The sequence below is a fragment of the Streptomyces sp. CB02959 genome (genome assembly GCF_002803155.1).
Classification (GTDB): Bacteria; Actinomycetota; Actinomycetes; order Streptomycetales; family Streptomycetaceae; genus Streptomyces.
The window spans coordinates 1-111,139 of the sequence record NZ_NNBP01000018.1; the positions used below are offsets into that span (position 1 = coordinate 1).

115 protein-coding genes and 4 tRNA genes (1 of these 119 cut by a window edge) are annotated in these 111,139 nt (G+C 70.9%); 23 read left to right on the forward strand and 96 right to left on the reverse strand.

The features are described from left to right. Nucleotides 1-752: protein kinase (locus tag CG747_RS26585; protein WP_180985722.1), on the reverse strand; the 752-nt coding region annotated here is incomplete at its 3' end. 184 nt (nucleotides 753-936) lie between these two features. Next, nucleotides 937-3,066, reverse strand: coding sequence for a serine/threonine-protein kinase (locus CG747_RS26590; RefSeq protein WP_180985723.1), 2,130 nt, complete (start codon nucleotides 3,064-3,066; stop codon nucleotides 937-939). A 189-nt stretch (nucleotides 3,067-3,255) separates the two neighbouring features. On the opposite strand from CG747_RS26590, the gene CG747_RS26595 reads away from it, so the two are divergent. Continuing rightward, entirely contained in the window at nucleotides 3,256-4,461 is a 1,206-nt protein-coding gene (locus tag CG747_RS26595) for a serine hydrolase (protein ID WP_100604379.1), read from the forward strand. Between the two features lie 34 nt (nucleotides 4,462-4,495). On the opposite strand, the gene CG747_RS26600 is transcribed toward CG747_RS26595, so the two are convergent. Next, the gene (locus CG747_RS26600) at nucleotides 4,496-6,205 is read right to left on the reverse strand and encodes a glycerol-3-phosphate dehydrogenase/oxidase (protein ID WP_100604380.1); all 1,710 of its coding nucleotides are present in this window, start codon (nucleotides 6,203-6,205) and stop codon (nucleotides 4,496-4,498) included. Nucleotides 6,206-6,455: 250 nt separating this feature from the next. Here CG747_RS26600 and CG747_RS26605 point away from each other — a divergent pair, with 250 nt between their 5' ends. Next, nucleotides 6,456-7,703 carry a nucleotide sugar dehydrogenase gene (locus tag CG747_RS26605; protein WP_100604381.1) on the forward strand — a complete coding sequence of 416 codons (1,248 nt, stop codon included), beginning with the start codon at nucleotides 6,456-6,458 and terminating at the stop codon, nucleotides 7,701-7,703. Between the two features lie 107 nt (nucleotides 7,704-7,810). On the opposite strand, the gene CG747_RS26610 is transcribed toward CG747_RS26605, so the two are convergent. From CG747_RS26610 to CG747_RS26625, 4 genes are all read right to left on the reverse strand, one after another. Next, on the reverse strand, nucleotides 7,811-8,926 hold the full coding sequence (locus CG747_RS26610; protein WP_100604382.1) for a GuaB3 family IMP dehydrogenase-related protein: 1,116 nt from the start codon (nucleotides 8,924-8,926) through the stop codon (nucleotides 7,811-7,813). Nucleotides 8,927-9,025: 99 nt separating this feature from the next. Beyond that, nucleotides 9,026-10,528 carry an IMP dehydrogenase gene (gene guaB / locus CG747_RS26615; RefSeq protein WP_100604383.1) on the reverse strand — a complete coding sequence of 501 codons (1,503 nt, stop codon included), beginning with the start codon at nucleotides 10,526-10,528 and terminating at the stop codon, nucleotides 9,026-9,028. 169 nt (nucleotides 10,529-10,697) lie between these two features. Then, nucleotides 10,698-11,273 carry a sigma-70 family RNA polymerase sigma factor gene (locus CG747_RS26620; RefSeq protein WP_018538709.1) on the reverse strand — a complete coding sequence of 192 codons (576 nt, stop codon included), beginning with the start codon at nucleotides 11,271-11,273 and terminating at the stop codon, nucleotides 10,698-10,700. A 279-nt stretch (nucleotides 11,274-11,552) separates the two neighbouring features. Then, complete coding sequence (locus CG747_RS26625; protein ID WP_003948568.1) at nucleotides 11,553-12,164, reverse strand: response regulator transcription factor; 612 nt, start codon at nucleotides 12,162-12,164, stop codon at nucleotides 11,553-11,555. Between the two features lie 382 nt (nucleotides 12,165-12,546). Between CG747_RS26625 and CG747_RS26630 the strand changes: the two genes are divergently transcribed. Then, a complete protein-coding gene (locus tag CG747_RS26630; RefSeq protein WP_100604384.1) occupies nucleotides 12,547-12,879 on the forward strand; it encodes a WhiB family transcriptional regulator in 333 nt (110 codons plus the stop codon). Between the two features lie 87 nt (nucleotides 12,880-12,966). On the opposite strand, the gene CG747_RS26635 is transcribed toward CG747_RS26630, so the two are convergent. Continuing rightward, entirely contained in the window at nucleotides 12,967-13,878 is a 912-nt protein-coding gene (locus CG747_RS26635; RefSeq protein WP_100604385.1) for a LysR family transcriptional regulator, read from the reverse strand. A gap of 78 nt (nucleotides 13,879-13,956) precedes the next feature. Between CG747_RS26635 and CG747_RS26640 the strand changes: the two genes are divergently transcribed. Continuing rightward, complete coding sequence (locus tag CG747_RS26640; RefSeq protein ID WP_100604386.1) at nucleotides 13,957-14,628, forward strand: MOSC domain-containing protein; 672 nt, start codon at nucleotides 13,957-13,959, stop codon at nucleotides 14,626-14,628. Nucleotides 14,629-14,680: 52 nt separating this feature from the next. On the opposite strand, the gene CG747_RS26645 is transcribed toward CG747_RS26640, so the two are convergent. Next, the gene (locus CG747_RS26645; RefSeq protein WP_100604387.1) at nucleotides 14,681-15,454 is read right to left on the reverse strand and encodes an SDR family oxidoreductase; all 774 of its coding nucleotides are present in this window, start codon (nucleotides 15,452-15,454) and stop codon (nucleotides 14,681-14,683) included. 154 nt (nucleotides 15,455-15,608) lie between these two features. Between CG747_RS26645 and CG747_RS26650 the strand changes: the two genes are divergently transcribed. Further along, complete coding sequence (locus tag CG747_RS26650; RefSeq protein WP_100604388.1) at nucleotides 15,609-16,619, forward strand: hydroxyacid dehydrogenase; 1,011 nt, start codon at nucleotides 15,609-15,611, stop codon at nucleotides 16,617-16,619. Nucleotides 16,620-16,732: 113 nt separating this feature from the next. Here CG747_RS26650 and groL read toward each other — a convergent pair whose 3' ends face one another. After that, nucleotides 16,733-18,358: a chaperonin GroEL gene (groL, locus tag CG747_RS26655; RefSeq protein ID WP_100604389.1), complete on the reverse strand. Its 1,626-nt coding sequence runs from the start codon at nucleotides 18,356-18,358 to the stop codon at nucleotides 16,733-16,735. A 134-nt stretch (nucleotides 18,359-18,492) separates the two neighbouring features. Beyond that, nucleotides 18,493-18,801, reverse strand: a complete 309-nt coding sequence (gene groES, locus CG747_RS26660; protein ID WP_006130737.1) for a co-chaperone GroES — start codon at nucleotides 18,799-18,801, stop codon at nucleotides 18,493-18,495. A 407-nt stretch (nucleotides 18,802-19,208) separates the two neighbouring features. On the opposite strand from groES, the gene CG747_RS26665 reads away from it, so the two are divergent. Both CG747_RS26665 and CG747_RS26670 read left to right on the forward strand, forming a co-directional pair. Continuing rightward, nucleotides 19,209-20,654: an FtsW/RodA/SpoVE family cell cycle protein gene (locus tag CG747_RS26665; RefSeq protein WP_100604390.1), complete on the forward strand. Its 1,446-nt coding sequence runs from the start codon at nucleotides 19,209-19,211 to the stop codon at nucleotides 20,652-20,654. Nucleotides 20,655-20,704: 50 nt separating this feature from the next. Further along, complete coding sequence (locus CG747_RS26670) at nucleotides 20,705-21,904, forward strand: class I SAM-dependent methyltransferase (RefSeq protein ID WP_100604391.1); 1,200 nt, start codon at nucleotides 20,705-20,707, stop codon at nucleotides 21,902-21,904. Nucleotides 21,905-21,911: 7 nt separating this feature from the next. Here CG747_RS26670 and CG747_RS26675 read toward each other — a convergent pair whose 3' ends face one another. The 4 genes from CG747_RS26675 to tsaB all read right to left on the reverse strand — a co-directional run bounded on the left by CG747_RS26675 (nucleotide 21,912) and on the right by tsaB (nucleotide 24,837). After that, entirely contained in the window at nucleotides 21,912-22,307 is a 396-nt protein-coding gene (locus CG747_RS26675; RefSeq protein ID WP_100604392.1) for a hypothetical protein, read from the reverse strand. A 93-nt stretch (nucleotides 22,308-22,400) separates the two neighbouring features. Continuing rightward, entirely contained in the window at nucleotides 22,401-23,549 is a 1,149-nt protein-coding gene (gene tsaD / locus CG747_RS26680; RefSeq protein WP_100604393.1) for a tRNA (adenosine(37)-N6)-threonylcarbamoyltransferase complex transferase subunit TsaD, read from the reverse strand. 2 nt (nucleotides 23,550-23,551) lie between these two features. Then, on the reverse strand, nucleotides 23,552-24,079 hold the full coding sequence (locus tag CG747_RS26685; RefSeq protein WP_100604544.1) for a GNAT family N-acetyltransferase: 528 nt from the start codon (nucleotides 24,077-24,079) through the stop codon (nucleotides 23,552-23,554). A gap of 98 nt (nucleotides 24,080-24,177) precedes the next feature. Beyond that, the gene (gene tsaB, locus CG747_RS26690) at nucleotides 24,178-24,837 is read right to left on the reverse strand and encodes a tRNA (adenosine(37)-N6)-threonylcarbamoyltransferase complex dimerization subunit type 1 TsaB (RefSeq protein WP_100604394.1); all 660 of its coding nucleotides are present in this window, start codon (nucleotides 24,835-24,837) and stop codon (nucleotides 24,178-24,180) included. Nucleotides 24,838-24,956: 119 nt separating this feature from the next. Here tsaB and CG747_RS26695 point away from each other — a divergent pair, with 119 nt between their 5' ends. Beyond that, entirely contained in the window at nucleotides 24,957-25,535 is a 579-nt protein-coding gene (locus CG747_RS26695; protein ID WP_100604395.1) for a hypothetical protein, read from the forward strand. Between the two features lie 47 nt (nucleotides 25,536-25,582). Here the strand turns inward: CG747_RS26695 and CG747_RS26700 are convergent, their stop codons facing one another. From CG747_RS26700 to CG747_RS26735, 8 genes are all read right to left on the reverse strand, one after another. Beyond that, on the reverse strand, nucleotides 25,583-25,855 hold the full coding sequence (locus CG747_RS26700) for a hypothetical protein (RefSeq protein WP_100604396.1): 273 nt from the start codon (nucleotides 25,853-25,855) through the stop codon (nucleotides 25,583-25,585). Nucleotides 25,856-26,032: 177 nt separating this feature from the next. Beyond that, entirely contained in the window at nucleotides 26,033-26,569 is a 537-nt protein-coding gene (gene tsaE, locus CG747_RS26705) for a tRNA (adenosine(37)-N6)-threonylcarbamoyltransferase complex ATPase subunit type 1 TsaE (RefSeq protein WP_100604397.1), read from the reverse strand. Nucleotides 26,570-26,640: 71 nt separating this feature from the next. Next, nucleotides 26,641-27,918, reverse strand: a complete 1,278-nt coding sequence (locus CG747_RS26710) for an alpha/beta fold hydrolase (RefSeq protein WP_100604398.1) — start codon at nucleotides 27,916-27,918, stop codon at nucleotides 26,641-26,643. Then, on the reverse strand, nucleotides 27,915-29,114 hold the full coding sequence (gene alr, locus CG747_RS26715) for an alanine racemase (protein ID WP_100604399.1): 1,200 nt from the start codon (nucleotides 29,112-29,114) through the stop codon (nucleotides 27,915-27,917). Before alr ends, CG747_RS26710 begins: the two co-directional genes overlap by 4 nt. 146 nt (nucleotides 29,115-29,260) lie before the next feature. After that, entirely contained in the window at nucleotides 29,261-30,691 is a 1,431-nt protein-coding gene (locus CG747_RS26720; protein ID WP_100604400.1) for an NAD(P)H-hydrate dehydratase, read from the reverse strand. A gap of 117 nt (nucleotides 30,692-30,808) precedes the next feature. Further along, nucleotides 30,809-31,180, reverse strand: a complete 372-nt coding sequence (locus CG747_RS26725; RefSeq protein WP_100604401.1) for a holo-ACP synthase — start codon at nucleotides 31,178-31,180, stop codon at nucleotides 30,809-30,811. Nucleotide 31,181: 1 nt separating this feature from the next. Then, nucleotides 31,182-33,029 (reverse strand): glutamine--fructose-6-phosphate transaminase (isomerizing), encoded by a 1,848-nt coding sequence (glmS, locus tag CG747_RS26730; protein ID WP_100604402.1) that lies wholly within the window; start codon nucleotides 33,027-33,029, stop codon nucleotides 31,182-31,184. Between the two features lie 25 nt (nucleotides 33,030-33,054). Continuing rightward, on the reverse strand, nucleotides 33,055-33,312 hold the full coding sequence (locus CG747_RS26735; protein WP_100604403.1) for a hypothetical protein: 258 nt from the start codon (nucleotides 33,310-33,312) through the stop codon (nucleotides 33,055-33,057). 163 nt (nucleotides 33,313-33,475) lie between these two features. Between CG747_RS26735 and coaA the strand changes: the two genes are divergently transcribed. Further along, a complete protein-coding gene (coaA, locus tag CG747_RS26740; RefSeq protein ID WP_100604404.1) occupies nucleotides 33,476-34,465 on the forward strand; it encodes a type I pantothenate kinase in 990 nt (329 codons plus the stop codon). A gap of 72 nt (nucleotides 34,466-34,537) precedes the next feature. Here the strand turns inward: coaA and glmM are convergent, their stop codons facing one another. The 3 genes from glmM to rplM all read right to left on the reverse strand — a co-directional run bounded on the left by glmM (nucleotide 34,538) and on the right by rplM (nucleotide 37,037). Next, nucleotides 34,538-35,896 carry a phosphoglucosamine mutase gene (gene glmM / locus CG747_RS26745; protein ID WP_100604405.1) on the reverse strand — a complete coding sequence of 453 codons (1,359 nt, stop codon included), beginning with the start codon at nucleotides 35,894-35,896 and terminating at the stop codon, nucleotides 34,538-34,540. A 140-nt stretch (nucleotides 35,897-36,036) separates the two neighbouring features. Further along, entirely contained in the window at nucleotides 36,037-36,549 is a 513-nt protein-coding gene (gene rpsI / locus CG747_RS26750) for a 30S ribosomal protein S9 (protein WP_100604406.1), read from the reverse strand. A gap of 44 nt (nucleotides 36,550-36,593) precedes the next feature. Next, the gene (gene rplM / locus CG747_RS26755) at nucleotides 36,594-37,037 is read right to left on the reverse strand and encodes a 50S ribosomal protein L13 (RefSeq protein WP_100604407.1); all 444 of its coding nucleotides are present in this window, start codon (nucleotides 37,035-37,037) and stop codon (nucleotides 36,594-36,596) included. A 363-nt stretch (nucleotides 37,038-37,400) separates the two neighbouring features. On the opposite strand from rplM, the gene CG747_RS26760 reads away from it, so the two are divergent. Beyond that, complete coding sequence (locus tag CG747_RS26760) at nucleotides 37,401-38,264, forward strand: hypothetical protein (RefSeq protein WP_100604408.1); 864 nt, start codon at nucleotides 37,401-37,403, stop codon at nucleotides 38,262-38,264. A gap of 51 nt (nucleotides 38,265-38,315) precedes the next feature. Here CG747_RS26760 and truA read toward each other — a convergent pair whose 3' ends face one another. The 47 genes from truA to CG747_RS27005 all read right to left on the reverse strand — a co-directional run bounded on the left by truA (nucleotide 38,316) and on the right by CG747_RS27005 (nucleotide 75,344). Then, the gene (truA, locus tag CG747_RS26765; protein WP_100604409.1) at nucleotides 38,316-39,170 is read right to left on the reverse strand and encodes a tRNA pseudouridine(38-40) synthase TruA; all 855 of its coding nucleotides are present in this window, start codon (nucleotides 39,168-39,170) and stop codon (nucleotides 38,316-38,318) included. A gap of 83 nt (nucleotides 39,171-39,253) precedes the next feature. Continuing rightward, nucleotides 39,254-39,718 carry a 50S ribosomal protein L17 gene (gene rplQ, locus CG747_RS26770; RefSeq protein ID WP_100604410.1) on the reverse strand — a complete coding sequence of 155 codons (465 nt, stop codon included), beginning with the start codon at nucleotides 39,716-39,718 and terminating at the stop codon, nucleotides 39,254-39,256. A 190-nt stretch (nucleotides 39,719-39,908) separates the two neighbouring features. Next, on the reverse strand, nucleotides 39,909-40,931 hold the full coding sequence (locus CG747_RS26775) for a DNA-directed RNA polymerase subunit alpha (protein WP_003956430.1): 1,023 nt from the start codon (nucleotides 40,929-40,931) through the stop codon (nucleotides 39,909-39,911). A gap of 113 nt (nucleotides 40,932-41,044) precedes the next feature. Continuing rightward, the gene (gene rpsD, locus CG747_RS26780) at nucleotides 41,045-41,671 is read right to left on the reverse strand and encodes a 30S ribosomal protein S4 (protein ID WP_100604411.1); all 627 of its coding nucleotides are present in this window, start codon (nucleotides 41,669-41,671) and stop codon (nucleotides 41,045-41,047) included. A gap of 27 nt (nucleotides 41,672-41,698) precedes the next feature. Further along, complete coding sequence (gene rpsK / locus CG747_RS26785; RefSeq protein WP_004571845.1) at nucleotides 41,699-42,103, reverse strand: 30S ribosomal protein S11; 405 nt, start codon at nucleotides 42,101-42,103, stop codon at nucleotides 41,699-41,701. Nucleotides 42,104-42,167: 64 nt separating this feature from the next. After that, nucleotides 42,168-42,548, reverse strand: coding sequence for a 30S ribosomal protein S13 (rpsM, locus tag CG747_RS26790; protein ID WP_100604412.1), 381 nt, complete (start codon nucleotides 42,546-42,548; stop codon nucleotides 42,168-42,170). 200 nt (nucleotides 42,549-42,748) lie between these two features. Beyond that, entirely contained in the window at nucleotides 42,749-42,862 is a 114-nt protein-coding gene (gene rpmJ / locus CG747_RS26795) for a 50S ribosomal protein L36 (RefSeq protein ID WP_003956441.1), read from the reverse strand. 60 nt (nucleotides 42,863-42,922) lie between these two features. Continuing rightward, entirely contained in the window at nucleotides 42,923-43,144 is a 222-nt protein-coding gene (gene infA / locus CG747_RS26800) for a translation initiation factor IF-1 (protein WP_003956442.1), read from the reverse strand. A 221-nt stretch (nucleotides 43,145-43,365) separates the two neighbouring features. Further along, nucleotides 43,366-44,202, reverse strand: coding sequence for a type I methionyl aminopeptidase (gene map / locus CG747_RS26805; RefSeq protein WP_100604545.1), 837 nt, complete (start codon nucleotides 44,200-44,202; stop codon nucleotides 43,366-43,368). 105 nt (nucleotides 44,203-44,307) lie between these two features. Further along, nucleotides 44,308-44,961, reverse strand: a complete 654-nt coding sequence (locus CG747_RS26810; RefSeq protein ID WP_100604413.1) for an adenylate kinase — start codon at nucleotides 44,959-44,961, stop codon at nucleotides 44,308-44,310. Beyond that, nucleotides 44,961-46,274: a preprotein translocase subunit SecY gene (gene secY / locus CG747_RS26815; RefSeq protein WP_100604414.1), complete on the reverse strand. Its 1,314-nt coding sequence runs from the start codon at nucleotides 46,272-46,274 to the stop codon at nucleotides 44,961-44,963. Before secY ends, CG747_RS26810 begins: the two co-directional genes overlap by 1 nt. 228 nt (nucleotides 46,275-46,502) lie before the next feature. Further along, nucleotides 46,503-46,958 (reverse strand): 50S ribosomal protein L15, encoded by a 456-nt coding sequence (gene rplO / locus CG747_RS26820; protein ID WP_100604415.1) that lies wholly within the window; start codon nucleotides 46,956-46,958, stop codon nucleotides 46,503-46,505. A 1-nt stretch (nucleotide 46,959) separates the two neighbouring features. Continuing rightward, nucleotides 46,960-47,142, reverse strand: coding sequence for a 50S ribosomal protein L30 (gene rpmD, locus CG747_RS26825; RefSeq protein WP_016571066.1), 183 nt, complete (start codon nucleotides 47,140-47,142; stop codon nucleotides 46,960-46,962). Next, the gene (gene rpsE / locus CG747_RS26830) at nucleotides 47,142-47,744 is read right to left on the reverse strand and encodes a 30S ribosomal protein S5 (protein ID WP_016571065.1); all 603 of its coding nucleotides are present in this window, start codon (nucleotides 47,742-47,744) and stop codon (nucleotides 47,142-47,144) included. The genes rpmD and rpsE overlap by 1 nt, the downstream gene beginning before the upstream one ends. A 46-nt stretch (nucleotides 47,745-47,790) precedes the next feature. After that, nucleotides 47,791-48,174 (reverse strand): 50S ribosomal protein L18, encoded by a 384-nt coding sequence (rplR, locus tag CG747_RS26835; protein WP_100604416.1) that lies wholly within the window; start codon nucleotides 48,172-48,174, stop codon nucleotides 47,791-47,793. A 3-nt stretch (nucleotides 48,175-48,177) separates the two neighbouring features. Next, nucleotides 48,178-48,717, reverse strand: coding sequence for a 50S ribosomal protein L6 (gene rplF / locus CG747_RS26840; RefSeq protein ID WP_100604417.1), 540 nt, complete (start codon nucleotides 48,715-48,717; stop codon nucleotides 48,178-48,180). Nucleotides 48,718-48,738: 21 nt separating this feature from the next. Further along, nucleotides 48,739-49,137 (reverse strand): 30S ribosomal protein S8, encoded by a 399-nt coding sequence (rpsH, locus tag CG747_RS26845; protein ID WP_100604418.1) that lies wholly within the window; start codon nucleotides 49,135-49,137, stop codon nucleotides 48,739-48,741. 239 nt (nucleotides 49,138-49,376) lie between these two features. Next, nucleotides 49,377-49,562, reverse strand: a complete 186-nt coding sequence (locus CG747_RS26855) for a type Z 30S ribosomal protein S14 (RefSeq protein WP_003956452.1) — start codon at nucleotides 49,560-49,562, stop codon at nucleotides 49,377-49,379. 5 nt (nucleotides 49,563-49,567) lie between these two features. Then, nucleotides 49,568-50,128 carry a 50S ribosomal protein L5 gene (rplE, locus tag CG747_RS26860; protein WP_016571061.1) on the reverse strand — a complete coding sequence of 187 codons (561 nt, stop codon included), beginning with the start codon at nucleotides 50,126-50,128 and terminating at the stop codon, nucleotides 49,568-49,570. Next, complete coding sequence (rplX, locus tag CG747_RS26865; RefSeq protein WP_100604420.1) at nucleotides 50,128-50,451, reverse strand: 50S ribosomal protein L24; 324 nt, start codon at nucleotides 50,449-50,451, stop codon at nucleotides 50,128-50,130. Before rplX ends, rplE begins: the two co-directional genes overlap by 1 nt. A 3-nt stretch (nucleotides 50,452-50,454) precedes the next feature. Further along, on the reverse strand, nucleotides 50,455-50,823 hold the full coding sequence (gene rplN, locus CG747_RS26870; protein ID WP_003998823.1) for a 50S ribosomal protein L14: 369 nt from the start codon (nucleotides 50,821-50,823) through the stop codon (nucleotides 50,455-50,457). A 141-nt stretch (nucleotides 50,824-50,964) separates the two neighbouring features. Further along, complete coding sequence (gene rpsQ / locus CG747_RS26875) at nucleotides 50,965-51,246, reverse strand: 30S ribosomal protein S17 (RefSeq protein ID WP_006604882.1); 282 nt, start codon at nucleotides 51,244-51,246, stop codon at nucleotides 50,965-50,967. After that, complete coding sequence (gene rpmC, locus CG747_RS26880) at nucleotides 51,246-51,470, reverse strand: 50S ribosomal protein L29 (RefSeq protein WP_004950453.1); 225 nt, start codon at nucleotides 51,468-51,470, stop codon at nucleotides 51,246-51,248. The genes rpsQ and rpmC overlap by 1 nt, the downstream gene beginning before the upstream one ends. Then, nucleotides 51,470-51,889, reverse strand: a complete 420-nt coding sequence (gene rplP, locus CG747_RS26885; RefSeq protein WP_016571059.1) for a 50S ribosomal protein L16 — start codon at nucleotides 51,887-51,889, stop codon at nucleotides 51,470-51,472. The genes rpmC and rplP overlap by 1 nt, the downstream gene beginning before the upstream one ends. A 5-nt stretch (nucleotides 51,890-51,894) precedes the next feature. Continuing rightward, nucleotides 51,895-52,713, reverse strand: a complete 819-nt coding sequence (rpsC, locus tag CG747_RS26890; protein WP_100604421.1) for a 30S ribosomal protein S3 — start codon at nucleotides 52,711-52,713, stop codon at nucleotides 51,895-51,897. Then, nucleotides 52,713-53,060: a 50S ribosomal protein L22 gene (gene rplV, locus CG747_RS26895; protein WP_009997296.1), complete on the reverse strand. Its 348-nt coding sequence runs from the start codon at nucleotides 53,058-53,060 to the stop codon at nucleotides 52,713-52,715. Before rplV ends, rpsC begins: the two co-directional genes overlap by 1 nt. Nucleotides 53,061-53,104: 44 nt before the next feature. Continuing rightward, a complete protein-coding gene (gene rpsS, locus CG747_RS26900) occupies nucleotides 53,105-53,386 on the reverse strand; it encodes a 30S ribosomal protein S19 (protein WP_016571057.1) in 282 nt (93 codons plus the stop codon). 12 nt (nucleotides 53,387-53,398) lie between these two features. Beyond that, nucleotides 53,399-54,235, reverse strand: coding sequence for a 50S ribosomal protein L2 (gene rplB / locus CG747_RS26905; RefSeq protein WP_100604422.1), 837 nt, complete (start codon nucleotides 54,233-54,235; stop codon nucleotides 53,399-53,401). Between the two features lie 39 nt (nucleotides 54,236-54,274). Then, a complete protein-coding gene (gene rplW, locus CG747_RS26910) occupies nucleotides 54,275-54,598 on the reverse strand; it encodes a 50S ribosomal protein L23 (RefSeq protein ID WP_100604423.1) in 324 nt (107 codons plus the stop codon). Next, a complete protein-coding gene (gene rplD, locus CG747_RS26915; protein WP_100604424.1) occupies nucleotides 54,598-55,248 on the reverse strand; it encodes a 50S ribosomal protein L4 in 651 nt (216 codons plus the stop codon). Before rplD ends, rplW begins: the two co-directional genes overlap by 1 nt. Nucleotides 55,249-55,256: 8 nt before the next feature. Then, entirely contained in the window at nucleotides 55,257-55,901 is a 645-nt protein-coding gene (gene rplC / locus CG747_RS26920; RefSeq protein WP_100604425.1) for a 50S ribosomal protein L3, read from the reverse strand. A gap of 14 nt (nucleotides 55,902-55,915) precedes the next feature. Continuing rightward, complete coding sequence (gene rpsJ, locus CG747_RS26925; RefSeq protein WP_003948644.1) at nucleotides 55,916-56,224, reverse strand: 30S ribosomal protein S10; 309 nt, start codon at nucleotides 56,222-56,224, stop codon at nucleotides 55,916-55,918. A gap of 416 nt (nucleotides 56,225-56,640) precedes the next feature. Next, complete coding sequence (gene tuf / locus CG747_RS26930) at nucleotides 56,641-57,834, reverse strand: elongation factor Tu (protein ID WP_100604426.1); 1,194 nt, start codon at nucleotides 57,832-57,834, stop codon at nucleotides 56,641-56,643. Nucleotides 57,835-57,989: 155 nt separating this feature from the next. Then, nucleotides 57,990-60,110, reverse strand: a complete 2,121-nt coding sequence (fusA, locus tag CG747_RS26935) for an elongation factor G (RefSeq protein WP_100604427.1) — start codon at nucleotides 60,108-60,110, stop codon at nucleotides 57,990-57,992. A gap of 39 nt (nucleotides 60,111-60,149) precedes the next feature. Then, a complete protein-coding gene (rpsG, locus tag CG747_RS26940) occupies nucleotides 60,150-60,620 on the reverse strand; it encodes a 30S ribosomal protein S7 (protein WP_030986135.1) in 471 nt (156 codons plus the stop codon). A gap of 2 nt (nucleotides 60,621-60,622) precedes the next feature. Then, nucleotides 60,623-60,994 (reverse strand): 30S ribosomal protein S12, encoded by a 372-nt coding sequence (rpsL, locus tag CG747_RS26945; RefSeq protein WP_003948652.1) that lies wholly within the window; start codon nucleotides 60,992-60,994, stop codon nucleotides 60,623-60,625. Between the two features lie 347 nt (nucleotides 60,995-61,341). Further along, complete coding sequence (locus CG747_RS26950) at nucleotides 61,342-61,821, reverse strand: DUF1707 and DUF4190 domain-containing protein (protein ID WP_100604546.1); 480 nt, start codon at nucleotides 61,819-61,821, stop codon at nucleotides 61,342-61,344. 228 nt (nucleotides 61,822-62,049) lie between these two features. After that, nucleotides 62,050-65,949: a DNA-directed RNA polymerase subunit beta' gene (locus CG747_RS26955; protein ID WP_100604428.1), complete on the reverse strand. Its 3,900-nt coding sequence runs from the start codon at nucleotides 65,947-65,949 to the stop codon at nucleotides 62,050-62,052. Nucleotides 65,950-66,048: 99 nt separating this feature from the next. Further along, complete coding sequence (rpoB, locus tag CG747_RS26960; RefSeq protein WP_100604429.1) at nucleotides 66,049-69,534, reverse strand: DNA-directed RNA polymerase subunit beta; 3,486 nt, start codon at nucleotides 69,532-69,534, stop codon at nucleotides 66,049-66,051. A 629-nt stretch (nucleotides 69,535-70,163) separates the two neighbouring features. Further along, nucleotides 70,164-70,550 carry a 50S ribosomal protein L7/L12 gene (gene rplL / locus CG747_RS26970; protein WP_100604430.1) on the reverse strand — a complete coding sequence of 129 codons (387 nt, stop codon included), beginning with the start codon at nucleotides 70,548-70,550 and terminating at the stop codon, nucleotides 70,164-70,166. Nucleotides 70,551-70,657: 107 nt separating this feature from the next. Continuing rightward, nucleotides 70,658-71,188 (reverse strand): 50S ribosomal protein L10, encoded by a 531-nt coding sequence (gene rplJ / locus CG747_RS26975; protein ID WP_100604431.1) that lies wholly within the window; start codon nucleotides 71,186-71,188, stop codon nucleotides 70,658-70,660. A gap of 322 nt (nucleotides 71,189-71,510) precedes the next feature. Beyond that, nucleotides 71,511-72,326 (reverse strand): hypothetical protein, encoded by an 816-nt coding sequence (locus CG747_RS26980; protein ID WP_100604432.1) that lies wholly within the window; start codon nucleotides 72,324-72,326, stop codon nucleotides 71,511-71,513. Between the two features lie 193 nt (nucleotides 72,327-72,519). Further along, nucleotides 72,520-73,236, reverse strand: coding sequence for a 50S ribosomal protein L1 (gene rplA, locus CG747_RS26985; protein WP_100604433.1), 717 nt, complete (start codon nucleotides 73,234-73,236; stop codon nucleotides 72,520-72,522). 82 nt (nucleotides 73,237-73,318) lie between these two features. Then, entirely contained in the window at nucleotides 73,319-73,753 is a 435-nt protein-coding gene (rplK, locus tag CG747_RS26990) for a 50S ribosomal protein L11 (RefSeq protein ID WP_016571043.1), read from the reverse strand. A gap of 166 nt (nucleotides 73,754-73,919) precedes the next feature. Continuing rightward, nucleotides 73,920-74,795, reverse strand: a complete 876-nt coding sequence (gene nusG / locus CG747_RS26995) for a transcription termination/antitermination protein NusG (RefSeq protein WP_100604434.1) — start codon at nucleotides 74,793-74,795, stop codon at nucleotides 73,920-73,922. Nucleotides 74,796-74,866: 71 nt separating this feature from the next. Further along, a complete protein-coding gene (gene secE / locus CG747_RS27000; RefSeq protein WP_100604435.1) occupies nucleotides 74,867-75,163 on the reverse strand; it encodes a preprotein translocase subunit SecE in 297 nt (98 codons plus the stop codon). 108 nt (nucleotides 75,164-75,271) lie between these two features. Then, a tRNA-Trp gene (locus tag CG747_RS27005) sits at nucleotides 75,272-75,344 on the reverse strand. Nucleotides 75,345-75,532: 188 nt separating this feature from the next. Between CG747_RS27005 and CG747_RS27010 the strand changes: the two genes are divergently transcribed. Both CG747_RS27010 and CG747_RS27015 read left to right on the forward strand, forming a co-directional pair. After that, nucleotides 75,533-76,768 (forward strand): pyridoxal phosphate-dependent aminotransferase, encoded by a 1,236-nt coding sequence (locus tag CG747_RS27010; RefSeq protein ID WP_100604436.1) that lies wholly within the window; start codon nucleotides 75,533-75,535, stop codon nucleotides 76,766-76,768. Between the two features lie 151 nt (nucleotides 76,769-76,919). After that, entirely contained in the window at nucleotides 76,920-77,948 is a 1,029-nt protein-coding gene (locus tag CG747_RS27015) for an adenosine deaminase (RefSeq protein WP_100604437.1), read from the forward strand. 22 nt (nucleotides 77,949-77,970) lie between these two features. On the opposite strand, the gene CG747_RS27020 is transcribed toward CG747_RS27015, so the two are convergent. From CG747_RS27020 to CG747_RS27045, 6 genes are all read right to left on the reverse strand, one after another. After that, nucleotides 77,971-79,035, reverse strand: a complete 1,065-nt coding sequence (locus CG747_RS27020; RefSeq protein ID WP_100604438.1) for a UDP-N-acetylmuramate dehydrogenase — start codon at nucleotides 79,033-79,035, stop codon at nucleotides 77,971-77,973. A gap of 59 nt (nucleotides 79,036-79,094) precedes the next feature. Then, complete coding sequence (locus CG747_RS27025) at nucleotides 79,095-79,529, reverse strand: MaoC family dehydratase (protein ID WP_100604439.1); 435 nt, start codon at nucleotides 79,527-79,529, stop codon at nucleotides 79,095-79,097. Nucleotide 79,530: 1 nt separating this feature from the next. Beyond that, nucleotides 79,531-79,983, reverse strand: coding sequence for a MaoC family dehydratase N-terminal domain-containing protein (locus CG747_RS27030; protein ID WP_100604440.1), 453 nt, complete (start codon nucleotides 79,981-79,983; stop codon nucleotides 79,531-79,533). An 85-nt stretch (nucleotides 79,984-80,068) separates the two neighbouring features. Further along, nucleotides 80,069-80,233 (reverse strand): 50S ribosomal protein L33, encoded by a 165-nt coding sequence (gene rpmG / locus CG747_RS27035; protein WP_004571794.1) that lies wholly within the window; start codon nucleotides 80,231-80,233, stop codon nucleotides 80,069-80,071. 89 nt (nucleotides 80,234-80,322) lie between these two features. Then, nucleotides 80,323-80,395, reverse strand: a tRNA-Met gene (locus tag CG747_RS27040). 47 nt (nucleotides 80,396-80,442) lie between these two features. Further along, nucleotides 80,443-80,515: transfer RNA gene (locus CG747_RS27045), tRNA-Thr, on the reverse strand. Between the two features lie 181 nt (nucleotides 80,516-80,696). On the opposite strand from CG747_RS27045, the gene CG747_RS27050 reads away from it, so the two are divergent. Both CG747_RS27050 and CG747_RS27055 read left to right on the forward strand, forming a co-directional pair. Beyond that, complete coding sequence (locus CG747_RS27050; protein WP_100604442.1) at nucleotides 80,697-81,950, forward strand: amidohydrolase family protein; 1,254 nt, start codon at nucleotides 80,697-80,699, stop codon at nucleotides 81,948-81,950. Between the two features lie 57 nt (nucleotides 81,951-82,007). Then, a complete protein-coding gene (locus tag CG747_RS27055; RefSeq protein ID WP_100604443.1) occupies nucleotides 82,008-82,670 on the forward strand; it encodes an NAD(P)H-binding protein in 663 nt (220 codons plus the stop codon). A 130-nt stretch (nucleotides 82,671-82,800) separates the two neighbouring features. Here the strand turns inward: CG747_RS27055 and CG747_RS27060 are convergent, their stop codons facing one another. After that, the gene (locus tag CG747_RS27060) at nucleotides 82,801-83,775 is read right to left on the reverse strand and encodes a zinc-binding dehydrogenase (RefSeq protein ID WP_100604444.1); all 975 of its coding nucleotides are present in this window, start codon (nucleotides 83,773-83,775) and stop codon (nucleotides 82,801-82,803) included. A 197-nt stretch (nucleotides 83,776-83,972) separates the two neighbouring features. Here CG747_RS27060 and CG747_RS27065 point away from each other — a divergent pair, with 197 nt between their 5' ends. Continuing rightward, nucleotides 83,973-84,611 carry a TetR/AcrR family transcriptional regulator gene (locus CG747_RS27065; RefSeq protein WP_100604445.1) on the forward strand — a complete coding sequence of 213 codons (639 nt, stop codon included), beginning with the start codon at nucleotides 83,973-83,975 and terminating at the stop codon, nucleotides 84,609-84,611. A 119-nt stretch (nucleotides 84,612-84,730) separates the two neighbouring features. Here CG747_RS27065 and CG747_RS27070 read toward each other — a convergent pair. Continuing rightward, nucleotides 84,731-84,812: transfer RNA gene (locus CG747_RS27070), tRNA-Tyr, on the reverse strand. Nucleotides 84,813-85,001: 189 nt separating this feature from the next. Here CG747_RS27070 and CG747_RS27075 point away from each other — a divergent pair. Continuing rightward, a complete protein-coding gene (locus tag CG747_RS27075) occupies nucleotides 85,002-85,490 on the forward strand; it encodes a YajQ family cyclic di-GMP-binding protein (RefSeq protein ID WP_100604446.1) in 489 nt (162 codons plus the stop codon). A gap of 136 nt (nucleotides 85,491-85,626) precedes the next feature. On the opposite strand, the gene CG747_RS27080 is transcribed toward CG747_RS27075, so the two are convergent. From CG747_RS27080 to CG747_RS27145, 14 genes are all read right to left on the reverse strand, one after another. After that, on the reverse strand, nucleotides 85,627-86,019 hold the full coding sequence (locus CG747_RS27080; RefSeq protein WP_100604447.1) for a YccF domain-containing protein: 393 nt from the start codon (nucleotides 86,017-86,019) through the stop codon (nucleotides 85,627-85,629). 118 nt (nucleotides 86,020-86,137) lie between these two features. Beyond that, entirely contained in the window at nucleotides 86,138-87,007 is an 870-nt protein-coding gene (gene htpX / locus CG747_RS27085; RefSeq protein WP_100604448.1) for a zinc metalloprotease HtpX, read from the reverse strand. A 213-nt stretch (nucleotides 87,008-87,220) separates the two neighbouring features. Beyond that, on the reverse strand, nucleotides 87,221-88,744 hold the full coding sequence (locus CG747_RS27090) for an NADH-quinone oxidoreductase subunit N (RefSeq protein ID WP_100604449.1): 1,524 nt from the start codon (nucleotides 88,742-88,744) through the stop codon (nucleotides 87,221-87,223). After that, nucleotides 88,744-90,333 carry a NuoM family protein gene (locus CG747_RS27095; RefSeq protein WP_100604548.1) on the reverse strand — a complete coding sequence of 530 codons (1,590 nt, stop codon included), beginning with the start codon at nucleotides 90,331-90,333 and terminating at the stop codon, nucleotides 88,744-88,746. Before CG747_RS27095 ends, CG747_RS27090 begins: the two co-directional genes overlap by 1 nt. A 113-nt stretch (nucleotides 90,334-90,446) precedes the next feature. After that, nucleotides 90,447-92,489 carry an NADH-quinone oxidoreductase subunit L gene (locus CG747_RS27100; protein ID WP_100604450.1) on the reverse strand — a complete coding sequence of 681 codons (2,043 nt, stop codon included), beginning with the start codon at nucleotides 92,487-92,489 and terminating at the stop codon, nucleotides 90,447-90,449. Then, a complete protein-coding gene (gene nuoK / locus CG747_RS27105) occupies nucleotides 92,486-92,863 on the reverse strand; it encodes an NADH-quinone oxidoreductase subunit NuoK (RefSeq protein WP_100604451.1) in 378 nt (125 codons plus the stop codon). The genes CG747_RS27100 and nuoK overlap by 4 nt, the downstream gene beginning before the upstream one ends. Then, complete coding sequence (locus CG747_RS27110) at nucleotides 92,863-93,453, reverse strand: NADH-quinone oxidoreductase subunit J (protein WP_100604452.1); 591 nt, start codon at nucleotides 93,451-93,453, stop codon at nucleotides 92,863-92,865. The genes nuoK and CG747_RS27110 overlap by 1 nt, the downstream gene beginning before the upstream one ends. Beyond that, nucleotides 93,450-94,037 (reverse strand): NADH-quinone oxidoreductase subunit I, encoded by a 588-nt coding sequence (locus tag CG747_RS27115; protein ID WP_100604453.1) that lies wholly within the window; start codon nucleotides 94,035-94,037, stop codon nucleotides 93,450-93,452. Before CG747_RS27115 ends, CG747_RS27110 begins: the two co-directional genes overlap by 4 nt. Beyond that, entirely contained in the window at nucleotides 94,038-95,003 is a 966-nt protein-coding gene (gene nuoH, locus CG747_RS27120; RefSeq protein WP_100604454.1) for an NADH-quinone oxidoreductase subunit NuoH, read from the reverse strand. It abuts the gene before it with no gap. Then, entirely contained in the window at nucleotides 95,000-96,214 is a 1,215-nt protein-coding gene (locus tag CG747_RS27125; protein ID WP_100604455.1) for an NADH-quinone oxidoreductase subunit C, read from the reverse strand. The genes nuoH and CG747_RS27125 overlap by 4 nt, the downstream gene beginning before the upstream one ends. Next, nucleotides 96,214-96,867, reverse strand: coding sequence for an NADH-quinone oxidoreductase subunit B (locus CG747_RS27130; RefSeq protein ID WP_100604456.1), 654 nt, complete (start codon nucleotides 96,865-96,867; stop codon nucleotides 96,214-96,216). Before CG747_RS27130 ends, CG747_RS27125 begins: the two co-directional genes overlap by 1 nt. Then, on the reverse strand, nucleotides 96,858-97,259 hold the full coding sequence (locus tag CG747_RS27135; protein WP_100604457.1) for an NADH-quinone oxidoreductase subunit A: 402 nt from the start codon (nucleotides 97,257-97,259) through the stop codon (nucleotides 96,858-96,860). The genes CG747_RS27130 and CG747_RS27135 overlap by 10 nt, the downstream gene beginning before the upstream one ends. A 291-nt stretch (nucleotides 97,260-97,550) precedes the next feature. Next, nucleotides 97,551-98,846: a hypothetical protein gene (locus CG747_RS50750; RefSeq protein WP_308303804.1), complete on the reverse strand. Its 1,296-nt coding sequence runs from the start codon at nucleotides 98,844-98,846 to the stop codon at nucleotides 97,551-97,553. A gap of 830 nt (nucleotides 98,847-99,676) precedes the next feature. Further along, nucleotides 99,677-100,807 (reverse strand): secretion protein snm4, encoded by a 1,131-nt coding sequence (locus CG747_RS27145; protein WP_100604458.1) that lies wholly within the window; start codon nucleotides 100,805-100,807, stop codon nucleotides 99,677-99,679. Between the two features lie 148 nt (nucleotides 100,808-100,955). Between CG747_RS27145 and CG747_RS27150 the strand changes: the two genes are divergently transcribed. The 7 genes from CG747_RS27150 (at nucleotide 100,956) to rarD (ending at nucleotide 110,409) form a co-directional block, all read left to right on the forward strand. Beyond that, nucleotides 100,956-102,143, forward strand: a complete 1,188-nt coding sequence (locus CG747_RS27150) for a sensor histidine kinase (RefSeq protein WP_100604459.1) — start codon at nucleotides 100,956-100,958, stop codon at nucleotides 102,141-102,143. Between the two features lie 298 nt (nucleotides 102,144-102,441). Continuing rightward, nucleotides 102,442-103,836, forward strand: coding sequence for a sensor histidine kinase (locus tag CG747_RS27155; protein WP_100604460.1), 1,395 nt, complete (start codon nucleotides 102,442-102,444; stop codon nucleotides 103,834-103,836). A 281-nt stretch (nucleotides 103,837-104,117) separates the two neighbouring features. After that, nucleotides 104,118-104,777: a response regulator transcription factor gene (locus CG747_RS27160; RefSeq protein WP_257980786.1), complete on the forward strand. Its 660-nt coding sequence runs from the start codon at nucleotides 104,118-104,120 to the stop codon at nucleotides 104,775-104,777. A gap of 308 nt (nucleotides 104,778-105,085) precedes the next feature. Continuing rightward, a complete protein-coding gene (locus CG747_RS27165; RefSeq protein WP_100604461.1) occupies nucleotides 105,086-107,038 on the forward strand; it encodes a 2-oxoacid:acceptor oxidoreductase subunit alpha in 1,953 nt (650 codons plus the stop codon). Further along, nucleotides 107,031-108,125: a 2-oxoacid:ferredoxin oxidoreductase subunit beta gene (locus tag CG747_RS27170; RefSeq protein ID WP_100604462.1), complete on the forward strand. Its 1,095-nt coding sequence runs from the start codon at nucleotides 107,031-107,033 to the stop codon at nucleotides 108,123-108,125. Before CG747_RS27165 ends, CG747_RS27170 begins: the two co-directional genes overlap by 8 nt. 194 nt (nucleotides 108,126-108,319) lie before the next feature. After that, nucleotides 108,320-109,207, forward strand: a complete 888-nt coding sequence (locus CG747_RS27175; protein WP_100604551.1) for an SDR family oxidoreductase — start codon at nucleotides 108,320-108,322, stop codon at nucleotides 109,205-109,207. A 182-nt stretch (nucleotides 109,208-109,389) separates the two neighbouring features. Beyond that, a complete protein-coding gene (gene rarD, locus CG747_RS27180; RefSeq protein ID WP_100604463.1) occupies nucleotides 109,390-110,409 on the forward strand; it encodes an EamA family transporter RarD in 1,020 nt (339 codons plus the stop codon). Here rarD and CG747_RS27185 read toward each other — a convergent pair. Beyond that, on the reverse strand, nucleotides 110,399-111,139 hold the 3' portion of the coding sequence (locus CG747_RS27185; protein ID WP_100604464.1) for an ABC transporter permease. Its footprint extends 186 nt past the window's final position; the window shows 741 of its 927 coding nt (coding positions 187-927); its start codon lies off the right edge, out of view; its stop codon occupies nucleotides 110,399-110,401. The genes rarD and CG747_RS27185 overlap by 11 nt on opposite strands.

Below are 111,139 nucleotides of genomic sequence, written 5' to 3' on the forward strand. Positions count from 1 at the left end.
CCCCCGGCACCGCGCCCCGAGGCCGCCTTGGCCAACGAGACCTCCGCGGCCGGCGCCCTCGGCACCGGGTCGTACCCGCACAGCGCCTCCTGGGCCGCCCCGGCCGCCAGACCGGTCAGCACGGCCCGGCCGTCGTCGCAGACCAGGACCGTCCGGGCGGTGATGTTGCGGTGGAGCCAGCCGTGCGCGTGCAGGGCGCGCAGGGCGGTGAGCAGATCGGCGGCGATCTCCGCGGCGCGGTGCGGGCTCAGCGTCCGCCCGGTGAGGACTGCGGACAGCGGGCGGGCCGGGAGCAGCTCCCCGACGATCCACAGGCTGCCGTCCTGCGCGAAGACGTCGAAGACCTGGTCGAGCAGCGGGTGGTCGGGGAGTTGGGCGGCGGCCGTCGCGGCCTGGAGGGCGCGCCGGACGACCGGGTCCCGGGGATCGCGCTCGGCGCCCGCCGCGGCCCGCCGGCCGTGGCCCGCCATCCGGCCGCCGCTGCCGAAACCATCCTGCGCACGCCCGTCCGCCGGATACCCGTCCGCCCCGCCGCCGTCGTCCGCCAGCACCTCGGCGTCCACCACCTCCGGCAGCGGCACCTGACGGATCAGCACTTCCTGCCCGCTGTAGGTGTCGAAGGCCCGGGTCTCGGCGGGCCGGTCGGCGAAAGGAACCTCGAAGCCGTCCGCCGCCGCGCCGGAACCGTCGGCGAACGGCCGCGCCGGCAGGCGGTAGCGCTCGGCGAGCACTCTCCCCGCGTACTCGTCCACGACGCGCCTCCCCTCAGCGTGCGCCGCGCCCGCCCGGGGCGGATGCGTACGACTGTGGACTTCTCACGATACGTGGCAGCGCCGACAGTTGAGCCTGTCGGACCGCGTCGCGCGCCGTGTCCGTCCCCAGCGGCCGTGGGGCGGTGCGCCACCGCGGCGGGTCGGGTCCGCCCGCCGGGGTGGGTCAGTCCTTCACCGCGAAGGTCCGGAAGGCGGTGTCCCGCAGCTCCCGGCACTCCTTGTCGTCCCAGGCGTCCGCCTTGCAGGTGATCATGATGGCGTAGCCGTGGTGGTCGTCGGCCCGGAAGCCGCGGTTGAGCACCCGCACGTCCTCGCCGCCCTGCCGGCGGGTGAACGACCAGTCCGCGACGGTCGGGTAGCCGCGCCAGTCGATGGCCTTGATGCCCAGCAGGTGGTAGTTGTCGCTGGAGCCGGCCACGCTGGGCTCCAGGCTCCGCCAGGACGCCGCGGCGTCCTGGCCGGGCGAGTCGTTGTAGTCGACCTGGATGCGCGGGAAGCCGCCGGAGGCGCTGTATATGGCGCCGGAGTTCTGCCCGGCCGTGTCGGTCTGCTTGAACCCCTTGGGCATCACCATGGCGAAGTGGAACCCGCCGTTGGTGACCTGCGCGAAGCCGTCCGGGACCGCCGCCCCGCCCTTCTTCCCGCCGTTCCCGCCGTTGGCGCCGTTGGCGCCGTTGGCGCCGCTGGCGTCCTTACCGCCCTTGCCGCCCGCCCCCGGCGTGCCGCCGCCCGGCTGCGCCCCGCCCGAGGCGGCGGCGCCGTCCGTGCCGGAGTCCTGGCTCGCGGAGGCCGACCGGGTCGCGTCCCGGCCCGCGGCCGTGCCCTTGCCGCCCTTGCCGCCGTTGGCCGCGGAGTCACCGGCGTCACCGTTGCTGAACACCAGGGCCAGCAGCGTCCCGAGGACGACGACGACCACGACCACCCCGATGATCAACGTGCGGCGCGGGACGACATCGGTCACCGAGGCGCGCGGCGGGGCGGGACGGCCGTCCCCGTCGCCGGGTCTGGAGTCCGACCGGGCCGCCGCGGCGGCGTTCCGCACGGACGTCAGGGCCGCCCGCACCCGCTCCTTGGCGGCGTCCGCGGCGAACCCCGGGCGGGCCGGGGAGCCACCGTCGGCGCCCTGGGCCGCGGCGGCACCCTTGCCGGGCCCGCCGGACTCCCGCACCGCCGCCGGCTTCGCCGCCGCGCCGCCCCCGGCCGCCTTCCCGGCCGCCTTCTGAGGCGCCTTGTCCGTCGCCTTCCGCTCCGGCTTCCGCGCCGTCCCGGCCGCCGCACCGGACGCGGCGGCAGCCCCGACGGCGGGCTTCGCCTTCGGCTTCTTCGGCACCCGGGGCTTGGCGGCGCTCTTGGCGGACTTGGCACCGGACCGCTCCGCGGGCGCCGGCTCCGCGGGAGCGGTGGGCAGCGTCATCGCCCGCGTCGCGTCCATCGGGGGCTCCGGCTCGGGCTCCGGGGCGTGGATGACCTCCTGCAGCAGCGCCCGCGCCCCGGCCTCGTCCAGCCGGGCCGCCGGGTCCTTCACCAGCAGGCCGTAGATGACGTCCTCCAGCGGCCCGGCGCTCTTGGGCGGCTCGACCGGTTCGGTCATCACGGCGGTCAGGGTGGCGATCGCCGAGCCCTTGTCGTACGGGGGAACGCCCTCGACACAGGCGTACAGCAGACCGCCCAGCGACCACAGGTCGGCGGGCGGGCCCGGCTTCTGGCCGCGGGCCCGCTCCGGCGAGATGTACGAGGGCGCGCCGACGAGCATGCCGGTCGAGGTCACCGACGGGTCGCCCTCGACCTGTGCGATGCCGAAGTCGGTGAGCACGACCCGGCCGTCGTCGGAGATCAGGACGTTGGACGGCTTCACATCGCGGTGCAGGATGCCCTGGCCGTGGGCGGCGCGCAGGACGTCGAGCACGGCGAGGCCGACCTCGGCGGCCCGGCGCGGGGTGAGCGGGCCGTCGTCGCGGACGGCCTCGGCCAGCGAGCGGCCCTCGACCAGTTCCATCACGATCCACGGCCGGTCGTCCTCGTCGACCACGTCGAAGACCGTCACCGCACCGTTGTTGCGGATCCGGGCGATCGCCTTGGCCTCGCGCAGGGTGCGGGTGATCAGCCGACGCTTCTCGTCCTCTTCGATACCGCCGGGGAAGCGCAGCTCCTTGACCGCGACCGTACGGCCCAGCACCTCGTCGCTGGCCCGCCAGACGGTGCCCATCCCGCCCCGGCCGAGAACATCGGCGAGCCGGTACCGGCCGGCGAGCAGCCTGCCCTCCTTGCCGTCCATCTCGACCTCGTCGCCCACTGAATCCCCTCTGCAATCCAGCCGAGTTGGCAGCCTCGATTCTCCATCGATCACCAAACTGGCCCAACTCGGACAACCCACCCTGGCAGAGCCTTCATTCTCTCTCATCCGCTGCCGTGCGGAAGGCCCGGGTGGATGCCGGAGGATGCCATACACCCGTCATGATGGCCCCGAAGACGGGAGATCTTTTTGCCGTTCCGCCCGCTCCGCCCGGCCTCGCCCGGCCCGCCGCGCTCCGCCGCCCGCACCGTCCTGGCCGTCCTGGCCGCCCTGGTTCTGACGGCGTGTACGGGCACTGCGCGCAGCTCCGTGCCGTCCTCGGGAGCGTCCCGGCCGGCGGCGACGGCGGCCGCGCTGCACCGCCTGGTGGCCGACGGCGCGCCCGGCGCGGCCGTGCTGGTCACCTGGGACGGCCGCCTGGCCGCCTCGCGGTTCTCCGCGGTCGGCGTGGCCGATCTGCGCAGCGGCCGGAAGATGGGCCGCCTGGACCGCTTCCGGGCCGGCAGTCTCACCAAGACCCTCGTCGCGACGGTGGTCCTGCAGCTCGTCGGGGAGGGCCGGCTCGGGCTGGACGACCGCGTCGCGGACCACCTGCCGCCCGGAGTGCCGCGCACCGGCGCGGGCGGCGCGAACGATCTGCGCCGGGTGACGATCCGCCAACTGCTCGACCATACGAGTGGCCTGTTCAACTACACTGCGGACGCGCACCTCGCCGAACAGCTGTCCGGCGCGGGCTTCCCGGCGCACCGCTACGACCGGTACACCCCGGTCGAGCTGCTGCGGATCGCACTCGGCCACCCGCCGACCGCCGCGCCCGGCGCCCGCTACGCCTACTCCAACACCAACTACCTGGTCCTCGGCCTGGTCATCCAAGGCGTCACCGGCCACCCGTACGCCGACGAGCTGCGGCGCCGCATCCTGGCCCCGTTCGGCCTGCGCGGCACCTCGTTCCCCGGCAACAGCCCGGCGCTGCCCGCACCGCACGGCCGCGGCTACTCGCGGATCGACGGCCACCGGGTGGACAGCACCGCCTTCAACCCCAGCCGGGCCGGCGCGGCCGGTGAGATGATCACCACTCTGGTCGACCTCAACCACTTCTTCGCCGCGCTGCTGGGCGGCGAACTCCTGGCACCCCGCCAGATGGCCCAGCTGCGCAGCGAGCGGGCCACCGGCGGCGCGTACGGCCTGGGCGTCTACGCCACCCGGCTGCCCTGCGGGGTGACGGTCTGGGGCCACAACGGCGACATCAACGGCTCGTACGCGCAGACCGCGGGCACCGCCGACGGCCGACACCTGGTCAGTTACCGGGTCAACACCGACACTCCGGCCGACCGGGCCGACGGCGCCGCCCTCCTGACCGCCGAGTTCTGCGCGCCCCGCGGCCGGCGGGGCTGACCCGGCGGACCGGGGGCCCGGGGCCCGGCCCGGCCTACGTCAGCGGCACGATGTCCGGTGCGCCCAGCCGGGCCGCGTCGGCCGTCAGGTCGTCGGGCTGGCGCTGCGATTCGCGCTCCGCCTCCACCCGCTTCTCGTAGTGCGTGATCTCCTTCTCGATCTGCGCGCTGTCCCAGCCCAGGGCCGGCGCCATCAACTCGGCGGCCTCCCGCGCGCTGCGGGTGCCGCGGTCGAAGGTCTCGATGGAGATCCGGGTGCGCCGGGTCAGCACGTCGTCGAGGTGCCGGGCGCCCTCGTGCGTGCAGGCGTAGACGACCTCGGCACGCAGGTAGTCCTCGGCGGCGGCGAGCGGCCGACCCAGCGAGGGATCGGCCACCACCAGCTCCAGCAGCTCCTCGGCCAGCGCCCCGTAGCGGTTCAGCAGATGCTCTATCCGGGCCACGTGCACACCGGTCCGGGCGGCGATCCGGGCCCGCGCGTTCCACAGCGCCCGGTAGCCCTCCGCGCCCGCCAGCGGCACGTCCTCGGTGACGCACTCGGCGACCCGGGCGTCCAGCCCGTGCACCGCCTCGTCCACCGCGTCCTTGGCCATCACCCGGTACGTGGTGTACTTGCCGCCGGCGACGACCACCAGGCCCGGCACCGGGTGGGCGACGGTGTGCTCCCGCGACAGCTTGCTGGTGGCGTCCGACTCGCCGGCCAGCAGCGGTCGCAGCCCGGCATAGACGCCCTCCACGTCGTCCCTGGTGAGCGGGGTGGCCAGGACCGAGTTCACATGCTCCAGCAGGTAGTCGATGTCGGCGCTGGAGGCCGCCGGGTGCGCCTTGTCCAGGTCCCAGTCGGTGTCCGTGGTGCCGATGATCCAGTGCCGCCCCCACGGGATGACGAAGAGCACGCTCTTCTCCGTCCGCAGGATCAACCCGGTGGTGGAGTGGATCCGGTCCTTGGGGACGACCAGGTGGATGCCCTTGGAGGCGCGGACGTGGAACTGGCCGCGCTCCCCGATCAGCGCCTGGGTGTCATCGGTCCACACGCCCGTCGCGTTGACGATCTGCCGGGCCCGGATCTCGTGCGCCACCCCGCTCTCGACGTCCTGCACCCGCGCGCCGACCACCCGCTCGCCCTCGCGCAGGAAGCCCACCACCCGCGCCCGGTTGGCGACGTGCGCCCCGTAGGCGGCCGAGGTCCGCACCAGCGTGGTGACGTACCGCGCGTCGTCCATCTGCGCGTCGTAGTACTGCAACGCGCCGACCAGCGCGTCCTTCCGCAGACAGGGCGCCACCCGCAGCGCTCGGCGGTGCGAGAGGTGGCGGTGCACGGGCAGCCCCCGGCCGTGGCCGGACGAGACCGACATCGCGTCGTAGAGCGCCACGCCGGAGCCGGCGTACCAGCGCTCCCAGCCCTTGTGCTGGAGCGGATAGAGGAACGGGACCGGTTTGACCAGATGGGGCGCCAGCCGCTGGATCAGCAGCCCGCGCTCCTTCAACGCCTCCCGCACCAGCGCGAAGTCCAGCATCTCCAGATACCGCAGGCCGCCGTGGATGAGCTTGCTCGACCGGCTGGAGGTGCCCGACGCCCAGTCACGGGCCTCGACCAGCCCGGTGTCCAGTCCGCGGGTCGCGGCGTCCAGGGCGGTGCCGGCGCCGACGACGCCGCCGCCGACCACCAGTACGTCGAGTTCCCGCTCCGCCATCTGGGTGAGTGCCTTGGCGCGCTGCGCCGGTCCGAGTGTCGCTGTCTTCACCACTGCCTCCCGCTGTGATTCGGAGCCGGACCCCCCGTCCGTCGATTCTGTCCGCGCCTGGTCCCGGCAACCGCCTTCCGCTCGCGGTGGCAACACCCGGCCACCTTGATCCGCCAATACCCATTCTGGGTCAAATATCCGCTTAGTCTACTTATGCCCCTTTGCTGGTCGGTGCGTCCGCACGACTCCCGACCACCACGAGGACACCGCGCAGGGCCCCACACACTCGCTCGGGAAGGACGGCCGCAGCATGCCCGCAGACCTCGCCGTCATCGGACTCGGCCACTTGGGCCTCCCCCTCGCCCAGGCAGCCACCGCCGCCGGCCTCACCACCATCGGCTACGACCCCGACCCCCGCGCGGCCGCCCTCCCCGGCACCGGCGGCCCGCTGTCCACCACCGAGGTCCGCCGGCTGCTCGCCGCCGGCTTCCGCACCACCACCGACCCCGGCGCCCTGGGCCGGGTCCGCACCGCCGTCCTCTGCGCCCCCACCCCGCTCAGCGAGGACCGCACCCTGGACCTGTCCGCCCTCGCCGACGCCGCCCGCACCCTGGCCACCCGGCTGCGCCCGCACACCACCGTCATCCTCGAATCCGCCGGCTACCCGGGCACCACCGAGAACGTCCTCCGCCCCCTCCTCGAAGCGGGCTCCGGCCTCACCGCCGGCCGCGACTTCCACCTCGCCTGCTCCCCCGCCCGCCACGACCCCGGCAACCGCACCCACCGCTACCGCAACACCCCCAAGGTCATCGGCGGCCTCACCCCCGCCTGCACCGAAGCGGCCGCCGCCTTCTACAGCCGGCTCACCGACAAGGTGGTCCGCGCCCGCGGCCCCCGCGAGGCGGAGACCGCCCACCTGCTGGAGACCAACTACCGGCACGTCAACATCGCCCTGATGAACGAGATGGCGGTCTACTGCCACGAGATCGGCGTCGACCTGTGGGACGTCATCCGCTGCGCCGAAACCAAGCCGTTCGGCTTCCAGTCCTTCCGCCCCGGCCCCGGCGTCGGCGGCCACGCCGCCCCCATCGACCCCAACCACCGCCCCCCGCGCAGCCGTTCGGCCGGCGCGCCGCTCCGGATGGTGGAACTAGCCCAGGAGATCAACGACCGGATGCCGGCCTACGTCATCCAGCGCTGCACCACCCTCCTCAACGAGCACGGCAAGTCCGCCCGCGGCGCCCGCATCCTGCTGCTCGGCGTCACCTACAAGCCCGACCTCGCCGACCTGGCCGGCACCCCGGCCCGCGAGGTCGCCGCCCGCCTACGCGACCTCGGCGCCCACCTCACGTACCACGACCCCTACGTCCCCCAGTGGGAAGTCGGCGGCCGCCCGGTCCCCCGCGCCGAATCCCTCTACGACGCCGCCTCCGCCGCCGACCTGACGGTGCTCCTCCAGCCCCACCGCACCTACGACCTCCAGGGCCTGGCCGTCAAGGCGCAACTCCTCCTGGACACCCGCGGCGCCACCCCCACCGGCGCCGCCCACCGCCTGTAGGCACGACGAAGCCCGGCCGCGCCGAAGCACGACCGGGCTTCACCCACCCCCACCGGGGTGCGGTGCCTGCACATACAGAAGGGGGCAGGGCCTCCGGGGCGGGGCGGCTACCGCCGCGGCGCCACCGTGACCTCCACCCGCTGGAACTCCTTCAACTCGGAGTAGCCCGTGGTGGCCATCGCCCGGCGCAGCGCGCCGAAGAAGTTCATCGAGCCGTCCGGCGTCGTCGAGGGCCCGCACAGGACCTCCTCGGTCGTGCCGACCACGCCGAGGTCCACCCGCTTGCCGCGCGGCACGTCCTCGTGGACCGCCTCCATGCCCCAGTGGTGGCCGCGGCCCGGCGCGTCCGTCGCCCGCGCCAGCGGCGAGCCCATCATCACCGCGTCCGCACCGCAGGCGATCGCCTTGGGCAGGTCGCCGGAGTAGCCCACCCCGCCGTCGGCGATCACGTGCACGTACCGGCCGCCGGACTCGTCCATGTAGTCCCGGCGGGCCGCCGCGACATCGGCCACTGCGGTCGCCATCGGCACCTGGATGCCCAGGACGTTGCGGGTGGTGTGCGCGGCCCCGCCGCCGAAGCCGACCAGCACGCCCGCCGCGCCGGTCCGCATCAGGTGCAGCGCCGCGGTGTACGTCGCGCAGCCGCCGACGATCACCGGCACGTCCAGCTCGTAGATGAACTGCTTGAGGTTCAGCGGCTCCGCGGCACTGGAGACGTGCTCGGCGGAGACCGTCGTGCCGCGGATCACGAAGATGTCCACCCCCGCGTCCACGACCGCCTTGGAGAACTGCGCGGTGCGCTGCGGGGAGAGCGCCGCGGCGGTGACCACACCGGCGTCGCGCACCTCCTTGATCCGCTGCCCGATCAGCTCTTCCTTGATCGGCGCGGCGTAGATCTCCTGGAGCCGCTTGGTGGCGGCGGCGCCGTCCAGCTCCGCGATCTCCGCCAGCAGCGGCTCCGGGTCCTCGTAGCGGGTCCACAGCCCTTCGAGGTTGAGCACCCCGAGACCGCCCAGCTCACCGATGCGGATCGCGGTCTGCGGCGAGACCACCGAGTCCATCGGGGCCGCCAGGAACGGCAGCTCGAAGCGGTAGGCGTCGATCTGCCAGGCGATCGAGACCTCCTTCGGGTCGCGAGTGCGCCGACTGGGTACCACGGCGATGTCGTCGAACGCGTATGCCCGGCGGCCGCGCTTGCCGCGCCCGATCTCGATCTCAGTCACTGGTTCTGCCTTCCTACGGATACGCCCCCAGTATCCCCGACGGGGAAGACTGGGGGCGCATCCGGCCGCCACTCGGCGAAGCGGGCGTCGAGGAGACCGTCAGCTGCGTGCGTAGTTCGGAGCCTCGGTGACCATCTGCACGTCGTGCGGGTGGCTCTCCTTCAGGCCCGCCGCGGTGATCCGCACGAACCGGCCCTTCTCCTTGAGCTCGGGGATGTCGGCCGAGCCGACGTAGCCCATGGAGGCGCGCAGACCGCCGACGAGCTGGTGCGCGACCGAGGCCAGCGGGCCGCGGTAGGGCACCTGGCCCTCGATGCCCTCGGGCACCAGCTTGTCCTCGGAGAGGACGTTGTCCTGGAAGTAGCGGTCCTTCGAGAACGACCGGGCCTGGCCGCGCGACTGCATCGCACCCAGCGAGCCCATGCCCCGGTAGGACTTGAACTGCTTGCCGTTGACGAAGACCATCTCGCCCGGCGACTCCTCGCAGCCGGCCAGCAGCGAGCCCAGCATGACGGTGTCCGCGCCGGCGGCGATCGCCTTGGCGATGTCACCGGAGTACTGGAGGCCGCCGTCGCCGATCAGCGGCACGCCGGCCGCGTGGCACGCCTGCGCGGCCTCGTAGATCGCGGTGACCTGCGGGACGCCGATGCCGGCGACCACCCGCGTGGTGCAGATGGAGCCGGGGCCGACGCCGACCTTCACGCCGTCCACGCCCGCATCGATCAGCGCCTGGGCGCCGTCGCGGGTGGCGACGTTGCCGCCGACGATGTCCACGCCGATGTTGGACTTGATCTTGGCGATCATGTCGAGGATGCCGCGGCTGTGGCCGTGCGCGCTGTCCACGACCAGGAAGTCCGCGCCGGCCTCGACCAGCGCCTGGGCCCGGTCGTAGGCCGCGTCGCCGACGCCCACCGCGGCACCGACGATCAGCCGGCCCTCGGCATCCTTGGCGGCGTTCGGGTACTTCTCCGCCTTGACGAAGTCCTTGACGGTGATCAGGCCCTTGAGCACGCCCGCGTCGTCGACCAGCGGCAGCTTCTCGATCTTGTGGCGGCGCAGCAGCTCGATGGCGTCCTCGCCCGAGATGCCGACCTTGCCGGTGACCAGCGGCATCGGCGTCATGACCTCGCGGACCTGACGGCTGCGGTCCATCTCGAAGGCCATGTCGCGGTTGGTCACGATGCCCAGCAGCTTGCCCGCGCCGTCGGTGACCGGCACCCCGCTGATCCGGAACTTGGCGCACAGGGCGTCCGCCTCGGTCAGCGGCGCGTCCGGCCGGACCGTGATCGGGTCGGTGACCATCCCGGACTCGGAGCGCTTGACCAGGTCGACCTGGTTGGCCTGGTCCTCGATCGACAGGTTGCGGTGCAGGACGCCCGCACCGCCCTGACGCGCCATGGCGATCGCCATCCGCGCCTCGGTGACCTTGTCCATCGCGGCCGAGAGCAGCGGGATGTTCACCCGGACGTTCCGCGAGACGCGGGACGCGGTGTTCACGGTGTTGGGCAGCACCTCCGACGCGCCGGGCAGCAGCAGCACGTCGTCGTAAGTCAGCCCGAGCATGGCGAATTTGGCGGGCATACCCTCGACGTTGTCACTCATGACACCTTCCCCAATGCTCTTGCCTCAGCGCGGACTCCCATGCTAACGGGCTTGTAGAGTGTCCCAACCCACGAGCAATGAGGGGCTCGTCACTCGTACTTTCCTACGGTGTTTTCCCGCCGATGACCGGGCGAAAAGGCACTCCATCGGACCCCGCACTCCGCGCGGACTACTGCTCGGCCAGCGCCCGCAGCCTGCTCAGGGCACGGTGCTGGGCCACCCGCACCGCACCGGGCGACATCCCCAGCATCTGCCCGGTCTCCTCGGCCGTCAGCCCCACCGCGACCCGCAGCAGGACCAGCTCCCGCTGGTTCTCCGGCAGGTTGGCCAGCAGCTTCTTGGCCCATTCGGCGTCGCTGCTCAGCAGCGCCCGCTCCTCGGGGCCCAGCGAATCGTCCGGCTGCTCGGGCATCTCGTCCGAGGGCACGGCCGTACTGCCGGGATGCCGCATCGCGGCCCGCTGGAGATCGGCGACCTTGTGACCGGCGATCGCGAAGACGAACGCCTCGAAGGGCTTCCCGGTGTCGCGGTAGCGGGGCAGCGCACACAGCACCGCGACACAGACCTCCTGCGCCAGGTCCTCGACGAAGTGCCGGGCATCGCCGGGCAGCCGGGAGAGCCGGGTGCGGCAGTAGCGCAGGGCCAGTGGGTGGACATGGGCCAGCAGGTCGTGCGTGGCCTGCCGATCCCCCTCGACGGCGCGTGCGACGAGAGCGCCGATCTCCTGCTTCCCGTCATCGCGCATCGGTCCATGGTGCCTTGACGGCGAACGATCCGCGGCATCAGGTCCACGCTTGTGCGCCGAAGCGTTATGCGCGGCAGGTGCGCCGGCTGTCATCTCCTGCGCCCTCCCCTCGTGCCCGAACGACCCGTCCCCGAGGAACTCCATGCCTCAAGCATGCGGCACCGCGCGGCGAATCGGGCCGCCGTGGCGCCTGGCGGCGTGCGGGGCATCATGCCGCCCCGCCCGCCACAGGGCGGGCGGGGATTTTCATTCCCCCGCATCGCTGCACGTCACAACGGTTCAGCGGACCAGGCCCCAGCGGAAACCGAGCGCCACCGCATGCGCCCGGTCGGAGGCGCCCAGCTTCTTGAAAAGCCGCCGCGCGTGCGTCTTGACGGTGTCCTCGGAGAGGAACAGCTCACGTCCGATCTCGGCGTTCGAGCGGCCGTGGCTCATGCCCTCCAGCACCTGGATCTCCCGGGCGGTGAGGGTCGGCGCGGCCCCCATCTCGGCCGACCGCAGCCGGCGCGGGGCGAGCCGCCACGTCGGGTCGGCCAGGGCCTGGGTCACCGTCGCGCGCAGTTCGGCGCGCGAGGCGTCTTTGTGCAGATATCCGCGGGCGCCGGCGGCGACCGCCAACGCGACCCCGTCCAGGTCCTCGGCCACCGTGAGCATGATGATCCGGGCGCCGGGGTCGGCGGACAGCAGCCGACGCACGGTCTCGACACCGCCGAGGCCGGGCATCCGCACGTCCATCAGAATCAGATCCGAGCGGTCGGCCCCCCAGCGGCGGAGGACCTCCTCGCCATTGGCCGCAGTGGTCACGCGCTCGACACCGGGCACGGTCGCAACCGCCCGTCGAAGCGCCTCTCGGGCAAGCGGGGAGTCGTCGCAGACGAGGACGGAAGTCATGACCGTCCTCCGCAGCTGATGCGCGTCACCTTGAGCCTCCAGGCTGGTACGTATCGTCACCTGGGCGATCGACGAACCCTTCGGACACCTGTCCGAGGACTACCTCTGTCAACCGCCTCCGCACACTCAACGACGGTCACTCGAAAGAGTTACGGCTTCGGCGACCGAGTTCAGCACGCTCCGTAAGGAGCCGGATACGCAGACGACTCACCGAGCAGTCGGCATCCGCGCGTGCACCCTATGCCCTATTTGGCTCTGTTTCTTCCATTTTCGCGTTGACTGCGACTAGATTCGCAATGAGTCATATTTACATCTACTTAGACAGTAGATGTACCGTCGTGAGCACCGAGCCCGACGCGCATCGCCTCCGAGGGGACAAGCAATGGCAGATTTCTCCCGCCTCCCGGGCCCTAACGCAGACCTCTGGGACTGGCAGCTGCTGGCCGCCTGCCGCGGCGTGGACAGCTCGCTCTTCTTCCATCCCGAGGGCGAGCGGGGGGCGGCCCGCAGCGCGCGGGAGGCGTCGGCGAAGGAGGTCTGCATGCGCTGCCCCGTGCGGGCCCAGTGCGCGGCGCATGCGCTGGCCGTCCGCGAGCCCTACGGCGTCTGGGGCGGCCTCACGGAGGACGAACGCGAAGAGCTGATGGGCCGGGCCCGCCACCGGATGGTCCCGGCCAGTTCGCTGCCCGGCCACGCGACCATCCCGGGCGCCTGACCGTCGCCACGGATCACCGTTCGAAGAAACGTTCCTGCACGCCTCGCGTCCCCAGCCCGCGGGCCCCGCCCCCCGGGTCCTCGGCGGTCACCGCCCCGCGGCGTCCGCCAGCTGGTCCAGCATCGCCCCGACCGCGGGCACATGCGCCAGGTCCGGCAGCGTGAGCGCGACGATCTCGCGGTGCACGGCCGGCTCCATCCGCACCGTCGCCGCCCCCTTGGGGCGCACCGACTCCAGGGTCAGCTCGGGCAGCGCCGCGACCCCCAGCCCCGCGCCGACCAGTCCGATCACCGCCGGATAGTCATCGGTGGCGAAGTCGATGCGCGGGGTGAACCCGGCGCGTTCGCAGACCTCGACCAGATGCGTGCGGCAGCGCGGGCAGCCGGCGATCCACGGCTCGTCCGCCAGGTCCGCGAAGCACGCGGTGCCGGCCTTCGCCAGCCGGTGCCCCTCCGGCACCAACCCGATCAGCCGGTCCGCCAGCACCGGCCGGACCACCAGGTCCGCCCACTCCGTCCCGGCCGACGGATCCGCGCCGCGCACCTCCGGATAGCGGAAGGCCAGCGCGATCTCGCAGTCGCCGTTGCGCAGCATGTCGATCGAGCGCGGCGGCTCGGCCTCGTCCAGCGACACCCGGACCCTCGGGTGCGCGGCCCGCATCCTGGCCAGCGCGGTCGGCACCAGCGTCGAACTCCCCGACGGGAACGACACCAGCCGCACCCGCCCCGCGCGCAGGCCCGCGATCGCCGCGACCTCGTCCTCGGCCGCGGTGAGCCCCGCCAGGATCCCGGCCGCGTGCCGGACCAGCGCCTCGCCCGCCTGCGTCAGGCGCATCTCGCGCCCGGCGCGCACCAGCAGCGGGGTGCCGACGGACTGCTCCAGGGCCTTCATCTGCTGGCTGACCGCGGGCTGGGTGCACCCCAGCTCCCGCGCGGCGGCGGAGAAGGAACCGGTCCGGGCGACGGCGCGCAGCACCCGCAGATGACGAGCTTCGATCACCCCTCAAGCATAAGCGAATCTTGGACAGACCGTGAAAAATCGAATGACGGCTTTTGCCGGGTGTCCTACCGTACGGCCATGAACGCGAAGCTGCTGACCGTGAACGTGGGGCGGGCCTTCTCCGCTCCGTACACCTCCGCCGAGGGCGGCACCGGTATCGACAAGCGCCCGGTGGACGGGCCCGTGGCGGTGACCGCCCCCGGCCCCAAGGGCATCGGCGGCAGCGGTCTCGCGGGCGACGCGGTGGTGGACCGGCGGTACCACGGCGGCGACGACCAGGCCGTCTACGCCTACGCCCGCGAGGACCTCGACGACTGGCAGCGGGAGTTGGACCGCGAACTGGCCAACGGCACCTTCGGCGAGAACCTCACCACCGCCGGCCTGGAGGTCACCCGCGCCCGTATCGGCGAACGCTGGCGCGTCGGCGACGGCGTGCTGCTGGAGGTCACCTCGCCCCGGATCCCCTGCCGCACGTTCCAGGGCTGGCTGGACGAACACGGCTGGCTGAAGCGGTTCACGGCGGCCGCGGTGCCCGGCGCGTACCTGCGGGTCCTGGAAGCCGGCGAGATCCGCGCTGGCGACCCGGTACGCGTCGAGCACCGGCCCGGGCACGACATCACCATCGCGCTGATGTTCCACGCCCTGACCACCCGGCGTGCACTGCTGCCGCGCCTGCTGGAGGCGGGCGACGCCCTGCCGGCGGAGGCCCGGGCGAAAGCGGTGAAGTACCTGGAGCGCACGGCGGACTGACGGCACGGGGCCCCGGGGCCGAACGCCCCGGGGCGGGCTTTCGCCAACTCCCCTACCTGGGGCCGTACTTCCGCCCCGTGCGGGAGGTGACGCCGCCGAGGAGGCCGCGCGGCGCCAGCTTCACGGCGCCCATCAGGGCCTTGTAGCGGGGATCCGGGATGGACAGCGACTTGCCGCGCGCCAGGTCCTTCATGGCCGCGTCCACGAGCTTGTCCGCGTCGAGCCACATCCAGCCCGGGATGTTGTCCGTCCCCATCCCGGCCCGCTGGTGGAACTCGGTCCGCACGAAGCCCGGGCACAGCGCCATCAGGCGCACCCCGCTGCCGGCCAGGTCGCGGGCGGCGCCCTGGGTGAACTGCACGACCCACGCCTTGCTCGCGCCGTACGTACCGCGCGGGACGAACGCCGCGACCGACGCCACGTTCACCACGGCACCGCGCCGGCGCTCGCGCATCCCGCGCACCGCCGCCGTGGTGAGCCGCAGCACCGCCTCGCAGTGCACCTTGAGCATCGCCAACTCGTCGGCCATCGGGACTTCGAGGTACTCGCCCTTGTTGCCGAAGCCGGCGTTGTTGACCAACAGGTCCACCGGGTGCTTGGTGTCCGCCAGGCGCGCCTCGACGGCGGCGATCCCCTCCTCGGTCGCCAGGTCGGCGCTCAGCACCTCCGCCTCGATCCCGTGCCGGTCGTGCAGTTCGGTGGCCTGCTCCCGGAGCCGCTTCTCGTCCCGGGCCACCAGCACCACGCTGTGCCCGTCGCCCGCGAGTCGGCGGGCGAACGCGGCGCCGATGCCGGCCGTTGCTCCTGTGATCAGTGCAGTCGTCATACCGGAACGGTAGCTGGGCGGCGGGGCTTCCCCACGTGGTGGCCGGGGTGGCGCGTGGCTTGCGTGGGATTGCCCGCCGTCGCGGCGGGCAGTCAGCAACCGCCGGGGCCGCGGCCCTCCGCCGCCCGCACCACCACGTACGAGGAGTCGAGAGATGCGCCCAGCTCTTCTCCTGGCCATGGGGCCAGGCATCGCCGAGCGGTTGCTCGGGGAGTCGCAGCGGGTCCGGTTGGCACGCCTGGCCCGTACGGACCTAGGGCTCGTCGCACACGAGTTGGCCGCGCCGGGACCCGGGATAGCAGAGGCCCTGGCCGCGGCGGAGGTGCTGCTGACCTGCTGGGGCGCGCCGCCGCTCACCGCGGAGGTGCTCGCCGCGGCGCCCCGGCTGCGCGCCGTCGTGCACGCCGCCGGTTCCGTCAAACAGCACGTCACCGACGCCTGCTGGGACCGGGGCATCGTCGTCAGCTCGGCCGCCGCGGTCAACGCGCAGCCGGTCGCCGAGTACACCCTGGCCGCCATCCTGTTCGCCAACAAGCGCGTGCTGCCCGCCGCCCACCGCTACCGCACCCTGCGCGCCCCCCACGACTGGCTGCGCGAGCTGGACGGCGCCGGCAATTACGGCCGCACCGTGGGCATCGTCGGCGCCTCCCGCATCGGCCGTCGCGTCATCGAACTGCTGCGCCCGTTCGCGCTGCGGGTGCTGCTGTACGACCCGTTCGTGGACGAGGAGGAGGCGGGGCGGCTGGGGGTGCGGAAGGTTCCGTTGGCGCAGCTGTGCGCGGAGAGCGACGTGGTGAGCGTGCACGCCCCGGAGGTGCCCGCCACCCGGCACCTGATCGGCGCCCGCGAGCTGGCCCTGATGCCGGACGGAGCGACGCTGGTCAACACGTCCCGCGGCTCCCTGGTCGACGAGGCGGCGCTGGTCGCCGAGGTGCGCAGCGGCCGGCTCGGCGCGGTGCTGGACGTCACCGAGCCCGAACTCCCGCCCGCTCACTCCCCGTTGTACGAGCTGCCGAACGTGCTGCTCACCCCGCACCTCGCCGGCTCCCTGGGCACCGAGCTGCACCGGATGGCCGACCACGCCCTCGACGAGCTGGAGCGGTACGCGCGGGGGCTGCCGTTCGCGGAGCCGGTGCGGCGGGAGGGGTTGGGGCACTCGGCCTGACGGCAGGTCGGAAGGGGGCTTTCGGGTACGGGCGAGGCCCGGTCCCGCAGTGGAGCGGGACCGGGCCTCGTCGGGTGCCGGCGGATACCCGGCCGGCGGGTGCGCGTGGCGCGTCAGTGCGCGTGGCCGTGGCCGTGACCGGCGGCGGCGGGCTCTTCCTCTTCCTTCTTCTCGACGACCAGGGTCTCGGTCGTCAGGAGGAGGGAGGCGATGGAGGCGGCGTTCTCCAGGGCGGAGCGGGTGACCTTGACCGGGTCGATGACGCCGGCCTTGACCAGGTCGCCGTACTCGCCGGTGGCCGCGTTGAAGCCGTTGCCCTTGTCGAGCTCGGCCACCTTGGCGGTGATCACGTAGCCCTCGAGGCCGGCGTTCTCGGCGATCCAGCGCAGCGGCTCGACGGCGGCGCGGCGGACCACGGCGACACCGGTGGCCTCGTCGCCGTCCTTGCCGAGGTTGCCCTCCAGGACCTTCACGGCGTGGACCAGCGCGGAGCCACCACCGGAGACGATGCCCTCCTCGACCGCGGCGCGGGTCGCGGAGATGGCGTCCTCCAGACGGTGCTTCTTCTCCTTGAGCTCGACCTCGGTGGCCGCGCCGACGCGGATCACGCAGACGCCGCCGGCGAGCTTGGCGAGGCGCTCCTGGAGCTTCTCGCGGTCCCAGTCGGAGTCGGTGGTCTCGATCTCGGCCTTGATCTGGCCGACGCGGCCCGCGACGTCCTCGGAGTTGCCGCCACCGTCGACGAGGGTGGTGTCGTCCTTGGTGACGGTCACGCGGCGGGCGGTGCCCAGCACGTCCAGACCGGCCTGGTCGAGCTTGAGGCCGACCTCCTCGGCGATGACGGTGGCACCGGTGAGGGTGGCCATGTCGCCGAGCATCGCCTTGCGGCGGTCACCGAAGCCGGGGGCCTTGACGGCCACCGCGTTGAAAGTGCCGCGGATCTTGTTGACGACGAGGGTGGAGAGGGCCTCGCCCTCGACGTCCTCGGCGATGATCAGCAGCGGCTTGGAGGCACCGCCCTGGATGATCTTCTCCAGCAGCGGCAGCAGGTCCTGGATGGAGGAGATCTTGCCCTGGTGGATCAGGATGTACGGGTCGTCGAGGACGGCCTCCATACGCTCCTGGTCGGTGACCATGTACGGCGAGAGGTAGCCCTTGTCGAAGGCCATGCCCTCGGTGAAGTCCAGCTCCAGGCCGAAGGTGTTGGACTCCTCGACGGTGATCACGCCGTCCTTGCCGACCTTGTCCATCGCCTCGGCGATCAGCTCGCCGACCTGCGGGTCCTGGGCGGACAGCGCGGCCACGGCAGCGATGTCGGACTTGTCGTCGATCGGGCGGGCGGTCGCCAGCAGCTCGTCGGAGACGGCCTTGACGGCGGCGTCGATGCCCTTCTTCAGGGCGGCCGGGGAAGCACCCGCGGCGACGTTGCGCAGACCCTCGCGGACCAGGGCCTGGGCCAGCACGGTGGCGGTGGTGGTGCCGTCGCCCGCGATGTCGTTGGTCTTGGTCGCCACCTCCTTGACGAGCTGGGCGCCCAGGTTCTCGTACGGGTCCTCGACCTCGACCTCGCGGGCGATGGTGACACCGTCGTTGGTGATGGTCGGCGCGCCGAACTTCTTGTCGATGACGACGTTGCGGCCCTTGGGGCCGATGGTCACCTTGACCGTGTCGGCCAGCTTGTTGACGCCGCGCTCAAGGGCGCGACGGGCGTCCTCGTCGAACTTCAGGATCTTCGCCATGGGTGCTTCAAGTCCTCTCGTCGCGATCGTCGGCCTCGCCGCCGTGACCGCTCTCGCTCAAACGAACTGCGCCCCTGCCCCGGTCGGTAAGAACACGGGAACCAGGGGCGCAGATCAGGGCAAAACTGGGTGACTTACTTCTCGACGATCGCGAGCACGTCGCGAGCCGAGAGGACGAGGTACTCCTCGCCGTTGTACTTCACCTCGGTGCCGCCGTACTTGCTGTAGAGCACGACGTCACCGACCTTGACGTCGAGCTCGACGCGCTTACCGTCCTCGAAGCGGCCCGGACCGATCGCCAGGACGACGCCCTCCTGGGGCTTCTCCTTCGCGGTGTCCGGAATGACCAGGCCCGAGGCCGTGGTCTGCTCGGCGTCGAGCGGCTGGACCACGATGCGGTCCTCAAGCGGCTTGATGGCAACCTTGGAGCTGGCGGTCGTCACGATCCGACCTCCCCCTTCGGAGATCTCACGGGGTTAACTGTCTGAGGTGGCGACCAGGTCGATCCGTCGTCGCGGGTGCCGGACCTGCCTGTCGCTGTGTTGGCACTCCCATAGGGAGAGTGCCAACGCTGAGACTATGACGCGGTTAGCACTCGGTCAAGCGGAGTGCCAGCGCGCCGGAGACGCGTACCGTGTCTGCTGCCGGTGGCCGGGCGTGCGGTCGGACACACCTTCCGCCCGGCTGCAACCCGGCCCGCGGCCGCCCCGTCTTCTCCCTGGGACCGCTGACACCGGGCCACGACCCGGCCGCCCCGCGGCCCTGACCCATCGATGGCGGAGGAACCGTGCGTGGACTGACCAGCGCTCCCCGGGATTCCGGGGGACCGGAGAGCGACGCCGAACGCACCATGACGTTCGCCGCGCTGGCCCAGGCCCCGAACCGCCGGCGCACCGAAGCCTGGCTGCTCGGCTTCGTCGTATTCATCACCGTCTTCGGCTACGCCTACACCGAGCTGTCCATGAAGGGGGAGCTTCCCGGTGGGCTGGCCGGCTTCGCGATCAGCATGTTCTTCATCGCGCTGGTCCCGCACCTGGTCGTCCGGCGCTTCGCGCCGCGCGCCGATCCGCTGATCCTGCCGTTGGCGACGATGCTCACCGGCATCGGCCTGGTGCTGCTGCACCGGCTGGACATCACCTACGCGGAGAAGCCGCGGCTGAAGATCGGGCAGGCGGCCACCGGGCAGCTGGTGTGGACGGTCATCGGGGTCGCGGTCTGCATCGGCATCCTGCTGGTGCTGCGCGACCACCGGATCCTCCAGCGCTACATCTACCTGACGATGGCCGTCGCGCTGGTGATGCTGATGGCACCGGCGTTCTTCGGCGCGGACCAGTTCGGCGCCAAGCGTTGGATCATGCTCGGGCCGCTGTCGATGCAGCCCGGCGAGTTCGTGAAGATCATGATCGTGGTGTTCTTCGCGGGCTATCTCACCCACAACCGCGACGCCCTGGCACTGTCCGGGCGCCGGGTGCTGGGCATGCAGCTGCCGCCGGGCCGACAGCTCGGACCGATCTTCACGATCTGGGTGATCAGCCTGCTGGTGCTGGTCTTCGAACGCGACCTGGGCACCTCGCTGATCTTCTTCGGCGTCTTCGTGATCATGCTCTACATGGCCACCGAGCGCACCAGCTGGGTGGTCTGCGGTCTGCTCATGGCCGTGGTCGGCGCCGGCGTCGTCGGCTCCACCGAACCGCACGTCAAGGGCCGAGTGATGGCCTGGCTGCACCCGATGGACATCTTCCTGCCGGCGGACAAGCGCCCGCCGGGCCTGATCTCCGACCAGGCCGCACAGGCGCTGTTCAGTTTCGGGAGCGGCGGGATAGGCGGCTCCGGCCTGGGCCAGGGCCACCCCGAGCTGATCGGCTTCGCCGGCAACAGCGACTTCATCCTCACCACCGTCGGCGAGGAACTGGGACTGGCCGGAGTGATGGCCGTCCTGCTGCTGTACGCACTGCTGGCCCAGCGCGGGCTGCGGGTGGGGCTGACCGCCCGCGACCCGTTCGGCAAGCTGCTGGCGGTCGGCCTCTCCGGGGCGCTGCTGCTCCAGGTCTTCGTCGTCACCGGCGGCGTCACCGGCCTGATCCCGCTCACCGGCAAGGCGCTGCCGTTCCTCGCCAAGGGCGGTTCGTCGCTGGTCGCGAACTGGGTGATGGTGGCGGTACTGCTGCGGGTCAGCGACAGCGCCCAGCGGCGGCGGGAGCCGGTCCGTCCGGCCCCGGAGCGGCCGGACGCCGACGCCACCCAGCGGGTGCCGCGGATCTCCGGGCCCACGCCCGGGGCCACTCCCGGGGCCTGACCGGCGGCCCCGGGCGGGACCGTCCGGGGCCGGCCCGCGGCTGGCCCACAATGGTGCGGGTGACCGACCTCGACACCTTCTCCGCACTGCTCGCCCCCGAGGGACAGCAGCTGCTGGCCGCCCTGCGGGACTACGACCCGGCGGACGAGCTCGCGGCCGCCACCCGGCTGCGCCGCGACCACCCCGCGCCGCTGGTCTCCGCCGCCCTCGGACAGGCCCGGCTGCGGCAGCGGGCCGCCGCGAAGTTCGGCCCGGACGCGGCGCGGATGTACTTCACCCCGCACGGCGTCGAGCAGTCCACCCGCGCCCCGGTCGCCGCCCACCGCGCCGCCCGGCTCGCCGCGCTCGGCGTACGGACCCTGGCCGACCTGTGCTGCGGGATCGGCGGCGACGCGCTCGCGCTGGCCCGGGCCGGGATCCGGGTGCTGGCCGTCGACCGCGATCCGCTGACCTGCGCGGCGGCCCGGGCGAACGCAGAGGCGCTGGGGCTGGCGGACCGGATCGAGGTGCGGTGCGCGGACGTCACGGAGGTCGACACCGCCGGATACGACGCGGTGTTCGTGGATCCGGCGCGGCGCAGCAAGGTCCGCGGGGGCCGGATCTTCGACCCCGAGGCGTACTCGCCGCCGCTGTCCTGGGCGGTCGAGGCGGCCCGGACGGCACCGCACGCGGCCCTGAAGATCGCGCCGGGGGTGCCGCACGAGGCGCTGCCCGAGGACGTCGAGACGGAGTGGATCTCCGACGCCGGGGACGTGAAGGAGGCCGTCCTGTGGTTCGGCACCGGCCGGGGCGGCGCCCGCCGGGCCACCCTGCTGCCCGCCGGGGACTCCCTGCTCGGCGCCGGCCTGCCGGACCCCGAGCCGGGCCCGGTCGGCGGCTGGCTCTACGAACCGGACGGCGCGGTGATCCGCGCCCACCTGGTCGCGGACGTCGCCGAGCAGGTCGGCGGGCGGCTGATCGACCCGACGATCGCGTACGTGACGGCCGACCAGCTGGTGCCGACGCCGTATGCGACCGCGTACGCGATCACCGACGTGCTGCCCTTCAACGTCAAGAAGCTCAAGGCGCTGCTGCGGGAGCGCGAGGTGGGCATCGCGGTGATCAAGAAGCGCGGGTCCGCGGTGGAGCCCGAGGAGCTGCGCAAGAAGCTCAAGCTCGGCGGCGGGCGGCGGTCCTGCACGATCTTCCTGTCCCGGGTCGCCGGGGCGCCCACGATGCTGCTGGGGCACCCCGCCGGGCAGGACGCCTGACGGCGGATCAGGCCAGGTCGGTCAGGTCCTCGGCGTAGACCCGGGAGAGCGGCTCCGGGCCCACGTACTGCTGGCAGGCGCACTGCCGGGCCTCGTACCGGACGGGCTGGTGGTCCGCGTCCCAGACGACCGCGGTCCGCACCGTCTCATGGCACTTGCCCTGCTTGTCGTGCTTGGCCAGGTGGTGCTCGCAGCCGCACACCGGGACGGGCGGCCGGTCCGCGGCCTCCAGGGCCAGGCTCCCCCGGACTCCGTCCGGGGGGACCCCCATCTCGCGGCGGGCCTCGATCAGGGCCAGCTTGCGCTTGTGCCGCGTCTTCAGCGCCTTGCGGACCACGCCGCGCGCCGCGGATCCGGCGTAGAGCACCGGCCCGGTCAGGAAGAAGAGATACCACCAGTCCATCGCGCGTCCCCCGCTAGGCGAACGGGGCGGCTCCCCCGCGCCCCGGCCACCAGGATAGGGCGACGCGCCGGGACCGGTACGGGTCCGGGGCCGCTACGAGTACAGGTTGTCCTTGCTCAGCTCGTGGAAGTGGTCGTGGTCGTGCGGATGACCGTGGTCGTGGTCGTCGCCGGCGTGGGAGTGGGCGTGCGGGTCCGGGACGTGGGGCTCGGTGACCGGCAGCGAGGAGTCCGCGGAGAGGTCCCAGGCGGACGCCGGGCGGTTGCGGGCCACCATCTCGGCGCCCAGGGCCGCGACCATCGCCCCGTTGTCGGTGCACAGCTTGGGGCGCGGCACCCGCAGGCGGATACCGGCGTCCTCGCAGCGTCGCGCGGCCATCGCCCGCAGCCGGGAGTTGGCCGCCACCCCGCCGCCGATCATCAGGTGGTCCACACCGTTGTCCTTGCAGGCCCGGACGGCCTTGCGGGTCAGGACGTCGACGACCGCCTCCTGGAAGGACGCCGAGACGTCCGCCACCGGCACCTCTTCACCGGCCGCCCGCTTGGCCTCGATCCAGCGGGCCACCGCGGTCTTCAGGCCGGAGAAGGAGAAGTCGTAGGCGGCGTCGCGGGGGCCGGTCAGCCCGCGCGGGAAGCGGATCGCCTCCGGGTCGCCCTCGCGGGCGTAGCGGTCGATGACCGGACCGCCCGGGAAGCCCAGGTTGAGCACCCGCGCCACCTTGTCGAACGCCTCGCCCGCCGCGTCGTCGATGGTCGCGCCCAGGGGCCGGACGTCGGAGGTGATGTCCGGGGCCAGCAGCAGCGAGGAGTGGCCGCCGCTGACCAGCAGCGCCATCGTGGGCTCCGGCAGCGGGCCGTGCTCCAGCTGGTCGACGCAGATGTGCGAGGCGAGGTGGTTGACGCCGTAGAGCGGCTTGCCGAGGGCGTAGGCGTACGCCTTGGCGGCCGAGACGCCCACCAGCAGGGCGCCCGCCAGGCCGGGGCCCGCGGTGACCGCGATGCCGTCCAGGTCGGAGGCGGCGACCCCGGCCTCCTTCAGCGCGCGCCGGATGGTGGGGACCATCGCTTCCAGGTGGGCGCGGGAGGCCACCTCGGGCACCACCCCGCCGAAGCGGGCGTGCTCGTCGACGCTGGAGGCGACCGCGTCGGCGAGAAGGGTGTGGCCGTGGACGATGCCGACGCCGGTCTCGTCGCAGGAGGTCTCGATACCGAGGACGAGCGGTCCGCCGCGGGAGTCAGCCATGTTCACGTTCCTTGTACGGAGGGTGCTTCGGAGGAGGTCTGGGTGGGGCGGCGCATCACCAGCGCGTCGACGTTGCCGGGCTGGTAGTAGCCGCGGCGGAAGCCGATCGGCTCGAAGCCGAAGCGCTCGTAGAGGCGCTGGGCGCGGATGTTGTCGACCCGCACCTCCAGCAGCACCTCGTGGCACTCGAAGTCGGTGGCGGCGGCCAGCAGCTCGGTCAGCAGCCGGGCGCCGAGGCCGGTGCCCCACTGGTCGCGGGCGGTGGCGATGGTCTGGATGTCGCCGGTGCCGTCGATCGCGGCCAGTCCGCCGTAGCCGACGATCCGGCCGGCCCGCCCGTCGCCCGGCCCCGGCCCCTCGACGGCGCCTGTGCGCGGCGGCGCCGCCAGCTCGGCGACGAGATAGCGGCGGGTGGCCAGCGGGCCGCGGGCGTGCGCGAGTTCGGACCAGAACATCCCCGGCGACCAGGCGTCCTCGGGGAAGAGGTCGCGCTCCAGCACCAGCACCGGGTCCAGGTCCCACCAGCGCATCTCCCGCAGCTCGGCGCGTGTGGAGGGGCCGCCGCGCAGCGGTGCCGTCGAGGGGCGGCGGTCGGGCGACGGGCGGGAGGTCGCGTCGGCTCGGCCGCTCACTTCGGAGTGACCACCTTGTAGTTGGCCGGCACCTGGGCGTCGGGGCGGCGCAGGTACAGCGGGCGCGGCGGCAGCAGTTCCTCGCCGGCGGCCAGCTTGCGCACGGCCAGTCCGGCCAGCGCGGCGGCGGACTGGTGCTCGGGCCCGTCGCGCCGCACGCCGGTGAAGACGGTGTCGTAGAGCAGCGCTCCGGCGCCCACCGCCGGGACCCCGGCGACCTGGTCGGCGAGGTCGGCGGGGCGGTCCACGGCGGGTTCGGTCAGCCGGGTCTGCGCGTCGCCGTAGCGGGCCCAGTAGACCTCCTTGCGGCGGGCGTCGGTGGCCACGACGAAGGGTTCGGTCAGTCCGGAGGCGTAGGCGATGCCGTCCAGCGAGCACAGGCCGTGGACGGGGACGTCCAGTGCCGCGCCGAAGGTGGCGGCGGTCACCAGGCCCACCCGCAGTCCGGTGTACGGGCCGGGGCCGACGCCGACCACGAGGTCGGTGACCTCGGCGAGCTTGCGCCCGGCCTCGGCCAGCACCCGGTCGACGGCGGGCAGCAGCAGTTCGCCGTGCCGGCGCGCGTCCACCTCGCCGGCGGCGGCGAGGACGCGGGAGCCGTCGTGGAGCGCGACGGTGACGGCGGGGGTGGCGGTGTCAAGAGCTAGCAGCAGCACGCCTTAAAGACTACGGCGCGGCCGGCGGTGCCCGTTCCGGTGCTACCGTCGAGCCCCAGTCAGCCCAGTCAGCATCCTCCCCGCCCGCGGCCGGGAGCGGACGGAAAGGTGGCACCGCGGTGCCCGCTAAGAGCAGCACGATCGTCACCGGTCTCACCGCGGCCGCCCTGGTCGCGATCGGCCTGCTCGGCTTCCAGGCGTCCGCCTCCGCCTCCGGCCCGCTGACCCCGGTCCGGGGTGACGCCCCGGCTGCCGCCGAGAAGCCCGCCGCCGGCGACCAGCACGACAAGAAGGACAAGCCGCCGGCCCCGGCGCCGGTCCCGGCGCAGTCCGGCAGCGGCAAGCGCGTGGTGTACGCGCTGGGCGCCAAGCGGGTCTGGCTGGTCGGCGCGGACGGTGCGGCGCAGCGGACGTTCGCGGTGGCGCCGAGCACGGTGTCCCCGGTGCCGGGGTCGTACCCGGTGAGCTCGCGGTCGGTGAGCGTGACCGGCTCGGACGGGGTGGCGATCGAGCACGTGGTGCGGTTCGCCAGCGTGGACGGGGTGGTCGTCGGCTTCAGTTCGGCGGTCGACGGGTCCACGCCCGCACCGGGCGGGGCGAACACGAAGAAGACCGGCGGCATCCGGGAGTCGCGCGAGGACGGCGCGGCGCTGTGGGACTTCGCGGTGCGCGGCGTGAAGGTCGTCGTCGTCCCCTGAGCCGGCGGCGCGGGCCGGTCCGCGCCCCGCTGCTTCGCCCCTGTGGGTTACGCGGCGTCGCGCCCCGGAGTGGACGTCCGTCCGCCGGGCCCGGCGCTTTTCCCCACCTCGCCCGACTCGCCTGATTCGTCCCGTCTTCCCGCGCGGGACTCCTCCGCGGCGTCCGGCGGCGTGGAGACGGCGGTGGCCGCGGCGCAGGCCGCGAGCAGTTCGTTCATGGTCGGCGGGGTCTTCCGCGCGTCCTGTTCGGTGCGCCCGGCCGCCTCGACGGGGGCGCCGCCGCGCCGTTCGGACGCGGAAGAGGGCTGGTGGGGGGACATGGACGCCTCCCGGGCTCCTGGGGCAAGCGACAGGGGTCAGGCTCTACTTAGGTACACCTAACCAGGGCTCTTCCACCCATGTGACCACGCCTGACACCGCGGGCGCAACATCTTGCCGACGGCTTGTCGGAAACTACCGGCACGCATGGCCCGATAAGAGCCTTCACGACCCTTTTGTCAGCAGATCTCCAGCTCCGGAAGCCCGGCGTCCGCCCAGCGCGCGCCGACCCCGGTGACCGTCACCTCGCGGACGTCGTCCACGTCCTCCTCCGGGTGCCCGCCCAGCCCACCGGGCGCGTCCGCGCCCACGGCCCGCCCGATGACGACGTGCAGCCGGTCCTCCGACAGCTCCTCGACCTTGCCGTCGCCCCACTCGACGACCACCACCGACTCCGGGAGCGAGACGTCGAGGTCCAGGTCCTCCATCTCGCCCAGTCCGCCGCCGAGCCGGTACGCGTCGACGTGCACCAGCGCCGGGCCGCCGGTGAGCGACGGGTGCACCCGGGCGATGACGAAGGTCGGCGAGGTCACGGCGCCCCGCACGCCCAGGGCCTCGCCCAGGCCGCGGGTCAGCGTCGTCTTCCCCGCGCCCAGCTCACCGGTGAGCAGCACCAGGTCACCGGGGCGCAGCAGCGGCGCCAGCCGGCGACCCAACTCCTGCATCTGATCGGGGGACTTGATGGTTACGCGGGCGGTCACGCCAGTGGTGCTCATGCCGCAAATGGTACGGCCCGGACGGGGCGGCGGTCCCGCGCCGGGCCCGGGACCGCCGCCGCGGGCCGGGCTCAGGCCCGCGCGGTACGCGACCGGCGGGCCGCCGCGCTCGCCCGCTCCACCAGCCCCACCAGGTGGTCGTTGACCAGCTCGGGCCGCTCCAGCATCACCAGGTGCCCGGCGTCCGGAACGCACACCAGCTCGGCGTCGGGCAGCACCTCCGCGATGGTCCGGCTGTGCTCGGCCGGGGTGATCAGGTCCTCCTCCCCGGCGAGCACCAGCGCGGGCACCGCGTCGTACGCCACCAGCGCCTCGGTCTTGTCATGCACCGCGAACGCCGGGAAGAACTCGGCGACCACATCGATCGGGGTCGCCTCGATCAGCCGCTCCCCGAACCGCGCGATCGCCGGATCCACGTCCTGGGTGCCGAACGAATAGCGCTTGATCAGGCCCGCGAACAGATCGGCGGTGGCCCGCCGGCCCCGCTCGACGATCTCGCTCTGCCGCCCCAGCGCCTTGAGCACCCCCGGCGCCAGCCAGTGGAACGCCTTCGAGCCCATCGACGGCAGCCCGAAGCCCACCTCGCTCAGCCGGCCCGCCGACGTCCCGATCAGCGCCACACCGACCACCCGCTCCGCCACGTACTCGGGGAACTGGTCGGCCAGCGCCATCACCGTCATCCCGCCCATGGAGTGCCCGATCAGCACGATCGGCCCCTCGGGCACCGTGGCGTCCAGCACCGCCTTCAGGTCCCGGCCCAGCAGGTCGATGGTGACCGGTTCGGTCCCGTCGATCTGCCCGTGGCCGCGCGCCGAACGGCCGTGGCTGCGCTGGTCCCAGTGGACGGTGCGGACCGCGCCGCGCAGCGCGGCGCGCTGGAAGTGCCAGGAGTCCTGGCTCAGGCAGTACCCGTGGCTGAAGACGACCGTGGGCGCCGGGGACCGCCGCCCCAGGGCCGCCCTCAGCCGCTTATGCAGCCCGCTCCGGGCCTCCTGGGCGGCCCGGACCTCCTTGCCGGCCCGGCCGCCCTTGGGGCCCTTGGCCGCCGGGCCGTCCACGACCTCGTCGACCTCGTAGTACAGCTCGGTCCCGTCCTCGGCGATCGCCGCTCCCGAGGTGCCGCGCAGCGTGCCGTACGGGCCCTCCGCGTCCAGCGCCAGCCGGGCCCGGCGGCGCATCCCGCGGCCGACCGTCAGCCGCTCTATGGCCACCCCGGCCGCCGCGCCCGCCGCGACCACACCGATCGCCAGGCCCGCGAAGCCCGCCTGGCGCCCCGCCTTGGCCCAGTTGCCCGCCGCCTCCGCGGCCGTCTCGACCGCCTGCGCGGCGACCTCCGTACCGTCGGTCATGCCACGCCCCCCGTCAGCGCCGTGTCGCCCTCGCTCCGGTCCCCGGCCTGCGCCGGCACCTCGCTGTCCACATAGACCCGCGGTACCCGCTTCCCGATCCGCGTGACGATCTCGTAGCCGATCGTCCCGGCCGCCCGCGCCCAGTCCTCCGCGCTCGGCTCGCCGCGGTCCCCGGGCCCGAACAGCACCGCCGGCGCACCGGCCTCGGCGCGGTCCCCGCCCAGGTCGACCACGAACTGGTCCATCGCGATGCGCCCCGCGACCGTCCGCCACTTCCCGGCGACCAGCACCGGTCCGGCGCCCGAGGCGTGCCGCGGGACCCCGTCGGCGTACCCCAGCGGGACCAGCGCCAGGGTCGTCTCCCCCGGCGTCGTGTAGTGGTGCCCGTACGACACCCCGTGCCCGGCCGGCACCCGCTTGACCGACGCCAGCGACGCCTCCAGCGTCATCGCCGGCCGCAGCCCGAAGTCCTCCGGCGTGCCGAGCTCGGGGCTGGGCGAGACGCCGTAGACGCCGATGCCGGTGCGGACCAGGTCGAAGTGGGCCTCGGGGAGGGTGAGCAGCGCCGGGGTGTTGGCGAGGTGCCGCACCTCCGGGCGCAGCCCGGCCGCCTCGGCGACCGCCAGCGCCCGGTGGAACTCCGCCAGCTGGGCGGCGATCGACGGGTGCCCTGGCTCGTCGGCGCAGGCGAAGTGCGACCAGACACCGGCGACCGTGAGCACGCCCTCGGCCTCGGCGGCGCGGGCCGCGGTGGTCAGCTCGGTCCACTCCTCGGGCGGGCAGCCGTTGCGGCCGAGACCGGTGTCGATCTTGAGGTGCACCCGCGCGGCACGCCCGACGCCGCGCGCCGCGGCCACCACCTCCCGGAGCGCCCACATGCCGCTCACCGAGACGTCTACGTCCTGCTCGATCGCTCTGCCCCAGGGCCCGCCCGGCGTCCACAGCCAGCACAGCAGCCGGCCGGTGTCACCGGCCGCGCGCAGTGCCAGCGCCTCCTCGGGCAGCGCCGCGCCCAACCAGGGCGCGCCGGCCTCACGGGCGGCGCGGCCGCAGCGGACCGCGCCGTGTCCGTAGGCATCGGACTTGACGACGGCCATCAGCTGCGCCCCTGGGGCACGCTTCCGCAGCGCACGGACGTTCGCCCGCACGGCGGCGAGGTCAATGACGGCACGGGCTCGCATCGCTGTCTCGTTCATCCCCCTCAGTGTCGCAGGCGAGGCGCCGCGCCGACCGCGTTCCCACGTTGTGGTCGGGGTGGCTTCGCATTCCGCCGGTCCCCGCGGGGGCCGGCGGGCCCGCCGCGGGGGCGTTCCGGCCGCCGCCGCGGCCCCCGCACAGGCCGTCAGGACAGCACGTTCTCCCAGGCCGCCCCCAACGCACCCGCCACGTCCGACGCCACGATCGGCTCCCCGTGCCGCCCGGCCGCCCGCCGCCCCGCGAGGCCGTGCAGATAGGCGCCCACCGAGCCCGCGTCGCGCGGGGCGAGGCCCGCGGCCAGCAGCGCCCCGGTCAGGCCGGAGAGCACGTCCCCGCTGCCGGCCGTCGCCAGCCAGCCCGTCCCGGTGGGATTGACCCGTACCGGAACGCTTGCGTCCGGATCAGCCACCACCGTCGTCGAACCCTTCAGCAGCACCGTCGCCCCGTACCGCCCCGCCAACTCCCGCACCGACTCCAGCCGCGCCGCCTCGACCTCCGCGCGCCCGCGCCCCAGCAGCGCCGCCGCCTCCCCGGCGTGCGGCGTCAGCAGGGTCCCGGCCGCCCGCCGCCGCACCTGATCGGGCGTCAGGAAACGCAGCCCGTCCGCGTCCACCAGCACCGGGACGTCCGCCGCCAGCACCTCGTCCAGCGCCCCCGCCTCGTCGCCGATCCCCGGCCCGATCACCCACGACTGGACCCGGCCGGCCTTCCCCGGCGGACCGGTGTGCACCAGCGTCTCCGGGAACCGCGCCAGCACCGCGTCCACCGCCGGCCCCACGTACCGCACCGCCCCGGCGCCGCCCCGCAGCGCGCCGGCCACCGCCAGCACCGCCGCCCCCGGATAGCGCGCCGACCCGGCGACCACCCCGACCACGCCCCGCCGGTACTTGTCGCTCTCCGCGGCCGGCCGCGGCAACAGCTCCGCCACGTCCGCGTGCTGGAGTGCCTCCACGACGGCGGTGGCCGGCGGGCGCAGGCCGATGTCGACCAGCCGGAGCGCCCCGGCCCGCTCGCGCGCCGGATCGATCAGCAGCCCCGGCTTGTACGCGCCGAACGTGACGGTCGCGTCCGCCCGTACGGCGTCGCCGGGCACCTCGCCGGTGTCCGCGTCCACCCCGCTCGGCAGGTCGACCGCCACCACGATCGCCGCGTCCCGGGCCGCGCGGGCGAGCCGGGCGGCCTCCGGGCGCAGCCCGCCGCGGCCGCCGATGCCGACGATGCCGTCCATCACCAGATCGGTCCGCCCGAGGTCGCGGAGCGGGTCGGCCGACACCCGGCCGCCGGCCGCGCGCAGCGCCGCCAGGCCGCCGGCGTGGGCCCGCTCGGGCGCGAGCAGCACCGCGGCCACCCCGGCGCCGCGGCGCGCCAGCCGGGCACCGGCGTACAGCGCGTCCCCGCCGTTGTCGCCGCTGCCCACCAGCAGCACCACCCGGGAGCCGTACACCCGGCCCAGCAACTCCGCGCAGGCGACGGCCAGTCCGGCCGCCGCCCGCTGCATCAGGGCCCCCTCGGGCAACCGGGCCATCAGCTCCTGCTCGGCGGCCCGCACGGTCTTCACGCTGTAGGCAGTCCTCATGCGGCCAGTGTCACACCGGGGCGCGGCGGGAGCGGGAGCGCACGCCCTCCGCGGGCCGCCCGTACACCGGATGACACCGGCTCAGCACCCGGCCGCCGCGCGGGGACGCCGGGGCGGCTACCCCTCCGCGACCACCACCGCCGAGGCGACCCCGGCATCGTGACTGAGCGACACGTGCCAGGACCGCACGCCGAGTTCCGCGGCGCGGGCCGCGACCGTGCCGCGGACCCGCAGCCGCGGCTGCCCGGTGTCCTCGACGTACACCTCGGCGTCCGTCCAGCGCAGACCGCCCGGCGCGCCCAGCGCCTTGGCCACCGCCTCCTTGGCGGCGAACCGGGCCGCCAAGGAGGCGATCCCCCTCCGTTCACCGCTCGACAGGTTCAACTCCGTCTCGCTGAACAGCCGGTGCGCCAGCTCCGGCGTCCGCCGCAGCGCCGCGTCGAACCGGTCGATCTCCGCCACGTCGATCCCAACCCCGATGATCACCAGCTCACTCCACCGTGACCGACTTGGCGAGGTTGCGCGGCTGGTCGACCTCGTTGCCCCGGGCGGTCGCCAGCTCGCACGCGAACACCTGGAGCGGTACGGAGGACACCAGCGGCTGCAGCAGCACCGGAGTGCGCGGGATCCGCACGAGGTGGTCGGCGTACGGCACCACCGTCTCGTCGCCCTCCTCGGCGATCACGATGGTGCGGGCGCCCCGGGCCCGGATCTCCTGGATGTTGGAGACGATCTTGTCGTGGAGGACGGACCGGCCGCGCGGCGAGGGGACGACCACGACCACCGGCAGGTCCTCCTCGATGAGCGCGATCGGGCCGTGCTTGAGCTCGCCCGCCGCGAAGCCCTCGGCGTGCATGTACGCCAGCTCCTTGAGCTTGAGCGCGCCCTCCAGCGCGACCGGGTAGCCGACGTGCCGCCCCAGGAACAGCACGGTGTTCTTGTCCGCCAGCGAACGGGCCAGCTCGCGCACCGGCTCCATGGTGCCCAGCACCTGCTGCACCTGCGTGCCGATGGCCGCCAGTTCGCGCACCACGTCCCGGATCTCGTCGCCCCACTTGGTCCCGCGGACCTGCCCGAGGTACAGCGCGACCAGGTAGACCGCAACCAGCTGGGTCAGGAACGCCTTGGTGGACGCCACCGCGACCTCCGGACCGGCGTGCGTGTACAGCACCGCGTCCGACTCGCGGGGGATCGTCGACCCGTTGGTGTTGCAGATGGCCAGCACCCGCGCGCCCTGCTCGCGGGCGTGCCGCAGCGCCATCAGGGTGTCCATGGTCTCGCCGGACTGGCTGATGGCGATCACCAGCGTGCGGTGGTCCAGGATCGGGTCCCGGTAGCGGAACTCGCTGGCCAGCTCGGCCTCGCAGGGGATCCGCGTCCAGTGCTCGATGGCGTACTTGGCGATCATCCCGGCGTGGTAGGCGGTCCCGCACGCCACGATGACGACCTTGGAGACCTCCCGCAGCACCGCCGGCGGGATCCGCACCTCGTCCAGCGACAGCACCCCGGCCGCGTCGACCCGGCCCAGCAGGGTGTCCGCGACCGCCTTCGGCTGCTCGGCGATCTCCTTGAGCATGAAGTAGTCGTAGCCGCCCTTCTCGGCGGCCGAGACGTCCCAGTCCACGTGGTACGACCGCACCTGCGCGGGCGCCCCGTCGAAGTCGGTGACCGTCACCCCCTCCCGGCGCAGCTCCACGACCTGGTCCTGGCCCAGCTCGACGGCCTCCCGGGTGTACGCGATGAACGCCGCCACGTCCGAGGCCAGGAACGCCTCGTCCTCGCCGATGCCCACCACCAGCGGGGAGTTGCGGCGCGCCCCGACGACCACGTCCGGCGCGTCGGCGTGCACCGCGACGAGGGTGAACGCCCCCTCCAGCCGCCGGCACACCTGCCGCATCGCCTCGGCCAGCTCCCCGCACGAGGAGTACTCCTCGGCCAGCAGGTGCGCGACCACCTCGGTGTCCGTCTCGGAGGCCAACGCGTGGCCCCGCTCGGCGAGTTCGGCGCGCAGCGCGGCGAAGTTCTCGATGATGCCGTTGTGGACGACGCTGACCCGGCCGGCGTTGTCCAGGTGCGGGTGGGCGTTGCCGTCCGTCGGGCCGCCGTGCGTCGCCCAGCGGGTGTGGCCGATCCCCACCGTGCCCGTGGGCAGCGGCCGGTCGGCCAACTCCTTCTCCAGATTGGCCAGCTTGCCGGCCTTCTTGGCCGCCGCCAGCCCGCCGTCCGCCAGCACCGCGACCCCGGCCGAGTCGTAGCCGCGGTACTCCAACCGCCTCAGCCCGGCCAGCACGACATCAAGGGCACTCTGCCCGCCCACGTATCCCACGATTCCGCACATGGGGGCAGCCTACGCCGGGGCCTTCTCAATACCCGCGAGCTATCCGGTCCCGCGCCTCCCGGACCCGTTCGAGGAGTTCCTCGTCGGCCTCCGGGTCGGCGCCCGGCTCGTAGCGGTCCAGGAAGTCCGCCAGGTCCTCCCCGAGGTCCTCGTCGGGCAGCTCCTCGGCGAGTTCGGCGTGGACCCGGGCCTCGAAGCCGTCCGCCGCGGACCGCGCGCCCGCCGCCCGGAGGCGCCGTTCCCCGGCCCGCCCGCGCAGCAGTTCCACCAGGCGTGCTCGCACGCCACCCCCCTGTGTCCACACGGCGCACCCCTGGCGCCGCCCCCGGTCACCGACCGTACCGGGCACCGCCCCGCGGGGTACAGAGGCGCAGGTCCGGCCGGACCCGGCCGCCGCACCGCCACCCCGCCGCGGACCGCCCGCACCCACCCCGGAGAATGACCCCGTGCCCCTGACGACGGATCCGCAGCAACGACGCCGCTCCGACAGTTCGCCGTACGTCGACCTGACGCGCGCCGAGTGGAGCGCCCTACGGGAGAAGACCCCGCTGCCGCTCACCGCCGAGGAGGTCGAACGGCTCCGCGGCCTGGGCGACGTCATCGACCTCGACGAGGTCCGCGACGTCTACCTCCCGCTCTCCCGGCTGCTCAACCTCTACGTCGGCGCCACCAGCAACCTGCGCGGCGCCCTCAACACCTTCCTCGACGACACCGGCAACGGCCACGGCTCCCAGCCCGGCACCCCGTTCGTCATAGGCGTCGCGGGCAGCGTCGCGGTCGGCAAGTCCACCACCGCCCGGCTCCTCAAGGCGCTGCTGGCCCGCTGGCCCGAGCACCCGCGCGTCGAGCGGGTCACCACCGACGGCTTCCTCTTCCCCAACGCCGAACTCCACCGCCGCGGGCTGATGTCCCGCAAGGGCTTCCCGGAGTCCTACGACCGCCGGGCGCTGACCCGCTTCGTCGCGGACGTGAAGTCCGGCAAGGCGAAGGTCACCGCGCCCGTCTACTCGCACCTGATCTACGACATCGTGCCCGGCGAGCAGCTGACCGTGCACCGCCCCGACATCCTCATCGTCGAGGGCCTCAACGTCCTCCAGCCGGCCCTGCCCGGCAAGGACGGCCGCACCCGGCTGGGCCTCGCCGACTTCTTCGACTTCTCGGTCTACGTGGACGCCCGCACCGAGGACATCGAGCGCTGGTACCTCAGCCGGTTCCGCAAGCTGCGCGAGACCGCCTTCCAGGACCCGTCCTCGTACTTCCGCAAGTACACCCAGGTCTCCGAGGAGGAGGCACTGGACTACGCCCGCACGATGTGGCGCACCATCAACCGGCCCAACCTGGAGCAGAACGTGGCCCCCAACCGCGGCCGCGCCAACCTGGTCCTCCGCAAGGGCCCGGACCACAAGGTGCAGCGGCTGTCGCTGCGGAAGCTCTAGACACCGCGGCGGGGCCGCCCCGGACGGCAGTCGCACTGCCGTCCACGGGCGGCCCCGCCGCCGTGGACTCCGTTAGCCCAGCGCGGACTTGACCGCGTCGGCGAGCCGCTGCGCGACCGCCCGCGCCTGCTCGATGTCGGCCGCCTCGACCATCACCCGGACCAGCGGCTCGGTGCCGGAGGGCCGCAGCAGCACCCGCCCGGTCGCGCCCAGCTCCCGCTCCGCCTCGGCGACCGCCGAGGCCACCTCGGCGGAGCTGCCCACCCGCGCCTTGTCGACGTCGGGGACGTTGATGAGGATCTGCGGCAGCCGCTCCATCACGCCCGCCAGCTCGGCCAGCGACCGGCCGGTCGCCGCGACCCGGGCCGCCAGCATCAGACCGGTGAGCGTCCCGTCACCGGTCGTGGCGTGGTCCAGCACGATGACGTGCCCGGACTGCTCGCCGCCCAGCGCGTAGCCGTGCGCCTTCATCTCCTCCAGGACGTACCGGTCGCCGACCCCGGTCTGCACGAAGCCGATGCCCTCGCGCTCCATCGCCAGCTTGAAGCCCAGGTTGGACATGACGGTGGCGACGACGGTGTTCTTGCGCAGCGTCCCGGCCTCGCGCATCCCGAGCGCCAGGACGGCCAGGATCTGGTCGCCGTCGACCTCGTTGCCGGCGTGGTCCACGGCCAGGCAGCGGTCCGCGTCGCCGTCGTGGGCGACACCCAGGGCGGCGCCGTGCTCGACGACGGCGGCCCGGAGCTTTTCGAGGTGCGTGGAGCCGCAGCCGTCGTTGATGTTCAGCCCGTCCGGCTCGGTGCCGATGGTGACGACCTCGGCACCGGCCCGCGCGAACGCCTCCGGCGAGACCCGGGCGGCCGCACCGTGCGCCCCGTCGATGACGATGGTCAGCCCGTCCAGGCGGTTGGGCAGCACGCCGACCAGGTGCGCGACGTACTTGTCGAAGCCCTCGTCGTAGTCGGTGACCCGGCCCACGCCGGCACCGGTCGGCCGCTCCCACGGCTCACCGGCGCTGTGCCCGCGGTAGGTCTCCTCGATCCGGTCCTCCAGCTCGTCGGCGAGCTTGTGCCCGCCGCGGGCGAAGAACTTGATGCCGTTGTCGGGCATCGGGTTGTGGCTGGCGGACAGCATCACACCCAGGTCGGCGCCGAGCGCCCCGGTCAGGTAGGCCACCGCCGGGGTCGGCAGCACGCCCACCCGGAGCACGTCCACACCGGCACTGGCCAGGCCGGCGACCACCGCAGCCTCCAGGAACTCCCCCGACGCCCGCGGATCGCGTCCGACCACGGCCACCGGCCGGTGTCCTTCGAACGTCCCCGCCTCGGCCAGCACGTGAGCCGCCGCGACCGACAGGCCGAGCGCCAGCTCCGCCGTCAAGTCCGCGTTGGCGACGCCGCGCACACCGTCTGTGCCGAAGAGTCGTGCCACTGGTGTCCTCCGAAGTAGATGAGCTGTGACCGGGGCTTGGATTCCAGGTATACGCCGCCGGTCCCCGAAAGCCGAACGCCCCGGCAGCACGGAAGTGCCACCGGGGCGTTCGACAAGGGCTGCCTGCGTGCAGCGCGCGATTAGCGCTTGCTGTACTGCGGAGCCTTGCGGGCCTTCTTGAGACCGGCCTTCTTGCGCTCGACCGCACGGTCGTCACGCTTGAGGAACCCGGCCTTCTTCAGGGCGGGACGGTTCGCGTCCACGTCCGCCTCGTTCAGCGCACGGGCCACGCCCAGGCGCAGCGCACCGGCCTGGCCGGAGATGCCGCCGCCGGAGATGCGGGCGATGACGTCGTAGCGGTTGTCCAGCTCGAGCACCTTGAAGGGCTCGTTGACTTCCTGCTGGTGCACCTTGTTGGGGAAGTAGCCCTCAAGGGTGCGGCCGTTGATCTTCCACTGGCCGGTGCCCGGGACGATCCGGACGCGGGCGATGGCGTTCTTGCGACGGCCCAGGCCGGCGGCCGGCTGCGGCTCGCCGAAGCGGGACGCGAGGGACTCGGAGGTGTACTCACCCTCCAGCGGAACCTCGGTCTCGGTGGTGTACTCCTCGACCTCAACCTCGTCCAGCGGGGTCTCGGGGGTGGTCTCAGCCACGATGCTCCTTAAGAATTCTCTGTCGTCTTAGGGGGTGGCCGGACTTACTGCGCGACCTGGGTGATCTCGAACGGGACCGGCTGCTGCGCAGCGTGCGGGTGCTCGGCGCCCGCGTAGACCTTCAGCTTCGAGAGCATCTGACGGCCGAGGGTGTTCTTGGGGAGCATGCCCTTGATGGCCTTCTCGACGGCCTTCTCGGGGTTCTTGGCCAGCAGCTCGTCGTAACGGACGGAGCGCAGACCACCCGGGTAGCCGGAGTGGCGGTAGGCCATCTTCTGGGTGCGCTTGTTGCCGGAGAGGTGCACCTTGTCGGCGTTGATGATGATGACGAAGTCACCGGTGTCAACGTGAGGGGCGTAAACCGGCTTGTGCTTACCCCGGAGGAGGGATGCAGTCTGGCTGGCCAGACGGCCCAGGACGACGTCCTGCGCGTCAATGATGTGCCACTGGCGCTGAACATCGCCGGGCTTGGGGCTGAACGTACGCACGTCTTAGCCTTCGCTTCGTGAGTTGGGGTATCCCCAGGTCCATGGGACCACGGGGAAGGGTCCTGTACTGGCACCGCGACTGCTCACACAGTGAGGTGGCACTACGGGCGACGCAACCCGATCGTCCACCGCTGGTCAGCGACTCGGCTAGCCGGCGTAAGGCCCCTCACGTGAGATAGAGCAAGCCCATACGCATAACGAACCAGCAGGATACTGACCCAACCCCGTACGGGTCAAAACGCGCCCCGGACAGGCGTGCGGGCGCGTCCCCGCCACCGCACCGACGATCACGGTTCCGCACCGGCCCCGACGGGATCCGCTCCCCCCGCCACACCGCAGGCTCCGCCCATTAGGATGCGCGGCATGAGCTTTGGGCAAGGGGGGCCGTTCGACGGCCCGGGGGGTTCCACTCCGAACTGGGAGGCACTGGCCGACGAGAGCCAGGCACGTTCCCGCCGCAAGCGCTGGATGGTGATCGGCGGTGGCGCGGTCGCCGTGCTCGCGGTCGCCGGCATCGTCGCCGCCGCCGTGATGAACAGCAACAGCTCCTCCAACGACAACCCCTCGGCCCACCCCAGCACCTCCGGGCAGTCCGCCCTCCCGGACGACAAGCCGTCCTTCCCCGACGTCTCGGTCCCGCCCCCGCCCAACCCGCAGGACTACATCTCCGACCCCAAGAAGGACACCGCGCCGCTCACCCCCGCCACCCTCTTCCCGCAGAAGAGCATGGTCGTCGGCGAGCACAGCTACGCCCAGACCAGCACCGACAGCACCGCGGACTGCACCGCCGGCGCCCAGGGAGCCCTGGTCTCCTCGCTCAGCCACAACGGCTGCAAGCAGCTGCTGCGCGCCACCTACTCCCAGGGCGGGGTCGCGGTCACCATCGGCGTCGCGGTCTTCGACTCGCCCGCCAAGGCCGCCGCGGTGATGAACGAGAACAAGCCCAACCTCATGCCGCTGTCCGGCGGCGGCGTCCCGGCCGACTTCTGCCAGGGCAGCAAGTGCCTGATGACCACCAACGCCACCGGCCGCTACGCGTACTTCACCATCGCCGGCCTCACCAACGGCAAGGACGTCGCCGGCGGCGCGACCCCGGCCCAGCAGATCGGCCGGGACGGCGGCGCCTACGCCTTCACCCAGATCGCCCAGCGCGGCAAGGACCAGGCCGCCAAGGCCGCCGAGCAGCAGCTCAAGGAAGCCCAGCGGAGGGCCGGCCAGACCTCCTGACCGGCCCGGTGGTGCCCGCCCCCGACCGCGCGGCCCGGGGCCGGCACCGCCTCAGCAGCAGCCGTCGCCCGACGGCAGCGACCGCTTGTTGCGCGCTTCCTTGTTCCGGGCCATCAGCAGCTCGTCGGCCGGGTACCCGACCTCCTCCAGCGTCAGCCCGTGCGGCCGGACGACATGGACGGCGGAGTCCCGCACCCCGGCGGCCAGCACCTTCCCCGGCCAGTCCACCGGCCGGTGCCCGTCGCCCACGAACAGCAGCGCCCCCACCAGCGACCGCACCATGTTGTGACAGAACGCGTCCGCCCGCACCGTCGCCGTGATGATCCCGGCCGCGTCCCGCTCCCAGCTCAGCTCCTGCAGCGTGCGGATGGTGGTCGCACCGTCCCGCCGCTTGCAGTACGCCGCGAAGTCGTGCTCCCCCAGCAGCGGCCGCGAGGCGGCGTTCATCGCCTCCACGTCCAGGTCCCAGTCGTGCCACAGCACGTGTCCGCGCAGCAGCGGATCGACACCGCCGTGGTGATCGGTGACCCGGTACGCGTACCGCCGCCAGATCGCCGAGAACCGCGCGTTGAAGCCGTACGGCGCCTCGGAGATCCGCCAGACCCGGACGTCCTTGGACAGCCGCCCGGCCAGCCGCCGCAGCAGCTTGTCGTGATGCTCGGCCCACAGCTCCGCCGGCAGGTCCACGTGCGCCACCTGCCCACGGGCGTGCACCCCAGCATCCGTCCGCCCCGCGACGGTGAGCTCGTACGTCTCCCCCGACCGCGTCACGGTCCGGATCGCGTCCTCCAACTCACCCTGGACCGTGCGCCGTTCACGCTGCTTGGCCCACCCGGAGAACTCCGCGCCGTCGTACGACAGGTCCAGCCGCACCCGGACGAAACCGGGCTCCACTTCGTCACTCACACCAGCAATCCTCTCAGGCCCAGCGCAGACGAAAGCGGGCCCGCCCCCAAGGGGACGGACCCGCTCACCGCTCAGCGACGGACTCAGGCGTCCTTCGACTCCTCGGCCGGAGCCTCGGCGGCAGCCTCGGACTCCTTGACCGCGCGCTTGGTCGCGGCCTCGGCCTCGGCGACGGTCGCCTTCTTGGCGATCTCACCCTCGACCAGCTCGATGACGGCCATGGGCGCGTTGTCACCGCGGCGGTTGCCGATCTTGGTGATACGGGTGTAGCCACCCGGACGCTCCGAGAACCGCGGCGCGATCTCGGTGAAGAGCGTGTGCACGACGCTCTTGTTCGTGATCAGCTCCATGACCTGGCGGCGGTTGTGAAGGTCACCCTTCTTCGCCTTGGTCACCAGGCGCTCCGCGAACGGGCGCAGACGACGGGCCTTGGCCTCGGTCGTCGTGATGCGGCCGTGCTCGAAGAGGCTGGTCGCCAGGTTGCGCAGGAGCGCCTTCTCGTGCGAAGCGCTGCCGCCCAGACGGGCACCCTTGGTGGGCTTCGGCATGGTGTTTCTCCTCAACGTCTGCCCCGGCCGTATCAGGTACCGGAGTCAGTATCCGAGCAGGCGGTCGCCTGTCGGAAATCCGGACCCCTTGCGGGGCCAGGAGGGCCCGCGCCCCCAGAAGGGACGCGGAGAACCGCGGACCGGCCCAGGGCCGGTCCGCGGCCAGGATCGAACAGCGGATCCCGAGCTCTTAGTACTGCTCGGTCTCCACGAACCCGGCGTCCGCGTCGTCGTCGGCACCGAAGGCGTCGGCGGCGGCGGTCGGGTCGAATCCGGGCGGGCTGTCCTTGAGCGCCAGGCCCATGCCGGCCAGCTTCGCCTTGACCTCGTCGATCGACTTCGCACCGAAGTTGCGGATGTCGAGGAGGTCGGCCTCGGAGCGCGCCACGAGCTCACCCACGGAGTGGATGCCCTCACGCTTGAGGCAGTTGTAGGAGCGGACCGTGAGCTCCAGCTCCTCGATCGGCAGCGCCAGGTCGGCGGCGAGTGCGGCGTCCGTCGGGGACGGGCCCATGTCGATGCCCTCGGCGTCGATGTTCAGCTCGCGGGCGAGACCGAACAGCTCCACCAGGGTCTTGCCGGCCGAGGCCATGGCGTCACGCGGACGCATCGCCTGCTTGGTCTCGACGTCGACGATCAGCTTGTCGAAGTCGGTGCGCTGCTCGACACGGGTCGCCTCGACCTTGTAGGTGACCTTCAGCACGGGGCTGTAGATGGAGTCGACCGGGATCCGGCCGATCTCCTGGCCGACCTGCTTGTTCTGCACGGCGGAGACGTAGCCGCGACCGCGCTCGACGGTCAGCTCCATCTCCAGCTTGCCCTTGCCGTTCAGCGTGGCCAGGACCAGGTCGGGGTTGTGCACCTCGACACCGGCCGGCGGCGCGATGTCGGCGGCGGTGACCAGACCCGGACCCTGCTTGCGCAGGTACATCACGACCGGCTCGTCGTGCTCCGAGGAGACGACCAGCTGCTTGATGTTGAGGATCAGGTCGGTGACGTCTTCCTTGACGCCGGGCACGGTGGTGAACTCGTGCAGCACGCCGTCGATGCGGATGGACGTGACCGCCGCACCCGGGATCGAGGAGAGCAGGGTCCGGCGCAGGGAGTTGCCGAGGGTGTAACCGAAGCCCGGCTCCAGCGGCTCGATCACGAACCGGGAGCGGTACTCGTCGACGACCTCTTCGGTCAACGAGGGACGCTGAGCAATCAGCATGGTGTCTTTCCTTCAGTCGTGGACGCCCGCTATTTGACGCCCGCTGTACTTCAAAGGGTACGGGCGGTACGACGCCAAAGGCTCCGTACCGCCCGGACCAATCCGCTGAGCTCTTACTTGGAGTAGAGCTCGACGATCAGCTGCTCCTGCACCTGGGTGTCGATCACCTGGCGCTCGGGCAGGCTGTGCACGAGGATCCGCAGCTGCGAGGGGATCGCCTCCAGCCACGCCGGGACGGTCTTCTCGCCGGCCTCCGCCTTGGCCACCTCGAAGGGGGTCAGGGTCTTGGAGCCCGTGCGGACCTCGATGATGTCGTTCACGGCCACGCGGGACGACGGGATGTCGGTCTTGCGGCCGTTGACCTGGATGTGTCCGTGACGCACCAGCTGACGGGCGTGGTCGCGGGACTTGGCGAAGCCGGCCCGGTAGACCACGTTGTCGAGGCGGGTCTCAAGGATGCGCAGAAGGTTCTCACCGGTCTTGCCGGTCTTCTGGTTCGCTTCCTTGTAGTAGTTCACGAACTGCTTCTCAAGGACACCGTAGATACGGCTGCACTTCTGCTTCTCACGAAGCTGGAGCAGGTACTCGCTGTCCTTGGTGCGCCCGCGACCGTGCTCACCCGGGGGGTAAGGACGGATCTCGATCGGGCACTTCGCGCTCTCGCACTTGCTCCCCTTGAGGAAGAGCTTCTGCTTCTCCCGACGGCAACGCTTGCAGTCGGCCCCGGTGTAACGCGCCATTGTCTAGTTGTCTCCTACTTCAGTGGGTCAGACGCGGCGACGCTTGGGCGGGCGGCATCCGTTGTGCGGGGTGGGGGTGACGTCCTGGATCGAACCCACCTCGAGGCCGGTGGCCTGGAGGGAGCGGATCGCGGTCTCACGGCCGGAGCCCGGACCCTTGACGAAGACGTCGACCTTGCGCATGCCGTGCTCCTGCGCGCGACGGGCAGCCGACTCGGCGGCCATCTGCGCGGCGAAGGGAGTCGACTTGCGCGAGCCCTTGAAGCCGACATGGCCGGCGGAGGCCCAAGAGATCACGTTCCCGGTCGGGTCGGTGATCGAAACGATCGTGTTGTTGAACGTGCTCTTGATGTGAGCGTGCCCGTGGGCGACGTTCTTCTTCTCCTTGCGGCGCACCTTCTTGGCGCCGGCCGTACGGCCCTTCGGAGGCATTCAATATCTCCCGTGGAGGTGGTCGGTCCTACAGCGAAGACCGCTGACGTGGTCCTGCTGAGGACTACTTCTTGCCCGGCTTCTTCTTGCCGGCGATCGCGCGACGCGGACCCTTGCGGGTACGGGCGTTCGTGCTGGTGCGCTGACCGTGCACCGGCAGGCCGCGGCGGTGACGCAGACCCTGGTAGCAGCCGATCTCGACCTTGCGGCGGATGTCGGCCTGGATCTCGCGACGGAGGTCACCCTCGGTCTTGAGGTTGTTGTCCACGTACTCGCGGATCTTGACCAGGTCTTCCTCGGCCAGGTCGCGAACCCGGGTGTTCGGGTCCACGCCGGTGGCGGCGAGGGTCTGCTGCGAGAGCGTCCGCCCGATACCGAAGACGTAGGTGAGGGCGACCTCCACACGCTTTTCGCGCGGGAGGTCAACGCCTGCGAGGCGTGCCATTGATGTGGCTCCTGATGGCTATTCGGAGGTCTTCCGCAGCACCGTTCCCGTAAGACTCTGCAGAATTACGAGCCGGGTCCCCGGCCTCCGAGCCGAGGGTGTCGTCCCCACGCGACAGATGCGGGGGTCGGGTGACTGCGTATGTACGTGTTGTGCTTGCGTCGCGCGAAAACTGCGAAATGCAGGTTGGTCGGCGTGCGTCAGCCCTGGCGCTGCTTGTGGCGCAGGTTGTCGCAGATGACCATGACCCGGCCGTGGCGGCGGATCACCTTGCACTTGTCGCAGATCTTCTTGACGCTCGGCTTGACCTTCATGGGATGTGAGGTTCTCCGGGTCAGTGCCGCTGCCCCACGGGAGCGGGGCTTCGGCAAGATCTACTTGTACCGGTAGACGATACGGCCACGCGTCAGGTCGTAGGGAGAGAGCTCCACGACGACCCGGTCATCCGGGAGGATACGGATGTAGTGCATCCGCATCTTGCCGCTGATGTGCGCGAGGACCTTGTGACCGTTCTGGAGCTCTACCTTGAACATTGCGTTCGGCAGAGACTCGATCACGGTGCCCTCGATCTCGATGGCACCTTGCTTCTTGGCCACGCTTCGCCTTTCGGATCGGCTACCTTGATCAACTCACTTGCACTGCCGCACCCGACGTGCGGGCACACGGGTGCACGAGAGCCGACGCGTCAGTCTACGTCAGTGCCTGAGAAAAGACGAATCCAGGGTTATTGCCCGCCCGCGGAGATCGTTATGCACCCGAGCCCGGTCCGGGCGATCGGGACCGCCCCGATCCGGACGGGCTCGGGGCGGGATCCGGACTAGGCCAGGGGGTCCGGCGCCGCGGTGATGCCGAGGGTGGCGAGCTTGGCCTTGCCGCCATCAGGAGCGGTGAGCACCAGCGGGCCGTCCTCGGTCAGCGCGACCGAGTGCTCCCAGTGCGAGGACCAGCTGCCGTCGTTGGACTTGACCGTCCAGTCGTCTTCGAGGACGTGCGTCTTGGCGGTGCCGAGGTTGACCATCGGCTCGATGGCGATGCAGAAGCCGGGCACCAGCTTCGGGCCGCGGCCGCGCTTGCGGTCGACGTAGTTCAGCAGGTGCGGGTCCATGTGCATCTGCGAGCCGATGCCGTGGCCGCCGTAGTCCTCGACGATGCCGTACTTGCCGCTGGCCGGCCGGGGCTGGCGACGGATGTAACCCTCGATCGCCTTGGAGATGTCCACCAGCCGGTTGCCCTTGGCGACCGCGGCGATCCCCGCCCACATCGACTCCTCGGTGACCCGGCTGAGCTCGACCAGCTCCGTGGAGTGACCGGACCCGACGAAGGCGGTGTACGCGGCGTCGCCGTGCCAGCCCTCGATGATCGCGCCGCAGTCGATGGAGATGATGTCGCCGTCCTGCAGCACCGTGTCGGCGGACGGGATGCCGTGCACCACGACCTCGTTCACGGAGGTGCAGATCGTGGCGGGGAAGCCGCCGTACCCGAGGAAGTTCGACTTCGCGCCGTGCTCGGCGAGCACCTTGCGCGCCACGTCGTCCAGGTCCTTGGTGGTGGCGCCCGGCACCGCGGCCTCACGGGTGGCCGCGTGGATGGCGGCGACCACCAGCCCCGCCTCGCGCATCTTCGCGATCTGCGCGGGGTTCTTGATCTCCAGCATGCCGGTGCCTTCCGCCTTCACTCTCGTCCGCGGGCCGTTCCCGCCGACCCAACACTACGGCCGCGGCGCCCGTCCCGGGCACCGCGGCCGTACAGAGCCACCGTTTTACTCGCCGCGACCCAGGGCGTTCATCGCCCGCTGGGTGACCTCCGCGACCTTGCCGAGGGCCGGGATCGTGACGACCAGGTCCTGGGCCTTGTAGTAGTCGATGATCGGCTCGGTCTCCGAGTGGTAGACCTCCAGCCGCTTGCGCACGGTGTCCTCGCGGTCGTCCTCGCGCTGGTACAGCTCGCCGCCGCAGGCGTCGCAGACACCCTCGACCTGCGAGGTGTTGTACTCGACGTGGAAGACGTGGCTGGAGTCCTTGCGGCAGATCCGCCGGCCGGCGATCCGCTTGACGACCTCGTCCTCCGGGACCTCCAGGTCCAGGACGGCGTCGAGCTTGAGGCCCTTGTCCCGGAGGTACACGTCCAGCGCCTCGGCCTGGCCGAGGTTGCGCGGGAAGCCGTCCAGCAGGAAGCCCTCGGCCGCGTCGGCCTGCTCCATGCGGTCCTCGGCCATTCCGATGGTGACCGAGTCCGGCACGAGGTTTCCGGCGTCCATGTAGGACTTCGCCTCGACCCCCAGGGGCGTGCCCTGCGAGATGTTGGCCCGGAACAGGTCCCCCGTGGAGATGTGCGGGATCGCGAGGTTCTTGGCAAGGTACGCGGCCTGCGTACCCTTGCCGGCCCCCGGGGGTCCGACGAGGACGATTCGCATCAGCGGAGGAACCCTTCGTAGTTGCGCTGCTGAAGCTGGCTCTCGATCTGCTTCACGGTCTCCAGGCCCACACCCACGATGATGAGGATGCTCGTCCCGCCGAACGGGAAGTTCTGGTTCGCGTTGAACAGCACCAACGCCACTGTTGGTACGAGCGCGATCAGCCCCAGGTACAGCGAGCCCGGCCACGTGATCCGGTTGAGCACGTAGCTGAGGTACTCGGCCGTCGGGCGACCAGCCCGGATGCCCGGGATGAAGCCACCATACTTCTTCATGTTGTCGGCAACTTCTTCGGGGTTGAAGCTGATGGCCACGTAGAAGAAGGCGAAGAAAACGATCAACAAGAAGTACGTAATGATGTAAACGGGGTGATTTCCCTTGGTGAAGTTGGTGGCGATCCAGGTCGCCCACCCCGCCTTCGACCCGCTGAACTGTGCGATCAGCGCCGGAATATAGAGCAGCGACGACGCGAAGATGACGGGAATCACACCTGCCTGGTTCACCTTCAGCGGGATGTAAGTGGACGTACCCCCATAGGACCGGCGACCGATCATCCGCTTCGCGTACTGGACCGGAATGCGCCGCTGCGCCTGCTCGACGAAGACGACCAGGGCGACCATCGCCAGGCCCACCAGGATCACCGAGAAGAACTCGATCCAGCCGTCGGCCAGCTTGCCGGTCAGCTTGATCTGCCACAGCGCGCCCGGGAAGCCGGCGGCGATCGAGATGAACATCAGGATCGACATGCCGTTGCCGATACCGCGGTCGGTGACGAGCTCACCGAGCCACATGATCAGGCAGGTGCCGGCGGTCATCGTGATCACCATCGTGATGGTGGTGAAGATCGAGTCGTTGGGCACGATCTGGCTGGCGACCGGGCAGCTCTGGAAGAGCGCGCCGCTGCGGGCCGTGGCCACCAGGCCGGTGCCCTGCAACACGGCCAGCGCCACGGTCAGATAGCGGGTGTACTGGGTGATCTTCGACTGGCCGGACTGCCCCTCCTTCTTGAGGGCCTCCAGCCGGGGGATCACCACGGTCAGCAGCTGGAGGATGATGCTCGCCGTGATGTACGGCATGATCCCCAGCGCGAAGATCGTGATCTGCAGCAGCGCTCCACCGCTGAACATGTTCACCAGGGCGAACAACCCGCTGTTGCCGCCGGCCTGCTTCATGCAGGTCTCGACGTTCGCGTAGTTCACCCCGGGGACCGGAACATGCGCCCCGATCCGGTAGAGCACGATGATGCCCAATGTGAACAGCAGCTTCTTGCGCAGGTCGGGCGTCTTGAACGCTCGGGCGAACGCGGTGAGCACGGTGCCTCCTGCGCCTCCCGCCTTTGTGGGCCAGGAGGTGACGGTCTTGAGGATCGACGAATGAGTAGCGGCTGTACCGCGCGGAGCTGGCCCGCACGGCGGGTTCCGAGGCGAACCCCGGACAAGACAAACAGTGCAGGCCACCTTACCGGCGACCGTACCCCCGTGGAACGACCAACCGGGGATGCCCCAAACGATGGGCATCCCCGGTCAGTTGAACCAACGAACTCAGAGGAGTTCGGTGACGCTGCCGCCAGCGGCAGCAATCTTCTCCTTGGCGGAGCCGGAGACGGCGTCCACCGTCACCTGCACTGCCACGGAGATCTCGCCGGTGCCGAGCACCTTGACGAGCTCGTTGTTGCGCACCGCGCCCTTGGCGACCAGGTCGGCCACCGTGACCTCGCCACCCTGCGGGTAGAGCGCGGCCAGCCGGTCCAGGTTCACGACCTGGAACTGCTTGTGGGCGGGGTTCTTGAAGCCCTTCAGCTTCGGGAGGCGCATGTGGAGGGGCATCTGCCCACCCTCGAAGCGCTCCGGAACCTGGTAACGGGCCTTGGTGCCCTTGGTACCACGACCAGCGGTCTTACCCTTGGACGCCTCACCACGACCGACACGGGTCTTGGCGGTCTTGGCGCCCGGGGCGGGCCGGAGGTTGTGGACCTTCAGCGGGTTGCTCTCCGCCATGTCAGTCGACCTCCTTGACCGAAACGAGGTGGCGGACGGTGTGCACCATGCCGCGGTACTCGGGACGGTCGTCCTTGACAACCACGTCGTTGATCCGCTTCAGACCAAGCGAACGCAGGGTGTCGCGGTGGTTCTGCTTGCTACCGATCACGGACTTGACCTGCGTGATTTCGAGGCGAGCCATTACGCACTCACCCCTGCACGCGCCCGCAGCAGAGCGGCGGGAGCCACGTCCTCCAGCGGCAGGCCACGACGGGCGGCGATCTCCTCGGGCCGCTGCAGGCCCTTGAGCGCCGTCACCGTGGCGTGCACGATGTTGATCGGGTTGGACGAGCCGAGCGACTTGCTCAGCACGTCGTGGATGCCCGCGCACTCCAGGACGGCGCGCACCGGGCCACCGGCGATCACACCGGTACCGGGGGAAGCCGGCTTGAGCAGGACGACGCCCGCAGCCTTCTCGCCCTGGATCGGGTGCGGGACGGTACCGGCGATACGGGGGACCTTGAAGAAGTTCTTCTTGGCCTCTTCCACGCCCTTGGCGATGGCAGCCGGAACTTCCTTGGCCTTGCCGTAACCGACACCTACGGTGCCGTCACCGTCGCCCACCACGACCAGCGCGGTGAAGCTGAAGCGACGACCACCCTTGACAACCTTGGCGACGCGGTTGATCGCGACAACGCGCTCAACGTACGCGGTCTTCTCGGCGGCAGCGCCACCGTCGCGACCCTTCCGGTCCCGCCGCTCGCCGCCACCGGCACCGCTGCCGCGGCGCTGGGGTCCAGCCATTGGATTTACCTCTCTCTGTTACGTCCGCTAGCTCCGGAACCGGGGCTTAGAACTTCAGCCCGGCTTCGCGGGCGGCGTCGGCCAGAGCGGCAATCCGCCCGGCGTACTGCTTGCCACCGCGGTCGAACACGACGGCCTCGACACCGGCGGCCTTGGCACGCTCGGCGACCAGGGCGCCCACCTTCTGGGCCTGGGCGCTCTTGTCGCCCTCGCCACCACGGATCGACGCGTCCAGGGTCGACGCCGAGGCCACAGTGTGGCCCGCGATGTCGTCGATCACCTGGGCGAAGATGCCGCGGTTGGACCGCGTCACGACCAGACGCGGACGCTCCGAAGTACCCGAAATCCGCTTGCGGATGCGGATGTGGCGACGCTTGGCGGCAGCGCGCTTGTAGGCGTTGCCCTTAGCGATCTTCACACCGTATGCCATGGCTTACTTACCCGCCTTTCCGACCTTGCGGCGGATGACTTCGCCCTCGTACTTGACACCCTTGGCCTTGTACGGGTCGGGCTTCCGCAGCTTGCGGATGTTCGCGGCGACCTCGCCGACCTTCTGCTTGTCGATGCCCTCGACGCTGAACCTCGTCGGCGACTCGACCTTGAACGAGATGCCCTCGGGGGCCTCGATCAGGATCGGGTGGCTGTAGCCCAGGGCGAACTCCAGGTTGGAGCCCTTGGCCTGGACGCGGTAGCCGACACCGCTGATCTCGAGCTTCTTCACGTAGCCCTGGGTCACGCCGGTGATCATGTTCGCCACCAGCGTGCGGGACAGGCCGTGGAGGGCCTTGTTCTGACGCTCGTCGTTCGGACGGGAGACGGCGATGACGCCGTCCTCACCCTTGGCGACCTCGATGGGCGCCGCGACGGTGTGCGAAAGGGAACCCTTGGGGCCCTTCACGTTGACCGTGCGGCCCTCGATGGTGACGTCCACACCAGCGGGAACCTGGATGGGCAGCTTGCCAATTCGCGACATTAGCTATTCCTCCGTTCCCTGTTACCAGACGTAGGCGAGGACTTCCCCACCCACGCCCTTCTTCTGCGCCTGCTGGCCGGTCAGGAGACCGTGAGACGTGGAGATGATCGCCACGCCCAGGCCGCCGAGGACCTTCGGCAGGTTGGTGGACTTGGCGTAGACCCGCAGACCCGGCTTCGAGATCCGCTTGATGCCGGCGATCGAGCGCTCGCGGTTCGGCCCGAACTTCAGCTCGAGGACGAGGTTCTTGCCGACCTCGGCGTCCTCGACGCTCCAGCCGGTGATGTAACCCTCCTGCTGGAGGATCTCCGCGATGTGCGACTTGATCTTGCTGTGCGGCATCGCCACGGTGTCGTGGTACGCCGAGTTCGCGTTCCGCAGACGGGTCAGCATGTCTGCGATGGGATCAGTCATGGTCATGAATTGGCCTTCGGCCTCTCTCGCCGGGGTTTCCTATATGCGCCATCCCTCTCCCCGAACATGGTCGGGACGGGTGCGGCACGGGGACCTACGGCGTAGTAAGCGACGTTATGCGGGCGGAGCCCGCGGTCGGTCTCGGGCGGCGGGACGCCCAAACCCTTCTACCCTACGGGAAAAGGGTCCGGGCGCCCGCCGGCCGGTTGCTTACCGAGAGCCTCTGGTAATGCCCAACTAGGGGATTACCAGGAGCTCTTGGTCACGCCCGGCAGCTCGCCACGGTGAGCCATCTCACGAAGGCACACGCGGCAGAGGCCGAACTTGCGGTACACGGAGTGCGGGCGGCCACAGCGCTGGCAGCGGGTGTAGGCACGCACACCGAACTTCGGCTTGCGAGCAGCCTTGGCAATAAGAGCCTTCTTCGCCATCTCGCTCACGCCTCCTTGAACGGGAAGCCGAGGTGACGAAGCAGGGCGCGGCCCTCGTCGTCGTTGGTCGCCGTGGTGACCACGGTGATGTCCATACCCCGGGTACGGTCGATCTTGTCCTGGTCGATCTCGTGGAACATGACCTGCTCCGTGAGACCGAAGGTGTAGTTGCCCCGACCGTCGAACTGCTTCGGGGACAGACCACGGAAGTCGCGGATGCGCGGCAGCGCCAGCGACAGCAGGCGGTCCAGGAACTCCCACATGCGGTCACCGCGGAGGGTGACGTGGGCACCGATCGGCTGGCCCTCGCGCAGCTTGAACTGCGCGATGGACTTACGGGCCTTGGTGACGGCCGGCTTCTGGCCGGTGATCGTGGTGAGGTCGCGGATGGCGCCCTCGATCAGCTTGGAGTCGCGGGCGGCGTCGCCCACACCCATGTTGACCACGATCTTGGTCAGACCGGGGATCTGCATGACGTTCTCGTAGGAGAACTCGTCCTTCAGCTTCCCGGCGATCTCTTCGCGGTAGCGCGTCTTGAGACGCGGCGCGTTGGTGGTGGCAGTCATCAGATGTCCTCACCGGTCCGCTTGGCAACGCGGATCTTGTTGCCCTCGTCGTCAAAGCGGTACCCGACGCGGGTAACGACCTTCTTGCCGTCCTGCTCCACAACCAGCTGAACATTGCTGATGTGGACGGGGGCCTCGGTCGTCACGATGCCGCCGGTCTGCGAACCACGAGCGGTCTGTCCGGCCTTGGTGTGCTTCTTGACCCGGTTGACACCCTCGACCAGAACACGGTCCTCGCGGGGGTAGGCCGCGATGACCTTGCCCTGCTTGCCCTTGTCCTTGCCGGTGATGACCTGGACCAGGTCGCCCTTCTTGATCTTCATCGGTTACAGCACCTCCGGCGCGAGCGAGATGATCTTCATGAACTTCTTCTCGCGCAGCTCACGGCCCACGGGGCCGAAGATACGGGTGCCGCGGGGGTCGCCATCGTTCTTGAGGATGACGGCCGCGTTCTCGTCGAAGCGGATGTACGAGCCGTCCGGACGGCGGCGCTCCTTGACGGTGCGAACGATGACGGCCTTGACGACGTCACCCTTCTTCACGTTGCCACCGGGGATCGCGTCCTTGACGGTGGCGACGATGACGTCACCGATGCCCGCGTAGCGGCGACCGGAACCACCGAGAACACGGATGCAAAGGATTTCCTTCGCACCAGTGTTGTCGGCGACGCGCAGTCGCGACTCCTGCTGGATCACGTCTATCTCCTGAATGTCTGCCGGTTCCCGGCAGGGGCCGGTCCCTTACGGGACGTCAGCCCCTGCCGAGCCTGGCGGAACTGTTCCTAGGGGGTCCCCCCAGGAGGGATGTGCTTGCCTGTCGAAATCCCCGCGAGGGAATTACTTGGCCTTCTCGAGGATCTCGACGATGCGCCAGCGCTTGGTGGCGGACAGCGGCCGGGTCTCCATCAGGAGGACGCGGTCGCCGACACCGGCAGCGTTCTGCTCGTCGTGCGCCTTGAGCTTGTTGGTACGGCGGATGACCTTGCCGTACAGCGCGTGCTTGACGCGGTCCTCGACGGCGACGACGACGGTCTTGTCCATCTTGTCGCTGACGACCAGACCCTCACGGGTCTTGCGGAAACCGCGCTCGTTCGTCTCAGTCACATTCTTCTCGCTCATCAGGCGCTCTCCACCGTCTCGATGCCGAGCTCGCGCTCCCGCATCAGGGTGTAGATCCGGGCGATGTCCTTCCGGACGGCCTTCAGCCGGCCGTGGTTTTCGAGCTGTCCCGTCGCCGCCTGGAAGCGGAGGTTGAACAGCTCCTCCTTGGCCTCACGCAGCTTGGCAACGAGGTCCTCGTTGTTCAGCTCGCGCAGCTCGGTCGCCTTGGTACCGGCCGCCATCACGACTCACCTGCCTCGCGCCGCACGATGCGGCACTTCATCGGAAGCTTGTGGGCGGCGCGGGTCAGCGCCTCCTTGGCAACCTTTTCGTTCGGGAAAGACAGCTCGAACATCACCCGACCGGGCTTGACGTTCGCGATCCACCACTCCGGAGAACCCTTACCGGAACCCATGCGGGTCTCGGCCGGCTTCTTCGTCAGCGGGCGGTCGGGGTAGATGTTGATCCACACCTTGCCGCCACGCTTGATGTGACGGGTCATGGCGATACGAGCGGACTCGATCTGCCGGTTCGTCACGTAGGCCGCGGTCACAGCCTGAATGCCGTACTCACCGAAGGCCAGCTCGGTACCGCCCTTGGCCATACCGTTCCGCTTCGGGTGGTGCTGCTTGCGGTGCTTGACCCTGCGAGGGATCAGCATGTCGGTCAGCCCTCCGTTCCAGGGTTCTCCGCCGGAGCAGCGGCAGCGGCCTCGGCCTTGGGGGCCTCGGCAGCGGCAGCCTGCTGCGGCTTGCGGCCGCGACCGCCACGCTCGCCACCGCGGCGCGGGCGCTCGTTGCCACCGCGGGCCGGGCGGTTACCCGCACGGGCGGCAGCGTTCTCGGCACGCACCTCGGCGATGTTCTTGACGTCGCCCTTGTAGATCCAGACCTTCACGCCGATGCGGCCGAAGGTGGTCTTGGCCTCGAAGAAGCCGTAGTCGACGTTCGCGCGGAGCGTGTGCAGGGGCACACGGCCCTCGCGGTAGAACTCCGAGCGGGACATCTCGGCGCCGCCGAGACGGCCACCACACTGGATCTTGATGCCCTTGGCGCCGGCCTTCATCGTCGACTGCATGCTCTTACGCATGGCGCGACGGAAGGAGACACGGGAGGACAGCTGCTCGGCGACGGCCTGGGCCACCAGCTGAGCGTCGGTCTCGGGGTTCTTGACCTCGAGGATGTTCAGCTGGACCTGCTTGCCGGTCAGCTTCTCCAGCTCACCGCGGATGCGGTCGGCCTCGGCGCCGCGGCGGCCGATGACGATGCCCGGACGAGCGGTGTGGATGTCAACGCGGACGCGCTCACGGGTGCGCTCGATCTCCACCTTGGAGATACCAGCGCGCTCCATGCCCTTCGTCATCATGCGACGAATGGCGACGTCTTCCTTGACGTAGTCCTTGTACAGCTTGTCGGCGTACCAGCGGGACTTGAAGTCCGTCGTGACGCCGAGCCGGAACCCGTGCGGGTTTACCTTCTGGCCCATTACCGGGTTCCTTCCTTGCTGCTGACGACCACGGTGATGTGGCTGGTCCGCTTGCGGATCCGGTAGGCACGGCCCTGGGCACGCGGACGGAACCGCTTCAGGGTCGGGCCCTCGTCGACGTAAGCCTCGCTGATGACCAGCGTGGAGGCGTCCGTGTGGTCGTAGTTGTGCGCGGCGTTGGCAATGGCGCTGTCCAGCACCTTGCCCACGGGCACGCTCGCGGCCTGCGGGGCGAAACGCAGGACCGCCTGAGCCTCCGTGGCATCCATGCCACGGATAAGGTCCACCACGCGGCGGGCCTTCATGGGCGTGACGCGGATGTACCGCGCCTGGGCCCTGGCTTCCATGGTTGTCCCTTCGGTGTCAGTCATAGTCTTCGCACTCCGGTCGATCAGCGACGACGCGACTTGCGGTCGTCCTTCTCGTGGCCGCGGAAGGTGCGGGTCGGCGCAAACTCGCCGAGCTTGTGGCCGACCATCGACTCGGTGACGAACACCGGGACGTGCTTGCGGCCGTCGTGCACCGCGATCGTGTGGCCGAGCATGGCCGGGACGATCATGGAGCGGCGGGACCAGGTCTTGATGACGTTCTTGGTGCCTGCATCGTTCTGTACGTCCACCTTCTTGGCGAGGTGGTCGTCGACGAAGGGCCCCTTCTTGAGACTGCGCGGCATCTAAACCCGCTCCTAGCGCTTCTTGTTCGTCTTGCGGCGGCGGACGATGTACTTGTTGCTGGCCTTCTTCGGCGAGCGAGTACGACCCTCCTTCTTGCCCCAGGGCGAGACCGGGTGGCGACCACCGGAAGTCTTGCCCTCACCACCACCGTGCGGGTGGTCAACCGGGTTCATCACGACACCACGCACGGTCGGGCGGACGCCCTTCCAGCGCATGCGGCCGGCCTTGCCCCAGTTGATGTTCGACTGCTCGGCGTTGCCGACCTCGCCGACAGTGGCGCGGCAGCGGACGTCGACCAGGCGAATCTCGCCGGACGGCATACGCAGGTGGGCCATGGAGCCCTCCCGCGCCAGCAGCTGCACGGAGGCACCCGCGGAGCGGGCGAACTTCGCGCCGCCGCCGGGCCGCAGCTCGATGGCGTGGATGGTCGTACCGACCGGGATGTTGCGCAGCGGCAGGTTGTTGCCCGGCTTGATGTCGGCGCCAGCGCCGTTCTCAATCCGGTCACCCTGCTGCAGGCCGCGCGGCGCGACGATGTAGCGCTTCTCGCCGTCCGCGTAGTGCAGCAGCGCGATGCGCGCGGTGCGGTTGGGGTCGTACTCGATGTGCGCGACCTTGGCCGGCACGCCGTCCTTGTCGTGACGACGGAAGTCGATCACGCGGTAGGCGCGCTTGTGGCCACCGCCCTGGTGGCGAACGGTCACACGACCGGCGTTGTTACGGCCGCCCTTGCTGTGCAGCGGGCGGACCAGCGACTTCTCCGGCGTGGACCGCGTGATCTCGACAAAGTCGGCGACGCTGGAGCCACGACGGCCCGGGGTCGTCGGCTTGTACTTGCGGATACCCATTTCTCAGTCCTCGTCCGATTCCGGACGACTCGGACTCCGTTAGGAGACCGGGCCGCCGAAGATGTCGATACGGTCGCCCTCGGCGAGGGTCACGATGGCGCGCTTGGTGTTGGCGCGCTTACCGAAACCGGTCTTGGTGCGCTTGCGCTTACCCTGACGGTTAATCGTGTTGACCCCGGTGACCTTGACCGAGAAGACCGCCTCGACGGCCTGCTTGATCTGGGTCTTGTTCGCGCCGGGCGCGACGATGAACGTGTACTTGTTCTCGTCCAGCAGCGCGTAGCTCTTCTCGGAAACAACCGGCTTGACGAGGACGTCGCGCGGGTCCGTGAAGGTCTTGCTGGTGACGACGGCCTCAGTCATCAGGCGTCGCTCCCTTCGGTCTCAACGGCCTTGGGGCCAGACACGAAGGACTCGAAAGCGGCCTTGGTGAAGACCACGTCGTCGGAGACGAGCACGTCGTACGTGTTCAGCTGGCCCGGCTCCAGGATGTGGACCTGGGGCAGGTTGCGGGCGGACAGCCACGCGGCCTCGTCGGAGCGCTCGGCGACCAGCAGGACGTTCTTACGGTCGCTGACCTTGCCGAGCAGGCCCTTGGCGGCCTTGGTGGACACCGCACCGTCGACCACGTCGGAGACGACGTGGATACGGCTGTGGCGGGCCCGGTCCGAGAGGGCACCGCGCAGGGCGGCGGCCTTCATCTTCTTCGGGGTCCGCTGGCTGTAGTCACGCGGCTGAGGGCCGTGGACGACGCCACCACCGGCGAACTGCGGCGCACGGGTAGAACCCTGGCGCGCGCGGCCGGTGCCCTTCTGGCGGTACGGCTTCCTGCCACCGCCGCGGACCTCGCCACGGGTCTTGGTCTTGTGCGTGCCCTGACGGGCAGCGGCCAGCTGCGCGACGACGACCTGGTGGATCAGCGGAACGCTGACCTTCGCGTCGAAGATCTCCGCGGGGAGCTCGACGGTCCCGGCCTTGTCGCCTGCCGGCGAAAGGATGTCAATGGTGCTCATCGGTTACCTCAGGCCCCCTTGGCCGCGGTACGGACCAGGACGAGGCCGCCGTTCGGACCAGGAACTGCGCCCTTGATGAGCAGCAGACCCTTCTCCGCGTCAACGGCGTGGACGGTCAGGTTCTGGGTGGTGACCCGCTCATTGCCCATACGGCCGGCCATCCGCATGCCCTTGAACACGCGGCCCGGGGTGGCGCAGCCACCGATGGAACCAGGCTTACGGTGCACGCGGTGGGCGCCGTGCGAGGCCTTGCCGCCGTGGAAGCCGTGACGCTTCATGACGCCGGCGAAGCCCTTGCCCTTGCTCTTGCCGGTCACGTCCACCTTGACGCCGGACTCGAAGGTCTCAGCGGTCAGCTCCTGGCCGAGGGTGTACTCGCCGGCATCGACGGTACGGACCTCGACGAGGTGGCGACGGGGGGTGACGTCGGCCTTCGCGAAGTGGCCCTTGAGGGGCTTGTTCACCTTGCGCGGGTCGATCTCGCCGAAGGCGATCTGGACGGAGTCGTAGCCGTCCTGGTCATTGGTGCGCACCTGGGTAACGACGCAAGGACCGGCCTTCACCACGGTCACCGGGACGACACGGTTGTTCTCGTCCCAGACCTGGGTCATGCCGAGCTTCTCGCCCAGGAGCCCCTTGATCTGCTTAGCCATCTCTTCCGCGCCTCTCAGAGCTTGATCTCGATGTCAACGCCGGCCGGAAGGTCCAGGCGCATCAGCGAGTCAACGGTCTTGGGCGTCGGGTCGAGGATGTCGATCAGGCGCTTGTGCGTGCGCATCTCGAAGTGCTCGCGCGAGTCCTTGTACTTGTGCGGCGACTTGATGACGCAGTACACGTTCTTCTCAGTGGGCAGCGGCACCGGGCCCGCGACCGACGCACCAGTACGGGTCACCGTCTCGACGATCTTCTTCGCCGAGGAGTCGATGACCTCGTGGTCGTAGGCCTTGAGCCGAATGCGGATCTTCTGTCCCGCCATGGCTACTTCGTAGTCCTGTCTCTCGTAACGCTCTGGGACCCGGGAGGTCACCGTTCTTCTCCGACCCACGCGGTCGGGCGTGTCGCACCCCTTCTCGTAAATCTCCACATGGAAGATCCCTCAAGGAGGAGAACGTGGGGGAAGAACACCCACCGGGCGCCTGGAAGAGGCACCCCGCTGACGCTTCCCGGAAGATTCCCGTACTTCCGTCCCTGAGAAGGGACGACGAATACCTGGGACTCGCTTCCAGTCCTCCCGGCGGGAGGCGCGCAGCATCGGCACTCAACCGAGCAACCTGGACAGTGTGCCATACCCGGGTTGCGTAAGGCCAATCGAGGCCCAACTGTCAAGAAGCCCCGCCCACCTGGCGGCGGGCGGGGCTTCCCGAACTACTACCGGATCAACCGGAGACCGTCTTACTTGACGATCTTGGTGACCTGGCCGGCGCCGACGGTCCGACCACCCTCACGGATGGCGAACTTCAGGCCCTCCTCCATGGCGACAGGCTGGATGAGGTCCACCTTCATCTCGGTGTTGTCACCCGGCATGACCATCTCGGTGCCCTCGGGGAGGGTCACAACACCGGTCACGTCAGTCGTACGGAAGTAGAACTGCGGACGGTAGTTGTTGAAGAACGGCGTGTGGCGGCCACCCTCGTCCTTGGACAGGATGTAGGCCTGCGCCTCGAACTCGGTGTGCGGGGTGACCGAGCCCGGCTTGATGATGACCTGGCCGCGCTCGACGTCCTCGCGCTTGATGCCGCGGAGCAGCAGACCGACGTTCTCACCGGCCTGGCCCTCGTCGAGCAGCTTGCGGAACATCTCGATACCGGTGACCGTGGTGGAGGTCTTCTCGGTCTTGATGCCGATGATGTCGACGGTCTCGTTGACCTTGAGGATGCCGCGCTCGATACGACCGGTGACGACGGTGCCACGACCGGTGATCGTGAAGACGTCCTCGATCGGCATCAGGAACGGCTTGTCGACGTCGCGCTCGGGCTGCGGGATCGACTCGTCGACGGCCTTCATCAGCTCGAGGACGGTGTTGCCCCACTCCTTGTCGCCCTCGAGGGCCTTCAGAGCGGAGACCTTGACGACCGGAACGTCGTCGCCGGGGAACTCGTACTCGGAGAGGAGCTCACGGACCTCGAGCTCGACGAGCTCCAGGATCTCCTCGTCGTCCACCATGTCGGCCTTGTTCAGGGCGACAACGATGTACGGAACGCCGACCTGGCGGGCCAGGAGCACGTGCTCCTTGGTCTGCGGCATCGGGCCGTCGGTGGCGGCGACCACGAGGATGGCGCCGTCCATCTGCGCGGCACCGGTGATCATGTTCTTGATGTAGTCCGCGTGACCGGGGCAGTCGACGTGGGCGTAGTGACGCGTCTCGGTCTGGTACTCGACGTGCGCGATCGAGATGGTGATACCGCGCTGGCGCTCCTCAGGAGCCTTGTCGATCTGGTCGAAGGCCGAGGCCTCGTTCAGGTCCGGGTACGCGTCGTGCAGCACCTTGGTAATGGCGGCCGTGAGGGTCGTCTTACCGTGGTCGATGTGACCGATGGTGCCGATGTTGACGTGCGGCTTAGTCCGCTCGAACTTCGCCTTCGCCACTGGGTTCCTCCTGGAGTGGTTCTGTACGCCTTACTCATCGGCGCCAGGTGATCTTTGCTGGATAGCCCGGGGCCCGGGGGCATTCCTCCGCTGTTGCGGCGGAATGCCCCGGCAGGCTCCGGAGTCAAGCCTAGAGCGTGAACTCGAGGGGTGAGTTACTCGCCCTTGGCCTTGGCGATGATCTCCTCGGCGACGTTCTTGGGAACCTCGGCGTAGGAGTCGAACTGCATCGAGTAGCTCGCGCGACCCGACGTCTTGCTGCGGAGGTCTCCGACGTAGCCGAACATCTCCGAGAGCGGAACCAGGCCCGTGACGAGCTTGGCGCCGGCGCGGTCGTCCATGGACTGGATCTGACCACGGCGGGAGTTGATGTCGCCGATCACGTCGCCCATGTAGTCCTCGGGCGTGGTGACCTCGACCTTCATCATCGGCTCGAGCAGGGCCGGGCTGGCCTTGCGGGCGGCCTCCTTGAAGGCCATCGAGCCGGCGATCTTGAACGCCATTTCCGACGAGTCGACCTCGTGGAACGCGCCGTCGAGGAGCGTGACCTTGACACCGGTCAGCGGGTAGCCGGCGAGAACACCGAACTCCATGGCCTCCTGGCAGCCCGCGTCCACGGACGGGATGTACTCCCGCGGGATGCGGCCACCGGTGACCTTGTTCTCGAACTCGTACCCGTCGCCCTCGAGCGGAGCGATGGCGATCTGCACCTTCGCGAACTGGCCGGAACCACCAGTCTGCTTCTTGTGCGTGTAGTCGAGACGCTCGACCGGCTTGCGCAGGGTCTCGCGGTACGCGACCTGCGGCTTGCCGACGTTGGCCTCGACCCGGAACTCACGCTTCATACGGTCGACCAGCACGTCGAGGTGCAGCTCGCCCATACCCGCGATGATGGTCTGGCCGGTCTCCTCGTCGGTGTGCACCTGGAACGAGGGGTCCTCTTCGGCGAGGCGCTGGATGGCGACACCCAGCTTCTCCTGGTCGCCCTTGGACTTGGGCTCGATGGCGACCTGGATGACCGGGGCCGGGAACTCCATCGACTCCAGGATCACCGGGGAAGCCGCGTCGCAGAGGGTCTCACCGGTGGTGGTCTGCTTCAGACCCATGACGGCGACGATGTCGCCGGCACCCACCGCGTCGATCTCCTCACGCTTGTTCGCGTGCATCCGGTAGATCTTGCCGATGCGCTCCTTCTTGCCCTTCACCGAGTTCTGCACCTGCGTGCCGGCCTCGAGGCGGCCCGAGTACACCCGGATGAAGGTGAGCTTGCCCAGGTGGGGGTCGCTCGCAATCTTGAACGCAAGGGCGGCCAGCGGCTCGTCCACGGACGGCTTGCGCTTGACGACCTCGTCCGGGTTGTTGACCGCGTGGCCCTCGATGGCCTCGACGTCCAACGGGGAGGGGAGGTAGCGCACGACCGCGTCGAGCAGGGGCTGCACGCCCTTGTTCTTGAACGCGGTACCGCAGAACACCGGGGTGACGGTGGTGACGTCAGCCTTGCCGGAGGCGATGGTGATACGACGGATCGCGGCGTAGAGCTGCTCCTCGGTGGGCTCCTGGCCCTCCAGGTACAGCTCCATGACCTCTTCGTCGTTCTCGGCCACGGCCTCGAGGAGCTTGCCGCGCCATTCGTCGGCAGCCTCGATGTGCGTGTCCGGGATGTCGACGATGTCGTACATCTCGCCCTTGGCGGCCTCGGCCGACCAGACCAGGGCCTTCATCGTCACGAGGTCGACGACGCCCTTGAAGTCCATCTCGGTGCCGATCGGCAGCTGCATCACGATCGGGGTCGCGCCCAGGCGATCCGAGATCATGTCGACGCAGCGGTGGAACTCGGCACCCGTACGGTCGAGCTTGTTGACGAAGCAGATACGCGGAACGCCGTAGCGGTCCGCCTGACGCCAAACGGTCTCGGACTGGGGCTCGACACCGGCAACGCCGTCGAACACCGTCACGGCACCGTCGAGCACGCGCAGCGAACGCTCCACCTCGACGGTGAAGTCGACGTGGCCCGGCGTGTCGATGATGTTGATGGTGTTGTCGACGTTGTCCAGCGGCCAGTGGCAGGTCGTCGCGGCAGACGTGATCGTGATGCCGCGCTCCTGCTCCTGCTCCATCCAGTCCATCGTGGCAGCGCCGTCGTGGACTTCACCGATCTTGTAAGAAACACCGGTGTAGAACAGGATCCGCTCGGTGGTGGTCGTCTTGCCCGCGTCGATGTGGGCCATGATCCCGATGTTGCGGACCTTGGCCAGGTCAAGCGAAGTGGTAGCCATAGTGGCTCAGTCTTCTCTCGGTCTCGATGTGGGTTGCGACTACCAGCGGTAGTGCGCGAAGGCCTTGTTGGACTCGGCCATCTTGTGCGTGTCCTCACGCTTCTTGACCGAAGCGCCGAGGCCGTTCGAGGCGTCGAGCAGTTCGTTCATGAGGCGCTCGGTCATGGTCTTCTCGCGGCGGGCGCGGGAGTAGCCCACGAGCCAGCGGAGCGAGAGCGTGGCGGCGCGGCCCGGCTTGACCTCGATCGGAACCTGGTAGGTCGCACCACCGACACGGCGGGACTTGACCTCAAGGGTCGGCTTGATGTTCTCCAGCGCGCGCTTCAGCGTGATGACCGGGTCGTTGCCGGTCTTCTCACGCAGACCCTCCATGGCGCCGTAAACGATGCGCTCGGCGGTGGAGCGCTTTCCGTTCAGCAGCACCTTGTTGATGAGGGAGGTCACCAGAGGAGAGCCGTAGACCGGGTCGATGATGACCGGGCGCTTCGGGGCGGGGCCCTTACGAGGCATTCTTACTTCTCCTTCTTGGCGCCGTAGCGGCTGCGAGCCTGCTTGCGGTTCTTGACGCCCTGCGTGTCGAGGGAGCCGCGGATGATCTTGTACCGAACACCCGGCAGGTCCTTCACACGGCCGCCGCGCACGAGCACGATCGAGTGCTCCTGCAGGTTGTGGCCCTCACCCGGAATGTAAGCGGTGACCTCGATCCCACTGGTCAGACGCACACGCGCGACCTTACGCAGGGCCGAGTTCGGCTTCTTCGGGGTGGTCGTGAACACACGCGTGCAGACGCCACGACGCTGGGGCGAACCCTCAAGTGCGGGCGTCTTGTTCTTCTCGACCTTGTCCTGCCGGCCCTTACGGACCAGCTGCTGGATCGTAGGCACTACTTCTCCGGTTTCTGTGTGCCAGTCTCGGTAAAGCTAACCTGGAACATTCCCCGACCCACGCGGTCGGGTGTGTCGAATACTGCAGACCTGTCCTCGCTGGGACGAGGGCGGCGGCAGATTACGGTGTCAAAACCCGGCTTCCGCGCTGCCGGGACTCTCCGGCCGAAACTGGCGGGAGAAGGCGCGCACGGCAGCCCAGGGACACCCCAGGCACAAGGTCAGAGCGTACCTAGCGCATTGGCTGCGGTCAAAACAAATGCACACGCGAAGGACACGCCGGACTCCCTAGGCGCTGCGGCCACGGTAGTGGGAACCCCGACGCTACGGAAGAAGGCGCCCGCCCCTCAGGCGTGGGCCACCGCGATCAACGCCATCACCAGGAAGAACAGCGCCCAGGCGCCGATCCCGAGCCAGCCGAGCACCAGCCCGGCGACCGCCTGGCCGTCCCCGCGCTCCCCCGTCCGCCGGATCTCGGCCCGCGCCTTGTGTCCCAAGATCACTGCGGGGATCGACGTCAGCCCCCAGGTGAACGGCGCTATCAGCCCGCACACCAGCGCCCCCGTGGCCGAACCGTTGGTGGTCGGCGGCATGGGCATCTGCATCGGGAGAAACGTGGCGGGCACCGCCGGCTGCGGCGCGAACTGCGCCTGCGGCACCGGGCCTTGCGGAAGATCGGCGACGAGCATCTGCAACTCGGCGTGGGTCTGCGCCTGATAGGCCCGGGAGATCCGCTGCTCGTACTCGGACTGCCCGAGCCGCCCCTCGGCGAAGCCCGCCTTCAGCACGTCCACCGCTCGCTCGCGATCGGCGTGCGAGGCCCGCATGGCAGGCACCTGATACGGGTTCTGCGCGGGCTGCCCACCCTGCCATGGCTGGAATGCCATGTCGCGAACCTCCCCCCGCTCAACAGTTGTCCCCATCCTCTCATCACAGACGCGGCAATGGGAGGACAAGTTCCCACGGTGGAGCCCCCGAACGCCGCAGGGCGGCCACCCCCTGTGGGGTGACCGCCCTGTCGCTGCCCTGCCGGCCGGAACCGGCCGGGGTCGGGCTTACTGGTTGTACGGACCGTAGTCGTAGTCCTCCAGCGGGACCGCCTGGCCGGAGCCGGTGCCGAAGGGCGAGTAGTCGATGTCGTCGTAACCGACGGCCGAGTACATCGCGGCCTTGGCCTCCTCGGTGGGCTCGACCCGGATGTTGCGGTAGCGGGACAGGCCCGTACCGGCCGGGATGAGCTTACCGATGATGACGTTCTCCTTGAGGCCGATCAGGGAGTCGGACTTGGCGTTGATCGCCGCGTCCGTCAGAACCCTGGTCGTCTCCTGGAAGGACGCCGCCGACAGCCACGACTCGGTGGCCAGCGAAGCCTTGGTGATACCCATCAGCTGCGGACGGCCGGAGGCCGGGTGGCCGCCTTCCGCCACCACGCGACGGTTCTCGCCCTCGAACTTCGAACGCTCCACCAGCTCGCCCGGCAGCAGCTCCGCGTCGCCGGACTCGATGATCGTCACGCGGCGCAGCATCTGCCGGATGATGATCTCGATGTGCTTGTCGTGGATCGCCACGCCCTGGCTGTTGTAGACCTTCTGGACCTCGCCGACCAGGTGGACCTGGACGGCACGCTGACCCAGGATCCGCAGCACGTCGTGCGGGTTGATCGCACCGACGGTCAGCGGCTGGCCGACCTGCACGTGGTCACCCTCGGTCACCAGCATGCGGGCACGCTTGGAGACCGGGTAGGCCGTCTCGTCGCTGCCGTCGTCCGGCGTGACGACGACCTTCTTGGTCTTCTCGGTCTCCTCGATCCGGACGCGGCCGGCCGCCTCCGAGATCGGGGCGACACCCTTGGGCGTACGGGCCTCGAAGAGCTCGACGACACGCGGCAGACCCAGGGTGATGTCGTCACCGGCCACACCACCGGTGTGGAAGGTACGCATCGTCAGCTGGGTGCCGGGCTCACCGATGGACTGGGCGGCGATGATGCCGACCGCCTCACCGATGTCGACCAGCTTGCCGGTGGCCAGCGAACGGCCGTAGCAGAAGGCGCAGGTGCCGACGGCGGACTCACAGGTCAGGACCGAGCGGGTCTTGACCTCCTCCACGCCGTGCGCGATCAGCTGGTCGATCAGCACGTCACCGAGGTCGACGTTGGCCGGGGCGACGACCTTGCCGTCGACCACGACGTCCTCGGCGAGCATCCGCGCGTACACGGAGGACTCGACGTCATCCGCCTTGCGCAGGATGCCGTCGGCGCCCTTCGAACCGATCCGCAGCTTCAGGCCGCGCTCGGTGCCGCAGTCCTCCTCGCGAATGATGACGTCCTGGGAGACGTCGACCAGACGACGGGTGAGGTAACCGGAGTCGGCGGTACGGAGGGCGGTGTCGGCCAGACCCTTACGGGCACCGTGGGTGGAGATGAAGTACTCCAGCACGGACAGACCCTCGCGGAACGACGCCTTGATCGGACGCGGGATCGTCTCGTTCTTGGCGTTCGACACCAGACCACGCATACCCGCGATCTGACGCATCTGCATCATGTTTCCGCGCGCACCCGAGTCCACCATCATGAAGATGGGGTTGGTCTTCGGGAAGTTCTCATTCATCGCCTCGGCAACCTCGTTGGTCGCCTTGGTCCAGATGTTGATGAGCTCCTGCGTGCGCTCGTCCTTGGTGATCAGACCGCGCTCGTACTGCTTCTGGACCTTCTCGTCCTGGGCCTCGTAGCCCGAGACGATCCCCTTCTTGGCCTCCGGCACGACGATGTCGGAGACGGCGACGGTGACGCCGGAACGGGTGGCCCAGTAGAAGCCGGACGCCTTCAGGTTGTCGAGCGTCGCCGCCACGATGACCTTCGGGTAGCGCTCGGCCAGGTCGTTGACGATCGCGGAGAGCTGCTTCTTGCCCACCGAGTAGTCGACGAACGGGTAGTCCTCGGGCAGCAGCTCGTTGAAGAGCGCGCGGCCCAGGGTCGTCCGCAGCCGGAAGCTGTCGCCCTGCTGCCACTCCGGCTCGCCCTCGACCGGGGCGGGCGGGGTCCAGCCGCGCGGCGGCACGGTGCCGATCGGGAAGCGGATGTCGACCTTCGCCTGGAGCGAGAGCTCGCGGGCGTCGAAGGCCATGATCGCCTCGGAGACCGAGGAGAACGAACGGCCCTCACCCTTGACCTCGCGCTCCTCCTCGTCCGTGGTGAGGAAGAAGAGGCCCAGCACCATGTCCTGGGTCGGCATGGTGACCGGACGGCCGTCGGCCGGCTTGAGGATGTTGTTCGAGGACAGCATCAGGATGCGGGCCTCGGCCTGCGCCTCCGCGGAGAGCGGCAGGTGCACGGCCATCTGGTCACCGTCGAAGTCCGCGTTGAACGCGGTGCAGACGAGCGGGTGGATCTGGATGGCCTTGCCCTCGACCAGCTGCGGCTCGAAGGCCTGGATGCCGAGGCGGTGCAGGGTGGGTGCACGGTTCAGCAGCACCGGGTGCTCGGCGATGACCTCTTCGAGGACGTCGTACACGACGGTGCGGCCACGCTCGACCATGCGCTTCGCGCTCTTGATGTTCTGCGCGTGGTTGAGGTCCACCAGGCGCTTCATCACGAACGGCTTGAAGAGCTCCAGCGCCATGGCCTTGGGCAGACCGCACTGGTGCAGCTTGAGCTGCGGGCCGACGACGATGACGGAACGCGCGGAGTAGTCCACACGCTTACCGAGCAGGTTCTGACGGAATCGACCCTGCTTGCCCTTCAGCATGTCGCTGAGGGACTTCAGCGGACGGTTGCCGGGGCCCGTCACCGGGCGGCCGCGGCGGCCGTTGTCGAAGAGCGCGTCGACGGCCTCCTGGAGCATCCGCTTCTCGTTGTTCACGATGATCTCGGGCGCGCCGAGGTCGAGAAGCCGCTTCAGGCGGTTGTTGCGGTTGATCACACGGCGGTACAGGTCGTTCAGGTCGGAGGTCGCGAAGCGGCCACCGTCCAGCTGCACCATCGGACGCAGGTCCGGCGGGATCACCGGGATGCAGTCCAGCACCATGCCCTTGGGGCTGTTGCGGGTCTGCAGGAAGGCGGAGACGACCTTGAGGCGCTTGAGCGCACGGGTCTTCTTCTGGCCCTTGCCGGTCCGGATGATCTCGCGGAGGCGCTCGGCCTCCTCCTCCAGGTCGAAGGTCTCCAGGCGCTTCTGCAGCGCGGCCGCGCCCATGGAGCCGTCGAAGTACGTGCCGAAGCGGTCACGCAGCTCGCGGTAGAGGAGCTCGTCGCCCTCCAGGTCCTGGACCTTGAGGTTCTTGAAGCGGTTCCAGACCTCGTCGAGACGGTCGATCTCGCGCTGCGCGCGGTCGCGCAGCTGCTTCATCTCGCGCTCGGCACCCTCGCGCACCTTGCGGCGGACATCCGCCTTGGCGCCCTCGGCCTCCAGCTCAGCCAGGTCGGTCTCGAGCTTCTTGGCGCGGGCCTCCAGGTCGGAGTCGCGGCGCTGCTCGATCTGCTGACGCTCGACGGAGACGTGCGCCTCCAGCGAGGGAAGGTCGCGCGTACGGCGCTCGTCGTCCACCCACGTGATCATGTAGGCGGCGAAGTAGATGACCTTCTCAAGGTCCTTGGGCGCGAGGTCCAGCAGGTAGCCCAGCCGGCTCGGCACACCCTTGAAGTACCAGATGTGGGTAACGGGAGCGGCCAGCTCGATGTGGCCCATCCGCTCACGGCGCACCTTGGCGCGAGTGACCTCGACGCCGCAGCGCTCGCAGATGATGCCCTTGAAGCGGACACGCTTGTACTTACCGCAGTAGCACTCCCAGTCCCGGGTCGGACCGAAGATCTTCTCGCAGAAGAGTCCGTCCTTTTCGGGCTTGAGGGTGCGGTAGTTGATGGTCTCGGGCTTCTTGACCTCGCCGTGGCTCCACTGACGGATGTCGTCAGCGGTGGCCAGACCGATCCGGAGCTCATCGAAGAAGTTGACGTCGAGCACTATGCGTCAATCCCTCTCAGGGTTGTAAGTCTTGGGGTCTGAAACGGGGGTCCTGGGGCCGGCCGGGGAACCATCACTGGCTCCCCGGCCGAACTCCCGTCAGACCTCTTCGACGCTGCTCGGCTCGCGCCGGGACAGGTCGATGCCGAGCTCCTCCGCAGCGCGGAAGACGTCCTCGTCGGTGTCGCGCATCTCGATGGACATGCCGTCCGAGGACAGCACCTCCACGTTGAGGCACAGGGACTGCATCTCCTTGATGAGCACCTTGAAGGACTCGGGGATGCCGGGCTCGGGGATGTTCTCGCCCTTGACGATGGCCTCGTAGACCTTCACGCGGCCGGTGACGTCGTCGGACTTGATCGTCAGCAGCTCCTGGAGGGCGTACGCGGCGCCGTAAGCCTCCAGCGCCCACACCTCCATCTCACCGAAGCGCTGGCCACCGAACTGAGCCTTACCGCCCAGCGGCTGCTGGGTGATCATCGAGTACGGGCCGGTCGACCGGGCGTGCAGCTTGTCGTCGACCAGGTGGTGGAGCTTGAGGATGTACATGTACCCGACGGAGATCGGGTCCGGGAACGGCTCACCGGAACGGCCGTCGAACATCCGCGCCTTGCCGGACGGGAGGACCATGCGGTCGCCGTCGCGGTTGGGGCGGGTGTTCTCCAGCAGACCGGCCAGCTCGTCCTCACGGGCGCCGTCGAAGACCGGGGTCGCGACGTTGGTGCGCGGGTCGACCTGGTCGGCGCCGATGGACTGCAGGCGCTGGGCCCACTCCTCACCGAGGCTGGAGACGTCCCAGCCCTGGCTGGCGAGCCAGCCGAGGTGGATCTCCAGGACCTGTCCCGGGTTCATTCGGGACGGGACACCCAGCGGGTTGAGGATGATGTCGACCGGGGTGCCGTCCTCCATGAACGGCATGTCCTCGACCGGCAGGATCTTCGAGATGACGCCCTTGTTGCCGTGACGGCCGGCGAGCTTGTCACCATCGGTGATCTTGCGCTTCTGCGCGACGTAGACGCGAACCAGCTGGTTCACGCCCGGGGGCAGCTCGTCGCCCTCCTCGCGGTCGAAGACGCGGACGCCGATGACCTTGCCGATCTCGCCGTGCGGCACCTTCAGCGAGGTGTCACGGACCTCGCGCGCCTTCTCACCGAAGATCGCGCGGAGCAGGCGCTCCTCGGGGGTCAGCTCGGTCTCGCCCTTGGGCGTGACCTTGCCGACGAGGATGTCGCCGGCGACGACCTCGGCACCGATACGGATGATGCCGCGCTCGTCGAGATCGGAGAGGACCTCCTCGGAGACGTTCGGGATGTCCCGGGTGATCTCCTCGGGGCCGAGCTTGGTGTCACGGGCGTCGACCTCGTGCTCCTCGATGTGGATCGAGGAGAGGACGTCGTCCTGCACGAGGCGCTGCGACAGGATGATCGCGTCCTCGTAGTTGTGACCCTCCCACGGCATGAACGCCACGAGCAGGTTCTTGCCGAGCGCCATCTCGCCCTCGTCCGTGGACGGACCGTCGGCGAGGACCTGGCCCTCGATGACCCGCGCGCCCTCGTCGACGACGACCTTCTGGTTGAAGGAGGTGCCCTGGTTGGAGCGGGTGAACTTGGCGACGCGGTACGTGGTGTACGTGCCGTCGTCGTTGGCGACGGTGATGTAGTCCGCGGAGACCTCCTGGACCACACCGTTCTTCTCGGCCTTGATGACGTCGCCGGCGTCGACCGCGCAGCGGTACTCCATGCCGGTGCCGACCAGCGGCGACTCCGCCTTGATCAGCGGAACGGCCTGGCGCATCATGTTCGATCCCATGAGCGCGCGGTTGGCGTCGTCGTGCTCGAGGAACGGGATCATGGCGGTCGCGGCCGACACCATCTGGCGCGGCGAGACGTCCATGTAGTGCACCTCGTCGGCGGGGACGAGGTCGACCTCGCCGCCACGGCGACGGACCAGCACACGGTTCTCGGCGAACCGCAGGTCGTCGGAGAGCTTCGCGTTCGCCTGGGCGATCAGGTAGCGGTCTTCCTCATCAGCGGTGAGGTAGTCCACCTCCTCCGTGACCTGACCGTCGACGACCTTGCGGTACGGCGTCTCGATGAAGCCGAAGACGTTCACCCGGCCGTAGGACGCGAGCGAACCGATCAGACCGATGTTCGGGCCTTCGGGCGTCTCGATCGGGCACATGCGGCCGTAGTGCGACGGGTGCACGTCACGGACGTCCAGACCGGCCCGCTCACGGGAGAGACCACCCGGGCCCAGCGCCGACAGACGGCGCTTGTGGGTCAGACCCGACAGCGGGTTGGTCTGGTCCATGAACTGGGACAGCTGGCTGGTGCCGAAGAACTCCTTGATGGAGGCGACGACCGGCCGGATGTTGATCAGGGTCTGCGGCGTGATCGCCTCGACGTCCTGGGTGGTCATGCGCTCGCGCACGACGCGCTCCATACGGGCGAGACCCGTACGGACCTGGTTCTGGATCAGCTCGCCGACGTTGCGCAGGCGGCGGTTGCCGAAGTGGTCGATGTCGTCGGTCTCGACAACGATGCTGTTGCCGTTCTCGCCGATCGTCTCGGTCTCGCCGGCGTGCAGCTTGACCAGGTACTTGATCGTGGCGATGACGTCATCGGTGGTCAGCACACCGGCGTCCAGCGGCTCGTCGCCGCCGAGCTTCTTGTTGACCTTGTAGCGGCCGACCTTCGCGAGGTCGTAGCGCTTGGGGTTGAAGTAGAGGTTCTCCAGCAGCGTCTGCGCGGCCTCGCGGGTCGGCGGCTCGCCCGGACGCAGCTTGCGGTAGATGTCGAGCAGCGCGTCGTCCTGGCCCTGGGTGTGGTCCTTCTCCAAGGTGGCGCGCATCGACTCGTACTCGCCGAACTCCTCCAGGATCTGCTCGGTCGTCCAACCGAGCGCCTTGAGCAGGACGGTCACGGACTGCTTGCGCTTGCGGTCGATGCGCACACCGACCATGTCGCGCTTGTCGATCTCCATCTCCAGCCAGGCACCCCGGGACGGGATGATCTTGGCGGAGAAGATGTCCTTGTCGGACGTCTTGTCGATCGAACTGTCGAAGTACACACCCGGCGAGCGGACCAGCTGCGACACCACGACACGCTCGGTGCCGTTGATGACGAAGGTGCCCTTGTTGGTCATGAGCGGGAAGTCGCCCATGAAGACCGTCTGGGACTTGATCTCGCCGGTCTCGTTGTTGGTGAACTCCGCGGTGACGAACAGCGGAGCCGCGAACGTGAAGTCGCGCTCCTTGCACTCGTCGATGGAGTTCTTCGGAGGCTCGAAGCGGTGGTCGCGGAACGTCAGCGACATCGACCCGGAGAAGTCCTCGATCGGGGAGATCTCTTCGAAGATCTCTTCCAGACCGGACTTGGTGGGAACTTCCTGCCCACTCTCCAGCGCAGCCTCGACGCGACCCTTCCATGCGGCATTGCCGAGCAGCCAGTCGAAGCTTTCGGTCTGCAGCGCAAGGAGGTTCGGAACCCCGAGGGGCTCCTTGATCTTCGCAAAAGAGATGCGCAGCGGGGCGGTGCTGTCGCCGTTGTTCGTATTGGCAGTCGAGGCGTTGCGCGAGGCGGCCAAGAGGGGGTCCTTCCGAGGGCTCGGACTCACTACGCGCGTACCGGTCCCGAATCCAGCAAAGCGGTGGATAAGCCCAGGTCAGGGCGGGTCAATCAGCTTTGCTCGGGCTCGGGTATGCCCCTGGTGACGGGCAGGGAGCAGCTAACAGGCAGCGCAAAGGGTCAGTGTAGCCACATGGCCCACTGATGTCCAGAGCGAGTTTCCGGAGACCGGTACCGCACCGTGTGCCGATCTTCTCCCTCCGGGAGGTGATGCCCTCCGCAACGGAGGAGCGCCTCGTTGTTCTTCTCTACGCCCAATGCCCTGCGCCTGCCGAAAGCCCTGCGCCAGTGGCGCACACCGATGCTTCCCTCTTCGTCGGCGATCCATGCCTCGAACCCTGGACCGCTTCTGCGTCGCGTCCCGAGAATTGCGCGCCGCGTCCGGTTCGTCAAGGCCCCCCGCCTCTGGGAGATCGTCACATGGAGGTGCGTCCGGACAACGAAGATCACCATACTCGCACTCCGGCGATGGGCAGTGCAGCCGGGGCGGGTACACGGAAGGGCGACCACCCGTATGGGTGATCGCCCTTCGCGGTGTCCGCGTTACAGCCTCAGAGGCAGCGGACGGGAGTCAGAGACTCACCAAGGTCACTTGACCTCGACGGAGGCACCGGCGCCCTTGAGGGCCTCGGCGGCCTTCTCCGCGGCGTCCTTGGCGACCTTCTCCAGGACCGGCTTCGGGGTGCCGTCGACCAGGTCCTTGGCCTCCTTCAGGCCGAGGGAGGTCAGCTCGCGCACGACCTTGATGACCTGGATCTTCTTGTCGCCGGCACCGGTGAGGATGACGTCGAACTCGTCCTTCTCCTCCTCGACCTCGGCAGCGGCGCCACCAGCGGCACCGGCGACGACGACCGGCGCGGCAGCGGCGGCGGTGACGTCGAACTTCTCCTCGAAGGCCTTCACGAACTCGGAGAGCTCGATGAGGGTCATGCCTTCGAACTGCTCGAGCAGCTCGTCCTGGGTGAGCTTCGCCATGATGGCGGTCCTTCCACTAAATCGGCTGGTGCCGGATGTACATTTCGGCGGGCGTGCGGCCCGCTGTAACCCGCGCCGGGACGGCGCGGATCATGACGCGAGCCGAGTTACTCGGCACCGCCCTGCTCAGCCTGCTTGGCGCGCAGCGCGTCCACGGTGCGGACGAGCTTCGACGGCAGCGCCTGGAAGACGGAGGCAGCCTGGGACTGCTTCGCCTTGAAGGCACCGGCCAGCTTGCTGAGCAGAACCTCGCGGGACTCGAGGTCCGCAAGCTTCTTGATCTCGTCGGCGGAGAGCGCCTTGCCGTCAAGGACACCGCCCTTGATGACGAGGTTCTGGTTCTCCTTGGCGAAGTCACGAAGACCCTTCGCCGCCTCGACCGGGTCACCGGTCACGAAGACGACGGCCGTCGAGCCACTGAGGTGCTCGTCCAGCACAGTGATCCCGGCCTCCTGGGCCGCGATCTTGGTCAGCGTGTTCTTCACCACACGGTACTGAGCGTTGTCACCGAGCGAACGGCGCAGCTGCTTGAGCTGCGCAACGGTAAGTCCGGTGTACGCGGTCACAACAGCTGCGTTGGAGTTACGGAACTCGTCCGCAATCTCCTCGACGGCTGCGACCTTGTCGGGCCTCGCCATGAGCCTCGGCCTCCTTCCGGGTGATGAGGACCGCGCAGAAGGGGCTGGGCAAAACAAACGCCCCGGCGCAGGGCACGGGGCGTTACTCGACCGAACAGAAAACTGCCCGGGAGTCTCTCCACATAACCTGCGCAGGCCGTCCGCAGCTAGCGGATCCTTCGGCCACCACACGTCCAGGACCGGACGCGCAGAGACAACCAGCGGTCTTTGGCTTCCGGGACACCGTACGGGAACGGGCTGGGCCAGAGCAAATCGGCTGAGCGGGGGCACCGGGAACGCGCCCCGGGCCCCCGCTCACCAGTGGACCGCTAACTCAGCGGACTCACTTGTACTCGGTGGTGTCGCTCGCCGGCGGCGGCGTCACCGAGACCTTGGTGCCGTAGTCCGAGTAGTAGACCGTCGAGTCGTACGGCGACTTCTTGCTGTCCATCTGCTCGCGCTTCTTGACCAGCAGGTTGTCCGAGCTGACCCACAGGTCGATGGTCTCGGTCGTGGCGCCCGTGTTCTTCAGCTGCTGCTCCAGGGCCTTGAGGTCCGCCTCGCTGACGTTCTTCGTCTGCATGCGGGTCAGCTCGCTCACCGAGAGCGTGCCGTTGTAGTGGGTCGCCTGGACGCCGCGGACGTCTTCCTTGCCGACTTCCTTGACCTTGCCCGAGGCGACCAGCAGGTCCACCGACCGGCCCGGGTTGTTGTTGTTCATCATGTCCTTCATCAGGGCACCGGCCGGGCCCAGCTTCTTGGCCATGACGTCGTAGTCGTACTTGATCCAGTTCTTGCCGCCCAGGGGCATGCCCATGTTCATGTACATCGCGTCCGGCGTGTACAGCGCCTTCATGGGCTTGCCGGAGCCGCCCATCGGACCACCGGCCTGGGTGATGTCGACGGACATGTGCATGCCGGACGACCAGTCCATCGCGCCCTTCATGGTCTGGGTCACCGCACCGTTCTTGGTGGTGCCCTCGACCTTGGCGGAGCTCTTGCCGTTCGTCTGCTGCGAGGCCGTCTTCAGCGAGGCCAGAGCGGCCTCCAGCGGAGACTTCGCCCCTGCCGCGTCGTTGCTGCCTCCGCCGGAGCTGCCACCGCCGGTGCCGTTGCTCTTGTCGCCACCGCTGTTACAGGCGGTCAGACCGGCCATCATGACAACTCCCGCCGCAACGGCGGCGGCGATACGCGTGGTACGCACTGAGGCTCCCCCTTTAGATCTCCATTTGGACCTCGGAGGCGACTGTAGTGCAGCCCACTGACAGCACATGCGTCAGGCCCCGCCCTCCGTACGGAGGGCGGGGCCTGACGGTAACGCGTCACGCGCTACGAGGCATCGATCGGCGAGATCAGACGGCCTCGTCCTCGACGAGGAGGTTGCGGGTGCGGTTGGAGTCCAGCGGGATGCTGGGGCCCATCGTGGTGGTGATCGTCGCCTTCTTGATGTACCGGCCCTTGGCGGCGGACGGCTTCAGACGGGTGATCTCCTCCAGCGCCGCGGCGTAGTTCTCCACCAGCTTGGCGTCGTCGAAGGACACCTTGCCGATGATGAAGTGGAGGTTGGAGTGCTTGTCGACGCGGAACTCGATCTTGCCGCCCTTGATGTCCGTGACAGCCTTGGCGACATCCGGGGTGACGGTGCCGGTCTTCGGGTTCGGCATCAGACCACGCGGACCGAGCACGCGGCCGAGGCGGCCGACCTTGCCCATGAGGTCCGGGGTGGCGACGACGGCGTCGAAGTCCAGACGGCCCTTGGAGACCTCGTCGATCAGTTCGTCCGAGCCGACGATGTCGGCGCCGGCGGCTTCCGCGGCCGCAGCACGGTCACCGGTCGCGAAGACCAGGACCCGGGCGGTCTTACCAGTGCCGTGCGGGAGGTTCACGGTGCCACGGACCATCTGGTCGGCCTTGCGCGGGTCGACACCCAGACGCATGGCGACCTCGACGGTCGCGTCGAACTTGGCGGACGTGGTGTCCTTGGCGAGACGGACGGCCTCGAGCGGGGCGTACAGACGCTCCCGGTCGATCTTCGCGTCCGCGTTGCGAAGAGACTTGCTGCGCTTCACTTCTGCTCCTGATGCAGTGGGGTGGAGTCGTGGTACGGACCAGCGCCTGGTCCTTCCACGGAGGTGCCTAGGGGGCTGAGGTTCAGCCCTCGACCGTGATGCCCATGGAACGGGCGGTGCCGGCGATGATCTTCGACGCGGCGTCCAGGTCGTTGGCGTTCAGGTCGGGCATCTTGGTGGTGGCGATCTCGCGGACCTGCGCCTCGGTGATCTTGGCGACCTTGGTCTTGTGCGGCTCGCCGGAGCCCTTCTCCACGCCCGCAGCCTTCAGGATGAGCTTCGCGGCCGGCGGGGTCTTGGTGACGAAGGTGAAGGAACGGTCTTCGTAGACCGTGATCTCCACCGGCACGACCATGCCACGCTGCGACTCGGTCGCGGCGTTGTAGGCCTTGCAGAACTCCATGATGTTGACGCCGTGCTGACCCAGCGCGGGGCCGACCGGCGGAGCCGGGTTCGCGGCACCGGCCTGGATCTGGAGCTTGATAAGCCCCGTGACCTTCTTCTTCTTGGGAGGCATGCTCTCTCCGGGTCCTAGTGAGAGGTGGTTCGCCTCGCAATCCGGTCATCCGGATGGAGGCATACCGCACCACGATAACGGGTACTGTCGTGCGGCCAAAAACCGCGCAGGTCAGACCGGCTCTGCGCCGGTCTGACCTGGTCGGTGGCTGGAGGTCCGGAAGAACCTAGTTCTTCTGGATCTGGTCGAAGCTCAGCTCGACCGGGGTCTCGCGACCGAAGATCTCCACCAGACCCTTGACCTTCTTCGAGTCGGCGTTGATCTCGTTGATCGTGGCCTGCAGCGTCGCGAACGGACCGTCGGTGACGGTGACGGAGTCGCCCACCTCGAAGTCCAGGACCTGGACCTCGACCTTGCGGGACGGCGCCGGCCTGCCCTCGGCCGCGGCGGCCTCCTTGGCCGCCTTCTCCTCCGCCTCCGGCGCGAGCATCTTGACGATCTCGTCCAGGGTCAGCGGGTACGGGTCGTAGGCGTTGCCGACGAAGCCGGTGACACCGGGGGTGTTGCGGACGACGCCCCAGGACTCGTTCGTCAGGTCCATGCGCACCAGGACGTAGCCCGGGAGCTTGTTCTGGCGAACCGTACGGCGGTCACCGTTCTTGATCTGCACTACCTCTTCCTGCGGCACCTCGGCCTGGAAGATGTAGTCCTCGACGTTCAGCGAGACGGCGCGCTGCTCGAGGTTGGTCTTCACGCGGTTCTCGTAGCCCGCGTAGGTGTGGATGACGTACCACTCGCCGGGGAGCCCGCGCAGCTCGTCACGGAGGGCGGCCACCGGGTCGACCGGCTCCTGCTCCTCGGCATCCTCGGAGACCTCCTCGTCCTCGACGTGCACGGCGGCCGCCTCGGCGGGCTCGCCGGCGTCGGCGTCCTCGGCGTCCAGCTCGTCGACGTCGTCGGCGCCCGCGACGATCTCCGCGGCGGCCTCCTCGTCAGCGATGGCCGCAGCGTCCCCCTCGACCTCGGCCGAGACGGCCTCGTCAACCTCGGCCTCTGCAGCCGCGACGGGCTTGGCGGCGTCGTTCAGGTTCGGGTCAGACACGTGGCTGCTTCTTCCTTGCTTCAAGGGGTTGAACGTGCGAAGGGCCGCCCGCAGAGGCACCCTCCGCGGGATCAGCCGAAGACGTACCCGACGACTCGGTTGATTCCCAAGTCAATCACGGTTACGAGACCGATGATGACGGCCACGAAGACGATCACCACGGTGGTGTACGACGACAGCTGGCCGCGCGACGGCCAGACGACCTTGCGGAGTTCCGCAATGACCTGACGGTAGAAGAGCGCGAGCCGCGCGAAGGGCCCCTTCTTGCCGCGCTTGCCGCCGCGGCGGGGCTTCTTCTGGGACTCCGTGGTGTCGTCCTCAGAACGACCACGCTCAGGCATGTCGATGGAGCCCAGGGCGTCCGTCACTCGTCCTCACCTGAATCCGGGTCGTGGCCGTGCCGCGTCCGGCCCGGCCGCACGGCGGTGCATTTCGTACGTACGCGTGCACGCACTTGGTGATGAAAGTGCGTGTAGCAGGGCCGGAGGGACTTGAACCCCCAACCGCTGGTTTTGGAGACCAGTGCTCTACCAATTGAGCTACGACCCTTTGTGGTTCCCCCAACCTACCGCATCCGGACGACTGCACTTTGTCGTGCAGCGTGCGCCACGGTGACCCGGTGGGAGCCAACGGTCAGCGAGTGTACGTGGTTCAGGGCCGGGCGTCGAACAGGAACCTCCCGTACCACCCCGCAAACCCGTGCAACGGGGCCGACCGCGGTCTGCGACGATGCCCCTATGAGCGCTGCCACTCCCTCTGCATCGTCCCCCGCCGACCGCCGGGTCTCCGTCCGCGTCGGTTCGATCTCCGAGTCCGCCACCCTCGCCGTCGACGCCAAGGCCAAGGCCCTCAAGGCCGCCGGGCGCCCGGTGATCGGCTTCGGCGCCGGCGAGCCCGACTTCCCCACGCCCGGCTACATCGTCGAGGCGGCGGTCGAGGCCTGCCGCAACCCGAAGTTCCACCGCTACACCCCCGCGGGCGGCCTCCCCGAGCTGAAGTCCGCGATCGTCGCGAAGACGCTGCGCGACTCCGGCTACGAGATCGAGGCCGCGAACGTCCTGGTCACCAACGGTGGCAAGCAGGCCATCTACGAGGCCTTCGCGGCCATCCTGGACCCGGGTGACGAGGTCATCGTCCCGGCGCCGTACTGGACCACCTACCCCGAGTCGATCCGGCTCGCGGGCGGCGTGCCGGTCGACGTGGTCGCCGACGAGACCACCGGCTACCGGGTGACCGTGGAGCAGCTGGAGGCGGCCCGCACCGAGCACACCAAGGTGCTGCTGTTCGTCTCCCCGTCGAACCCGACCGGTGCGGTCTACCCCCGCGAGCAGGTCGAGGCCATCGGCCGCTGGGCCGCCGAGCACGGCCTGTGGGTGCTGACCGACGAGATCTACGAGCACCTGGTCTACGGCGACGCGGAGTTCTCGTCGCTGCCGGTCGTGGTACCGGAGCTGCGCGACAAGTGCATCGTCGTCAACGGCGTGGCGAAGACGTACGCGATGACCGGCTGGCGGGTCGGCTGGGCGATCGGCCCCAAGGACGTCATCAAGGCGGCCACCAACCTCCAGTCGCACGCCACCTCCAACGTCTCCAACGTGGCGCAGGCCGCGGCCATCGCGGCGGTCAGCGGCGACCTGACGGCCGTCGAGGAGATGAAGGTGGCCTTCGACCGGCGCCGCAAGACCATCGTGCGGATGCTCAACGAGATCGACGGCGTGCTGTGCCCGGAGCCGGAGGGCGCGTTCTACGCGTACCCGTCGGTCAAGGGGCTGCTGGGCAAGGAGATCCGCGGCAAGCGCCCGCAGTCCAGCGTCGAGCTGGCCGAGCTGATCCTGGAGGAGGCAGAGGTCGCCGTCGTCCCGGGTGAGGCCTTCGGTACCCCCGGCTACCTGCGGCTTTCGTACGCGCTGGGCGACGAGGACCTGGTCGAGGGCGTCTCCCGGATCCAGAAGCTGCTGGCGGAGGCCAAGTAGTCGGCGTGGCGGCGTAGGCGGCGCAGCCTGCGCAGGCGGCCATTCGGCGTGCGGGGTCGGACCGTTGTCCGGCCCCGCACGCTTTTTTGGTGGCCCCTCCGTTCGGGGCGGGGCCTATGCCCGCGGCGGGCGGGTGCGGCAGTATCTGCGGATGGAGCGTGTTCGTGATCTGCGTCAACTGCCGAAGGCCCACCTGCACCTGCACTTCACCGGCTCGATGCGGCCGGCGACGCTGCTGGACCTCGCCGACAAGTACGGCGTCCACCTGCCGGACGCGCTCACGAGCGGGAAACCGCCCCGGCTCAGCGCCACCGACGAGCGCGGTTGGTTCCGTTTCCAGCGGCTCTACGACATCGCCCGGTCCTGCCTGCGGTCGCCCGAGGACATCCAGCGACTGGTGCGGGAGGCCGCGGAGGAGGACGTCCGGGACGGCTCCCGCTGGCTGGAGATCCAGGTCGACCCGACCTCGTACGCACCGCGGCTGGGCGGGCTGATCCCGGCCCTGGAGATCATCCTGGACGCGGTGGACCGGGCCGCCCGGGACACCGGGCTGGGCATCCGCGTCCTGGTCGCCGCGAACCGGATGAAGCACCCGCTGGACGCCCGCACGCTGGCCCGGCTGGCGGTGCGCTACGCCGACCGCGGGGTGGTCGGCTTCGGGCTCTCCAACGACGAACGCCGGGGTTTCGCCCGGGACTTCGACCGGGCCTTCGCCATCGCCCGGGACGGCGGCCTGCTGTCGGCGCCGCACGGCGGCGAGTTGTCCGGGCCGGCGAGCGTCCGGGACTGCCTGGACGATCTGCACGCCGCGCGGATCGGGCACGGGGTGCGGGCCGCGGAGGACCCGGTGCTGCTGCGCCGGCTGGCGTCCCGCGGGGTGACCTGCGAGGTGTGCCCGACGTCCAATGTGGCGCTGGGCGTCTACGGGAAGCCGGAGGACGTGCCGTTGCGGACGTTCTACGAGGCCGGCGTCCCGATGGCGCTGGGCGCCGACGACCCCCTGCTGTTCGGCGCGCGGCTGGCCGCCCAGTACGAGATCGCGCGCACCGCGCACGCCTTCACCGACACCGAGTTGGCCGAGCTGGCCCGGCAGTCCGTACGGGCCTCCCGCGCGCCCCAGGAGGTGCAGCGGGCGATGCTGGCGGACATCGACGCCTGGCTGGCCGCCCCGGTGCCGTAGCGGACCCGGGGCGGCCCGGCCCCTACAGGCTGACGCCGACCGTCACCGGTTCGTTGACGAGGGTGACCCCGAAGGCGTCGCGGACGCCGTCGCGGACCTCGCGGGCCAGGGCGAGCAGGTCCTCGGTGGTGGCCTGGCCGCGGTTGGTGAGGGCCAGGGTGTGCTTGGTGGAGATCCGGGCCGGGCCGCTGCCGTAGCCCTTGGTGAAGCCGGCCCGGTCGATGAGCCAGGCGGCGGAGGTCTTCACCCGTCCGTCGCCGTCCGGGAAGGCGGGTGGTGCGGTGTCGGGGCCGAGGCGGTCGTGGACCCGCCGGACGAAATCGGCGTGCTCGGCCTCGGTCAGGACGGGATTGGTGAAGAAGGAACCGGCCGACCAGGTGTCGTGGTCGTCGGCGTCCAGCACCATGCCCTTGCTCGCCCGAAGCGCCAGGACGGTCTTGCGGGCGACGGTGAGCGGCACCCGGTCCCCGGTGCCGACCCCGAGGGCGCGGGCCGTCTGGTCGTACCGCAGGGGCGCGGAGAGCCCGTCGGCGTCCTCCAGGGCGAACCGGACCCGCAGCACGACGAACCGCTCGGGGTGCTCCTTGAAACGGCTGTGGCGGTACGAGAAACCGCACTCCGCGCTGGAGAGGGTGACCGTCTCGCCGGTCCGGCGGTCGTAGGCGACGACCTCGGTGAGGGTCTCGGAGACGTCCTGGCCGTAGGCGCCGACGTTCTGGATCGGGGTGGCGCCGGCCGAGCCGGGGATGCCGGCCAGGCACTCGACGCCGGCCAGTCCGGCCTCGACGGTGCGGGCGACGGCGTCGGACCAGTTCTCGCCCGCGGCGAGTTCCAGGGCGGTGCCGTCGAGGGTGAAGCCGCGGGTGGCGATGCGCAGGGCCGTGCCTTCGAAGCCCTTGTCGCCGATGACGAGGTTGCTGCCGCCGCCGATGACCAGCAGCGGGGTGCCGGCGTCGTCCGCCGCACGGACGGCCGCGATCACCTCGTCGTCGGTGGTGGCCGTGACGAGCCGGGTCGCGGGGCCGCCGAGCCGGAAGGTGGTCAGCGGGGCGAGGGGGGCGTTGTTCTCTACGTGGCGTTCCTGCACCCGGCCAAGGGTACGGGGGCGGTCCGGCGGTACCGGGCCGGCCGCCCCGCGCGGCTGCCTCAGGCGAGCCGGACCACGGCGCGGGACATGCCCAGCACCTTCTGGTCGGCGCTCTTGGCGGTGAGGTCGACCCGGACGGTCCGCTCCTCGTCGTCGAGCTTGGCCGCGACCGTGCCGCTGACCTCGATCAGCGCGCCGGCCTCGTCGTTGGGCACGACGACGGGCTTGGTGAAGCGCACGCCGTACTCGGCGACGGCACCCGGGTCACCGACCCAGTCCGTGACCACCCGGACGGCCGAGGCCATGGTGAACATGCCGTGCGCGATGACGTCCGGCAGTCCGACCTCCTTGGCGAACTTCTCGTTCCAGTGGATCGGGTTGAAGTCCCCGGAGGCACCCGCGTACTGCACGAGTGTGGCGCGGGTCACGGGGAAGGCCTGCGCGGGGAGTTCGGCGCCGACCTCGACGTCGTCGTAGGAAATCTTCGCGGTCATCTCAGGCCTCCTCAGCACGTCGGGCGACGAGTTTCGTGATTGCCGTCACAACGTGCTCGCCGGCCTCGTCGTGCACCTCGCCCCGGATGTCGATGACTTCGTTGCCGGCCATGGACCTGATCGCCTCGATGGTGGAGGTCACGGTCAGCCGGTCACCGGCGCGCACCGGCCGCCGGTAGGCGAATTTCTGGTCGCCGTGCACCACCCGGCTGTAGTCCAGACCGAGTTGCGGGTCGGCGACGACCATTCCTGCGGCCTTGAATGTGATGGCAAACACAAAAGTCGGCGGCGCGATCACATCGGAGTGACCGAGCGCCTTGGCGGCTTCGGTGTCGGTGTAGGCGGGGTTGGTGTCACCGATCGCCTCGGCGAATTCGCGGATCTTTTCCCGGCCGACCTCGTACGGGTCAGTGGGCGGGTACGTGCGTCCGACGAATGACTGGTCGAGCGCCATGGGCTCGCAACCTCCCTGTACTGATGGTGCTAAAGCCGCGAGGCCGCCCCCAGGGAATGGGGACGGCCTCACAGACGAGCCTGAGTTATCGCGTCTCGCGGTGCGCGGTGTGCGCGTTGCAGCGCGGGCAGTGCTTCTTCATCTCCAGGCGGTCCGGGTCATTACGCCGGTTCTTCTTGGTGATGTAGTTCCGCTCCTTGCACTCCACGCAGGCCAGCGTGATCTTCGGGCGGACGTCGGTGGCAGCCACGTGAGTGCTCCTTGACGGACGGATAGTCGATTTGAACGCATACAAGAGTAGCCGACCGGAGGACCGACCCCACAATCGGCTACTGTAAGTAGCGGTGACCGGACTTGAACCGGTGACACAGCGATTATGAGCCGCTTGCTCTACCGACTGAGCTACACCGCTGTGATGCGAGAGTTCCTCGTCCGAAGACGAGGTCCCCCACACATCAGAGCCCCAATACGGAATCGAACCGTAGACCTTCTCCTTACCATGGAGACGCTCTGCCGACTGAGCTATTGGGGCGAGCGATGAAGACATTACACGGCCCGCCGCCAAACGTGAAATCCGTATCCGCGTCGCGTCCCAACGGCCCCCCGCACCACACCGGTACGACTATTTCGCGCCTGCACCATGTGCTCCGGGCCGCGCCCTAGGCTCGGATCCACCCCGCGTGATCTTGCACGCCGTGGCTTCGAGGAGCGCGATGTCCGACAGCAGTTCGCCGCAGCCGGGGAAGCCCGGGGGTGCCGGTCGGTACGCCCGGCCGGAATCCGGCGCACTGGTCCTGTGCGGCGCCCGGCTCGCCGACGGCCGCACCGTGGACGTCCGGCTCGGCGGCGGGCGCATCGAGGCGGTCGGCACGGCCGGCAGCCTCGCCCCGCAGGGAGCCCGGGTGGACCTCGCCGGCTACCTGCTGCTCCCGGCCCCCGCCGAACCCCACGCGCACTGCGACACCGCCCTGACGGCGGACGCCGACGGGCCCGCCTCCGACTCCGCCGAGGACGTCCAGCGCCGCACGACCGAGGCGGCGCTGCTCCAGCTCGGGCACGGCGCCACCGCCTCCCGGAGCCATGTCCGGATCGGCGGCGTCCAGGGGCTGCGGGCGCTGGAGTCGGTGCTCCAGGCCCGGCGGGCACTGCGCGGGCTGGCGGATCTGGCGGCGGTGGCGGTGCCGCGGGTGCTGACCGGGGCGGCCGGCGCGAACGGGGTGGCGATGCTGCGGGACGCGGTCAAGATGGGCGCCACGGTCATCGGCGGCTGTCCGGACCTGGACCCCGACCCGGCCGGCTACGTGGAGACCGTCCTGGAGGTGGCCGGCGAACACGGCTGCCCGGTGGACCTGCACACCGACGGTGACGATCCGGCGCGGCTGGCCCGGTTCGCGGCGATGTGCGGTGGGCTGCGGCCCGGGGTGGCGATCGGGCCGTGCGCCGGGATGGCGCGGATGCCGCGGAGCGTGGCGGCCCGGGTCGCGGAGCAGTTGGCGGCCGCCGACGTCACCGTGGTCTGCCTGCCGCAGGGCGACTGCACCGGCCTGGAGCGGAACGGCACCCGGGTGTCGCGGCCTGCACCGGTGCGGCTGCTGCGGGCGGCCGGGGTGCGGGTGGCGGCGGGCAGTGGGGCGCTGCGGGACGCGGCGAACCCGGTGGGGCGGGGGGACCCGTTGGAGGCCGCGTACCTGCTGGCCTCTCTGGGGGAGGCCACGCCGGAGGCGGCCTACGAGACGGTGAGTTCGGCGGCGCGGGCGACGCTGGGGCTGCCGGAGGTGCGGGTCGAGGCGGGTTTCCCGGCGGAGTTGCTGGCGGTGCGCGGGGAGCGGATCGCCGGGGTGCTCTCGTTGGCGTACAGCCGGATCGTGGTGCACCGGGGGCGGGTGGTGGCGCGCACCAGCGCGGTGCGCGAGTACTGCGACTCGGTGGATGTGGCGCTGGAACTGCCCCGCCAGTCGCAGCGCTGAGCGCCGCACCGGCCGGTCCTCCGGTGTGCCGGGGCGGTTCGGCGTACGGTCGGCAGCATGCGCATTGTCATCGCAGGTGGACATGGTCAGATCGCGCTGCGGCTGGAGCGGTTGCTGCATGCGCGCGGGGACGAGGTCGCGGGGATCGTCCGGCGGCCGGAACAGGCCGGCGATCTGCTGGCCGCGGGTGCCGAACCGGTGGTCTGCGACCTGGAGTCGGCGTCGGTGGGCGATGTCGCCCGGCACCTTGAGGGCGCGGACGCGGCCGTCTTCGCGGCGGGAGCCGGGCCGGGCAGCGGCGCCGCGCGCAAGGACACGGTGGACCGCGGCGCGGCGACGCTGTTCGCGGACGCGACCGAGGCGGCCGGCGTACGGCGTTTCGTGGTCGTCTCGTCGATGGGCGCGGACCGGGAGCCCCCGAAGGGCACCGATCCGGTCTTCGCGGCCTATCTGCGGGCGAAGGGCGCCGCGGACGCCGACGTACGGGCCCGGGCCGGGCTGGACTGGACGATCCTGCGGCCCGGCCGGCTCACCGACGACCCCGGCGTCGGCCAGGTGACGCTGGCCGACGCGACCGGGCGCGGGGCGGTCTCGCGGGACGACGTGGCGGCCGTACTGGCGGCGCTGCTGGACGAGCCGGGCACGGCCGGGCGGACGCTGGAGCTGATCGGCGGGGACGTGCCGGTGGCGGACGCGGTGCGGAACGCGGCGTCGCACTGAGGCCCCCCGCGGCGGACGCGCCCTCGCGGCCCTGAGGGCGCGTCTGCCGCCCTGTGGCGGCCGCGTGCCTCTTCCCGGACGCCGGGGCGGCGGCGGACGCCCCAGCGCCGGCTGGGGCCCGTGCCGGCCGCTACGGGAGGACGAGGATCCGGCCGAGGTGGGACCGCTCCTCGATGAGCCGGTGCACGGCGGGCGCCTCGGCGAGCGGGAACCGTGCGTGGACGGCGGTCCGCAGCCGTCCGGACACGGCGTGGCCGGCCAGCTCGGCCATCTCCGCGCGGGCCTGCTCCGGGGCGGCCGCGCGCCAGGCCAGCAGGGAGAACCCGGCGACCGCCTTCAGGGCGAAGAGGCTGGTCACGGGGACGTCGAGCAGGTCGTTGCCGGCGGCGCCGTAGACCACGACGCGGCCGAACGGCGCCAGCAGGTCCAGGCTCTGCCGCAGGATCCCGCCGCCGACGGAGTCCAGGACCAGGTCCACGCCCTCGGGTGCGAGCTCGCGGACCCGCTCCGGCCAGTCGTCGGCCGAGTAGTCGACGGCGGCGTCGGCGCCGAAGGACCGGACGAAGTCGAACTTGGCCGGCGAGCCGACCGCGGCGATCACCTTCCCGGCCCCCAGCAACCTGGCGAGCTGCACCGCGAGGTGGCCGATGCCGCCGGCCGCGGAGTGCACCAGGACGGTCTCCCCCGCGGCGAGCCGGCCGGTGCGCAGCACCCGTAGGGCGACCGGGGCGCCCATGGGGAGCATGCTGGCCACGCCGAGGTCCGCCCCGTCGGGTACCGGGGCGAGCCACTGGGCGTCGGCGACGACGTGCTCGGCGAAGGCGTCCTCGCCGAGCGCCGCGACCCGCTGCCCGATCAGCCCGCGGTCGGCACCGGGGCCGGCGGCCTCGACGGTGCCGACCACGTCGCCGGTGAGCTTGCCGGGCAAGGGGCGCTGGAAGAGCGGTCCGGCGGCCGGCCCGCGCCGCAGCTTGGTGTCGACGAAGTTGGCCCCGATCGCCTCGGTCCGGAGGAGCACCTCGCCGGGGCCCGGGGCGGGGACCTCGGCCTCCTCGATCGTCAGGACGTCGGGGCCGCCGTACTCGTAGTAGCGAACGCGTCGCATTCCAGCTCTCCTCGGTGGTCGACGAACGCAGCGGTGGGTCAGCCCGGACCGGCGCGACCAAGTTAACTGGACTGGCGGTCAGTTTATGTAGCGACGACCGTAGCCGTTACTGGACCGTCGGTCCACTTGCTTTGCGAAATGATGTCCTCCCGGCACGGGCCGGACCGTGGAGCCGTACGACGAGTGGGTGAGGACCGATGGCAGCAGGTCGCCGCGAACGCGCCGACGCGGTACGGAACCGGCGCGCCATCCTGCTGGCGACCGAGGACCTCCTCGCGCACCACCCACCGGAGAAGATCTCGATGGAGCAGGTCGCCGCCGCGGCCGGGGTCGGCAAGGGCACGGTCTTCCACCGCTTCGGCAGCCGCATGGGCCTGATGCAGGCCCTGATGGAGGAGCGGGCGGTGGCGCTGCGCGAAGCGGTCACCGACGGCCCGCCGCCGCTGGGGCCGGGCGCCGCCCCCCGTGAACGACTGCTGGCCTTCCTGGACGGCGTCGTCGAGATGGTCGCCCGCAACAAGGGGCTGCTGGCCGCGCTCTGCCACGCCAGCACGACCGCCCAGCGCCCCGCCGCCGAGGACGGCGAACCGCAGGGCGAGCACCCGTTCCACGCCTTCTGGCACGACCACGTCAGCGCGCTGCTCGCCGCGCAGCGCCCCGATCTGGACGCCGGACTCCTGTCGGACTTCCTCATCGGGGCACTGCAGAACGAGCGCGTCCTGCGACTGCTGGAGCGCGGCGAGACCGAGCGGGTGGCCGGGATGCTGCGCGCGCTGGTCACCGGGCTGCTGGACGCCGCACCGCCGGCCGACGAGGACACGCCCCGGGCGCCGTGAGGCACGCCGACACGCAGAGAATCCCCCGGCCCGGATCCGGGCCGGGACACCACCCGAAAGGCGGCACAACGAAAGACCCCTGAACCGCATTTCTACGATTCAGGGGTCCTTCTTGGCTGTGGCGGCGCCAGGATTCGAACCTGGGAAGGCGAAGCCGGCAGATTTACAGTCTGCTCCCTTTGGCCGCTCGGGCACACCGCCGGGTTGTGTCGTCCGGATTCCCGCTGTGGGGCGGTGCTCCGTGGCAACGTCGTAAACCATACCCGATGACAGGGGGTGGTTTGCCACTCGATTCGGGAGCGCTGGATCTTGGCCGGGTGGCTAGGCTTGGCAGGCGGTCCGGGAAGGGCCGCACCTCTGATGGATCTACGTACGAGGAGCCAACCCACAATGGCCGACTCCAGTTTCGACATCGTCTCGAAGGTCGAGCGGCAGGAGGTCGACAACGCCCTCAACCAGGCCGCCAAGGAGATCTCGCAGCGCTACGACTTCAAGGGCGTGGACGCGTCGATCCAGTGGTCGGGCGAGAAGATCGAGATGCGGGCCAACGCCGAGGAGCGGGTGAAGGCCGTCCTGGACATCTTCCAGTCCAAGCTGGTCAAGCGCGGGATCTCGCTCAAGGCGCTGGAGGCCGGCGAACCGCAGGCGTCGGGCAAGGAGTACCGGATCTCCGCCTCGATGCAGGAGGGGATCTCGCAGGACAACGCGAAGAAGGTCGCCAAGATCATCCGCGACGAGGGGCCGAAGGGCGTCAAGGCGCAGGTGCAGGGCGACGAGCTGCGGGTCACCTCCAAGAGCCGGGACGACCTGCAGGCCGTTCAGCAGCTGCTGCGCGGCAAGGACCTGGACTTCGCGGTCCAGTTCGTCAACTACCGCTGAGCGTCCCCGAAAGGGGCGTGCGGCACGCAGGAAGCCGGTGGGGCGGCGCGACACGGGAGCGCGCCGCCCCATCGGCGTTCCGGAACGCGGGAGTTGGCCTCGGCCGCGCGGGCGCGGGCCGTCGCGGACGGAACGGTCAGCGGGTGGCGAACGGCTGGTCGGTGGGGACGATCTCGCGGCCCAGCGGCAGCAGGGAGAGCGGGATCATCTTGAAGTTGGCGATGCCGAACGGGATGCCGATGATCGTCACGCACTGGGCGATGCCGGTGACGATGTGGCCCAGGGCCAGCCACCAGCCCGCGAAGACGATCCAGATGATGTTGCCGATCGTCGAGCCGGCGCCGGCGTCGCGGCGCTCGACGGTGGTCCGGCCGAAGGGCCACAGGGCGTAGCCGGCGATCCGGAACGAGGCGATGCCGAACGGGATCGTGACGATCAGGATGCAGCAGATCACGCCCGCGGCGACGTAGCCGAGCGCCAACCAGAAGCCGCTGAGGACCAGCCAGAGGATGTTGAGGATGAACTTCATGATTGGCAGCCTTCCAGGGGCAGGTCGGGAAGTGGTTCCGCCGTCCTAGACGCGGCCGACCGCGGGGAACGTTGCGTCCTTGCGGCACATGAGCGAAAGACGCGGTCGGCGGCCGGTCTCAGGGGCGGTGGTGGCCGGCCATCTGTTCCAGGCGGGCGATGCGCTCGGGCATCGGCGGGTGGGTGGAGAAGAGCCGGGAGAGGCCCTCGCCGGGGCGGAACGGGTTGGCGATCATCATGTGGCCGGCGGTCTCCAGGCGGGGCTCCGGCGGCAGCGGGAGCTGCTGGGTGCCGAGCTCCAGTTTGCGGAGGGCGGAGGCCAGGGCGAGCGGATCGCCGGTGAGCCGGGCGCCGGAGGCGTCGGCCTGGTACTCGCGGGAGCGGCTGACGGCGAGCTGGATCAGCGAGGCCGCGATCGGGCCGAGAATCATGATCAGCAGCGTGCCGACGATGCCGGGGCCCTCGTCATCTTCGTCGGAGCGGCCTATGGGGATCAGCCAGGCGAAGTTGACCAGGAACATCACGACCGAGGCCAGTGCGCCGGCGACGGAGGAGATGAGGATGTCGCGGTTGTAGACGTGGCTGAGCTCGTGGCCGATGACGCCGCGGAGCTCGCGCTCGTCGAGGATCTGGAGGATGCCGTCGGTGCAGCAGACGGCGGCGTTGCGGGGGTTGCGGCCGGTGGCGAAGGCGTTGGGCGCCTGGGTCGGGGAGATGTACAGGCGGGGCATGGGCTGGCGGGCCGCGGTCGAGAGTTCGCGGACCATGCGGTAGAGCTGGGGCGCCTCGAACTCGCTGACCGGGCGGGCCCGCATCGCGCGCAGGGCGAGTTTGTCGCTGTTCCAGTACGCGTAGGCGTTGGTGCCCACGGCGATCAGGACCGCGACGATCAGGCCCGTACGGCCGAAGAAGCTGCCGATGACGATGATGAGTGCGGACAGTCCCCCGAGGAGTACGGCGGTCCTGAGCCCGTTGTGCCGGCGGTGCACGGTACGCCCTCCAAGTGGTGCGGCAGGGGAACCCTTTGCTTCGTTTCTCCACTCTCCAGTGGACCCTTACTCACTGGTCAACGCGAGATGAGCAGGGGTGGTTCCCCAGGCCGTGCCTGGTGGGGGCGGGGTGGGGTGCGGCCGGCGGGGTGACCGGGGGACCGCAGGGCCGGGCGGGGGTGCCGGGCGGCCCTACGGCGGGAGCCGCCGGCCCTAGAGGAGGGCGCCGGCGGCGAAGCGGAGCACCAGCTGGGGGGCGCCGGAGAGGACGACACCCACGAGGGCGGCGAGGGCCAGGGCGGTGGACAGCGCCGCCGGGATCGGGGCGCGGGGCTGCCCGGCGGGCTCGCCGGCCGGGGCCTTCGCGGGCCGGAAGAGGAGCGCGGTCCACTGGAGGTAGTAGTAGAGCGCGATCACGACGTTCACGGCCATGACGACGGCGAGCCAGCCCAGTCCGGCGTCGACCGCGGCCGAGAAGACCGTCACCTTGGCGAACAGCCCGATGATGCCCGGCGGGAGGCCCGCCAGGCACAGCAGGAAGAAGCCGAGGGCGAGCGCCACCAGGGGGCGGCGGTGGTAGAGGCCCTGGTAGTCGGCGAGGCGGTTGGCGGGGCGGGTGCGGGCCACCAGGGCGGCGACGGCGAAGGCCCCGAGGTTCACCGCGGCGTACATCAGGGCGTAGGCGACGGTCGCGCCGACGGCGTGCGCGGGGTCGTGGGCGTAGCCGGCGGCGGCGATCGGGACCAGCAGGTAGCCGGCCTGGCCGACGGAGGACCAGGCGAGCAGGCGGACCGCGCTGTGGGTGCGGGCCGGGTCCTGGCGGAGCGCGGCGGCGTTGCCGACGGTCATGGTCAGCGCGGCGAGCACGGCCAGCGCCGGGCCCCAGACGTCCGCGTACGCGGGGAAACCCTGGACGGTGACGAGGATCAGGCCGGAGAAGCCGACGGCCTTGCCGACCACGGAGAGGTACGCGGCGATCGGCAGCGGCGCGCCGACGTAGGTGTCCGGCACCCAGAAGTGGAACGGGGCGGCGGCGGTCTTGAAGGCGAAGCCGACGAGGGTGAGCGCGACGCCGGCGCCGGCCAGGGTGGCCAGGCGGGGGTCCGGGAGGGCGGACAGGGCGTGCGCCACCCGGGAGAGGTGGAGGCTCCCGGTGGCCGCGTAGACGAAGCTCACGCCGAGCAGCATCACGGCGGTGGCGGCCACCGAGGAGAGGAAGAACTTCAGCGCCGCCTCGGAGGAGAGCCGGTCGCCGCGGCGCAGCCCGACCAGGGCGAAGGCCGGCAGCGAGGCGACCTCCAGGGCGATGACCAGGGTGGCCAGGTCCCGGGAGGCGGGCAGGAGGGCGGCGCCGGCGGCCGAGGAGAGCAGCAGGAACCAGTACTCCCCCGCGGGCAGGTCGTGGTCCTTGATGGTGTCGATGGAGAGCAGCGCGGTCAGCAGGGCGCCGCCCAGCACCAGGAACTGGACGATCAGGGTGAAGTGGTCGGCCACGTAGCTGCAGGTGTCGGGGTGGCCGGTGAGGCAGAAGGTGCGGCGGCCGCCGTCCAGGAGGGGCAGCAGCAGGAGCGCGGAGGCGGCCAGGCCGGCGGTCGCGAGCCAGCCCAGCAGCGGCTTCCGGGCGGCGGGCAGGAAGAGGTCGGCGACCAGCACCACCAGGGCGACGGCCGCGGTGAGGGTGGGCGGGGCGATGGCGAGCCAGTCGACGGACTGGACCAGCGAGGTGACCTGACTCATCACTTACCGCCTCCGAGGAGCTGCTGGACGGCCGGGTTCGTGAGGCCGAGGAGGGCCGCGGGCCACAGTCCGGCGAGGACGGTGAGGACGGCGAGGGGGCTCCAGGCCGCGTATTCGTAGCGCGCGAGGTCGGGGAGGGCGGGGGCGGTGGCCGGCCCGCCGGCTTCCGTCGGGGACGCCGGGGCCTTCAGGGTGCCGCCCATGCAGATCCGGCGGACGACCAGCAGCAGGTACGCGGCGGTCAGCAGGGTGCCGAGGCCGGCCAGCGCCATGAACGTCAGGAACGCGGGGCGGCTCAGGCCGGCGGCCGGGTGGAACGCGCCGAACATCGCCAGCATCTCGCCCCAGAAGCCGGCCAGTCCGGGCAGGCCCAGGGAGGCCACGGCGCCGAAGGCCAGCAGGCCGCCGAAGCGCGGCGCGCGGCCGTAGAGGGCGGCGCCGGTGGTGCCCGCCAGGGTGTCCAGGTCGGTGCTGCCCAGCCGGTCCTTGAGGCCGCCGACGAGGAAGAAGAGCAGGCCGGTGATCAGGCCGTGCGCGACGTTGGCGAACAGCGCGCCGTTGACGCCGGTGGGGGTCATGCTGGCGATGCCGAGCAGGACGAAGCCCATGTGGCCGACGGAGCTGTAGGCGATCAGGCGCTTGAGGTCGCCCTTGGCGCCGGTGCGGACCAGGGCGAGGCAGGCCAGCGAGCCGTAGACGATGCCGACGGCGGCGAGCGCGGCGAGGTACGGCGCGAAGGTGTGCATGCCGTCGGGGGTGATCGGCAGCGCGATCCGGACGAAGCCGTAGGTGCCCATCTTCAGCAGGACGCCGGCCAGCAGCACCGAGCCGGCGGTGGGGGCGGCGGTGTGCGCGTCGGGCAGCCAGCTGTGCAGCGGCCACATCGGGGACTTGACGGCCAGTCCGATGCCGACGGCGAGCACCGCGATGACCTGGACGGTGTGGCTGAGCTGGGCTTTCGGGCCGTTGTCAGTGGCGAGTGCGACCATGTCGAAAGTGCCGGATTTCAGCCCGATGAGGAGGAGGCCGAGCAGCATGACGACGGAGCCGAGCAGCGTGTAGAGGATGAACTTCCAGGCGGCCGCTTGGCGCCGGGCACCGCCCCAGCGGGCGATGAGGAAGTACATCGGGATGAGGACCATCTCGAACGCGAGGAAGAAGAGCATCAGGTCCAGGACGGCGAAGGTCGCGAGGGTGCCGGATTCCAGGACGAGGATCAGCGCCACGAATGCCTTGGGTGACGGGCCCGTTGGCATGTTGAAGTAGCTGTAGAGGGCGCAGAGGAAGGTCAGCAGGGCGGTCAGGACCAGGAGGGGGAGCGAGATGCCGTCGACGCCGAGGTGGATGCGGATGCCGAGCGCCGGGATCCAGCTGAGGTCGGTGGTGGCCTGCATACGCGCCGGGTGACCGTGGTCGAAGCCGACGGCCAGCGCGATCGTCGCGGCGAGCACCACGCCGGTGACGGTCACGCCGTGGCGCAGCACGGCCTGGTCGGGGTTCTTCCCCTTCAGGCCGGGCGGGGCCGGCAGCAGTGCGGCGAGCGCGCCGACGAGCGGGAGGACGACGGAGCCCGCGAGGAGGATCTGCAGGGCGGTGTGGTTCACGGGTCAGGCCCTCCTCAGGGTTTCGGCTCCGGCGAGGCAGGCCACGAGGACTGTCGACTGGGGGTGCGGGGGTCGGCCCGCGGGGGATGGCGGCACGGTCAGGCTCCCGTGCCCGTGGCGACGAGGACGGCGGCGATGACCAGTACGAGCGCGCCGGCCAGCAGCGCCCCGAGGTAGGTCTGCACGTTCCCGGTCTGGGCGCGGCGGACCGCGGCGCCCAGCCAGCGGGGGGCGGTGCCGGCGCCGCTGACGTAGGTGTCGACGACCGCGCGGTCCAGGAAGCGGACCAGGGTCGCGGCCGCGCGGGTGGGTCGGACGAACAGCGCGGAGTAGACCGCGTCGAGGTGGAAGCCGGCGGCCGCGTGGCGGTGCAGCGGGCCGAGCAGGAGCCGGCCGGGGTCGGCCGGGTCCGGGGCGCCGGCGGCGTCGCCGTAGGCCGGGGGGTGGGTGACGATGGCCAGTTCCTCGGCGAGCGCGGGGGTGGCGTCCTCCGCCACGGCGACGGCGCCGAGCGGGGTGCGGGTGGCGAGGGCGCTGGTGTGGCGCCAGGCGGCGTAGGTGATCAGGCCGCCGACGAGGGCGACACCGGTGCCCAGCACGGAGGTGGTGAGGGTCGGGGTGAGCGAGCGCCCGTCGAACCAGGCGGGCAGGAAGGGGGCGGTCAGGCCGAAGCCGACGGTGGGGATGAAGAGCACCCACAGCACGGCGGTCATCGCTCGCGGCTGCGGGCCGTGGTCGGGTGCCTCGGGGCCGGTCCCGCAGAACGTCAGCAGCCACAGCCGGGTGGCGTAGGCGGCGGTCAGGAGGGCGGTGAGCAGACCGGAGACCAGGACGGTCCAGCCGGCGGCGCCGGGGATGCCGGCCGCGTGGCCGGTGGCGGCGTGCTCGGCGGCGCCCAGGACGGCTTCCTTGGAGAAGAAGCCGGCGAACGGTGGGATCGCGGCGAGCGCGAGCAGGGCGACGGCCAGCGTCCAGGCGGCGTCCGGGATGCGGCGGGACAGGCCGCCCATCCGGGACATGGCGGCGAGCGAGTTGGTGCCCGCGGCGTGGATGACCACGCCCGCGCCGAGGAAGAGGAGGGCCTTGAACGCACCGTGCGACAGGAGGTGGAAGACGGCGGCGCCGCGGTCGCCGACGGCCAGCGCACCGGTCATGTAGCCGAGTTGGCCGACGGTCGAATAGGCCAGCACGCGCTTGATGTCGTCCTGGGCGAGCGCGGCCAGGCCGGAGCCGACCATGGTCACCGCGGCCAGCACGGCGAGCACCACCAGCGCCGCCGCGGAGGCGGCGAAGACCGGGAGGAGGCGGGCGACGACGTACACACCGGCGGCGACCATCGTCGCGGCGTGGATGAGCGCCGAGACCGGGGTCGGGCCGGCCATCGCGTCCGGGAGCCAGGTGTGCAGCGGGAACTGCGCGGACTTGCCCGCGACGCCGGCCAGCAGCAGCAGCGCGATCAGCGTCGGGTGGTGCAGGCCGTCGCGGGCGACGTGGCCGAGGATGCCGGTGATCCGGAAGGTCCCGGTGTCGGCGGCCAGCGCGAAGATGCCGAAGAGGAAGGGGACGTCGCCGAGCTTGGTGACGAGGAACGCCTTGAGGGAGGCGGCGCGGGCGGCCTCGGTCTCCCAGTAGTGGCCGACGAGGAAGTACGAGCAGATGCCCATGACTTCCCAGCCGACCAGCAGCACCATCAGGTCGCCGGTGTAGACGACCAGCAGCATCGCGGAGGTGAAGAGCGAGACCAGCGCGGCGTAGGACGGGTAGCGCGGGTCGTCGCGCAGATACGCCGTGGAGTAGATCTGCACGCAGGTCGCCACGACGCCGACGAGGACGGCGATCAGCGCGGCGAAGCCGTCGATGTGGAGCGCCAGGTCGATGGGGAGCGAGCCGGTCGGGGTGAGCCGGGTGGCGACGTCGGTGGCCGGGCCGCCGCCCTGGCCGACGGCGACGGCGACGGTAAGCACCGCCGCGGCGAGCGTCGGCAGCACCGCCAGCGGCCGGACGAAACCGGGCGCATGGAAAACAGGGCGAAGCTCGTCGGGGCGGTGGCGGGAGACGGGCGAGCGCCCCAGGAGGAGGCCGGTGACGGCCCCGAGGAAGGGCAGGAGGGGAACGAGTACGGCGGTGGTCGTGAGAGTCACGCGGTGGCCTCCGCCCCGGTGTCCGGCTGCGGCTGCCGCGGCCCGTCCGCGCCGTCGGGGCCGGCCGGCCGTTCGGCGAGGTCGCGGAGCCGGTCGATGTCGGAGCTGCCGCGGTTGCGGTAGACGAGCAGCACGATCGCCAGTCCGATGCCGATCTCGGCGGCCGCGACGGCGATGGTGAAGAGGGTGAGCGCCTGGCCGGCGTGCAGGGTGTCGCGCAGCCAGACGTCGAAGGCGACGAGGTTGAGGTTGACGGCGTTGAGCATCAGCTCGACGGACATCAGCACCAGGATCGCGTTGCGGCGGGCGAGCACGCCGTACAGGCCGGTGCAGAAGAGGAGGACGGCCAGGACCGCCGGGTACGCGAGATGCATCAGTGCCGCTCCTCCCCCGCGGTGGGGGCCGAGGTCTCGGCGGCGCCCTTGGCGTCGCCGCCCCGGCGGGACAGCACGATCGCGCCGACGAGCGCGGCGAGCAGCAGGACGGAGAGCGCCTCGAAGGGCAGCACCCAGAAGCGGAACAGGCTGCGCCCGGAGACCTCGGCGGAGCCCTGTGCGGTCCCGTCGAGGTCGATCCAGGTGGCGCGGAAGGCGTCGACGACGACCCAGACCAGGGCCGCGGCCGAGGCGCCGGCCACCGTGAGCGCGGCCCAGCGGTTGCCCGAGTCGGCGTCCGGGGACGGGCCGATGGGCGCCTTGGTGAGCATCAGCCCGAAGAGCAGCAGCACGACCACCGAACCGACGTAGATCAGCACCTGCACCCAGGCGATGAACTCGGCGGTGAGCAGGAGGTACGCCACGGCGACCCCGCCGAGGGCGACCACCAGCCACAGCGCGGCGTGCACCAGCTGCCGGGAGGTGACGGTCATCAGCGCCGCGCCGAGGGTGGCGATGCCGACGAGGACGAAGGCGATCTCGACGCCGGTGGGCGAGAGGAAGCCGTGGCTTGCGGCGGCGAGCGTCACGTTCCCTCCTGGGTGGTGTCGGTGGCGTTGTCGGCGGGCGGCGGCTCCGCTGCCGCGGCGGCCTGCTGGGCGGCGAGCTTGTCCGCGGCCTTGCGGGCGGCGGCGATCTCCTTGGGCTCCTCGGCCGCCGGGTCCAGCGCGGGCGGCTCGGGCACCGTCCACATCCACTCGCGCAACGTGTCGCGCTCGTGGGTCAGGTCGCGGATGTCGGTCTCGGCGTACTCGAACTCCGGCGACCAGAACAGCGCGTCGAAGGGGCAGACCTCGATGCAGATCCCGCAGTACATGCACAGCGCGAAGTCGATCGCGAAGCGGTCCAGTACGTTGCGGCTGCGTTCGCGGCCCCCAGGGGCGGCCGGCGGCACCGTCTCCTTGTGGGAGTCGATGTAGATGCACCAGTCGGGGCACTCACGGGCGCACAGCATGCAGACCGTGCAGTTCTCCTCGAACAGCCCGATGACGCCGCGGGTGCGCGGCGGGAGCTCGGGCTGGACGTCCGGGTACTGCGCGGTGACGGACTTCCGCGTCATCGTGCGGAGGGTGACGGCCAGGCCCTTGGCCAGACCGGAACCGGGAATACCCATCTAGGAGATCACCACCTTGACTACGCCGGTGAGGGCGATCTGGGCGAGCGCGAGCGGGATCAGGACCGTCCAGGCGAGCTTCTGCAGCTGGTCCTCGCGCAGCCGCGGGTAGGTGACCCGCAGCCAGATGACGACGAAGCAGAGCGCCACGGTCTTCACCAGCGTCCACACCCAGCCCAGGCCGTCGGCGCCGAACGGGCCGTGCCAGCCGCCCAGGAAGAGGACCGTGGTCAGGGCGCTGAGCACGACGATGCCGGCGTACTCGGCGAGCAGGAAGAGCGCGAAGCGCAGTCCGGTGTACTCGGTGTACGCGCCGAAGATGATCTCCGAGTCGGCGACCGGCATGTCGAACGGCGGCCGCTGGAGCTCGGCGAGCCCGGCGACGAAGAACACCACGCCGCCGACGAGCTGCCACGGCACCCACCACCAGTGGAAGGCGTCGAGGATGCCGGGCAGCGAGAGGGTGCCGGCGGCCATCGCCACCGACGCGGCGGTCAGCAGCATCGGCAGTTCGTAGGCGAGCAGCTGCGCGGCCGTGCGCACGCCGCCGAGCAGGGAGAACTTGTTGGCCGAGGCCCAGCCCGCCATCAGGGAGCCGAGCACGCCGACGCCCATCACGGCCAGCACGTAGAAGACACCGGCGTCGAGGGCCTGCCCGACGGCGTTGTGCGGCCCGACCGGTATGGCGACCATGACCAGGAGGTACGGCAGCAGCGCGACCGCGGGCGCGAGTTGGAAGATCCGCCGGTCGGCGCCGGCCGGGACCACGTCCTCCTTCTGCACGAACTTCACACCGTCGGCGACCAGCTGCGCCCAGCCGTGGAAGCCACCGGCGTACATGGGGCCGAGGCGGCCCTGCATGTGGGCCATGACCTTGTGCTCGGTCTGGCCGATGACCAGCGGGAACACCAGGAACACGACGAAGACGGCGAGCAGGCGCAGCACCAGGGCGAGGGTGTCGCTCATGGGGTGTCGCCTCCTTCGGGTCGGGCGTCGGGCCGGGCGTCGGGGCCGTCGGACGGTTCGTCGGACGGTTGCGGGGTGGACTCCGGGGTCGGGGTCGGGGCCTCTTCTGCTTCGGGCTTCGGCTTCGGCTTCGGCTCGTCGGCCGGTGCGGCGGACGGTCCGGGCTCGGGCGCCGTTTCCGGTGCGTCGAAGGCCGGGCGGGCGTGGTGCCAGGGCGCGTCGGCGGAGCGCGGGGGCGCCGTGTCCTTGGGCGCGGCGGCCTCGGGCGCGGCGGCCTCGGGCGCGGTGTCTTCAGGTGTAGTGGCCTTGGGCGCGGCGTCCTCGGTGGCGGCCGGCTGCTGGCTGGCCGAGCCCTCGCTCGCCGAGCGGGTGCGGCGGGCGGGCCGGTCCGGGCGCGCGGCGCGGGCCGGACGCTCGGCCGGGGTGCCGGCGGGCGCCTCGGCATCCGCCGCCTGCTGGCTCGCCGAGCCCGCGCTCGCGGTCCGGGTCCGCCGGGCCGGGCGCTCGCCGGTGGCACCCGCCGCCCGCGCACCGCGGGCCGGGCGCGCCGGGGCGGGCGGCAGCTGGCCCTTGAGCGGGCCCCACTCGTTGGGGTCGGGCACGCCCGGGGGCAGCATCTGCCGCCGCTTGGGCCCGCCGTGCTCGGACTCCCCCGGTTCCTTGGCGCCGGGCCACGCCTTCGCGACCCGGGCCGCCAGGACGAAGTCCTTGCGCAGCGGATGGCCCTCGAAGGTGTCCGGCAGGAGCAGCGGCACCAGGTGCGGGTGGCCGGTGAAGTCCACGCCGAACATCTCGTGGGTCTCCCGCTCGTGCCAGCCGGCGCCCGCGAACACACCCACGGCGGTGGGCAGTACGGGCGCGTCGTGCGGCACGGTGGTCCGGACGATCAGCCGGCGGACGGTGCCGGGGCGCGCCACGTCGGCGAGGTGGGCGCAGACCCGGAAGCCGGTGCCGGGCTCGTCGACGGCGCTCAGCCAGTCGAAGTAGGTGCAGCCGAGGTCGTCGCGGGCGGTGGTCAGCGCGGTGAGCCAGGCGTCCGCCGGGACGTCGACGGTCAGCAGGTCGTACGCCAGCTCCGCGGTGGCGCCGGCGCCGAAGAGTTCGCCGGCGGCACGCGGCAGCCAGCCGACGAGCGGCTCGGCGGCCGCCGCGGCGGTCGGTTCCTCCGGCCGCTGCTCGGACTGTTCGGGCTGCTGAGGCTGCTCGGTCATCAGGAACCCTCCCCCGCGGTCCCGGACACGTCGGGCCCCGGGGCGGCCGGCGGGGTCACCAGGCCGCTGCGGAGGGCCGCGGCGGACGGCCGGGCGGCATGCCGGTAGCGCTCGGCGAGCGACTCGCGGGCGATCTTCTCCTGGAGCTTGAGGATGCCCTGGAGCAGCGCCTCCGGGCGGGGCGGGCAGCCGGGGACGTAGACGTCCACCGGGATGATCTGGTCGACGCCCTTGGTGACCGCGTACGAGTCCCAGTAGGGGCCGCCGCAGTTGGAGCAGGCACCGAAGGAGATGACGTACTTCGGCTCGGGCATCTGCTCGTAGAGCCGCTTGACCGCGGGTGCCATCTTGTCGGTGACGGTGCCGGAGACGACCATCAGGTCGGCCTGGCGCGGGCCGGGCGCGAACGGGATCACGCCGAGCCGGATGAAGTCGTGCCGGGCCATGGACGCGGCGATGAACTCGATGGCGCAGCAGGCCAGGCCGAAGTTGAAGACCCACAGGCTGTAGCGGCGGCCCCAGTTCAGGACCACCTTCATGGGTTCGGGCGCGAGCCGGGCCAGCGCGCCGAGGCGCCGCGGCTCCGGCAGGTACTCGGGGGCGGCGCTCCGGGGCGCGGCCTCGGAGCCGGCGGAGGCGGGGGTCACGTCCATTCCAGGACGCCCTTCTTGTACGCGTAGAGGAGGCCGATGGCGAGGAAGCCGAGGAAGATGAACATCTCCACCAGTGTGACCCCGCCGAATCCCGGTGCGGCGAAGACCGTCGCCCAGGGGAAGAGGAAGATCGAGTCGACGGCGAAGATGACGTAGAGGAACGCGTAGACGTAGTAGCGGATCTGGGTGTGCGCCCAGCCCTCGCCGACCGGGTCCACGCCGCACTCGTAGGTCAGCAGCTTCTCGGGCGTGGGCACGACAGGCCGCAGCAGCCGCCCGGCCCCGAAGGCCACGGCGACGAACAGCACTCCGACCACGGCGATGATCCCGACGGCCGAATAGCCCTGGAAATAGTCCGCGGCGACGGTGGTGCGTACGGTCGCGTCCGGCACGTCCGCCCCTCGCTCCCTGACTGCGCTTCTTGAAACGACTTTTACACGATCTCTACGGACGGGAGTCTAGGCCCTGCCCCGGCCGGGGTGAGCAGCCGCATGATCGCGGATGGCGGGGTTGTCCCCACTTCGCCCTACCTGGGTGGCCGGCAGCGTAGACGGCCGGTCCGGTCGTCTCACGAGATGTCTCACAGACCGGACGGCGGCCGTCCGGTTGGCGGGATCGGGGGAGAAAAGCGGGTGGCGCGTCCCCGGCCGGGGCTCGGGCCCCGGGCTCGGGACGGCGTCTCGTCAGCGCGGGGTGCCGCCGCCGTACGGGTTCCGGGGGTCGGTGGGCGGCAGCGGCGGCTGGGGGTGCATCTGGGATTGGGGGTGTGGCTGGGATTGGGGGTGTGGCTGGGGCTGAGGGGGAAGTGGGGGGCCGGTGGGGGCCTGGGGCTGGGGGTAGCCCTGCGGGCCCGGCGCCGGGTGCGGTCGGGGTGCCGGGGCCGGCGGCCGGGACACGGGGGCCGGAGCCGGTCGCTCCGCTCGGGGCGTCCCCTGGGAGGACGGCTGCGGGGGCTCCTGGTGCGGCGGGCGGCGCCGGGACCCGTCGCGGGAGACCGCGCGGTCCATGACCTCGGCCGCGATCCGCGCCGCCGCCTCCCGCGTTCGGGCGCCCAGCAACTCGCTGCGGATGGCGCCGCCCGCCGCCAGATGGCGGTCGTAGGGCAGTGGCAGCACCGCCGCGCCGCCGGCGCCCAGATGCGCGGCGGCCTTGCGGACGTCGACGCCGCTGTCCGGTGAGGAGTGGGTGAGGACCACGACCGTGGTCGGCAGCAGGCCGGGGTGCAGCCCGCCGATCCAGTCCAGTACGGAACGGGTGGCGGCCACGCCCTCCGGGGTCGCCGGGGTGACCAGGACCCGGGCCTGGGTCGTCACCAGCGCGGTACGGGCCACTTCGGCGGGCAGCGTCTCGCAGTCCACCACCGTGGCGGCGAAGTGGCGGCGCAGCGAGGTCATCACCACCCGGTAGGTGTCGATGTCCAGCCGGGTGCCGATGGCGCCCTGGCTGCCGGGCAGCAACCAGCCGCCGCCGGAGAACGGGAGGAGGTAGCCGGTCAGGTCGGTGATCAGCATCGACGGGTCGAGGATCTGCGCGAGGTCGCTGCCCGACCAGCGGACCTCGCGGGCGCCGAGCCGGTGCGGGAGTGTGCCCAGCGCCGGGTCGGCCTCGACGGCGAGGACCGGGTCGGAGCGGTAGTGCGCGAAGGTCAGCGCGAGCAGGGCGGCGACGGTGGACTTGCCCGCACCGCCGCGAATGCTGGACACCGCGATCTGCCGGCCGCTGGAGACCGGCTGCTGGATGGCGTACGCGGCCTGGGTGACGGCGGCCGTCTCGGCGGCGGGCGAGGACGCGAACACCCGGCGCAGGGCCCGGCCCGCGCGCCGCGCCAGCGGGTCGCCGCGGCGCGGCCGGGGCTGCCCGTCGGCCAGCTCGGGCGGCAGCAGCGGTACGGAGACAGGCGTCCGCGCGGGCAGCCCGGCATGTCCGTAGCGCCCGGGGGCGGGGGCCGGCTGGGCGGGGGGCGCGGCAGCCGGTGGCACGGGGCCGGCGGCCGGGGCGGGGCCCGAGGTGGGGCCCGGGGTGGGCGGGGCCGGAGCGGCGGGGGGAACTGAGGGGGCCTGAGGAGCTTGGGGGGTTGGCATGGCCTGGGGGGTTGGCGCTGCCTGAGGGGCTGGTGGGATCGGAGCGGCTGGTGCGGCTGGTGCGGCTGGTGCGGCTGTACGGGCCGGAGGGGTGGCCGGGTACGTGGGGGCAGCCGGGACGGCCAGGGCTGTGGGGGCGGCCGCGGGCGCGGGCGCAGGCATCGGTGCGGGCACAGGCGTCGGGGCGGGGGCCGGTACCCGGGCAGGGGCCGGGTCGAACGGGGACGGCTCGGCCACCGCGGGCATCGGGCGGGTCGGGGCGGGCGCCGGCGCGGCCGGTGGCATCGGCACCGCGGCGGGCAGCGCGCCCGGCGCACCACCGGCCACCGCCGCACCACTCGAACCGACAGCACCGCCAGCGCCGCCCGTCGCGCCGCCGTTCACCGCATTCACCGCATCCACCCCCGGACCGCCCACACCTTCCGCACTCACCGCACTGGTTGCACTGGTCGCACTGGTCGCACTGGCCGCACCCGGCATACCCGCCGCGGCCGTCGGCTGCGCCGCGCTCTCCGTCGTCACCCGGTCCTCACCTCCTCCCCGGCATTGCGCCCCCGCGCTCCGAACTCCCCGGGCCGACCGGAACGTTCCAGCGGCCACGCGTCTTCACAGGATGTCCCCGTCGGCCCCAGCTTCCCCGGCGGCATCGGCCCTCCCCTTCTACCGGCTCTACCGGCTCTACCGGCTCTTCCGGCTCTTCCGGACCGTCCCCGTCCGCACCGTCTCCGTCAGGACCCGCCCAGCAGCAGCCCGTAGAGCCCGAACGCGCCGAGGGCCGCGGGGATCAGCGCCACCATGCTCACCGACTCCACCAGGTCCAGCCAGCGCCGCAGCCGGTTCCGCAGCGGTTCCGGCAGCCGGACCGCGAGCGCCGCCACCGGGAGGACGGCCAGCAGGCCCAATACGGCCAGCGCGGGCCCCGGCGCCCCGCCGTCCGTCGCGCAGAGCAGAACCAGCCGTACGCAGACGGCCGTTCCGGCGGCGAGCAGGGCGACCACCTCCACGGCCAGGGGGTAGGCGCGGGCCCGGGAGAACAGGACGACGGCGAGCAGCAGGGCGGTGAGCACCGTCCAGAGCCCGGGCTCGCCCGCCGCCAGGACACCGGCCGCGCCGGCCGAGGCCGCCATCGCCACGGTGGCCGGGGCCAGCCCCCGGTGAGTGGCGGCCAGCGCGGCGGCCACCCGGTGGCGGCTGACCGGGGTGCCGCCCGAGTGCCGGTCGTCCAGCCCGGTCAGTCCGGCCGCGCGCAGGGCCAGCCAGGGCAGCGCGCCCAGGGCCAGCACGGAGAGGAAACCGAGCGTGACGCCGGTGCGGACCGGGTCGGTCAGCGCCAGCAGCAGCTCCCAGACGCCCACCGCCGAGGCGACCGCGGCCGCGCCGGTGAGGCCCCCGCGCCCCAGGCCGGTGCGCAGGCCGAGCAGGGCCAGGGCGGCCGCGGCGGCGAGTCCGGTGGCGGCGAGCCGGGCGGCGCCGCCGGGGGCCGCCTGCCAGGCGGCGAGGACGCCGAGGGTGCCGCCGGCGAGCAGCAGGGCGGTGCCGGCGACCCGTCGTCCGGGCGACGTGGTGAGCGCCGCACCGCCGCCCGCGGCCAGTACGGCCGCGACGCCCGTCCACAGGGCGGCACCGGGGCCGTACCAGGTGGCGGCGCAGATTCCGGCGACGGCGGCGAGCAGTCCGCTCGCGGTCACCGCGGTCCGGTCGCGGCTGCGGTCGTCCCAGCGCGGGCCGCCGGTGTCCTGGGGATCGGGCGCCGCGGTGGGCGCCGCCGGGGCCGTGTTCCGGCCGCTGCCGCCGCGCGGTCCGGGGCCCGCGTCCGCACCCGTCGTCGCACTCGTCATGTCCACGCGGCCGTTCTGCACCGCAACACCATACGGGCCCGGCGCCGCGCCCTGTCCACAGCGTCCCGCGCCAATTCGGTCCGCGCGGGCGGGGGGTGGGGCAAACCCCCCGCCCACCACCCGACGAACCCCATGGCAGAGCGGTGCGGAGCCCGGCAAGCTGGGGTGTATGACGGAAAGTTCCCAGCTCGCTGCCGACACCGACGCCCCCGACGGGGTGGCGCTCCCACCGCCGCGGCCGCCGCTCGACGGCTGGACCTGGCGGGAGATCGGCTATCTGCTGGCCAACCTCCCGCTGGGCGTCGCGGCGTTCGTGGTGCTGGTGGTGTGGCTGGTGCTGGGGCTCGGGCTCTCCATCACGGTCGTCGGACTGCCGCTGCTGGCCACGGGCCTGACGGCCTGCCGGTTCTACGGAAAGCTGGAACGGGCCCGGGCGCGGGCCTGGCTCGGGGTGACGGTGGCCGAACCGAGCCCGCCGCGGCCCCGGGAGCGCGGGTTCTTCGGATGGCTGTGGGCGCGCCTGAAGGACCCGGTGGCCTGGCGGCACGCGCTGTTCGCGGTCATCCGGCTGCCGTGGTCCGTCCTCACCTTCGCGGTGGTCCTCACCGCGCTGCTCGTGGGCTGGCCGGTGCTGCCGTGGTTGGCCCGCTGGCTGTCCAACGTGGACCGGGCGATGGTGCAGGGGCTGCTGTCGCCCTCCGACGAGCTGGAGCGGCGGATCGCCGAGCTGGAGTCGGACCGGATGGTGGTCACCGACACCGCGGCCGCCGACCTGCGGCGGATCGAACGGGATCTGCACGACGGCGCGCAGGCCCGGCTGGTGGCCCTCGCCATGGGCCTCGGCCTGGCCAAGGAGAAGCTTGCGGAGGGGCAGGCCGACGACAGCGTGGCACGGATGGTGAGCGAGGCGCACGGCGAGGTGAAGCTGGCACTCCAGGAGCTGCGGGACCTCGCCCGCGGCATCCACCCGGCGATCCTCACCGACCGCGGCCTGGGCCCGGCGCTGGCGTCGCTGGCCGGACGCTGCACGGTGCCGGTCACCAGCTCCGTGGACCTGGCCGAGCGGCCCGCGCCGGCCATCGAGGGGATCGTCTACTTCACCGTCTCCGAACTGCTCCAGAACGTCTCCAAGCACAGCGCGGCGCGGCAGGCGACGGTCGAGGTGTGGCGGTCCCGGGACCGGCTGCTGCTCCAGGTGCAGGACGACGGGAAGGGCGGGGCGCGGCTCGACGGCGGCAGCGGGATCGCCGGGCTGGCGGACCGACTGGGCGCGGTGGACGGGCTGTTCGTGCTGGATTCGCCGGTGGGCGGGCCGACCCGGGTCACGGCCGAGGTGCCGTGGCGGCCGCGACCGTAGGCGGGCCCGAGGGCGCGTAGCGGGCGCGGCGCCGAGCGCGCCGCGGGCCGGGCGCCGGGGGCGAGTGGTGGGGATAACCCCCGGCGGAAGACTGCGAGCAGCCACATGGCCCGGACGGCACCGATCGCCGACCCTGGACGGAGCCGGCCGGGGCCGGCCGGAACCCACCCGGATCGCCACGGGAACCACCGACGGAACCACCGGCGGACCCACCGACGGAACCACCGACAGACCCGCCGAAGACCTCACCGACGGACCCGGCACCGGACGCCACGTCAGAACGGACGGACAACGAGACATGGACACCGCGTACTCCGCGCATTCCGCGTACCCCGCCCACCCCGCGCGGCCCGGCGGCCACCGGGTGCCCGCGGGCCTGCGCGCCCCCTTCTCGGGTCGCACCTGGCGGGAGTTCCTCCACCTCTGCCTGAGCCTGCCGGTGGCCTGCGTGATGTTCGCCTACGCGGTCGCCCTGGTCTCGCTGAGCGCCGGACTGCTGATCACGTTCCTGGGCATCCCGGTACTGGCCGGCGGGCTGGTCGGCAGCCGGGGGCTGGGCGCCCTGGAGCGGGCCCGGGCGCGGGCGCTGCTCCGGCTGGACGTGGCCGCCCCGGAGCCGCTGCGCCCCTCGAAGCCCGGCCTGGTGGCGTGGGTCGGGGCGGTACTCAAGAGCGGGGCGTCCTGGCGGCACCTGCTCTACGCGTTCCTGCACTTCCCGTGGGCGCTGTTCGCCTTCGTCTTCGCGGTGACGTTCTGGTCGGTGGGCTGGGCGCTGCTCAGCTTCCCGTTCTGGTACTGGCTGGTCCGCCCGTACGCCTCCCTGCCCGGCATCCAGCTGTGGGGGGACGGGGGCACCGCCCTCTATGTGAGCCCGACGGTGACGGCCGTGGTGTCCGGCGTGTTCGGGCTGCTGATGGTGCTGGCCGGGCCGTGGGTGTTCCGCGGGCTGACGCAGGTGGACCGGCTGCTGGTGCGCGGGCTGCTGGGGCCGTCGCCGCTGGCCACCCGGGTCATCGAGCTGGAGTCGGACCGCGGCGCGGTGGTCGACACCGCCGCCGCCGACCTGCGGCGCATCGAGCGGGACCTGCACGACGGGGCGCAGGCCCGGCTGGTGGCGCTGGCGATGGACCTCGGCCTGGCCAAGGAGAAGCTGGCGGAGGGCCGGATCGACGAGAGCGTGGCGCGGATGGTGGACGAGGCGCACGGCGAGGTGAAGATCGCGCTCCAGGAGCTGCGGGACCTCGCCCGCGGCATCCACCCGGCGATCCTCACCGACCGCGGCCTGGGCCCGGCGCTGTCCGCACTGGCCGGACGCTGCACGGTGCCGGTCACCGTCCAGGTGGACCTGGCCCGCCGCCCTGCCCCGGCCATCGAGGGCATCGCCTACTTCACCGTCTCGGAACTGCTCCAGAACGTCGCCAAGCACAGCGCGGCGGACCACGCGACGGTGGACGTCTGGCACGACGAGGGGTGCGGGCCCGCAGGGCCCTCGGACAAGGGCGGTGGTGGGCGACGGGCGGGCCGGCTGATGCTGCTGGTGTCCGACGACGGCCGGGGCGGCGCAGGCGCCGAGGCCGGCGGCGGACTGGCCGGGCTCGCCGAGCGGCTGGACTCCGTCGACGGCCTGCTCGTCGTGGACTCCCCCGCCGGCGGCCCGACCACCGTCACCGCCGAGCTGCCCTGGCGCGGCTGACCGACGACCGGCGCCGGGCCGGGCCGCGACGATCACGGGTGGGGTCGGGACGGGGGTCCGGCCCCACCCGCCCGGCGTCCCCCCCTCGTCCACCCGCACAGCTCTCTCCCACCCACCCCCGCAGCTCTCTCCCACCCACCCGCACAGCTCTCTCCCACCCACCCGCCCTGCGGTCCCCCTCACCCACCCGCCCCGTTCCGGATGCTGGAATGCTGGGGAACGTCAGGCTGGATCGTGTGGAATATGGGGGGAATGTCATCGTGGCGGACGTGGAGGACAGTGTGCGGGTGGTCATCGCCGAGGACTCGGTGCTGCTGCGGGAGGGCCTGACCCGGTTGCTGACCGACCGCGGGCACGAGGTCGTGGCGGGCGTGGGGGACGGCGAGGCGCTGGTGAAGACGGTCGCCGACCTGGCCGGCACGGGCACCCCGCCGGACGTGGTGGTGGCGGACGTGCGGATGCCGCCGACCCACACCGATGAGGGCGTGCGGGCCGCGCTCCGGTTGCGCCGGGACCACCCCGAGGTCGGGGTGCTGGTGCTGTCGCAGTACGTCGAGGAGCAGTACGCCACCGAACTGCTGGCCGGATCGAGCCGGGGCATCGGCTACCTGCTCAAGGACCGGGTCGCCGAGGTGCGGGAGTTCGTGGACGCGGTGGTCCGGGTGGCCCGCGGCGGCACCGCGCTGGACCCGGAGGTGGTGGCGCAGCTGCTGGGCCGCAGCCGCAAGCAGGACGCGCTGGCGCATCTGACGCCGCGGGAGCGCGAGGTGCTGGGGCTGATGGCCGAGGGCCGGACCAACTCCGCGGTCGCCCGGCAGCTGGTGGTCAGCGACGGCGCGGTCGAGAAGCACGTCAGCAACATCTTCCTGAAGCTCGGCCTGACGCCGAGTGACGGGGATCACCGTCGGGTGCTGGCGGTCCTCACTTACCTCAACTCCTGACCGCCTGACAACCTGTCGGGGCAGCACTGATGCACGAATCCACCAGCGGCCGAGGGGCGGGACCTAGAACCATGGCCCTAGCACCAATGGACGAAGCCGGTGCGACATGGAGACAGGGGTGACGGGGGCATTGATTCGATGACAAACCATGCCAGAACGGTGTCTCATCCTGGCGTCCACGATGTGGCCGAGCCAGGGAAGGGCACCCTTACCCAAGTACGATGGTTATGGGACAACCGGTCGGTACGACCCGTCCTACGCCCTGCGTCCGGCGGGGATGCCGCACCCCTTGAGGGAGGTCCGAAGCAGTGACCAGCCAGGTCAGTAGCACAGCCGAACAGGCCGACGGAGCGCTAGTCGGGGAACAGCGCACGTCGGGCGACGGCGGCCCGGGCAAGGAAGTCCGGCGCCTGGACCGGGTGATCATCCGGTTCGCCGGCGACTCCGGTGACGGAATGCAGCTCACCGGTGACCGTTTCACGTCCGAGACGGCGTCGTTCGGCAACGACCTGTCGACGCTGCCGAACTTCCCCGCCGAGATCCGGGCCCCCGCCGGAACCCTCCCGGGCGTCTCCAGCTTCCAGCTGCACTTCGCCGACCACGACATCCTCACCCCCGGCGACGCGCCGAACGTCCTGGTGGCGATGAACCCCGCCGCACTGAAGGCGAACATCGGCGACGTGCCGCGCGGCGCGGAGATCATCGTCAACACCGACGAGTTCACCAAGCGCCCGATGGCGAAGGTCGGCTACGAGACCAACCCGCTGGAGGACGGCTCGCTGTCGGCGTACCACGTCCACCCGGTGCCGCTGACGACGCTGACCATCGAGGCGCTCAAGGAGTTCGGGCTCTCCCGCAAGGAGGCCGAGCGCAGCAAGAACATGTTCGCGCTGGGCCTGCTGTCGTGGATGTACCACCGGCCGACCGAGGGCACCGAGAAGTTCCTGCGGGCCAAGTTCGCGAAGAAGCCGAACATCGCCGAGGCGAACGTCACCGCCTTCCGGGCCGGCTGGAACTTCGGCGAGACCACCGAGGACTTCGCCACGTCCTACGAGGTCGCGCCGGCCACCACCGCGTTCCCGACCGGCACCTACCGCAACATCTCCGGCAACCTCGCGCTGTCCTACGGCCTGGTCGCGGCCGCCCGCCAGGCCGATCTGCCGCTGTACCTCGGCTCGTACCCGATCACCCCGGCCTCCGACATCCTGCACGAGCTGTCCCGGCACAAGAACTTCGGCGTGCGGACGTTCCAGGCGGAGGACGAGATCGCCGGCATCGGCGCGGCGCTGGGCGCGGCGTTCGGCGGTTCGCTGGCCGTGACCACCACCTCGGGCCCCGGCGTGGCGCTGAAGTCGGAGACCATCGGCCTCGCGGTCAGCCTCGAACTCCCGCTGCTGATCGTCGACATCCAGCGCGGCGGCCCCTCGACCGGTCTGCCCACCAAGACCGAGCAGGCCGACCTGCTGCAGGCGATGTACGGCCGCAACGGCGAGGCCCCGGTGCCGATCGTGGCGCCGAAGACGCCCGCCGACTGCTTCGACGCGGCGCTGGACGCGGCCCGGATCGCGCTCACCTACCGCACCCCGGTCTTCCTGCTCTCCGACGGCTACCTGGCCAACGGCTCGGAGCCCTGGCGGATCCCCGAGGTCGACCAACTCCCCGACCTGCGGGTGCAGTTCGCCACCGGCCCCAACCACGAGCTGGCGGACGGCACCGAGGTGTTCTGGCCGTACAAGCGCGACCCGGAGAGCCTGGCCCGCCCGTGGGCCGTCCCCGGCACGCCCGGCCTGGAGCACCGCATCGGCGGCATCGAGAAGCAGGACGGCACCGGCAACATCTCCTACGACCCCGCCAACCACGACTTCATGGTGCGCACCCGCCAGGCGAAGGTGGACGGCATCGACGTCCCCGACGTCGAGGTCGACGACCCGGCGGACGAGACCGGCGAGGGCGCGCGCACCCTCGTCCTGGGCTGGGGTTCCACCTACGGGCCGATCACCGCGGCGGTCCGGCGGGTCCGGGGCGCGGGGCAGCGCATCGCCCAGGCGCACCTGCGGCACCTCAACCCCTTCCCGGGGAATCTGGGCGAGGTCCTCGCGCGTTACGACACGGTGATCGTGCCGGAGATGAACCTCGGCCAGCTCGCCACCCTGCTGCGCGCCAGGTACCTCGTCGACGCGCGCTCGCACACCCAGGTCAGCGGGATGCCGTTCAAGGCGGAGCAGCTCGCGGAGGTCCTTAAGGAGGCCATCAATGACTGACACGGTCTCGGAGCCGCCCGCTCAGATCGAGGCGCTCTCCCTGGTGCCCAAGGCCACGGCGAAGCAGTCCATGAAGGACTTCAAGTCGGACCAGGAAGTGCGCTGGTGCCCCGGCTGCGGCGACTACGCCGTCCTCGCCGCCGTCCAGGGCTTCATGCCGGAGCTGGGCCTCGCCAAGGAGAACGTCGTCTTCGTCTCCGGCATCGGCTGCTCCTCCCGCTTCCCGTACTACATGAACACCTACGGGATGCACTCCATCCACGGCCGCGCCCCGGCCATCGCCACCGGGCTCGCGTCCTCGCGCCGCGACCTGTCGGTCTGGGTGGTCACCGGTGACGGCGACGCGCTGTCCATCGGCGGCAACCACCTCATCCACGCCCTGCGGCGGAACGTCAACCTCAAGATCCTGCTGTTCAACAACCGGATCTACGGGCTGACCAAGGGCCAGTACAGCCCCACCTCCGAGGTCGGCAAGATCACCAAGTCGACGCCGATGGGCTCGCTCGACGCGCCGTTCAACCCGGTCTCGCTGGCGCTCGGCGCCGAGGCGACCTTCGTGGCCCGCACCGTCGACTCCGACCGCAAGCACCTCACCTCGGTGCTGCGCGAGGCCGCCGCCCACCCGGGCACCGCACTGGTGGAGATCTACCAGAACTGCAACATCTTCAACGACGGCGCCTTCGAGGCCCTCAAGGACAAGGAGCAGGCCCAGGAAGCGGTGATCCGGCTGGAGCACGGGCAGCCGATCCGGTTCGGCGCCCCGGCGCCGGACGGCCTCGGCTCCAAGGGCGTGGTCCGCGACGCGGCCACCGGCGACCTCAAGGTCGTCGACGTCACCGAGGAGGGCACCGACGGGGTCCTGGTGCACGACGCCCACAACCCCTCCCCCACCACGGCGTTCGCCCTCTCCCGGCTCGCCGACCCCGACACCCTGCACCACACCCCGATCGGTGTGCTGCGCAACGTCGAGCGGCCGGTCTACGACACGCTGATGTCCGAGCAGTTGGACACCGCCGTCGAGCAGAAGGGCAAGGGCGACCTGGCGGCCCTGCTGGCCGGCAACGACACCTGGACGGTGGTCGGCTAGCCGGTCCGGGCCGGCGGTCCGGCCGAACCCTCCGCGGGTGCCCGCGGGGAGCGCACAGCGTTCTCCGCGGGCACCCGCTCGGGTTTTCCGGGACCCGGGAGCGGGCGCGGTCCGGCCCCTTCTGCGAACGGGACGCGACTGCCATGCTGGCGGCCTTCCGGACCGATCCAGCAGACCGCCAGGGGGTACAGGGCATGAGCATCGTCGTCACCGGCGCCACGGGCGCGCTCGGCCGACTCGTCATCGCAGCGCTCCTGGAGCGCACCGCACCGGACGGCATCGTCGCGCTCGCCCGCGACCGGGGCCGGGCCGCGGACCTCGCGGCCCGGGGCGTCGAGGTCCGCATCGCCGACTACAGCCGCCCCGACACGCTCCGGGGCGCCTTCGGGGCCGGCGACCGGGTGCTGTTCATCTCCGGCAACGAGGCCGGGCGGCGGCTGCCCCAGCACCGGGCCGTCGTCGACGCCGCCCGGGAAGCCGGTGTGGCGCTGCTCGCCTACACCAGCGTGCTGGGCGGACCGGCCGCCACCTTCGCCATCGCCGAGGAGCACGTCGGCACCGAACAGGCCCTGCTGGCCTCCGGGGTGCCGTACTGCCTGCTGCGCAACGGCTGGTACCACGAGAACTACACGGGGGCGCTGGCCACCACCCTGAAGGCCGGCGCGGTCCTCGGCAGCGCGGCCGGCGGCCGGGTGGCCAGCGCGGCGCGCCGGGACTACGCCGAGGCGGCCGCCGTGGTGCTCACCGGCGGCGGCCCGGACCCGGCCGGGCACACCGACGCGGTGTACGAGCTGAGCGGGGACACCGCCTGGACGATGGCCGAGTACGCGGCCGAGGTGTCCCGGCAGACCGGCCGGGCGATCCCCTCCCGCGATCTGCCCGCGGAGCAGTACGTGGCGCTGATGACCGGGGCGGGGGTGCCGGCGGCCGCCGCGGAGCTGGTCGCCGACGCGGACGCCGGGATCGCCCGCGGGGAGTTGGCGGCCACCCCCGGCGACCTCTCCCGGCTGATCGGGCGGCCGACCACCCCGCTCGCCGAGGCGATCGCGCAGGCGCTGAAGGAGCTTCCGGACGGCGTCTGAGCGGGCGGTGGGCGCGTCGGGCGGGGCCGGCCGTCCGCCCGACGCGCCCACCGTTCCCGGCACTTCACGCCCCTGTCATGACCGTCACGCCATACGGACATGACAGGAGGCGCGGACGGCGGTACCTTGCACAGGATCGACTCCGCGCGACCGGATCGACTCCGCGCGACCAGGAGGACCCCTTGCCGTCTCGAACCGACCAACGCGCCGGCCTCGCGTACGGGCTCGCCGCCTACACCATGTGGGGCCTGCTGCCGCTGTACTGGCACCTGTTGGACGCCGCCTCGCCGTCCGAGATCCTGGCCCACCGCATGATGTGGTCGCTGCCGGTCGCGCTGATCATCCTGGCCGCGCTGCGCCGCTGGTCCTGGATACGCCCGCTGCTGCGGCAACCCAAGCGGCTGGCGCTGGTCCTGGTCGGCGCCGTGGTGATCTCGCTGAACTGGTTCCTCTACATCTGGGCGGTCAACGCCGGACACGTGCTCGAAGCCTCACTGGGGTACTTCATCAACCCCCTGGTGAGCATCGCGTTCGGCGTGCTGGTGCTGCGCGAGCGGCTGCGGCCGCTGCAGTGGGCCGCGGTGGCCGTCGGCACCCTGGCCGTCGTGGTGATGACCGTCGCCTACGGCCGGATGCCGTGGATCGCGCTCGGGCTGGCCCTGTCGTTCGCCACCTACGGGCTGGTGAAGAAGGGCGTCAAGCTCGACGGCATCGAGGGCTTCAGCGCCGAGACCGCCCTCCAGGTACTGCCGGCGCTGGGCTATCTGGTCTTCCTCGGGGTCCGCGGGGAATCCGTCTTCGTCACCGGCGGGACCGGGCAGGCGCTGCTGCTCTCGGCGTGCGGCATCGCGACCGCGGTGCCGCTGATCTGCTTCGGCGCCTCCGCGATGCGGCTGCCGCTGACCACGATCGGGATGCTCCAGTACCTCGCGCCGACCTTCCAGTTCCTGCTGGGGCTGACGGTCTTCGGCGAGGAGATGCCGCCGGAGCGCTGGGCCGGCTTCGCCCTGGTGTGGGCGGCGCTGGTGATGCTGACCTGGGACGCGCTGCGGACCGCCCGGCGGGCGCGCACCGCGCTGGCCGCCGCCGGGGCGCGGGCCCGCGAGACGGCCGCGGCCGAGGCGGCACGGGTCGCCCCCGCCGCGGGCCCGCCGTCGGCCGAGCCGGGCCCAAAGGTGGCGCCCGACCGCGTCACACCGTGATGTCGCGGGTGGTGAACCGCGCCCAGGCCGCCGAGCCGAACACCGCCGCGTAGAGCGCCTGGAGGCCCAGGTCCCGCTGGATCCCGTCCCAGTAGACCGGGTCGCGGAGCAGGTCCGCGAAGGCCAGCCAGTAGTGCGGGAAGAGATACGGCCCGATGGCCTGGAGCTGCGGTATGCCGTCCAGGATCTGGGCGGTGAGCACCAGGCCGACCGTCGTGGCCATGGCGGCGACGCCGCTGTCGGTGAGCGTGGAGACGAACAGCCCGAGGGCCGCCACCCCGAGGAGGGAGAGCGCCACCACGCCCGCCACGGCCAGCGCCCGCAGCAGCCCCTCGCCGAGGGATATGGACGTCCCCGACAGCAGCGTCACCTTGCCCAGCGGGAACAGCAACGCGCCGGTGGCCAGCGCGGACAGCGCCACCACCAGCGTGCCCGCCAGGCAGAACGCCACGACCGTGGCGAACTTGGCGCGCAGCAGGCGGCCGCGGCCGGCGGGGGCGACGAGGAGGTAGCGCAGCGTCCCGGTGTGCGCCTCGCCGGCGACGGCGTCCCCCGCGATCACCCCGACCGCCATCGGCAGGAACACCGGCAGCGTCACCGCGAGGGCGGTGAAGACCAGGAAGAGGCCGTTGCCGGCGATCTCGGCGAGGAACGCCGGCCCCCGGCCGTCGCCACCGCCCCCGCCGGACCGCCCGACCTGGATCCGGACGGCGACACCGACCAGGACGGG

Excerpts from the sequence above, each read along its gene's own strand:
- CG747_RS26605 (WP_100604381.1), top strand. The coding sequence starts at position 6,456 with ATGCCCGCAGACCTCGCCGTCATCGGACTCGGCCACTTGGGCCTCCCC.
- guaB (WP_100604383.1), bottom strand. The coding sequence starts at position 10,528 with ATGAGTGACAACGTCGAGGGTATGCCCGCCAAATTCGCCATGCTCGGG.
- CG747_RS26620 (WP_018538709.1), bottom strand. The coding sequence starts at position 11,273 with ATGCGCGATGACGGGAAGCAGGAGATCGGCGCTCTCGTCGCACGCGCC.
- CG747_RS26625 (WP_003948568.1), bottom strand. The coding sequence starts at position 12,164 with ATGACTTCCGTCCTCGTCTGCGACGACTCCCCGCTTGCCCGAGAGGCG.
- CG747_RS26630 (WP_100604384.1), top strand. The coding sequence starts at position 12,547 with ATGGCAGATTTCTCCCGCCTCCCGGGCCCTAACGCAGACCTCTGGGAC.
- CG747_RS26640 (WP_100604386.1), top strand. The coding sequence starts at position 13,957 with ATGAACGCGAAGCTGCTGACCGTGAACGTGGGGCGGGCCTTCTCCGCT.
- CG747_RS26645 (WP_100604387.1), bottom strand. The coding sequence starts at position 15,454 with ATGACGACTGCACTGATCACAGGAGCAACGGCCGGCATCGGCGCCGCG.
- CG747_RS26650 (WP_100604388.1), top strand. The coding sequence starts at position 15,609 with ATGCGCCCAGCTCTTCTCCTGGCCATGGGGCCAGGCATCGCCGAGCGG.
- groL (WP_100604389.1), bottom strand. The coding sequence starts at position 18,358 with ATGGCGAAGATCCTGAAGTTCGACGAGGACGCCCGTCGCGCCCTTGAG.
- CG747_RS26665 (WP_100604390.1), top strand. The coding sequence starts at position 19,209 with ATGACGTTCGCCGCGCTGGCCCAGGCCCCGAACCGCCGGCGCACCGAA.
- CG747_RS26670 (WP_100604391.1), top strand. The coding sequence starts at position 20,705 with ATGGTGCGGGTGACCGACCTCGACACCTTCTCCGCACTGCTCGCCCCC.
- CG747_RS26675 (WP_100604392.1), bottom strand. The coding sequence starts at position 22,307 with ATGGACTGGTGGTATCTCTTCTTCCTGACCGGGCCGGTGCTCTACGCC.
- tsaD (WP_100604393.1), bottom strand. The coding sequence starts at position 23,549 with ATGGCTGACTCCCGCGGCGGACCGCTCGTCCTCGGTATCGAGACCTCC.
- CG747_RS26685 (WP_100604544.1), bottom strand. The coding sequence starts at position 24,079 with ATGCGCTGGTGGGACCTGGACCCGGTGCTGGTGCTGGAGCGCGACCTC.
- CG747_RS26700 (WP_100604396.1), bottom strand. The coding sequence starts at position 25,855 with ATGTCCCCCCACCAGCCCTCTTCCGCGTCCGAACGGCGCGGCGGCGCC.
- tsaE (WP_100604397.1), bottom strand. The coding sequence starts at position 26,569 with ATGAGCACCACTGGCGTGACCGCCCGCGTAACCATCAAGTCCCCCGAT.
- CG747_RS26710 (WP_100604398.1), bottom strand. The coding sequence starts at position 27,918 with ATGACCGACGGTACGGAGGTCGCCGCGCAGGCGGTCGAGACGGCCGCG.
- alr (WP_100604399.1), bottom strand. The coding sequence starts at position 29,114 with ATGAACGAGACAGCGATGCGAGCCCGTGCCGTCATTGACCTCGCCGCC.
- CG747_RS26720 (WP_100604400.1), bottom strand. The coding sequence starts at position 30,691 with ATGAGGACTGCCTACAGCGTGAAGACCGTGCGGGCCGCCGAGCAGGAG.
- glmS (WP_100604402.1), bottom strand. The coding sequence starts at position 33,029 with ATGTGCGGAATCGTGGGATACGTGGGCGGGCAGAGTGCCCTTGATGTC.
- CG747_RS26760 (WP_100604408.1), top strand. The coding sequence starts at position 37,401 with ATGAGCTTTGGGCAAGGGGGGCCGTTCGACGGCCCGGGGGGTTCCACT.
- rplQ (WP_100604410.1), bottom strand. The coding sequence starts at position 39,718 with ATGCCGAAGCCCACCAAGGGTGCCCGTCTGGGCGGCAGCGCTTCGCAC.
- CG747_RS26775 (WP_003956430.1), bottom strand. The coding sequence starts at position 40,931 with ATGCTGATTGCTCAGCGTCCCTCGTTGACCGAAGAGGTCGTCGACGAG.
- rpsD (WP_100604411.1), bottom strand. The coding sequence starts at position 41,671 with ATGGCGCGTTACACCGGGGCCGACTGCAAGCGTTGCCGTCGGGAGAAG.
- rpsK (WP_004571845.1), bottom strand. The coding sequence starts at position 42,103 with ATGCCTCCGAAGGGCCGTACGGCCGGCGCCAAGAAGGTGCGCCGCAAG.
- rpsM (WP_100604412.1), bottom strand. The coding sequence starts at position 42,548 with ATGGCACGCCTCGCAGGCGTTGACCTCCCGCGCGAAAAGCGTGTGGAG.
- rpmJ (WP_003956441.1), bottom strand. The coding sequence starts at position 42,862 with ATGAAGGTCAAGCCGAGCGTCAAGAAGATCTGCGACAAGTGCAAGGTG.
- map (WP_100604545.1), bottom strand. The coding sequence starts at position 44,202 with ATGCTGGAGATCAAGAACCCCGCGCAGATCGCGAAGATGCGCGAGGCG.
- CG747_RS26810 (WP_100604413.1), bottom strand. The coding sequence starts at position 44,961 with ATGCGAATCGTCCTCGTCGGACCCCCGGGGGCCGGCAAGGGTACGCAG.
- rplO (WP_100604415.1), bottom strand. The coding sequence starts at position 46,958 with ATGGCGGAGAGCAACCCGCTGAAGGTCCACAACCTCCGGCCCGCCCCG.
- rpmD (WP_016571066.1), bottom strand. The coding sequence starts at position 47,142 with ATGGCTCGCCTCGAAATCACGCAGGTCAAGTCCGTGATCGGTAGCAAG.
- rpsE (WP_016571065.1), bottom strand. The coding sequence starts at position 47,744 with ATGGCTGGACCCCAGCGCCGCGGCAGCGGTGCCGGTGGCGGCGAGCGG.
- rplR (WP_100604416.1), bottom strand. The coding sequence starts at position 48,174 with ATGGCATACGGTGTGAAGATCGCTAAGGGCAACGCCTACAAGCGCGCT.
- rplF (WP_100604417.1), bottom strand. The coding sequence starts at position 48,717 with ATGTCGCGAATTGGCAAGCTGCCCATCCAGGTTCCCGCTGGTGTGGAC.
- rpsH (WP_100604418.1), bottom strand. The coding sequence starts at position 49,137 with ATGACCATGACTGATCCCATCGCAGACATGCTGACCCGTCTGCGGAAC.
- CG747_RS26855 (WP_003956452.1), bottom strand. The coding sequence starts at position 49,562 with ATGGCGAAGAAGGCTCTTATTGCCAAGGCTGCTCGCAAGCCGAAGTTC.
- rplE (WP_016571061.1), bottom strand. The coding sequence starts at position 50,128 with ATGACTGCCACCACCAACGCGCCGCGTCTCAAGACGCGCTACCGCGAA.
- rplX (WP_100604420.1), bottom strand. The coding sequence starts at position 50,451 with ATGAAGATCAAGAAGGGCGACCTGGTCCAGGTCATCACCGGCAAGGAC.
- rpsQ (WP_006604882.1), bottom strand. The coding sequence starts at position 51,246 with ATGAGCGAGAAGAATGTGACTGAGACGAACGAGCGCGGTTTCCGCAAG.
- rpmC (WP_004950453.1), bottom strand. The coding sequence starts at position 51,470 with ATGGCGGCCGGTACCAAGGCGACCGAGCTGCGCGAGCTGAACAACGAG.
- rplP (WP_016571059.1), bottom strand. The coding sequence starts at position 51,889 with ATGCTGATCCCTCGCAGGGTCAAGCACCGCAAGCAGCACCACCCGAAG.
- rpsC (WP_100604421.1), bottom strand. The coding sequence starts at position 52,713 with ATGGGCCAGAAGGTAAACCCGCACGGGTTCCGGCTCGGCGTCACGACG.
- rplV (WP_009997296.1), bottom strand. The coding sequence starts at position 53,060 with ATGGAAGCCAGGGCCCAGGCGCGGTACATCCGCGTCACGCCCATGAAG.
- rpsS (WP_016571057.1), bottom strand. The coding sequence starts at position 53,386 with ATGCCGCGCAGTCTCAAGAAGGGGCCCTTCGTCGACGACCACCTCGCC.
- rplB (WP_100604422.1), bottom strand. The coding sequence starts at position 54,235 with ATGGGTATCCGCAAGTACAAGCCGACGACCCCGGGCCGTCGTGGCTCC.
- rplW (WP_100604423.1), bottom strand. The coding sequence starts at position 54,598 with ATGACTGAGGCCGTCGTCACCAGCAAGACCTTCACGGACCCGCGCGAC.
- rplD (WP_100604424.1), bottom strand. The coding sequence starts at position 55,248 with ATGAGCACCATTGACATCCTTTCGCCGGCAGGCGACAAGGCCGGGACC.
- rplC (WP_100604425.1), bottom strand. The coding sequence starts at position 55,901 with ATGGCTAAGCAGATCAAGGGGCTCCTGGGCGAGAAGCTCGGCATGACC.
- rpsJ (WP_003948644.1), bottom strand. The coding sequence starts at position 56,224 with ATGGCGGGACAGAAGATCCGCATTCGGCTCAAGGCCTACGACCACGAG.
- fusA (WP_100604427.1), bottom strand. The coding sequence starts at position 60,110 with ATGGCTACCACTTCGCTTGACCTGGCCAAGGTCCGCAACATCGGGATC.
- rpsG (WP_030986135.1), bottom strand. The coding sequence starts at position 60,620 with ATGCCTCGTAAGGGCCCCGCCCCGAAGCGCCCGGTCATCATCGACCCG.
- CG747_RS26950 (WP_100604546.1), bottom strand. The coding sequence starts at position 61,821 with ATGCGGGCCTCGCACGCCGATCGCGAGCGAGCGGTGGACGTGCTGAAG.
- rplL (WP_100604430.1), bottom strand. The coding sequence starts at position 70,550 with ATGGCGAAGCTCACCCAGGACGAGCTGCTCGAGCAGTTCGAAGGCATG.
- rplJ (WP_100604431.1), bottom strand. The coding sequence starts at position 71,188 with ATGGCGAGGCCCGACAAGGTCGCAGCCGTCGAGGAGATTGCGGACGAG.
- CG747_RS26980 (WP_100604432.1), bottom strand. The coding sequence starts at position 72,326 with ATGATGGCCGGTCTGACCGCCTGTAACAGCGGTGGCGACAAGAGCAAC.
- rplK (WP_016571043.1), bottom strand. The coding sequence starts at position 73,753 with ATGCCTCCCAAGAAGAAGAAGGTCACGGGGCTTATCAAGCTCCAGATC.
- CG747_RS27010 (WP_100604436.1), top strand. The coding sequence starts at position 75,533 with ATGAGCGCTGCCACTCCCTCTGCATCGTCCCCCGCCGACCGCCGGGTC.
- CG747_RS27015 (WP_100604437.1), top strand. The coding sequence starts at position 76,920 with ATGGAGCGTGTTCGTGATCTGCGTCAACTGCCGAAGGCCCACCTGCAC.
- CG747_RS27025 (WP_100604439.1), bottom strand. The coding sequence starts at position 79,529 with ATGACCGCGAAGATTTCCTACGACGACGTCGAGGTCGGCGCCGAACTC.
- CG747_RS27030 (WP_100604440.1), bottom strand. The coding sequence starts at position 79,983 with ATGGCGCTCGACCAGTCATTCGTCGGACGCACGTACCCGCCCACTGAC.
- CG747_RS27050 (WP_100604442.1), top strand. The coding sequence starts at position 80,697 with ATGTCCGACAGCAGTTCGCCGCAGCCGGGGAAGCCCGGGGGTGCCGGT.
- CG747_RS27055 (WP_100604443.1), top strand. The coding sequence starts at position 82,008 with ATGCGCATTGTCATCGCAGGTGGACATGGTCAGATCGCGCTGCGGCTG.
- CG747_RS27060 (WP_100604444.1), bottom strand. The coding sequence starts at position 83,775 with ATGCGACGCGTTCGCTACTACGAGTACGGCGGCCCCGACGTCCTGACG.
- CG747_RS27065 (WP_100604445.1), top strand. The coding sequence starts at position 83,973 with ATGGCAGCAGGTCGCCGCGAACGCGCCGACGCGGTACGGAACCGGCGC.
- CG747_RS27075 (WP_100604446.1), top strand. The coding sequence starts at position 85,002 with ATGGCCGACTCCAGTTTCGACATCGTCTCGAAGGTCGAGCGGCAGGAG.
- CG747_RS27080 (WP_100604447.1), bottom strand. The coding sequence starts at position 86,019 with ATGAAGTTCATCCTCAACATCCTCTGGCTGGTCCTCAGCGGCTTCTGG.
- CG747_RS27090 (WP_100604449.1), bottom strand. The coding sequence starts at position 88,744 with ATGAGTCAGGTCACCTCGCTGGTCCAGTCCGTCGACTGGCTCGCCATC.
- nuoK (WP_100604451.1), bottom strand. The coding sequence starts at position 92,863 with ATGCATCTCGCGTACCCGGCGGTCCTGGCCGTCCTCCTCTTCTGCACC.
- CG747_RS27115 (WP_100604453.1), bottom strand. The coding sequence starts at position 94,037 with ATGGGTATTCCCGGTTCCGGTCTGGCCAAGGGCCTGGCCGTCACCCTC.
- nuoH (WP_100604454.1), bottom strand. The coding sequence starts at position 95,003 with ATGAGCGACACCCTCGCCCTGGTGCTGCGCCTGCTCGCCGTCTTCGTC.
- CG747_RS27125 (WP_100604455.1), bottom strand. The coding sequence starts at position 96,214 with ATGACCGAGCAGCCTCAGCAGCCCGAACAGTCCGAGCAGCGGCCGGAG.
- CG747_RS27130 (WP_100604456.1), bottom strand. The coding sequence starts at position 96,867 with ATGGACGTGACCCCCGCCTCCGCCGGCTCCGAGGCCGCGCCCCGGAGC.
- CG747_RS27150 (WP_100604459.1), top strand. The coding sequence starts at position 100,956 with ATGACGGAAAGTTCCCAGCTCGCTGCCGACACCGACGCCCCCGACGGG.
- CG747_RS27155 (WP_100604460.1), top strand. The coding sequence starts at position 102,442 with ATGGACACCGCGTACTCCGCGCATTCCGCGTACCCCGCCCACCCCGCG.
- CG747_RS27170 (WP_100604462.1), top strand. The coding sequence starts at position 107,031 with ATGACTGACACGGTCTCGGAGCCGCCCGCTCAGATCGAGGCGCTCTCC.
- CG747_RS27175 (WP_100604551.1), top strand. The coding sequence starts at position 108,320 with ATGAGCATCGTCGTCACCGGCGCCACGGGCGCGCTCGGCCGACTCGTC.